This window comes from Variovorax sp. 10L421 (assembly GCF_056395365.1).
Window position 1 is genome coordinate 58,466 of sequence record NZ_JBFTJJ010000008.1, and the last position, 111,506, is coordinate 169,971.

The 111,506-nt window shown below is 68.0% G+C and carries 105 protein-coding genes, 1 tRNA gene and 1 riboswitch (2 of these 107 running past the window's edge); of the genes, 49 read left to right on the forward strand and 57 right to left on the reverse strand.

Translation table 11 applies throughout. The annotated features are described in order from the left end of the window. From AC1DFC_RS13120 to AC1DFC_RS13180, 13 genes are all read left to right on the forward strand, one after another. Window positions 1-1,102: the 3' portion of a carboxyl transferase domain-containing protein gene (locus AC1DFC_RS13120; RefSeq protein ID WP_478179368.1), read on the forward strand. 524 nt of this gene lie to the left of the window's left edge; the window shows 1,102 of its 1,626 coding nt (coding positions 525-1,626); the start codon falls outside the window, past its left edge; it ends in the stop codon at window positions 1,100-1,102. A gap of 36 nt (window positions 1,103-1,138) precedes the next feature. After that, window positions 1,139-2,302 (forward strand): hypothetical protein, encoded by a 1,164-nt coding sequence (locus tag AC1DFC_RS13125; RefSeq protein ID WP_478179369.1) that lies wholly within the window; start codon window positions 1,139-1,141, stop codon window positions 2,300-2,302. Further along, window positions 2,299-3,090, forward strand: coding sequence for an enoyl-CoA hydratase/isomerase family protein (locus AC1DFC_RS13130; protein WP_007827833.1), 792 nt, complete (start codon window positions 2,299-2,301; stop codon window positions 3,088-3,090). Before AC1DFC_RS13125 ends, AC1DFC_RS13130 begins: the two co-directional genes overlap by 4 nt. 9 nt (window positions 3,091-3,099) lie before the next feature. Continuing rightward, complete coding sequence (locus tag AC1DFC_RS13135; protein WP_007827835.1) at window positions 3,100-3,771, forward strand: DUF4126 domain-containing protein; 672 nt, start codon at window positions 3,100-3,102, stop codon at window positions 3,769-3,771. Further along, window positions 3,764-5,854, forward strand: a complete 2,091-nt coding sequence (locus AC1DFC_RS13140; protein ID WP_478179370.1) for an acetyl/propionyl/methylcrotonyl-CoA carboxylase subunit alpha — start codon at window positions 3,764-3,766, stop codon at window positions 5,852-5,854. Before AC1DFC_RS13135 ends, AC1DFC_RS13140 begins: the two co-directional genes overlap by 8 nt. 189 nt (window positions 5,855-6,043) lie before the next feature. Continuing rightward, the gene (locus tag AC1DFC_RS13145; RefSeq protein ID WP_413335606.1) at window positions 6,044-6,964 is read left to right on the forward strand and encodes a 2-hydroxyacid dehydrogenase; all 921 of its coding nucleotides are present in this window, start codon (window positions 6,044-6,046) and stop codon (window positions 6,962-6,964) included. A 92-nt stretch (window positions 6,965-7,056) separates the two neighbouring features. Beyond that, entirely contained in the window at window positions 7,057-7,806 is a 750-nt protein-coding gene (locus tag AC1DFC_RS13150; RefSeq protein WP_413315883.1) for an IclR family transcriptional regulator, read from the forward strand. Next, the gene (locus AC1DFC_RS13155; protein WP_007827840.1) at window positions 7,803-8,192 is read left to right on the forward strand and encodes a cupin domain-containing protein; all 390 of its coding nucleotides are present in this window, start codon (window positions 7,803-7,805) and stop codon (window positions 8,190-8,192) included. Before AC1DFC_RS13150 ends, AC1DFC_RS13155 begins: the two co-directional genes overlap by 4 nt. A 25-nt stretch (window positions 8,193-8,217) precedes the next feature. Then, window positions 8,218-9,234, forward strand: a complete 1,017-nt coding sequence (locus AC1DFC_RS13160; protein WP_478179371.1) for a Bug family tripartite tricarboxylate transporter substrate binding protein — start codon at window positions 8,218-8,220, stop codon at window positions 9,232-9,234. A gap of 121 nt (window positions 9,235-9,355) precedes the next feature. Then, window positions 9,356-10,582 (forward strand): CaiB/BaiF CoA transferase family protein, encoded by a 1,227-nt coding sequence (locus tag AC1DFC_RS13165; protein ID WP_007827844.1) that lies wholly within the window; start codon window positions 9,356-9,358, stop codon window positions 10,580-10,582. Next, on the forward strand, window positions 10,579-11,748 hold the full coding sequence (locus tag AC1DFC_RS13170; protein ID WP_007827846.1) for an acyl-CoA dehydrogenase family protein: 1,170 nt from the start codon (window positions 10,579-10,581) through the stop codon (window positions 11,746-11,748). The genes AC1DFC_RS13165 and AC1DFC_RS13170 overlap by 4 nt, the downstream gene beginning before the upstream one ends. 10 nt (window positions 11,749-11,758) lie before the next feature. Further along, a complete protein-coding gene (locus tag AC1DFC_RS13175) occupies window positions 11,759-12,064 on the forward strand; it encodes an acylphosphatase (RefSeq protein WP_478179372.1) in 306 nt (101 codons plus the stop codon). Window positions 12,065-12,232: 168 nt separating this feature from the next. Then, window positions 12,233-13,153 (forward strand): hydroxymethylglutaryl-CoA lyase, encoded by a 921-nt coding sequence (locus AC1DFC_RS13180; RefSeq protein WP_007827858.1) that lies wholly within the window; start codon window positions 12,233-12,235, stop codon window positions 13,151-13,153. Window positions 13,154-13,168: 15 nt separating this feature from the next. Here the strand turns inward: AC1DFC_RS13180 and AC1DFC_RS13185 are convergent, their stop codons facing one another. The 4 genes from AC1DFC_RS13185 to nirB are packed head-to-tail and all read right to left on the reverse strand — an operon-like array spanning window position 13,169 to window position 18,679. Next, the gene (locus tag AC1DFC_RS13185) at window positions 13,169-14,911 is read right to left on the reverse strand and encodes a bifunctional protein-serine/threonine kinase/phosphatase (protein WP_007827861.1); all 1,743 of its coding nucleotides are present in this window, start codon (window positions 14,909-14,911) and stop codon (window positions 13,169-13,171) included. 10 nt (window positions 14,912-14,921) lie between these two features. After that, the gene (locus AC1DFC_RS13190; RefSeq protein WP_007827863.1) at window positions 14,922-15,734 is read right to left on the reverse strand and encodes a formate/nitrite transporter family protein; all 813 of its coding nucleotides are present in this window, start codon (window positions 15,732-15,734) and stop codon (window positions 14,922-14,924) included. Between the two features lie 51 nt (window positions 15,735-15,785). Continuing rightward, a complete protein-coding gene (nirD, locus tag AC1DFC_RS13195) occupies window positions 15,786-16,127 on the reverse strand; it encodes a nitrite reductase small subunit NirD (protein ID WP_007827864.1) in 342 nt (113 codons plus the stop codon). Window positions 16,128-16,147: 20 nt separating this feature from the next. Then, on the reverse strand, window positions 16,148-18,679 hold the full coding sequence (nirB, locus tag AC1DFC_RS13200) for a nitrite reductase large subunit NirB (RefSeq protein ID WP_478179373.1): 2,532 nt from the start codon (window positions 18,677-18,679) through the stop codon (window positions 16,148-16,150). A gap of 395 nt (window positions 18,680-19,074) precedes the next feature. Here nirB and AC1DFC_RS13205 point away from each other — a divergent pair, with 395 nt between their 5' ends. From AC1DFC_RS13205 to AC1DFC_RS13225, 5 genes are all read left to right on the forward strand, one after another. Then, entirely contained in the window at window positions 19,075-19,563 is a 489-nt protein-coding gene (locus AC1DFC_RS13205) for a YbaK/EbsC family protein (protein ID WP_007827866.1), read from the forward strand. Next, window positions 19,560-19,817, forward strand: a complete 258-nt coding sequence (locus tag AC1DFC_RS13210; RefSeq protein WP_007827867.1) for a DUF1289 domain-containing protein — start codon at window positions 19,560-19,562, stop codon at window positions 19,815-19,817. The genes AC1DFC_RS13205 and AC1DFC_RS13210 overlap by 4 nt, the downstream gene beginning before the upstream one ends. Beyond that, window positions 19,814-20,458, forward strand: coding sequence for a DsbA family protein (locus AC1DFC_RS13215; RefSeq protein WP_478179374.1), 645 nt, complete (start codon window positions 19,814-19,816; stop codon window positions 20,456-20,458). Before AC1DFC_RS13210 ends, AC1DFC_RS13215 begins: the two co-directional genes overlap by 4 nt. 170 nt (window positions 20,459-20,628) lie before the next feature. Continuing rightward, on the forward strand, window positions 20,629-22,323 hold the full coding sequence (locus AC1DFC_RS13220) for an MFS transporter (RefSeq protein WP_478179375.1): 1,695 nt from the start codon (window positions 20,629-20,631) through the stop codon (window positions 22,321-22,323). A 119-nt stretch (window positions 22,324-22,442) separates the two neighbouring features. After that, the gene (locus tag AC1DFC_RS13225; protein WP_007827873.1) at window positions 22,443-22,589 is read left to right on the forward strand and encodes a hypothetical protein; all 147 of its coding nucleotides are present in this window, start codon (window positions 22,443-22,445) and stop codon (window positions 22,587-22,589) included. Window positions 22,590-22,607: 18 nt separating this feature from the next. Here the strand turns inward: AC1DFC_RS13225 and AC1DFC_RS13230 are convergent, their stop codons facing one another. After that, window positions 22,608-23,723, reverse strand: coding sequence for an ABC transporter substrate-binding protein (locus AC1DFC_RS13230; RefSeq protein WP_413335594.1), 1,116 nt, complete (start codon window positions 23,721-23,723; stop codon window positions 22,608-22,610). 178 nt (window positions 23,724-23,901) lie between these two features. Between AC1DFC_RS13230 and uvrA the strand changes: the two genes are divergently transcribed. Continuing rightward, on the forward strand, window positions 23,902-29,847 hold the full coding sequence (gene uvrA / locus AC1DFC_RS13235; RefSeq protein ID WP_478179376.1) for an excinuclease ABC subunit UvrA: 5,946 nt from the start codon (window positions 23,902-23,904) through the stop codon (window positions 29,845-29,847). 39 nt (window positions 29,848-29,886) lie between these two features. Here uvrA and AC1DFC_RS13240 read toward each other — a convergent pair whose 3' ends face one another. Genes AC1DFC_RS13240 through gabT form a run of 7 tightly spaced genes read right to left on the reverse strand, consistent with a single transcriptional unit; the run spans window position 29,887 to window position 37,994 of the window. After that, window positions 29,887-31,365 (reverse strand): NAD-dependent succinate-semialdehyde dehydrogenase, encoded by a 1,479-nt coding sequence (locus tag AC1DFC_RS13240; RefSeq protein ID WP_478179377.1) that lies wholly within the window; start codon window positions 31,363-31,365, stop codon window positions 29,887-29,889. Window positions 31,366-31,402: 37 nt separating this feature from the next. Then, window positions 31,403-32,362, reverse strand: coding sequence for an agmatinase (speB, locus tag AC1DFC_RS13245; RefSeq protein WP_042672569.1), 960 nt, complete (start codon window positions 32,360-32,362; stop codon window positions 31,403-31,405). A gap of 14 nt (window positions 32,363-32,376) precedes the next feature. Next, window positions 32,377-33,195 (reverse strand): ABC transporter permease, encoded by an 819-nt coding sequence (locus tag AC1DFC_RS13250; RefSeq protein WP_478179378.1) that lies wholly within the window; start codon window positions 33,193-33,195, stop codon window positions 32,377-32,379. Between the two features lie 22 nt (window positions 33,196-33,217). Beyond that, the gene (locus AC1DFC_RS13255) at window positions 33,218-34,441 is read right to left on the reverse strand and encodes an ABC transporter permease (protein WP_413332513.1); all 1,224 of its coding nucleotides are present in this window, start codon (window positions 34,439-34,441) and stop codon (window positions 33,218-33,220) included. A gap of 54 nt (window positions 34,442-34,495) precedes the next feature. Beyond that, the gene (locus AC1DFC_RS13260) at window positions 34,496-35,524 is read right to left on the reverse strand and encodes an ABC transporter substrate-binding protein (RefSeq protein ID WP_007827892.1); all 1,029 of its coding nucleotides are present in this window, start codon (window positions 35,522-35,524) and stop codon (window positions 34,496-34,498) included. Between the two features lie 55 nt (window positions 35,525-35,579). Next, on the reverse strand, window positions 35,580-36,674 hold the full coding sequence (locus AC1DFC_RS13265; protein WP_007827894.1) for an ABC transporter ATP-binding protein: 1,095 nt from the start codon (window positions 36,672-36,674) through the stop codon (window positions 35,580-35,582). Window positions 36,675-36,701: 27 nt separating this feature from the next. Continuing rightward, window positions 36,702-37,994, reverse strand: coding sequence for a 4-aminobutyrate--2-oxoglutarate transaminase (gene gabT / locus AC1DFC_RS13270; protein ID WP_007827897.1), 1,293 nt, complete (start codon window positions 37,992-37,994; stop codon window positions 36,702-36,704). A gap of 163 nt (window positions 37,995-38,157) precedes the next feature. Between gabT and AC1DFC_RS13275 the strand changes: the two genes are divergently transcribed. The 4 genes from AC1DFC_RS13275 (at window position 38,158) to AC1DFC_RS13290 (ending at window position 42,906) form a co-directional block, all read left to right on the forward strand. Continuing rightward, window positions 38,158-39,570: an aminotransferase-like domain-containing protein gene (locus AC1DFC_RS13275; protein ID WP_007827899.1), complete on the forward strand. Its 1,413-nt coding sequence runs from the start codon at window positions 38,158-38,160 to the stop codon at window positions 39,568-39,570. A 135-nt stretch (window positions 39,571-39,705) separates the two neighbouring features. Next, window positions 39,706-40,755 carry an ornithine cyclodeaminase gene (locus AC1DFC_RS13280; RefSeq protein ID WP_007827902.1) on the forward strand — a complete coding sequence of 350 codons (1,050 nt, stop codon included), beginning with the start codon at window positions 39,706-39,708 and terminating at the stop codon, window positions 40,753-40,755. A 7-nt stretch (window positions 40,756-40,762) separates the two neighbouring features. Next, the gene (locus AC1DFC_RS13285; RefSeq protein WP_042672556.1) at window positions 40,763-41,803 is read left to right on the forward strand and encodes a histone deacetylase family protein; all 1,041 of its coding nucleotides are present in this window, start codon (window positions 40,763-40,765) and stop codon (window positions 41,801-41,803) included. Window positions 41,804-41,931: 128 nt separating this feature from the next. After that, window positions 41,932-42,906, forward strand: coding sequence for a Bug family tripartite tricarboxylate transporter substrate binding protein (locus AC1DFC_RS13290; RefSeq protein ID WP_007827906.1), 975 nt, complete (start codon window positions 41,932-41,934; stop codon window positions 42,904-42,906). Between the two features lie 36 nt (window positions 42,907-42,942). Here AC1DFC_RS13290 and AC1DFC_RS13295 read toward each other — a convergent pair whose 3' ends face one another. Continuing rightward, complete coding sequence (locus AC1DFC_RS13295) at window positions 42,943-43,791, reverse strand: HAD-IIB family hydrolase (RefSeq protein WP_478179379.1); 849 nt, start codon at window positions 43,789-43,791, stop codon at window positions 42,943-42,945. Between the two features lie 94 nt (window positions 43,792-43,885). On the opposite strand from AC1DFC_RS13295, the gene AC1DFC_RS13300 reads away from it, so the two are divergent. From AC1DFC_RS13300 to AC1DFC_RS13310, 3 genes are read left to right on the forward strand one after another with little or no spacing between them, the layout of a single operon-like run. After that, complete coding sequence (locus tag AC1DFC_RS13300) at window positions 43,886-44,881, forward strand: ABC transporter ATP-binding protein (protein WP_478179380.1); 996 nt, start codon at window positions 43,886-43,888, stop codon at window positions 44,879-44,881. A gap of 8 nt (window positions 44,882-44,889) precedes the next feature. Beyond that, a complete protein-coding gene (locus AC1DFC_RS13305; RefSeq protein ID WP_478179419.1) occupies window positions 44,890-45,726 on the forward strand; it encodes an ABC transporter permease in 837 nt (278 codons plus the stop codon). 1 nt (window position 45,727) lies between these two features. Further along, window positions 45,728-46,531: an ABC transporter permease gene (locus tag AC1DFC_RS13310; protein WP_413332507.1), complete on the forward strand. Its 804-nt coding sequence runs from the start codon at window positions 45,728-45,730 to the stop codon at window positions 46,529-46,531. Between the two features lie 9 nt (window positions 46,532-46,540). Here AC1DFC_RS13310 and AC1DFC_RS13315 read toward each other — a convergent pair whose 3' ends face one another. The 7 genes from AC1DFC_RS13315 to AC1DFC_RS13345 form a co-directional block, all read right to left on the reverse strand. Continuing rightward, window positions 46,541-48,175 (reverse strand): peptide chain release factor 3, encoded by a 1,635-nt coding sequence (locus AC1DFC_RS13315; RefSeq protein ID WP_478179381.1) that lies wholly within the window; start codon window positions 48,173-48,175, stop codon window positions 46,541-46,543. A 55-nt stretch (window positions 48,176-48,230) separates the two neighbouring features. Then, window positions 48,231-48,374 (reverse strand): hypothetical protein, encoded by a 144-nt coding sequence (locus tag AC1DFC_RS13320; RefSeq protein WP_478179382.1) that lies wholly within the window; start codon window positions 48,372-48,374, stop codon window positions 48,231-48,233. Window positions 48,375-48,540: 166 nt separating this feature from the next. Beyond that, window positions 48,541-48,978: a hypothetical protein gene (locus AC1DFC_RS13325; RefSeq protein ID WP_478179383.1), complete on the reverse strand. Its 438-nt coding sequence runs from the start codon at window positions 48,976-48,978 to the stop codon at window positions 48,541-48,543. Between the two features lie 292 nt (window positions 48,979-49,270). Continuing rightward, window positions 49,271-49,654, reverse strand: coding sequence for a hypothetical protein (locus tag AC1DFC_RS13330; protein ID WP_478179384.1), 384 nt, complete (start codon window positions 49,652-49,654; stop codon window positions 49,271-49,273). 49 nt (window positions 49,655-49,703) lie between these two features. Next, window positions 49,704-50,198: a TIGR01841 family phasin gene (gene phaP, locus AC1DFC_RS13335; protein ID WP_478179385.1), complete on the reverse strand. Its 495-nt coding sequence runs from the start codon at window positions 50,196-50,198 to the stop codon at window positions 49,704-49,706. Between the two features lie 161 nt (window positions 50,199-50,359). Next, window positions 50,360-51,019 (reverse strand): hypothetical protein, encoded by a 660-nt coding sequence (locus tag AC1DFC_RS13340; RefSeq protein ID WP_478179386.1) that lies wholly within the window; start codon window positions 51,017-51,019, stop codon window positions 50,360-50,362. 137 nt (window positions 51,020-51,156) lie between these two features. After that, a complete protein-coding gene (locus tag AC1DFC_RS13345; protein WP_478179387.1) occupies window positions 51,157-53,313 on the reverse strand; it encodes a hypothetical protein in 2,157 nt (718 codons plus the stop codon). 148 nt (window positions 53,314-53,461) lie between these two features. After that, window positions 53,462-53,530, forward strand: a riboswitch (S-adenosyl-L-homocysteine riboswitch). A 65-nt stretch (window positions 53,531-53,595) separates the two neighbouring features. Between AC1DFC_RS13345 and ahcY the strand changes: the two genes are divergently transcribed. The 4 genes from ahcY to AC1DFC_RS13365 all read left to right on the forward strand — a co-directional run bounded on the left by ahcY (window position 53,596) and on the right by AC1DFC_RS13365 (window position 57,358). Continuing rightward, the gene (gene ahcY, locus AC1DFC_RS13350) at window positions 53,596-55,035 is read left to right on the forward strand and encodes an adenosylhomocysteinase (protein ID WP_413314859.1); all 1,440 of its coding nucleotides are present in this window, start codon (window positions 53,596-53,598) and stop codon (window positions 55,033-55,035) included. Window positions 55,036-55,045: 10 nt separating this feature from the next. Next, window positions 55,046-55,840 carry a TlyA family RNA methyltransferase gene (locus AC1DFC_RS13355; protein ID WP_007827924.1) on the forward strand — a complete coding sequence of 265 codons (795 nt, stop codon included), beginning with the start codon at window positions 55,046-55,048 and terminating at the stop codon, window positions 55,838-55,840. A 10-nt stretch (window positions 55,841-55,850) separates the two neighbouring features. Beyond that, window positions 55,851-56,675 (forward strand): methylenetetrahydrofolate reductase [NAD(P)H], encoded by an 825-nt coding sequence (gene metF / locus AC1DFC_RS13360; protein WP_007827926.1) that lies wholly within the window; start codon window positions 55,851-55,853, stop codon window positions 56,673-56,675. A gap of 62 nt (window positions 56,676-56,737) precedes the next feature. Beyond that, the gene (locus tag AC1DFC_RS13365) at window positions 56,738-57,358 is read left to right on the forward strand and encodes a septal ring lytic transglycosylase RlpA family protein (RefSeq protein ID WP_007827928.1); all 621 of its coding nucleotides are present in this window, start codon (window positions 56,738-56,740) and stop codon (window positions 57,356-57,358) included. Window positions 57,359-57,370: 12 nt separating this feature from the next. On the opposite strand, the gene AC1DFC_RS13370 is transcribed toward AC1DFC_RS13365, so the two are convergent. Continuing rightward, a complete protein-coding gene (locus AC1DFC_RS13370) occupies window positions 57,371-58,321 on the reverse strand; it encodes a 23S rRNA (adenine(2030)-N(6))-methyltransferase RlmJ (protein ID WP_007827944.1) in 951 nt (316 codons plus the stop codon). A 197-nt stretch (window positions 58,322-58,518) separates the two neighbouring features. Between AC1DFC_RS13370 and rplM the strand changes: the two genes are divergently transcribed. The 4 genes from rplM (at window position 58,519) to mdtD (ending at window position 61,441) form a co-directional block, all read left to right on the forward strand. Next, complete coding sequence (gene rplM, locus AC1DFC_RS13375; RefSeq protein WP_007827946.1) at window positions 58,519-58,950, forward strand: 50S ribosomal protein L13; 432 nt, start codon at window positions 58,519-58,521, stop codon at window positions 58,948-58,950. Window positions 58,951-58,962: 12 nt separating this feature from the next. Then, on the forward strand, window positions 58,963-59,355 hold the full coding sequence (rpsI, locus tag AC1DFC_RS13380; RefSeq protein ID WP_007827948.1) for a 30S ribosomal protein S9: 393 nt from the start codon (window positions 58,963-58,965) through the stop codon (window positions 59,353-59,355). 215 nt (window positions 59,356-59,570) lie between these two features. Beyond that, entirely contained in the window at window positions 59,571-59,936 is a 366-nt protein-coding gene (gene erpA, locus AC1DFC_RS13385) for an iron-sulfur cluster insertion protein ErpA (RefSeq protein WP_007827949.1), read from the forward strand. An 80-nt stretch (window positions 59,937-60,016) separates the two neighbouring features. Beyond that, on the forward strand, window positions 60,017-61,441 hold the full coding sequence (gene mdtD, locus AC1DFC_RS13390; RefSeq protein ID WP_478179388.1) for a multidrug transporter subunit MdtD: 1,425 nt from the start codon (window positions 60,017-60,019) through the stop codon (window positions 61,439-61,441). 6 nt (window positions 61,442-61,447) lie between these two features. Here the strand turns inward: mdtD and AC1DFC_RS13395 are convergent, their stop codons facing one another. After that, entirely contained in the window at window positions 61,448-62,572 is a 1,125-nt protein-coding gene (locus AC1DFC_RS13395; RefSeq protein ID WP_007827953.1) for an anhydro-N-acetylmuramic acid kinase, read from the reverse strand. Between the two features lie 44 nt (window positions 62,573-62,616). Further along, entirely contained in the window at window positions 62,617-63,963 is a 1,347-nt protein-coding gene (locus tag AC1DFC_RS13400; protein WP_007827955.1) for a M23 family metallopeptidase, read from the reverse strand. Between the two features lie 160 nt (window positions 63,964-64,123). Between AC1DFC_RS13400 and tyrS the strand changes: the two genes are divergently transcribed. Next, complete coding sequence (gene tyrS / locus AC1DFC_RS13405; protein WP_478179389.1) at window positions 64,124-65,356, forward strand: tyrosine--tRNA ligase; 1,233 nt, start codon at window positions 64,124-64,126, stop codon at window positions 65,354-65,356. Between the two features lie 8 nt (window positions 65,357-65,364). Here tyrS and AC1DFC_RS13410 read toward each other — a convergent pair whose 3' ends face one another. Both AC1DFC_RS13410 and AC1DFC_RS13415 read right to left on the reverse strand, forming a co-directional pair. Then, window positions 65,365-65,985, reverse strand: a complete 621-nt coding sequence (locus AC1DFC_RS13410) for an OmpA family protein (RefSeq protein ID WP_007827959.1) — start codon at window positions 65,983-65,985, stop codon at window positions 65,365-65,367. Beyond that, the gene (locus AC1DFC_RS13415) at window positions 65,982-66,536 is read right to left on the reverse strand and encodes a FecR family protein (protein WP_478179390.1); all 555 of its coding nucleotides are present in this window, start codon (window positions 66,534-66,536) and stop codon (window positions 65,982-65,984) included. The genes AC1DFC_RS13410 and AC1DFC_RS13415 overlap by 4 nt, the downstream gene beginning before the upstream one ends. 152 nt (window positions 66,537-66,688) lie before the next feature. On the opposite strand from AC1DFC_RS13415, the gene AC1DFC_RS13420 reads away from it, so the two are divergent. After that, window positions 66,689-67,606, forward strand: coding sequence for a cation diffusion facilitator family transporter (locus tag AC1DFC_RS13420; RefSeq protein WP_007827964.1), 918 nt, complete (start codon window positions 66,689-66,691; stop codon window positions 67,604-67,606). After that, window positions 67,603-68,046: a D-aminoacyl-tRNA deacylase gene (gene dtd, locus AC1DFC_RS13425; RefSeq protein WP_007827966.1), complete on the forward strand. Its 444-nt coding sequence runs from the start codon at window positions 67,603-67,605 to the stop codon at window positions 68,044-68,046. Before AC1DFC_RS13420 ends, dtd begins: the two co-directional genes overlap by 4 nt. Before the next feature lie 10 nt (window positions 68,047-68,056). On the opposite strand, the gene ybeY is transcribed toward dtd, so the two are convergent. Beyond that, complete coding sequence (gene ybeY / locus AC1DFC_RS13430; protein WP_007827968.1) at window positions 68,057-68,524, reverse strand: rRNA maturation RNase YbeY; 468 nt, start codon at window positions 68,522-68,524, stop codon at window positions 68,057-68,059. A 1-nt stretch (window position 68,525) separates the two neighbouring features. Further along, window positions 68,526-69,473 carry a PhoH family protein gene (locus AC1DFC_RS13435; protein ID WP_042672571.1) on the reverse strand — a complete coding sequence of 316 codons (948 nt, stop codon included), beginning with the start codon at window positions 69,471-69,473 and terminating at the stop codon, window positions 68,526-68,528. A gap of 29 nt (window positions 69,474-69,502) precedes the next feature. Between AC1DFC_RS13435 and ruvA the strand changes: the two genes are divergently transcribed. Next, the gene (gene ruvA / locus AC1DFC_RS13440; RefSeq protein WP_007827972.1) at window positions 69,503-70,075 is read left to right on the forward strand and encodes a Holliday junction branch migration protein RuvA; all 573 of its coding nucleotides are present in this window, start codon (window positions 69,503-69,505) and stop codon (window positions 70,073-70,075) included. An 87-nt stretch (window positions 70,076-70,162) separates the two neighbouring features. Here the strand turns inward: ruvA and AC1DFC_RS13445 are convergent, their stop codons facing one another. The 7 genes from AC1DFC_RS13445 to AC1DFC_RS13475 all read right to left on the reverse strand — a co-directional run bounded on the left by AC1DFC_RS13445 (window position 70,163) and on the right by AC1DFC_RS13475 (window position 76,733). Next, a complete protein-coding gene (locus tag AC1DFC_RS13445) occupies window positions 70,163-70,750 on the reverse strand; it encodes a YdeI/OmpD-associated family protein (protein WP_478179391.1) in 588 nt (195 codons plus the stop codon). Continuing rightward, the gene (locus AC1DFC_RS13450) at window positions 70,747-71,703 is read right to left on the reverse strand and encodes a phosphatidate cytidylyltransferase (protein WP_007827976.1); all 957 of its coding nucleotides are present in this window, start codon (window positions 71,701-71,703) and stop codon (window positions 70,747-70,749) included. The genes AC1DFC_RS13445 and AC1DFC_RS13450 overlap by 4 nt, the downstream gene beginning before the upstream one ends. After that, a complete protein-coding gene (locus AC1DFC_RS13455) occupies window positions 71,700-72,410 on the reverse strand; it encodes a lysophospholipid acyltransferase family protein (protein WP_007827978.1) in 711 nt (236 codons plus the stop codon). Before AC1DFC_RS13455 ends, AC1DFC_RS13450 begins: the two co-directional genes overlap by 4 nt. Before the next feature lie 124 nt (window positions 72,411-72,534). Then, a complete protein-coding gene (locus AC1DFC_RS13460; protein WP_413314847.1) occupies window positions 72,535-72,981 on the reverse strand; it encodes a hypothetical protein in 447 nt (148 codons plus the stop codon). Further along, window positions 72,971-74,320: a phosphatase PAP2/dual specificity phosphatase family protein gene (locus AC1DFC_RS13465; RefSeq protein ID WP_478179392.1), complete on the reverse strand. Its 1,350-nt coding sequence runs from the start codon at window positions 74,318-74,320 to the stop codon at window positions 72,971-72,973. Before AC1DFC_RS13465 ends, AC1DFC_RS13460 begins: the two co-directional genes overlap by 11 nt. Further along, entirely contained in the window at window positions 74,317-76,083 is a 1,767-nt protein-coding gene (locus AC1DFC_RS13470) for a bifunctional alpha/beta hydrolase/class I SAM-dependent methyltransferase (RefSeq protein ID WP_007827983.1), read from the reverse strand. Before AC1DFC_RS13470 ends, AC1DFC_RS13465 begins: the two co-directional genes overlap by 4 nt. 32 nt (window positions 76,084-76,115) lie before the next feature. After that, complete coding sequence (locus AC1DFC_RS13475) at window positions 76,116-76,733, reverse strand: CDP-alcohol phosphatidyltransferase family protein (RefSeq protein WP_478179393.1); 618 nt, start codon at window positions 76,731-76,733, stop codon at window positions 76,116-76,118. Between the two features lie 99 nt (window positions 76,734-76,832). On the opposite strand from AC1DFC_RS13475, the gene ruvB reads away from it, so the two are divergent. The 3 genes from ruvB (at window position 76,833) to AC1DFC_RS13490 (ending at window position 79,871) form a co-directional block, all read left to right on the forward strand. Continuing rightward, window positions 76,833-77,897, forward strand: coding sequence for a Holliday junction branch migration DNA helicase RuvB (gene ruvB / locus AC1DFC_RS13480; protein ID WP_478179394.1), 1,065 nt, complete (start codon window positions 76,833-76,835; stop codon window positions 77,895-77,897). Window positions 77,898-77,902: 5 nt separating this feature from the next. Next, window positions 77,903-78,877: a CDF family Co(II)/Ni(II) efflux transporter DmeF gene (gene dmeF / locus AC1DFC_RS13485; protein WP_478179395.1), complete on the forward strand. Its 975-nt coding sequence runs from the start codon at window positions 77,903-77,905 to the stop codon at window positions 78,875-78,877. Between the two features lie 124 nt (window positions 78,878-79,001). Then, window positions 79,002-79,871: a UDP-2,3-diacylglucosamine diphosphatase gene (locus AC1DFC_RS13490; RefSeq protein WP_413314841.1), complete on the forward strand. Its 870-nt coding sequence runs from the start codon at window positions 79,002-79,004 to the stop codon at window positions 79,869-79,871. A gap of 9 nt (window positions 79,872-79,880) precedes the next feature. Here AC1DFC_RS13490 and AC1DFC_RS13495 read toward each other — a convergent pair whose 3' ends face one another. After that, a complete protein-coding gene (locus tag AC1DFC_RS13495; protein ID WP_413332492.1) occupies window positions 79,881-80,117 on the reverse strand; it encodes a hypothetical protein in 237 nt (78 codons plus the stop codon). A 255-nt stretch (window positions 80,118-80,372) separates the two neighbouring features. Here AC1DFC_RS13495 and AC1DFC_RS13500 point away from each other — a divergent pair, with 255 nt between their 5' ends. Beyond that, window positions 80,373-81,485, forward strand: coding sequence for a CaiB/BaiF CoA transferase family protein (locus AC1DFC_RS13500; RefSeq protein ID WP_413332490.1), 1,113 nt, complete (start codon window positions 80,373-80,375; stop codon window positions 81,483-81,485). A 34-nt stretch (window positions 81,486-81,519) separates the two neighbouring features. Next, window positions 81,520-82,668, forward strand: coding sequence for an acyl-CoA dehydrogenase family protein (locus AC1DFC_RS13505; RefSeq protein WP_413332488.1), 1,149 nt, complete (start codon window positions 81,520-81,522; stop codon window positions 82,666-82,668). 9 nt (window positions 82,669-82,677) lie between these two features. Here AC1DFC_RS13505 and AC1DFC_RS13510 read toward each other — a convergent pair whose 3' ends face one another. The 4 genes from AC1DFC_RS13510 to AC1DFC_RS13525 form a co-directional block, all read right to left on the reverse strand. After that, on the reverse strand, window positions 82,678-83,055 hold the full coding sequence (locus AC1DFC_RS13510; RefSeq protein WP_056595518.1) for a hypothetical protein: 378 nt from the start codon (window positions 83,053-83,055) through the stop codon (window positions 82,678-82,680). A 73-nt stretch (window positions 83,056-83,128) separates the two neighbouring features. Continuing rightward, window positions 83,129-83,917, reverse strand: coding sequence for an AP2 domain-containing protein (locus AC1DFC_RS13515; RefSeq protein WP_413314837.1), 789 nt, complete (start codon window positions 83,915-83,917; stop codon window positions 83,129-83,131). Window positions 83,918-84,072: 155 nt separating this feature from the next. Then, window positions 84,073-84,879: an AP2 domain-containing protein gene (locus AC1DFC_RS13520; protein ID WP_413332486.1), complete on the reverse strand. Its 807-nt coding sequence runs from the start codon at window positions 84,877-84,879 to the stop codon at window positions 84,073-84,075. A 210-nt stretch (window positions 84,880-85,089) separates the two neighbouring features. Next, window positions 85,090-87,759 carry a winged helix-turn-helix domain-containing protein gene (locus tag AC1DFC_RS13525; protein ID WP_478179396.1) on the reverse strand — a complete coding sequence of 890 codons (2,670 nt, stop codon included), beginning with the start codon at window positions 87,757-87,759 and terminating at the stop codon, window positions 85,090-85,092. 102 nt (window positions 87,760-87,861) lie between these two features. Between AC1DFC_RS13525 and AC1DFC_RS13530 the strand changes: the two genes are divergently transcribed. Next, a complete protein-coding gene (locus AC1DFC_RS13530; RefSeq protein WP_007828886.1) occupies window positions 87,862-88,644 on the forward strand; it encodes an SDR family NAD(P)-dependent oxidoreductase in 783 nt (260 codons plus the stop codon). 32 nt (window positions 88,645-88,676) lie between these two features. After that, a complete protein-coding gene (locus AC1DFC_RS13535) occupies window positions 88,677-89,855 on the forward strand; it encodes an acetyl-CoA C-acetyltransferase (RefSeq protein WP_478179397.1) in 1,179 nt (392 codons plus the stop codon). Between the two features lie 31 nt (window positions 89,856-89,886). Here AC1DFC_RS13535 and AC1DFC_RS13540 read toward each other — a convergent pair whose 3' ends face one another. The 6 genes from AC1DFC_RS13540 to AC1DFC_RS13565 form a co-directional block, all read right to left on the reverse strand. Further along, window positions 89,887-90,912, reverse strand: coding sequence for a serine hydrolase domain-containing protein (locus tag AC1DFC_RS13540; RefSeq protein ID WP_478179398.1), 1,026 nt, complete (start codon window positions 90,910-90,912; stop codon window positions 89,887-89,889). 108 nt (window positions 90,913-91,020) lie between these two features. Continuing rightward, window positions 91,021-91,860, reverse strand: a complete 840-nt coding sequence (locus tag AC1DFC_RS13545; protein WP_413314831.1) for a dienelactone hydrolase family protein — start codon at window positions 91,858-91,860, stop codon at window positions 91,021-91,023. Window positions 91,861-91,914: 54 nt separating this feature from the next. Further along, window positions 91,915-92,823 carry a DMT family transporter gene (locus AC1DFC_RS13550; RefSeq protein ID WP_007828894.1) on the reverse strand — a complete coding sequence of 303 codons (909 nt, stop codon included), beginning with the start codon at window positions 92,821-92,823 and terminating at the stop codon, window positions 91,915-91,917. A 36-nt stretch (window positions 92,824-92,859) separates the two neighbouring features. Continuing rightward, complete coding sequence (locus AC1DFC_RS13555; protein WP_478179399.1) at window positions 92,860-93,636, reverse strand: helix-turn-helix domain-containing protein; 777 nt, start codon at window positions 93,634-93,636, stop codon at window positions 92,860-92,862. A gap of 24 nt (window positions 93,637-93,660) precedes the next feature. After that, a complete protein-coding gene (locus tag AC1DFC_RS13560; protein ID WP_478179400.1) occupies window positions 93,661-94,455 on the reverse strand; it encodes a phosphodiesterase in 795 nt (264 codons plus the stop codon). Window positions 94,456-94,512: 57 nt separating this feature from the next. Then, the gene (locus AC1DFC_RS13565) at window positions 94,513-95,184 is read right to left on the reverse strand and encodes a nitroreductase (protein WP_007828897.1); all 672 of its coding nucleotides are present in this window, start codon (window positions 95,182-95,184) and stop codon (window positions 94,513-94,515) included. 123 nt (window positions 95,185-95,307) lie between these two features. On the opposite strand from AC1DFC_RS13565, the gene AC1DFC_RS13570 reads away from it, so the two are divergent. After that, window positions 95,308-96,948, forward strand: a complete 1,641-nt coding sequence (locus tag AC1DFC_RS13570; protein WP_478179401.1) for a 3-(methylthio)propionyl-CoA ligase — start codon at window positions 95,308-95,310, stop codon at window positions 96,946-96,948. A 361-nt stretch (window positions 96,949-97,309) separates the two neighbouring features. Here the strand turns inward: AC1DFC_RS13570 and AC1DFC_RS13575 are convergent, their stop codons facing one another. The 3 genes from AC1DFC_RS13575 to AC1DFC_RS13585 form a co-directional block, all read right to left on the reverse strand. Beyond that, entirely contained in the window at window positions 97,310-97,801 is a 492-nt protein-coding gene (locus AC1DFC_RS13575) for a hypothetical protein (RefSeq protein WP_478179402.1), read from the reverse strand. A 354-nt stretch (window positions 97,802-98,155) separates the two neighbouring features. Continuing rightward, window positions 98,156-98,232 (reverse strand) — tRNA-Met (locus AC1DFC_RS13580). A 54-nt stretch (window positions 98,233-98,286) separates the two neighbouring features. Continuing rightward, window positions 98,287-99,801: a VWA domain-containing protein gene (locus tag AC1DFC_RS13585; RefSeq protein ID WP_413332471.1), complete on the reverse strand. Its 1,515-nt coding sequence runs from the start codon at window positions 99,799-99,801 to the stop codon at window positions 98,287-98,289. Between the two features lie 135 nt (window positions 99,802-99,936). On the opposite strand from AC1DFC_RS13585, the gene AC1DFC_RS13590 reads away from it, so the two are divergent. Beyond that, window positions 99,937-100,602, forward strand: a complete 666-nt coding sequence (locus tag AC1DFC_RS13590) for a sigma-70 family RNA polymerase sigma factor (protein ID WP_413332470.1) — start codon at window positions 99,937-99,939, stop codon at window positions 100,600-100,602. Continuing rightward, entirely contained in the window at window positions 100,599-101,801 is a 1,203-nt protein-coding gene (locus AC1DFC_RS13595; protein ID WP_478179403.1) for a hypothetical protein, read from the forward strand. Before AC1DFC_RS13590 ends, AC1DFC_RS13595 begins: the two co-directional genes overlap by 4 nt. A gap of 21 nt (window positions 101,802-101,822) precedes the next feature. On the opposite strand, the gene AC1DFC_RS13600 is transcribed toward AC1DFC_RS13595, so the two are convergent. From AC1DFC_RS13600 to AC1DFC_RS13615, 4 genes are all read right to left on the reverse strand, one after another. Continuing rightward, window positions 101,823-102,602, reverse strand: a complete 780-nt coding sequence (locus AC1DFC_RS13600) for an enoyl-CoA hydratase (protein ID WP_413332466.1) — start codon at window positions 102,600-102,602, stop codon at window positions 101,823-101,825. Window positions 102,603-102,708: 106 nt separating this feature from the next. Continuing rightward, the gene (locus AC1DFC_RS13605; RefSeq protein WP_413332465.1) at window positions 102,709-104,535 is read right to left on the reverse strand and encodes a M61 family metallopeptidase; all 1,827 of its coding nucleotides are present in this window, start codon (window positions 104,533-104,535) and stop codon (window positions 102,709-102,711) included. Further along, window positions 104,535-105,257 (reverse strand): DsbC family protein, encoded by a 723-nt coding sequence (locus AC1DFC_RS13610; RefSeq protein ID WP_007828910.1) that lies wholly within the window; start codon window positions 105,255-105,257, stop codon window positions 104,535-104,537. The genes AC1DFC_RS13605 and AC1DFC_RS13610 overlap by 1 nt, the downstream gene beginning before the upstream one ends. Window positions 105,258-105,297: 40 nt before the next feature. Continuing rightward, entirely contained in the window at window positions 105,298-106,425 is a 1,128-nt protein-coding gene (locus AC1DFC_RS13615; protein WP_007828912.1) for an FAD-dependent monooxygenase, read from the reverse strand. Between the two features lie 117 nt (window positions 106,426-106,542). Between AC1DFC_RS13615 and AC1DFC_RS13620 the strand changes: the two genes are divergently transcribed. Then, entirely contained in the window at window positions 106,543-107,424 is an 882-nt protein-coding gene (locus AC1DFC_RS13620) for an MOSC domain-containing protein (protein ID WP_413332463.1), read from the forward strand. A 22-nt stretch (window positions 107,425-107,446) separates the two neighbouring features. Here AC1DFC_RS13620 and rbsD read toward each other — a convergent pair whose 3' ends face one another. The 5 genes in view from rbsD to AC1DFC_RS13645 are tightly spaced (at most 36 nt apart) and all read right to left on the reverse strand, a layout consistent with a single transcriptional unit that may run on beyond the window. Further along, on the reverse strand, window positions 107,447-107,848 hold the full coding sequence (gene rbsD / locus AC1DFC_RS13625) for a D-ribose pyranase (RefSeq protein ID WP_007828915.1): 402 nt from the start codon (window positions 107,846-107,848) through the stop codon (window positions 107,447-107,449). Continuing rightward, a complete protein-coding gene (rbsK, locus tag AC1DFC_RS13630) occupies window positions 107,845-108,810 on the reverse strand; it encodes a ribokinase (RefSeq protein ID WP_413332461.1) in 966 nt (321 codons plus the stop codon). The genes rbsD and rbsK overlap by 4 nt, the downstream gene beginning before the upstream one ends. Beyond that, window positions 108,807-109,904, reverse strand: a complete 1,098-nt coding sequence (locus tag AC1DFC_RS13635) for a LacI family DNA-binding transcriptional regulator (RefSeq protein WP_007828917.1) — start codon at window positions 109,902-109,904, stop codon at window positions 108,807-108,809. The genes rbsK and AC1DFC_RS13635 overlap by 4 nt, the downstream gene beginning before the upstream one ends. Window positions 109,905-109,940: 36 nt before the next feature. Next, a complete protein-coding gene (locus AC1DFC_RS13640) occupies window positions 109,941-110,936 on the reverse strand; it encodes an ABC transporter permease (protein WP_007828919.1) in 996 nt (331 codons plus the stop codon). After that, on the reverse strand, window positions 110,933-111,506 hold the end of the coding sequence (locus AC1DFC_RS13645; protein ID WP_413332459.1) for a sugar ABC transporter ATP-binding protein. Its footprint extends 1,022 nt past the window's final position; the window shows 574 of its 1,596 coding nt (coding positions 1,023-1,596); the start codon falls outside the window, past its right edge; its stop codon occupies window positions 110,933-110,935. The genes AC1DFC_RS13640 and AC1DFC_RS13645 overlap by 4 nt, the downstream gene beginning before the upstream one ends.

Consider the following 111,506-nt stretch of genomic DNA (forward strand, 5'->3'; position numbering starts at 1 on the left):
GGCCAACATGAGCGCCCAGGGCATTCCGCAGATCGCGGTGGTCATGGGCTCGTGCACGGCGGGCGGCGCCTACGTGCCGGCGATGAGCGACGAATCGATCATCGTGAAGAACCAGGGCACCATCTTCCTGGGCGGCCCGCCGCTCGTGAAGGCCGCCACCGGCGAGGTCGTGACGGCCGAAGACCTGGGCGGCGGCGACGTGCACACGCGTCTGTCGGGCGTGGTCGACCACCTCGCACAGAACGACCTGCACGCGCTGGCGCTCGCGCGCTCGGCGGTGGCCAACCTCAACGCGAAGGCCGCGGCGGCAACGCCGGCGAACACCCCGGTGCGCGCACCTGCATTCCCGCGCGAAGAACTCTATGGCGTGATTCCCACCGACACGCGCAAGCCCTTCGACGTGCGCGAGATCATTGCGCGCATCGTCGACGGCAGCGAGTTCCACGAGTTCAAAGCGCGCTTCGGCGCCACGCTGGTCTGCGGCTTCGCCGAGATCGAGGGCATGCCCGTGGGCATCGTCGCCAACAACGGCATCCTGTTCAGCGAGTCGGCGCAGAAGGGCGCGCACTTCATCGAACTGTGCTGCCAGCGCAAGATCCCGCTGGTGTTCCTGCAGAACATCACCGGCTTCATGGTGGGCCGCAAGTACGAGAACGAAGGCATTGCGCGCCACGGCGCCAAGATGGTGACGGCCGTGGCCACGGCCAACGTGCCCAAGTTCACGATCATCATCGGCGGCAGCTTCGGCGCCGGCAACTACGGCATGTGCGGCCGCGCCTACAGCCCGCGCTTCCTCTGGATGTGGCCCAACGCACGCATCAGCGTGATGGGCGGCGAACAGGCCGCGAGCGTGCTGGCCACGGTGAAGCGCGACGGCATCGAACTCAAGGGCGGCAGCTGGAGCAAGGAAGAGGAAGAAGCCTTCAAGGCCCCGATCCGCCAGCAGTACGAAGACCAGGGCCATCCTTACTACGCGACCGCGCGGCTGTGGGATGACGGGATCATCGATCCGGCGGATACGCGGCGGGTGCTGGCGCTGGGCCTCGCGGCCGCGCGCAACGCACCCATTCCAGAACCGAAATTCGGTATCTTCCGCATGTAAGTCGGCCTCCGCCGGCTTCGAACAGGAAGTGATCCCATGATCTCGAAACCCCTTGGTACAAGTCAGCTGGGAGTCGGCTTTCTCGTGCTTTCTGCTTGCCTGGCGACATTGGCCATGCCCGCGCTTGCCCGCGACACGCGGCTGGTGCTGCCCATCTATCCGGTGATGCAGCAGCCCGCCACGCGCGAGGCCATCGGCAACGACGTGCAGCTTCGCTTTGCCGCCACGCCGCAGCCCCTGGTGTCGCAGTCGCAGATGCTCAAGGCCGAAAGCTATGCCCGGCCGTACTCCACCACGCAGCGCTACGGCGACGGCCGGCCGGTGATCCGCAGCGACGAAGAGACCTGCCGCGAGGCCATGCGCAATACGCTGGTGGCGCTGGCCCAGGCGGCGCGGGCGCGTGGCGTGCACACGGTGACGCAGGTCGAGAGTTTTTACGAAGGCGCCCTGCTGTCGACGCCCGGGGCCTATGAATGCCATGCGGGCACCGGAAGCGCTGAAGTGCATCTGCGCGGAGTGGCGGGGGGCGATGGCGGCGCGGTGGCGACAGCAAGTGTCGGGGTCGATGACGTCGATGCCGTTCCGGGGCTGAACGCGGAAGGTCGTGCGGTGTATCAGAAATTCCTGCAGAGCAAGCCACCGCGGACCCTCGTCATTCGGCGGTCTGGCGACAGTTCCTGGGTCCACTGGGCTGATGGCCTGGTGCCGCGCGACATCAACCGGCCGTCGGATCCGACGCAGCGGGCGCTGGAATATTGCACAGAGCGCCACCACGGGGAGTGCAGTGTCTACGCGGTCGATTACACCGTGGTCTATCAGAAGCCCAAGCCTGCTGCAGCCGAACGCAAAGTGGCAACCGAGGGTCCCGTCGCCAATCTCTACAGGTTGCCGACCGACAGCCACTTTGCCGACGTCAACGATTCCTCCGTGGTGCCCGTGCGTGAGCAGAGCAGGGACCGCTATCTTGGATTCCTTGCCTTGCCCCTGCCGCGCGCCTTTGCCGTCGCGGCCGATGGCAGCGCGGCCTTCGCTTCCGGCGGTGCGGCGATGGCCGATGTCCTGAACACCTGCGAACGCGAAGGAAAGACCTGCTGGCTCTATGCCGTGGACGATCGCGTGGTGTGGAAGTCCGACCCGCGCCAGCGCATCGGCCGCGTCAACCAACTCTCCAGGATTCAACAGGACGCACGTACTCCATGAGTGATTTCGAAAAACTCGATCTCCAAATAGAAGGCGCCGTCGCCCGCATCTGGCTCGACCAGCCCGATGCCCGCAACGCCTTCGACGATGTCGTCATCGCAGAGCTGACGCAGGCCTTCACCGAAGCCGGCGCCGCGCCGCAGGTGAAAGCCATCGTGCTCGGCGCGAACGGCCCGGCCTTCTGCGCGGGCGCGAACCTCAACTGGATGCGCCGCATGGCCGACTACACGCGCGACGAGAACATCGCCGACGCGGGCAAGCTGGCCGCCATGCTGCGCACCATCGCCGAGTGCCCCAAGCCCACCATCGCGCGCGTGCAGGGTGACGTGTATGCGGGCGGCATGGGCCTGGTCGCGGCCTGCGACATGGCCGTGAGCGTGGACACGGCCTGGTACTGCCTGAGCGAAGTGAAGATCGGCCTCGTGCCCGCGACCATCAGCCCCTACGTGCTGCGCGCCATGGGCACCCGCGCGTCGCAGCGCTACTTCCTCACGGCCGAGCGCTTCACTGCGTCCGAAGCGCATCGCATCGGCTTCGTGCATGAAGTGGTTGCCGCCGATGCGCTCGATGCCAAGGTCGACGAACTCGTGAAGGCGTTGACCGGTGCAAGTCCGGCCGCCGTGCGCGCGTGCAAGCAACTGATCGCCGACGTGGCCGGCCGCGAGATCGACGACGCACTGATCGCGAAGACCGTCGAAGGCATCGCCGACATCCGCGCGAGCGAGGAAGGCCGTGAAGGCGTGCAGGCCTTCCTGCAGAAGCGCAAGCCGTCCTGGCTGGGCCGCTGAGCACACGCGATGAACGCACTCGACATGCCCCAGCTGCTCGCACTGGCCGCCGCCATCGGCTGGGCCAGTGGCGTGCGGCTCTACCTCGTCGTGCTGCTGACCGGACTTGTCGGCTACTTCGGCTGGGTGCCGTTGCCGAGCGGGCTGCAACTGCTGGCGCATCCGGTGGTCATCGCAGCCAGTGGCTTCATGGTGTTCGTCGAATTCTTCGCCGACAAGATCCCCGGCCTCGATTCGCTGTGGGACGTGGTGCACACCGCCATCCGCATCCCGGCCGGTGCCGCGCTCGCAGCCAGCGTGTTCGGCGCCGACCATGGTGTGATGGCCATCGTCGCCGCGCTGCTGGGCGGCAGCTTCGCTGCCACCGCGCACGCGGCCAAGGCGACGACGCGCGCGGCCATCAACACCTCGCCCGAGCCGTTCTCGAACGTGGGTGCTTCGCTGGTCGAAGACACGATGGTGCCGGCGGGGCTGTGGCTCGCGGTGGCGCATCCGCTGGTCTTTCTGGTGCTGTTCGTCTTCGTGCTGGTGCTCAGCGTGTGGCTGATCCGCAAGAGCTGGCGTTTCCTCAAGGCGCTGTTCAGCCGCGTGGCCCGCATCTTCAGCGGCCGACCCGATCCGGGCGTCGTGCCCGCGTTTCAACTGAAAAAGAATCCTCCGGGAGACACTCCGAATGTTTAAGAAGATCCTGATTGCCAACCGTGGCGAGATCGCCTGCCGGGTCGCTGCAACGGCACGCCGCATGGCCATTCGCACGGTCGCCGTGTACTCCGATGCCGACGCGCATGCCAACCATGTGCGCGCCTGCGACGAGTCGGTGCACCTCGGCGGCAGTGCCCCGAAGGACAGCTACCTGCGCTGGGAAAAGATCCTCGAAGCGGCCAAGGCCACGGGCGCTGAGGCCGTACATCCGGGCTACGGCTTCCTGAGCGAGAACGAAGAGTTCGCGCAGGCCTGCGCCGACGCCGGCCTGGTCTTCATCGGCCCGCCGCCCTCGGCCATCAAGGCGATGGGCCTGAAGGCCGAGTCGAAGCAGCTGATGGAAAAGGCCGGCGTGCCGCTGGTGCCCGGCTACCACGGCCACGACCAGAACCCGCAGCTGCTGCAGCGCGAGGCCGACCGCATCGGCTACCCGGTGCTCATCAAGGCCAGCGCGGGTGGCGGCGGCAAGGGCATGCGCGCAGTCGACAAGGCGGAAGACTTCGCCGCCGCGCTCGCCTCCTGCCAGCGCGAGGCCATCAACAGCTTCGGCGACGACGCGGTGCTGATCGAGAAGTACGTGCAGCGCCCGCGCCACATCGAGATCCAGGTATTCGGCGACACGCACGGCAACTACGTGTACCTGTTCGAGCGCGACTGCTCGGTGCAGCGCCGCCACCAGAAGGTGCTCGAAGAAGCGCCCGCGCCGGGCATGACCGAGGCGATGCGCAGGCAGATGGGCGAGGCCGCCGTCGCTGCGGCGCGCGCCGTGAACTACGTCGGCGCTGGCACGGTCGAGTTCATCGTCGAGCAGCGCGAAACTCGCGCAGCGCCGGGCCGCCTCAAGCAAGCGAGCGCCCCCTCGGGGGGCAGCGAGGACACGTCAGTGCCGAGCGTGGGGGCCGATTCCGTCGAGATGAATTTCTTCTTCATGGAGATGAACACGCGGCTGCAAGTCGAGCACCCCGTCACTGAAGCGATCACCGGCCAGGACCTCGTCGAATGGCAGCTGCGCGTGGCCTCGGGCGAGACGCTGCCCGCGAAGCAGGCGGAGCTGCAGATCCACGGCCACGCCATCGAGGCGCGCATCTGCGCCGAGAACCCCGACAACAACTTCCTGCCCGCCACCGGCACGCTGCGCGTGTACCGCAAGCCGCAGGCGACCGCCTTCCAGCGCAGCCGCGTGCGCATCGACGACGGCGTGCGCGAGGGCGGCGAGATCTCGCCCTTCTACGACTCGATGATCGCCAAGCTCATCGTGCACGGCAGCACGCGCGACGAGGCGCTGGCCCGGCTCGACGCCGCGCTGGCGCAGGTGCAGATCGTGGGCGTGTCGACCAACGTGCAGTTCCTGCGCGGCATCCTGGCCACCGAGTCGTTCTCGAAGGCGAACCTCGACACCGCGCTGATCGAGCGCGAGCGCGCCGTGCTGTTCGACCGCGAGCCGCTGGGACTGCCGCTGGCCGCGGCCGCCGCGATCACGCGCACGCTGATCACCGAGTGGCCCGCGAAGATGCCCGATCCCTTTGCGCGGCGCGACGGCTGGCGCTCGCTGGGCGAGTACCGGCGCCACTTCGACTTCGAGTTCCGCGGTGCCGAGCAGACCGCCCTGCTGACCTACGAGCGCGACGGCGGCCTGTTGCTCGAAGCCGGCGGCGCCGAAGGCCCGCTGGTCATCGGCCAGTTCCCGAGCGGTGAATTCGAGGTCGAATTCGCCGGCACGCGCCAGACGCTCGACGTGCACGTCGACGGCGCCACGGCCCACGTCTTCGCCTCGAAAGGCGCGACGAAGATCACCGCCATCGACCGCCTCGCCCATGCGGGCGACACCCACGCCGAAGGCGGCCGGCTCACGGCACCGATGCCCGGCAAGGTCGTGTCCTTTGCCGTCAAGGCCGGCGACAAGGTCAGCCGCGGCCAGCCGCTCGCGGTGATGGAGGCCATGAAGATGGAGCACACCATCGCGGCACCGGCCGACGGCACGGTGGACGAGCTGATGTTCGCGCCGGGCGAGCAGGTGGCCGAAGGCGAGGAATTGTTGCGAATGAGTGCCGCCGCAGCCTGAAAAATAGTTAACCCCGTTGCGGGCGTCCGCCCGTATCAGCTGGGGTGCTGTGGCGCCGTCGCCGCATCAAGGCGGGTTGACCCCATGACCCCCGGGGGGCAGCCCACCACCCCGTCGCTGACGTCGTCCCTGATCTCCTTCGCGTGCGGCCCGAACGCCGCGCCAGCGCCTTCACTAAGATTCGTCCCCATGCGAATCACCGTCTACCTCACCGACAACCGCCCGGACCCCTGGATCGAGGGCCTCAAGGCCGAATTACCCGATGCCGTCATCGAGGCCTGGAGGCCCGGCGCGCCGCAGGCCGACCATGCCGTGGTGTGGGCGCCGCCGCAGGAGTTTCTCGACGAGCAACCGAAGCTGCGCGGCATCTTCAACATCGGCGCGGGCGTCGACGCGCTGCTCAAGCTGAAGGTGCCGGCGCACACGCGCATCGTGCGGCTCGACGACGCGGGCATGTCGGTGCAGATGGCGGAGTACGTCTGCCACACGCTCATTCGCCATTTCCGCGAGTTCGACGCCTACGAGGCCGACGCGAAGCAGGGCAAGTGGAGCTACCGCAAGCCGAAGCTGCGGCGCGACTTCCCGGTCGGGATCATGGGTCTGGGCGTGCTCGGCGAGCGCGTGGCCAAGGCGGTCGCGCAGTTCGAGTTTCCGGTGCTGGGCTGGAGCCGTTCGCCGAAGGAGATCGACGGCGTGCGCGTGTTCAGCGGCGAGGCGCAGTTCGACGAGTTCCTGTCGTCCACGCGCGTGCTCGTGAACCTGCTGCCGCTGACGGAGGCGACGCGCGGCATCCTCAACCGCGACACGCTGGGCAAGCTGAAGCCCGAGGGCTACCTGATCAGCATCGCGCGCGGCGCGCACCTCGTGGAAGACGACCTGATCCCGATGCTCGACGCCGGCCAGCTCGCGGGCGCGACGCTCGACGTGTTCCAGGTCGAGCCGCTGCCGGCCGACCACGCCTTCTGGCGGCATCCCAAGATCACCGTGACGCCGCACGGCTCGGCGCGCACGCTGCGCGAGGAGTCCATTGCGCAGATCGCCGGGAAGATCCGGGCGATGGAGCAGGGCCTGCCGATCGCCGGCGTGGTCGATCCGGCGCGCGGGTACTGACGGCGGCGTCACCTTTTGCGAGCCCGCCGCGGCGCAAGGCGGGCAGGGGAAACCCCGAAGCGCCGATTTTTCATAAACATGAAAATATTTTCATGACTGTGAAAACTGCATTCCGCGTGATCGAGATCGTCGAGCTCTTCGCTCGCGAGAAGCAGCCGCTGGCGCTGTCCGAGATGGCGCGCCTGCTCGACATGCCGGTGTCGAGCTGCCTGGGCCTGATCCGCACGCTCGAAGAGCAGGGCTACATGTACGAAACCGGCCGCCGCCAGGGCTACTACCCGACGGGCCGGCTGCTCGCGATGGCGCAGGTCATCGCCGCCCACGACCCGGTGCTCGACCGGGTGAAGGCCACGCTCGAGGAGTTGCGCGATGCTGCGCGCGAAACCGTGGTGTTCGCCAAGTTCCGCGATGCGGGCCTGGTGGTGTACCTGGAAGTGCTGAGCGCGCCGCAGAGCATTCGTTACACGGCCGAGTCGGGCGAGACGCGCCCGGCTTACGCCAACTCGCTGGGGCGTGCGTTGCTCTCCACGCTCACGCCCGAAGCGCGCCGCAAGCTGCTCGACGGCATGACGCTCGCGCCGCTGACCGACGCCACGCTCACCACCGCCGATGCCATCGAAGCCGAGTTGCAGCGCTCTGCCGCGCGCGGCTGGTACGGCAACCTCGGCGAAAGCATTCCCGACCTGATCGGCCTGGCCTGGCCGCTGCGCATCGGCGGCGAGGCCTATGCCATCTCGGTCGCCGGTCCGCGCTACCGCATGGAGGCGCGCATCGAGGAGATCGCGGCGATGCTGCGCTCGGCCTGCCTCGCCATCGAACCCAAGACCGAAAGTCCCCGATGACTGCAAGCACCCCCCGCTACTTCGTCCGCGAGGACGAGATCGACGGCTACCACCCGGCCAACCATACCGGCACGCTCAACAAGCGCCTGATCGGCCCCGAGACCGTGGGCGCGAAGCAGCTCGAAGTGCTGGTCGGCCACATCCAGAAGGGCAAGGGCGCGCTGCCGCACGCGCACCCGGGCATCGAGCAGGTCTGCTACATGCTCGAAGGCCGTGCAGTCGCCGAGGTGGGTGGCCAGCGGCAGGAGCTGCACCCTGGCGACAGCTGCTTTTTTCCGGCCGACGCGATGCACACCTTCACGGTGGTGAGCGACGAGCCGGTGCGCGTGCTGGTGATCTACAGCCCGCCGTACGAGGAATTGCCGGAGCGCGTGATCCGGCCCTGAACGACAACCACCCGGAGACAAGCAAATGCAGACAACGAAGAACGCGACCGAGCCATCGGTCGCGGTGGCGAACCGCCGCCGTTTCATTTCCATCGGTGCCGCCACGGGCCTCGCCAGTGCAGTGCCCTGGGCCTTTGCGCAGGACGGCTACCCGAAGCAGCCGATACGCATCGTCGTGCCCTTCGCGGCCGGCAGCGGCACCGACGCTGTGGCACGCATCACCGCGCAGATGCTGGGCGAGGCGCTCAAGGGCTCGGTCATCGTCGACAACAAGGCCGGTGCCAACGGCGTGATCGGCGCCGAAGCCGTGGCCAAGGCGCCGCCCGACGGCTACACGCTGTTCATGACCACCAACACCACGCACTCGGCCAACCCGAGCCTGATGAAGTCGCTGCCCTACGACCCGGTGAAAGACTTCGCGCCCGTGAGCCGCATGGGCAACCTGCCGTTCATGCTCGTGGTGAACCACGACCTGCCCGTGAAGAGCGTGGCCGAGCTGCTGGCCTGGGGACGCGCGCACCCCGGCAAGCTGACCTATGCGAGCGGCAACAGCACCGGCATCGTGAGCGGCGCCACGCTGTCGCGCATGAGCGGCGTGCCGATGCTGCACGTGCCGTACAAGAGCACGCCGCCGGCCATTGCCGACCTGATCGGCGGGCAGGTGTCGATGATGGTGGTCGACCTCGCCGCGGGCCTTGCGACGGTGAAGGCCGGCAAGATGCGCGCGATTGCGGTCACGACGCAGGAGCGCACCAAGCTCTTCCCCGAGCTGCCGCCGCTGGCCGACACGCCCGAGCTGAAAGGCTTCGACATCACCTCGTGGAACGGCGTGTTCGCGCCGGCCGGCACGCCGCGCGACATCGTGCTGAAGCTCAACAAGGCGCTGTCGGAGATGGCGAACGGCGCGGCCTTCCGCGAGCGTGTGAGCAAGCTGGGCTTCGATGCCTTCGGCAGTACGCCCGAGGAGCTGGGGGCGTTCACGGTGTCGGAACTGGCGAAATGGAAGAAGCTGATCCAGGCTGCGGGGATTCAGCCCGAATGAGTGATCCGACTTTATCCCTCCCCCGCTGGGGGAGGGCAGGGGTGGGGGCAAGCGGCGTCCCTGCTTGGCGCCCTGCCTGCCCCCATCCCGACTTTCCCCCAGCGGGGGAAGGAGCGAAGACATGAACACCTCCGGACCTCTCCAAGGCATCCGCATCCTCGACCTCACGGCCGTGGTGATGGGGCCTTACGCCACGCAGACGCTTGGCGACCTCGGCGCCGACGTCATCAAGGTCGAGCCGCCCGGCGGCGACAACCTGCGCGCTGTCGGCCCCATGCGCCACCCGGGCATGGGCGCGATGGCGCTGCACCTGAACCGCAACAAGCGTTCGATCGTGCTCGACCTCAAGCAGCCCGAAGGGCGCGAGGCCTGCCTGAAGCTCGCGGCAAGTTGCGATGCATTGATCTACAACACGCGGCCGCAGGCGATGGCGCGGCTCGGGCTTGACTACGACGCGGTGGCCGGGGCCAATCCGAAGATCGTCTACCTCGGCGCCTTCGGCTATGGCGAGCAGGGGCCCTACGCCGGCAGGCCCGCGTACGACGACCTGATCCAGGGCGCGGCAGGCGTGGCCTCGCTGTTCGCGCAGCAAAGCGGCGGCGAACCGCGCTATGCACCCGTCACGCTCGCCGACCGCGCCGTCGGACTGCAGGCCGCCATCGCGCTGCTCGCCGCCGTGCTGCACGCGCAACGCACCGGCAAGGGCCAGGCGGTCGAGGTGCCGATGTTCGAAGCGCTCTCGCAGTTCGTCATGGGCGACCACCTCGGCGGCCACAGTTTCGAGCCGCCGCTCGGCCCCACCGGCTATGCGCGCTTGCTCGCACCGCACCGCAAGCCCTACGCCACGGCCGACGGCTACCTCAGCGTGCTGATCTACAACGACAAGCACTGGCAGGCCTTCTTCGACCTGATCGGCCGCCCCGGGCTGCGCGATTCGCCGATGTTCGGCACGCACACCGCGCGCGCCGCGAACATCGGCGCGGTGTACGCCTTCGTCGCCGAAGCGATGGCCACGCGCACCAGCGACGAATGGTTCGCCGCGCTCGATGCTGCCGATATCCCCGTCGCGCGCCTTCACAGCACCGAGAGCCTGCTCGACGATCCGCACCTGCGCGCCGTCGATTTCTACCCCGAGCTCGACCACCCGACCGAGGGCCGCATCCGCACCCTCGCGCCGGTCGGCCGCTACGGCGCCACGCCCACCGCCATCCGCCGGCCCGCGCCGCGCATCGGCGAGCAGAGCGTGGAGCTGCTGCGCGAAGCGGGATATGGCGACGAGGCCATTGCCCGCATGCTCGAACGCGGCGTCACGCTGCAACCCGACCCACCGAAGGACAGCAAAGAATGAACTTCTCCCTGAACGAAGACCAGCGCTCGCTGGTCGCGGCCATCGAACGCCTCTGCGAGGACTTCCCCGCCGACTACTGGCGCGACCACGACGATCGCGCCGTGTTCCCGCATGAATTCCACCGCGCCGTTGCAGCGAGCGGCTGGCTCGGCATCGCGATGCCCGAGGCGCAGGGCGGCGCGGGGCTCGGCATCACCGAGGCGGCGCTGATGATGCGTGCCATCAGCGCGTCGGGCGCGGGCATGTCGGGCGCATCGTCGGTGCACATGAACATCTTCGGGCTCAACCCGGTGGTGGTGTTCGGCAGCGAGGCCCAACGCCAGCGCTTCCTGCCGCCGCTGATCGCGGGCACCGAGAAAGCCTGCTTCGCCGTGACCGAGCCCGACGCGGGGCTCGACACCACCAGCCTCAAGACGCAGGCGGTGCGCCAGCCCGGCGGCAGCTACCTGCTGCACGGCCGCAAGATATGGATCTCGACCGCGCAGGTCGCCGACCGCATGCTCATCCTCACGCGCACCACGCCGATCGACCAGGTGAAGAAGCCCACGCAAGGCCTCACGCTGTTCTACACGGCGTTGGACCGCAGCAAGGTCGAGGTGCGCGAGATCCACAAGCTCGGCCGCGCGGCGGTGGATTCGAACATGCTCTTCATCGACGGGCTCGAAGTGCCGCAGGAGGATCGCATCGGCGAGGAAGGGCGCGGCTTCGAGTACATCCTGCACGGCCTGAACCCCGAGCGCATATTGATCGCTGCGGAAGCCATCGGCATCGGCCGCGCGGCGCTGCGCATCGCCTCGCAGTACGCGCAGGAGCGCATCGTGTTCGGCCGGCCCATCGGGCAGAACCAGGGCGTGGCGCATCCGCTCGCACGGGCCTGGGCCAACCTCGAGGCCGCCGACCTGATGGTGTTCAAGGCCGCCACGCTGTACGACGCGGGCGAGCCCTGCGGCATCGAGGCCAATGCCGCCAAGTACCTCGCGGCCGAGGCGGCGCACGATGCCTGCCAGAACGCGATCCTCACGCTGGGCGGCATGGGCTATGCGAAGGAATACCATGTGGAGCGCCTGCTGCGCGAGAGCTACATCCCGCGCATCGCGCCGGTGAGCCCGCAGATGATCCTGAACTTCATCGCGGAGAAGGCACTGGGGCTGCCCAAGTCGTACTGATCGCAATGCCATGAACAACGCCATCACCGTCGCTCGCCACCTCGTCATCCGCGGCGTCGTGCAGGGCGTGGGCTATCGCTGGTCGATGGTGCAGGCCGCGCAGCGGCTCGGCGTGCAGGGTTGGGTGCGCAACCGACGCGACGGCAGCGTGGAAGCGCTGGCGATCGGCGAGGCTGGCGCGGTCGAAGCGCTGGTCCGTTGGGCGCAGCAGGGGCCGGACGGTGCGCGCGTGGATGCGGTCGACGTGGACGAGCGCCTCGACGCTGTCGCCGCGGGCGGCATACCCGGCGGCTTCGAGCAGCGGGGAACCGTCTAGCGCCCGCTTCGGTCTGCGTCCGAGCCCGGGTGCCGTGCGGTTGGCACCATTTGCAACCCCACAGGCGCGCATTGCTACCTTCCGCGGCCTGTGTGTCCGGCAGGGCATTTCCATGTGTCGGACAATGGCCGACGGTCTTTCATCCTCCCGCGACATAAGAGACATCCCATGAAACTCCCCACCCGCGTCAAGCTCGTCGACGTCGGCCCGCGCGACGGCCTGCAGAACGAAAAGCAGCCCGTCTCGGCCGAGGTCAAGATCGGCCTCGTGCACCGCCTGCAGGACGCGGGCCTGAAGGAGATCGAGGTCACCAGCTTCGTCTCGCCCAAGTGGGTGCCGCAGATGGCCGACAACGCCGAGGTGATGCATGGCATCGTGCGCAAGCCCGGCGTGCGCTACTCGGTGCTCACGCCCAACATGAAGGGCTTCGAGGCCGCCATCGCCGCGCCGCGCGAGGAATGGCCCGACGAGATCGTGGTGTTCGGCGCCGCGAGCGAGGCCTTCAGCCAGAAGAACATCAACTGCTCGATTGCCGAGAGCATCGAACGCTTCGCGCCCGTGGTGGCCGCGGCGCGCGAGAAGGGCATCCACGTGCGCGGCGCGATGTCGTGCACCGTGGGCTGCCCGTATGAAGGCGAGATCGCACCGGCCAAGGTCGGCTACCTCGCGCAGCTGATGAAGGGCATTGGCGTGCAGCGCGTGGACGTGGCCGACACCATCGGCGTGGGCACGCCGCGCAAGGTGCAAGGGGCGATGGAGGCCACGCTGGCGCACTTCGATGTCGATGCCGTTTCCGGCCATTTTCACGACACCTACGGGCAGGCGCTGGTCAACACGCTGGCGGCGCTCGAACTGGGCGTGTGGAATTTCCAGTCGTCCTCGGCCGGCCTCGGCGGCTGCCCCTACGCGAAGGGCGCAACGGGCAACGTGGCGACCGAAGACGTGGTCTACATGCTGCACGGCATGGGCATCGAGACCGGCATCGATCTCGACAAGCTGATCGACGCGGGCGTCTACATCAGCGAGGCGCTGGGCCGCGAACCGAACTCGCGCGCGTCGAAGGCGATCCGCACCAAGCGCGCCGGCTGAGCGGCTTCGTCTTCTTCAGCGCCCGAAGGCGCGCAGCCCGAGCAGCACGATCACCGCCGCGGCCAGCAGGACCGTCGTGCATTGCCAGAACAGCACCGGCCGGCGCTCGATCAGCGCGGGTGACCGCGGGCGAAGAAACTCCGGCCCCGGCGCCCTGAGGTCGTGCGCGAATTCGGACACCGCCTCCTGCCGCTTCGCCGCCTGCGGCTGCAGCGCCTTCTGCAGCACGGCATCGACCCACGCAGGCAGGTCGGGACGGAAATGCCGCACCGGCACATAGCGCAGCCGGCCGACATCGGCGGGTGAGCGGATGCGCGACGCCTGCAGCCCGTAAGGCAGCTGGCCGGCGAGCATCTGGTAGGCGATCACCGCCAGCGAGAACAGGTCGGATCGGGCCGTGCCGCCATGGCCGGTGAAGTATTCCGGCGCGGTGTACTGCAGCGTGCCTTCGATGGCGAGCGCCCGGCGCTCGCCGCTGCCGTCGGACAGGCCCGCGACGTGGGTGGCGGCGAGGTCGATGATCTTCACGGTGCCCGTGCGGTCGATCATCACGTTCTCGGGGCGCATGTCCTGGTGCAGCATTTCCTTGCTGTGCAGCGCCTGCAGGCCCCGCGCCAGCTGCTCGACGATGCCGCGCACGCTGTCCAGCGCGGGCCGGGGGTGGTCGACCATCCACTGCGCCAGCGTCTGGCCGTCCACGTACTCCATGGCCACGTACAGGTGGCTGCGCGTGCGTTCGACGGTGCTGGCCTTGAGCACGTGCGGGCTGTCGATGCGCCGCGCCACCCATTCCTCGAGCACGAAGCGGTCGAGGTAGTCGGGGTCGCCGCGCAGGTCGATCGACGGGAGCTTCAGCACCACCGGCTGGCCCGTGGCCTCGTCGGTGGCCAGGTACACGTGGCTGCGCGCGCTCATGTGGATCTCGCGCACGAGCGTGAAGCCCTCGAAGCGGTCCCTCGGCGCGAGGGCTGGCGGCAGCGCCAGGCCTTCGCGCTGCAGCTGCGCATGCGGCGCGTCGGCTTCGGGAAGCTCGTCGATGCGCAGCAGCTGGACCGTGCTGTCGTCGTCGCTGCCCTTGGCCTGCGCGGTTTCTGCCAGCAGCCGGGCGGCCGCGTCGAAATCGTCCCCGCAGCGGCCGAGCACCTCGTTCACCGTGCCGCTGTCGAGATGCGCGTACGCGCCATCGGTGGCCAGCAGGTAGACCTCGCCCGCCTCAGCCTGCCAGCAGCGGTAGTCGATCTCCACATTGGCGCCCGCGCCCAGAGCGCGCCCGAGGTACGACTCGGCCGACGACACGTTGACGCGATGGTCTTCGGTGAGCTGTTCCAGCGCGCCGGCATGCAGCCGGTAGATGCGCGCATCGCCGACGTGCAGCAGGTGCGCGTCGCGGCCCTTGAGGATCAGCGCGCTGAAGGTGCAGACGTAGCCGCTGTCCTTGTCGAAGCGCGCGTCGCTGCGCATCGTCTGCGCATGCAGCCACGAGTTGGTGGCGTCCAGCACCCGCTGCGCGGAGCGGCGCACCGACCACGCGTCGGAGGTTGCGTAGTAGTCGTCGAGAAAGCCCCGCACGGCCGCCGCGCTCGCCACCTGGCTCACGCGGCTGGAGCCGATGCCGTCGGCGAGCGCCACCGCGATGCCCTTGGAGGCGCGCAGCGCCCCCTCGGGCAGCATGGCGCCGTGGAAGTCCTGGTTGACCGGCGATTTGCGCCCTGCCAGCGAATGCTGGCCGAGCGTCACGCGCAATGCCTTGCGCGGCATCCAGGCCGGCTCAGCTGGCGGCGCGCTTGGGCGCCGTCTTGTAGTGCGTGGAGTAGAGCGTCAGCCCGACGAAGGTCAGGCCGCCGACGAGGTTGCCCAGCACCGTGGGCAGTTCGTTCCAGATCAGGTAGTCCATGATCGTGAACTTGCCGCCCAGCATCAGGCCGGTGGGGAACAGGAACATGTTGACGATCGAGTGTTCGAAGCCCATGTAGAAGAAGACCATGACCGGCATCCACATGCCGATCGCCTTGCCCGACACGGTGGTCGACATCATGGCCGCCACCACGCCCGTCGACACCATCCAGTTGCACATCACGGCGCGGATGAACAACGTGAGCATGCCGGCGGCGCCATGCGCGGAGTAGCCGATGGTGCGGCCTTCGCCGATGTGGCCGAGCTTCTCGCCGATGGCGTTGGGCGCCTCGCTGAAGCCGAAGGTGAAGATGACGGCCATGAACACCGCGACCGTCAGCGCGCCCGCGAAGTTGCCGGTGAACACCAGTCCCCAGTTGCGCATGACGCCGCCCCAGGTGGCGCCGGGGCGCTTGTCGAGCACGGCCAGCGGTGCCAGCGTGAACACGCCGGTCAGCAGGTCGAAGCCCAGCAGGTACAGCATGATGAAGCCCACCGGGAACAGCATCGCGCCAACGAGCGCATTGCCGGTGTTCACGGTGATGCTCACGGCAAAGGCCGCCGCCAGCGCGAGGATCGCGCCCGCCATGTACGAGCGGATGAGCGTGTCGCGCGTGGACATCAGCAGCTTGGATTCACCGGCGTCCACCATCTTGGTGACGAATTCGGCGGGGGCTAGATAGGCCATTCTGGTTCCTTGGAAGCGATGGAGACGAAACTGAAAAGGGAGACTGGGGCCTCAAGCCAGCGCGACGAGCACGCGGCCTTCCTGCACGCGCACGGCATGCGCGCGCACCGAGTGCTCGGGCGCTTCCAGGCATTCGCCGCTGCGCAGGTCGAAGTGGTTCTTGTAGAGCGGCGAAGCCACGACGATGCGCTCGCCCAGGCTGCCGACCAGCCCGCGCGACAGCACGCTGGCCCCCGCCTTCGGGTCGATGTTGTCGATGGCGAACAGCGCCTGCTCATGGCCGACGCTGAAGATCGCGACATGCACGCCGTCGACCAGCGCGCACACGCCGGTGTCGGGCAGGATGTCGGTGGCCGCGCACACCGGGGTCCACTGAAGCTTGTCTTGGGTCATGGGATTTCCTTGGGTGTTCTTCAGGCCATCGAGACGTCGGAGGCGGCTTCGCCGCGCTCTTCCACGCGGGCGGGGCGGATCTGGCCGCGCTCCTGCACGAAAACGATGTGCTCGTCCGGCTTCTCGCTGTTGACGAAGGAGCGGAAGCGCTGGCGCGTGACGGGGTCGTTCACCGCGGTCTTCCATTCGCACTGGTAGGTGTCGACCACGCGCTGCATCTGTGTTTCCAGCTCGTCGCCGAGGCCCAGCGTGTCCTGCAGCAGCACATCCTTGAGGTAGTCGAGGCCGCCCTCGAGGTTCTCGCGCCACGTGCTGGTGCGCTGCAGGCGGTCGGCCGTGCGCACGTAGAACATCAGGAAGCGGTCGATCAGCCGGATCAGCTCGGCCTTGGTGAGGTCGCTCGCGAGCAGTTCGGCATGGCGCGGCTTCATGCCGCCGTTGCCGCACACGTAGAGGTTCCAGCCCTTGTCGGTCGCGATGATGCCGACGTCCTTGCCCTGCGCTTCCGCGCATTCGCGGGTGCAGCCCGACACGCCGAACTTGATCTTGTGCGGCGCGCGCAGGCCCTTGTAGCGGTTCTCCAGTTCCACGGCCAGGCCGACGCTGTCGTCTACGCCGTAGCGGCACCAGGTGGAGCCGACGCAGCTCTTCACCGTGCGCAGCGACTTGCCGTAGGCATGGCCCGATTCGAAGCCGGCCGCGATCAATTCTTCCCAGATGGCGGGCAGCTGCTCGACGCGCGCACCGAACATGTCCACGCGCGCACCGCCTGTGATCTTGGTGTACAGGCCGTACTTCTTCGCCACCTGGCCCACCGCGATCAGCCCGTCGGGCGTGACCTCGCCGCCCGGCATGCGCGGCACCACCGAGTAGGTGCCATCCTTCTGGATGTTGCCGAGGAAGTAGTCGTTGCTGTCCTGCAGGCTGGCCAGGTCCTTCTTCAGCACGAACTCGTTCCAGCACGAAGCGAAGATGCTCGCGGCCGTCGGCTTGCAGATGTCGCAGCCCAGGCCCTTGCCGTGCTTTGCCAGCAGGTCGGCGAAGCTGCGGATCTCGCCCACGCGGATCAGGTGGTACAGCTCCTGGCGCGAGTAGGGGAAGTGCTCGCACAGGTGGTTGTTGACCGCCATGCCGCGCTTGGACATCTCCATCTTCATCACCTGCGTGACCAGCGGCACGCAGCCGCCGCAGGTGGCGCCGGCCTTGGTGCAGGCCTTCAGCTCGGCGACGGTGCACACGCCCTCGCCCACGGCCTCGCAGATCCGGCCCTTGGTGACGCTGTTGCACGAGCAGATCTGCGCGGTGTCGGGCAGCGCATCGACGCCCAGGCCCGGCTTGGCCTTGCCGTCGCTCGACGGCAGGATCAGGAATTCAGGGTCGGCGGGCAGCGCGATGCCGTTGAGCGCCATCTGCAGCAGCGTGCCGTACTCGGCGGCATCGCCGACCAGCACCGCGCCCAGCAGCTGCTTGCCGTCCTCGCTGACAACGATCTTCTTGTAGATCTGCTTGCGCTCGTCGACGTACTGGTAGGCGCGCGACTTCGGCGTCTTGCCGTGCGCGTCGCCGATGCTTGCAACGTCCACGCCCATCAGCTTGAGCTTGGTGCTCATGTCGGCACCGGTGAAGGCGGCGTCGTCCTGGCCGGCGATGTGCCTGGCGGCCACGCGGGCCATGTCGTAGCCCGGTGCGACGAGGCCGAAGGTCTGCTCGTTCCACGACGCGCATTCGCCGATCGCGTAGATGTTGCGGTCGCTGGTGCGGCAGTGGCTGTCGACCGCCACGCCGCCGCGCGGGCCGACGGCCAGCACGCTCTGGCGCGCCAGTTCGTCGCGCGGACGGATGCCGGCGGAGAACACGATCATGTCGGTTTCCAGGTGCGTGCCGTCGGCGAACACCATGCGGTGGCGGGCGGTCGCGCCGTCGGTGATCTCCACCGTGTTGCGGCCGGTGTGCACGTGCAGGCCCATTGCCTCGATGCTGTTGCGCAGGGCGCGGCCGCCGCCTTCGTCGACCTGCACGGCCATCAGGCGCGGTGCGAACTCCACGACGTGGGTTTCGAGGCCCATGTCGCGCAGCGCCTTGGCGCATTCCAGGCCCAGCAGGCCGCCGCCGACGACCACGCCGCTCTTCGAGCGGGCGCCGCAGGCCTTCATGGCCTCGAGGTCCTCGATGGTGCGGTAGACGAAGCAGTTCGGGCGGTCGCGGCCGGGCACGGCGGGCACGAAGGGGAAGGAGCCCGTCGCAAGCACCAGCTTGTCGTAGTGCACCACTTCGCCGTCGGCCGTGGTGACGGTGTTGTTGCGCCGCTCGATGGCTACCGCCCGCGCGGCCAGGCGCAGCGTGAAGCCGCTGCGCTCGAAGAAGCCCGGCTCGACGAGCGACAGGTCTTCCGCCGTCTTGCCGGCGAAGAACTCGGACAGGTGAACCCGGTCGTACGCCGGGCGGGGCTCCTCGCACAGCACGGTGACTTGCGCGTTCGCGACGCCGAGCTCGTGGAGTTGCTCGAGGAACTTGTGGCCGACCATGCCGTGGCCGATGACTGCGATCTTCATTGGGGGTCCTGCACGCAGCCGGCCCTTGGAGGTGCAGCGCCGCGCTGTCGTGGCAGACAGCGGCAGCAGAGCCCCGCGACGGAACGGATGCGAAATTGGGTTGGAGCAGACGAGCTCGCGGCTTGTCGGCCGCCGGCTCGCTTGAACCCCGCCGTCGTTAGCGGAGGCACTGTGAACCGAGGGATAAGCAATATCCATGCCCGATCATGCGGGTGCCGCGGCCGCCCTGGCCGGCCGGTTGCGCACCGAAAACGCCCCCGGGCCCGGCACCGGACGCACGGGCCTCGTGCGCCCTGGCGCCGCGACGCTCTTCGCATTGGTGCACCCCGGGCGGCGGCGCAGGCTTTTCCGTATGCTCTGGGGCCTCGATGAACCCAGAACCTGCTGAACCTGCCATGTGCGGCTCCGAACTCCATTCCCTTCCCGACGGTGTCCAGCGCGTCTCGCGCGTGCTCCAGGACGCCGGCCATCCGCATGCCCCGCGCATGCTCGACGACGCCTGCCGCACCGCGCAACAGGCGGCCGACGCGCTCGGCATCTCGGTCGGCCAGATCGCCAAGAGCATCATCTTCCGCCGCAAGAGCGATGAGGCGGCGGTGCTGGTCATTACCTCGGGCGACAGGCGCGTCGACGAGAAGAAGGTCGATGCGCTGGTCGGCAAGACCGGCCGCGCCGACGCCGACTTCGTGAAGGCGCGCACCGGCTTCACCATCGGCGGCGTGTCGCCGGTCGGGCACGTGACCAAGCCCGTGGTGCTGATCGACCGCGAGCTGTTCCGCTTCGAGGAGATCTGGGCGGCCGCGGGCCATCCGCATGCGGTGTTCCAGCTGCGCCCGCACGACCTCGAGAAGCTCACCGGCGCGCCGGTGGCGGACGTGGTGTGAACTTCGACGAGGCCGAGACCTTGGCCGAGCGCGCCGTGGCCGTGCAGGCCATGGCCGACGACGTGCCCTCGCCGTGCTCTTCCGTGTGCCGCATGGACCGCCTGAGCGGCTTCTGCGAAGGGTGTTTGCGCACCATCCCGGAGATCGCTGGCTGGAGCCGGATGGAGGACGAAACGCGACGCCACGTGTGGCGCGCGATAGAGTTGCGGGCGCGGGCCGGCATCTGGCGCGCTTCAGGAGACAACGCCGCATGAAGCACATCGACTTCTATCTCGACTTCATCTCGCCCTACGCGCACCTCGCGTTCGAGCACCTGCCGGAGGCGCTCGAAGGCCTGAGCTGCAGCGTGGCCTACAAGCCCGTGCTGCTGGGGGCGCTGCTCAAGCAGCACGGCCAGCTCGGGCCGGTGGAGATTCCGTCGAAGCGCAGCTGGACCTACCGCCACGTGCTCTGGCTGGGCCACACGAACGGCATCCGGATCGAGATGCCCGCCTCGCACCCTTACAACCCGCTGCCTCACCTGCGGCTGGCAGTGTCGACGAGCGACGACGGCAGCATCAGCCGCTTCGTGGCCGAGACCATCTTCCGCCATGTGTGGCGCGGCGGCGAAGACGCGGGCGACGCCGCGCGCCTCGCCGCGCTCACCGCGCAGCTGGCGCCGAAGCGCGACGCGAACAGCGAGGAGAGCAAGGCCCTGCTCAAGCGCAACACCGACGAGGCCCTGCAGCTCGGCGTGTTCGGCACGCCCGCCTATGTGGTCGACGGCCGCCTGTTCTGGGGCTTCGACGGCCTGCAGATGCTGCGCGCCTACCTGTCGGGCGATGCGTGGTTCGACGGCCCGCAATGGACCTCGGCGGACCAGCGCCCGTCCCTGCTGCGCAGCAGCAAAAACTGAGCGACCCCCGGATTTCTTACAACCTGAAACGCGCCCCGCGGGTTTCACCTTAAACCGTAAGCACCGGTTCAGTTTCGCGCAAGGCTCGGGTCAGTCGCGCCTCCAAGAATGCCTCACGGTCCCGAAACAGTCGGGCGCCGCATGAACGCACACACACAGGAGACGACGCAATGGCAGCCACACTAGATTCACGGGGAGTGCCGCATCCGGCCCCCCGGCCCATGTCCTCGGAGGAGAAGAAGGTCATCTTCGCCTCCTCGCTCGGCACCGTGTTCGAGTGGTACGACTTCTATCTCTACGGTTCGCTCGCCGCGATCATCGCGAAGCAGTTCTTCAGCGGCCTCGATGCGGGCGCCGCCTTCATCTTCGCGCTGCTGGCGTTCGCCGCGGGCTTCCTGGTGCGTCCGTTCGGTGCCATCGTGTTCGGCCGCCTGGGCGACATGATCGGGCGCAAGTACACCTTCCTGGTGACGATCCTGATCATGGGCCTGTCGACCTTCATCGTCGGCCTGCTGCCCAGCTACGCGACCATCGGCGTCGCTGCGCCGGTGATCCTGATCGCGCTGCGCATGCTGCAGGGCCTCGCGCTCGGCGGCGAGTACGGCGGCGCCGCCACCTACGTGGCCGAGCACTCGCCGCACGGCAAGCGCGGCGCCTACACCTCGTGGATCCAGACCACCGCCACGCTCGGCCTGTTCCTGAGCCTGCTGGTGATCCTGGGCGTTCGCGAAGGCATGGGCGAAGCGGTGTTCAACGACTGGGGCTGGCGCATTCCGTTCCTGGTGTCGATCCTGCTGCTCGGCGTGTCGGTGTGGATCCGGCTCTCGCTGTCCGAGTCGCCGGCCTTCCAGAAGATGAAGGCCGAGGGCAAGACCTCGAAGGCGCCGCTGTCCGAATCCTTCGGCCAGTGGAAGAACCTCAAGATCGTGATCCTGGCGCTGATCGGCCTCACGGCAGGCCAGGCCGTGGTCTGGTATTCGGGCCAGTTCTATGCGCTGTTCTTCCTGACGGCACAGCTCAAGGTGGATGCGACCACGGCCAACCTGATGATCGCCGCCGCGCTGCTGATCGGCACGCCGTTCTTCGTGGTCTTCGGAACGCTGTCCGACAAGATCGGCCGCAAGCCGATCATCATGGCCGGCTGCCTGCTGGCCGTGGTCACCTACTTCCCGGTCTTCAAGATGCTGACCGAAGCCGCCAACCCCGACCTGGCCCGTGCACAGGCCACGGCCGGCGTCACGGTGACGGCCGACCCTGCGACCTGCTCGTTCCAGGGCAACCCGGTGGCCCGCGAGATCGACTTCAGGAGCTCGTGCGACATCGCCAAGCGCTACCTGGTGCAGAACTCGGTGAGCTATGAAAACGTGGCCGGCGCGCCGGGCTCGAAGGCCGTCGTGAAGATCGGCGACAAGTCGGTCGAGGCGCCCGTCGGCAACGTCGTGAACTCCAAGTTCGACGAGGGCTCCGCCAAGGAAATCGCCGCCTTCAAGAAGAGCGTGGCCGAAGACCTGAAGGTCGCGGGCTACCCGGCCAAGGCCGACCCCGCGAAGATGAACAAGGTACTGACGGTGCTGCTGCTGTTCTGGCTGGTGCTGCTGGTGACAATGGTCTACGGCCCGATCGCCGCGATGCTGGTGGAACTCTTCCCCACGCGCATCCGCTACACCTCGATGAGCCTGCCGTACCACATCGGCAACGGCTGGTTCGGCGGCCTGCTGCCAACCACCGCCTTCGCCATCGTGGCCTCCACCGGCAACATGTACAACGGCCTCTGGTATCCGATCATCATCGCCGGCGTCACGCTGGTGGTGGGCACGCTCTTCATCCGCGAAACGAAGAACGTGGACATCTACGCCAACGACTGATCGCTGCTCGCGCAGAGGAGGGCGCCATCCGCCCTCCGTTCAACAAAGAGGCTTCATGCCAACCGCATGAAGCCTTTTTCTTGAGCCCCTTGAATCAACCTCGTCAGGAGACAGCACCCATGTGGAAACTCGCCGTCGGCTTCATCGTCTTTGCCGCCATCGCTCTGTTCGTGATTTCCAAGGCCGGCGACAAGGTCGACATGTCGGGCGAGAAGCATGGCGCCGACGCAGCGCACGAAACGGCGCCCGCCGCCGCGCCGAAGTAGGAAGGCGCCGCGCGGCGGTCAGCGCTTGAACTTGCCGTCGCTGATGATCGACAGGTCCGCGAAATCGATGCCGCTGTGGTCCTGCGGCGAGTAGCTCACCTCGAGCCCGCCGCCCAGGTCGTAGCCCCGCAGGCTGTCGAGCGCCGCCACGATCTTTGCGCGTGTGGGCTTGGGGCCCGCGCGGCGCAGCGCCTCCACCAGCACCTTGGCCGAGGCGAAGCCTTCGAGCGTGGCCGGCGACAGTTCGGCCTGGCCCTTGGCCTGCGCGAGGGCCAGGGCTTCCTTCACCATCGGCTGGCCGAGCGAGCGCTCGTTCGGGAACACCTGCGTCACGATCACGCCGCGGCTCGCGTCGCCCAGCTGCTTGATGAAGCCCGACGAAGCGTTGTTCGACAGCGTGACCACCTGCGCCGCGGAGCCCGCGGCGCGCAGCGCCTTGATGCCGTCCACCACGGCGACGCCCGAGCCGATCCACACCACGGCCTGTGCATCGGCATCCTTGATGGCCGGCACGATGGTCTTGTAGTCGGGCTTCTCGCGGTCGGCCGGAATGGTCACGACCGGCTTGGCCTTGCCCTTGGTGAAGCCGGTCATCGCACCCTCGAGCGCGTCCGCGCCGAACGAGTCGGTCACATGCACCACCGCAATGCGCGTGAGGCCGATGGTCAGCAGGTGCTGCACCGCCTTCTCGGCCTCGCGCTGGTAGGTGGCGCGCACGTTGAACACGTGCTTCTGCAGCGGCTTGTGCAGCACCATCGCGCCCGTCGAGGGGCCGATGAGCGCCACGTCGTACTTGTCGAGCCACGGGATGATGGCCTGCGAGTGCGGCGTGCCGCGGCTCATGAAGAGCGCCAGCACCTTCTTGTCCTCGATCAGCACGCGGGCGTTCTCGCTGGCGCGCTTGACGTCGAAAGCGTCGTCCATGCGGATCATCTCGATCTTCTCGCCGTGGATGCCACCCTGGGCATTGGCCGCATCGATCACCAGCTGGGCGCCGCCGATGGTCTCGTTCACGCCCGCGGCCACCGAGCCGGTCATGCCGGCGGTCTGTCCGATCAGGATCTGCGCCGGAGCGCCGGCCGCCGACAGTGCCAGCAGCGCGGCGGCACACAGCGTGCGCGTCATCTTCTTCATGGAAATTTCTCCTCTCGACAAGCTCGGAAGCAATCGAAAACAAATGTGCTATTTGTTTCTAAAAGTGTCTTCAACTCCATCCGGACAAACCCCTGCGAAGCCACCGACCTTGTGAAGTACTGCACGAACCCGTCATGAGCCACTCCCTAGAATGTTTGCCCCACCCCCCAAGGCACTCATGACACAGGGCTCCATCCGGATTCGCGGCGCGCGCCAGCACAACCTCCAGAACCTCGACCTCGACATCCGCACAGGCGAGATGACCGTGGTCACCGGGCCCAGCGGCTCGGGCAAGTCGAGCCTCGTTTTCGACACCCTCTATGCCGAAGGCCAGCGGCGCTACGTGGAGACCTTCTCCGCTTACGCGCGCCAGTTCCTGGACCGCATGGACAAGCCGGCCGTCGACAAGGTGGAGGGCGTGCCGCCCGCCATCGCCATCGACCAGACCAACCCGGTGCGCTCCTCGCGCTCCACGGTCGGCACCATGACCGAGCTGAACGACCACCTGAAGCTGCTGTTCGCGCGCGCGGCCGACCTGTTCGACCGCGAGACCGCGCTGCCGGTGCGCCACGACTCGCCCGACAGCATCTACGCGCAGATCGTCGAGCGCGCGGCGGCTGCGGGCGATCCGCGCCTCGTGGTCACCTTTCCGGTCGAGCTGCCAGCGAGCACCACGGCCGAGGAAGTGACGCAGTGGCTGTCGGCCAGCGGCTTCACGCGCGTGCAGGCCGAGCGCGAGGTGGCCACGCCCACCGGTCCGCGCAAGGTGCTCGACGTGGTGGCCGACCGCTTCCGTGCATCGGGCGCCGAGCGGGCGCGCGTGGTCGAGGCGATCGAGGTGGCGCTCAAGCGCGGCAGCGGGCGCGTCACCGTGCATGCGACCGGCGCCGAGGAAAACGCACCGACGGACGTGTGGAAGTTCTCCACCGGCCTGCACTGCCCCGAGAGCGACATCCGCTATGCCGACCCGATCCCGTCGATGTTCTCGTTCAATTCGGCCGTGGGCGCCTGCGACACCTGCCGCGGTTTCGGCCGCGTGATCGGTGTCGACCTGGGCCTCGTGATTCCGAACGACAAGCTCACGCTGCGCGCCGGCGCCATCAAGACCATCCAGACGCCCGCGTGGAAAGAAGCGCAGGACGACCTCATGCGCCACGCCGAGGCCGCCGGCATCCCGCGCGACACGCCCTGGAACAAGCTCACCGAGGAGCAGAAGCACTGGGTGATCGAGGGCACGCCCAACTACAAGGAAGGCAACTGGAACAAGCAGTGGTATGGCGTGCGGCGCTTCTTCGGCTACCTGGAGAGCAAGGCCTACAAGATGCACATCCGCGTGCTCTTGTCGAAGTACCGCAGCTATACGCAATGCCCGACCTGCAGCGGCGCGCGCCTGAAGCTCGACAGCCTGATCTGGCGCATCGGCAGCAAGGAAGATGCAGACGCGGTGTTGCCGCCCGGGAAGCGATTCATGCCGACGGGGGCGAAGTGGACGCGGGCTCAGCTGGAGGCACTGCCGGGGTTGTGCCTGCATGACCTGATGCTGCTGCCGATCGAGCGGCTGCGTAAATTCTTCGACCGCATGGGTGTTTCTCCCTCCCCCGCCGGGGGAGGGCAGGGGTGGGGGCCGGCAGCGCCTGCAAGCCCTGCTGCCTCGAATGAGGCCGCGAGCCCCCATCCCAGCCTTCACCCAGCGGGGGAAGGAGCCAAGACCGGGGAAGCACAGGCCCTGAAGCTGCTGTTCGAAGAAATCACCACCCGCCTGCGCTACCTGCACGACGTCGGCATCGGCTACCTCACGCTCGACCGCCAGAGCCGCACGCTGAGCGGCGGCGAGGTGCAGCGCATCAACCTCACGACCGCGCTCGGCACCTCGCTGGTCAACACGCTGTTCGTGCTCGACGAGCCCAGCATCGGCCTGCACCCGCGCGACATGAACCGCATCACCGAGGCCATGCTGCGCCTGCGCGATGCGGGCAACACGCTGGTCGTGGTCGAGCACGACCCGGCCGTGATGCTCGCGGCCGACCGCGTGATCGACATGGGCCCAGGCCCCGGCGCGCGCGGCGGGCAGATCGTGTTCGACGGCACCACCGACCAGCTGCGCGACGCCGACACGCTCACCGGCCAGTACCTGGGCGGGCGCAAGAAGATCGGCATGGGCTTCAAGCGGCTCGTGAGCGAGAACACGCACCGGCTCATCCTCGAAGGTGTACGCGAGCACAACCTGAAGAACGTCACGGTCGAGTTCCCGCTCGCGCGGCTGGTGTGCGTCACCGGCGTCAGCGGCTCGGGCAAATCGACGCTGATCCAGGACGTGCTGGCGCCTGCGCTGATGCGTCACTTCGGCAAGGCCACGGAAACGCCCGGCGCACACGACCGCATGCTCGGCGCCGATCACCTCGGCGACGTGGTCTTCGTCGACCAGTCGCCGATCGGCAAGACCGCGCGCTCCAACCCCGCGAGCTACGTGGGCGCCTGGGACGCGATCCGCGAGATCTTCGCGACGGCCACGCTGTCGCGCCAGCGCGGCTACACCGCGAGCAAGTTCAGCTTCAACTCCGGCGACGGGCGCTGCCCGACCTGCGGCGGCTCGGGCTTCGAGCACGTCGAGATGCAGTTTCTGTCCGACGTCTACCTGCGCTGCCCCGACTGCGACGGCAAGCGCTACCGCCCCGAAATTCTCGAAGTGCGCGTGGAGCGCAAGGGCAGGAGCTACAACGTGGCCGACGTGCTCGACCTCACGGTGGCCGAAGCGGCCACCGTGTTCGAGGCCGATCGCGACGTGCTGCGCGTGCTGCAGCCGATCTCCGACGTGGGGCTCGACTACGTCAAGCTCGGCCAGCCCGTGCCGACGCTCTCCGGCGGCGAGGCTCAGCGCCTGAAGCTCGCGGGCTTCCTCGCCGAAGCGGCGAAGAGCGCGACCGCGAGCAAGCAGTCGGTGGCGCGCCGGGGCACGCTGTTCCTGTTCGACGAGCCGACCACCGGCCTGCACTTCGACGACATCGCGCGGCTGATGCGCGCGCTGCGCAAGCTGCTCGACGCCGGCCATTCGCTGATCGTGATCGAGCACAACCTCGACGTGATCCGCGCCAGCGACTGGTGCATCGACCTCGGCCCCGAAGGCGGCGAGGGCGGCGGCATGGTGGTGGCCGAGGGCACGCCCGAGCAGTTGCGCGAGAACCGCGCCTCGCTCACCGGCGCGGCGCTGGCCGACTACGACCTGGCGATCGGCCCCGAGGCCTACAAGGTGGCCGAGCGCGCCGCGCGGCGCTACATCGCCAATGCGAAGACGGCGCCCGGCGGCCATGCGATCGAGATCGTCAATGCGCGCGAGCACAACCTCAAGAACCTCAGCGTGAACATTCCGCGCGGCAAGTTCAGCGTGGTGACGGGCGTGAGCGGCTCGGGCAAGTCGACGCTCGCCTTCGACATCCTGTTCAACGAAGGGCAGCGGCGCTACCTCGAATCGCTCAACGCCTATGCGCGCAGCATCGTGCAGCCGGCCGGCCGGCCCGAGGTGGACGCGGTGTACGGCATTCCGCCGACCGTGGCCATCGAGCAGCGCCTGTCGCGCGGCGGCCGCAAGAGCACGGTGGGCACCACCACCGAGGTTTGGCACTTCCTGCGCCTGCTGTACGTGAAGCTGGGCATCCAGCACTGCATCCACGACGGCGCCGCCGTGCAGCCGCAGACGCCCGACAGCATCGCCGCGCAGCTGATGCGCAATTTCAAGGGCCAGCACATCGGCCTGCTCGCGCCGCTGGTGAGCAACCGCAAGGGCGTGTACACCGAGCTGGCCGACTGGGCGCGCCCGCGCGGCTTCACGCACCTGCGCGTGGACGGCGACTTCCTGCCGACCACCGGCTTCCCGCGCATCGACCGCTTCAAGGAGCACAGCATCGAGCTGCCGGTGGCCAGCCTCGACGTGCTGCCCGCGAAGGAAACCGAGCTGCGCGAGGCGCTTGCCAAGGCGCTCGAACACGGCAAGGGCGTGGTGCATGTGCTGAGCGAGCTCGACGGGCTCAAGGCCGCGATGATGGCCGGCGTGTCGGCCTCGGGCATCGGCCGTGTGAACGTGTTCTCCACGCTGCGCGCCTGCCCCGTGTGCAGCACCAGCTACGCCGAGCTCGACCCGCGCCTGTTCAGCTACAACAGCAAGCACGGCTGGTGCCCCGACTGCGTGGGCACGGGCGTGAAGCTCAGCAAGGACCAGCGCAAGGTCTTCGACGATTCCATCCGCGATGACGACAACAAGGGCCGCGAACAGACCTTCGCCGAGCCCGAGGTGGAGGACCTGGCCGACACCGCCTGTCCGACATGTGAGGGCACGCGCCTGAACGCCACGGCGCGCGCCGTGAGCTTCGGCGCCTCGCCGGCGGATGGCCTGAGCGGCATCGGCATCACCGAGCTCGCGCGCATGAGCGTGACCGAGGTGCGGCAGTGGTTCGAAGGGCTGGCGCTCGCGGGCCGTGAAGCCGAGATCGCGCGCGACCTGGTGCCCGAGATCAGGAGCCGTCTGGAGTTTCTGGAAGAGGTGGGCCTGGGCTATCTCACGCTCGACCGCGGCGCGCCCACGCTCTCAGGCGGCGAGGCGCAGCGTATCCGCCTGGCGGCGCAGCTGGGCAGCAACCTGCAGGGCGTGTGCTACGTGCTCGACGAGCCGACCATCGGCCTGCATGCGCGCGACAACCAGATCCTGCTCGACGCGCTGCACAAACTCGGCGACAAGGGCAACACGCTGGTGGTGGTGGAGCACGACGAAGACACCATCCGCCGCGCCGACCACATCATCGACATCGGCCCGAGCGCGGGCAAGCGCGGCGGCCGGCTCGTGGCCGAGGGCTCGGTGGCCGACATCCAGAAGGCCGGCGAATCGCAGACCGGGCGCTACCTGCGCGATGCGATCAAGCATCCCTTGCACGCACGGCGGCTTGTTCCTCTCCCTCCCCTTCCGGGGGAGGGCCGGGGAGGGGGCACGACGGCCTCCAACAAGGCCTCTGGCCGTGCAAGCGCCGCCAGCCCCCACCCCAACCCTCCCCCGGGAGGGGAGGGAGCCAATGCCAATGCATGGCTCACCGTGCACGGCGCCGACCTGCACAACCTGCAGGACGTGACGGCCACGCTGCCACTGCACCGCCTCGTGGTGGTCACCGGCGTGAGCGGCTCGGGCAAGTCGACGCTGGCGCGCGACGTGCTGCTGGCCAGCGTGCATGCCATCGTGGTCCAGCGCATGACCAAGGCCGGCCGCGACGCCGATGCCGCGGGCAAGCGCCCGGCCTGGTCCGGCTGCGACCGCGTCGAGGGCTACGAGTCCATCGACCGCGTGCTCGAGGTCGACCAGACCCCCATCGGCAAGACGCCGCGCAGCTGCCCGGCCACCTACATCGGCTTCTGGGACACCATCCGCAAGCTGTTCGCCGACACGCTCGAAGCCAAGGCGCGCGGCTACGGCCCGGCACGCTTCAGCTTCAACACCGGCGAAGGTCGCTGCCCCGGCTGCGAGGGCGCGGGCGTGCGCACCATCGAGATGAGCTTCCTGCCCGACGTGAAGGTGCCCTGCGAGGTGTGCCACGGCGCGCGCTTCAACCCCGAGACACTGGCCGTGAGCTGGCGCGGCAAGAGCATCGGCGAGGTGCTGCAGATGGAGGTGGACGAGGCGGTCGAGTTCTTCGCGGCCATGCCCAACATCAGCCACCCGCTGCAGCTTCTGAAGGACGTGGGGCTCGGCTACCTCACGCTGGGGCAGCCTTCGCCCACGCTCTCGGGCGGCGAGGCGCAGCGCATCAAGCTGGTGACCGAGCTCAGCAAGGTGCGCGACGACGTCACCCGCCGCGGCCAGAAGGCGCCGCACACGCTGTACGTGCTCGACGAGCCGACCGTGGGCCTGCACATGGCCGACGTCGAGAAGCTGATCCACGTGCTGCACCGGCTGGTGAACGGCGGCCACAGCGTGGTGGTGATCGAGCACGACCTCGACCTGATCGCCGAGGCCGACTGGATCCTTGACCTCGGGCCCGAGGGTGGCAACGCCGGCGGGCGCATCGTGGCCGCGGCGGCACCGGAGGAAGTGGTGCGGCTCGGCACGCACACGGGAGTGGCCCTGGCGCCGGTGCTGGCGCGATAGCGGGCAGGGCGGGGCGCTGTCCCCGCCCTTCCTCGTTTCCTATTTCTGGATATCGCCCAGGCAGAGGTACTTTATCTCCACGTAGTCGTCCATGCCGTGGTGCGAGCCCTCGCGCCCCAGGCCCGACTGCTTCACGCCGCCGAACGGCACATGCTCGGTGGCGATCACGCCGGCGTTGATGCCGACCATGCCGTATTCCAGCGCTTCCGCCACGCGGAAGATCCGGCCCACGTCGCGGGTGTAGAAGTAGCTCGCGAGGCCGAACTCTGTGTTGTTCGCCGCATCGATGCCGTCCTGCTCGGTCTTGAATCGGAACACGGGTGCGAAGGGACCGAAGGTTTCTTCGCGCGCGCACAGCATGTCGGAGGTGGCTTCGGCAACCACGGTCGGCTCGAAGAACTGGCCCTGCATCCGGTGGCCGCCCGCGAGCACCTTGCCGCCCTTGGCGACGGCGTCGTCGACGTGGCGCTGCACCTTGTCGAGAGCCGCATCCTCGATCAGCGGTCCCTGCACCACGCCATCCTCGAAGCCGTTGCCGACCTTGAGCGCCTTGACCTTGGCCGCGAACTTCTCGACGAAGGCGTCGTAGATGCCGTCCTGCACATACAGCCGGTTCGCGCAAACGCAGGTCTGGCCGGCATTGCGGTACTTGCTGGCCATCGCGCCATCGACTGCCGAGTCCACGTCCGCATCGTCGAACACCAGGAAGGGCGCGTTGCCGCCGAGTTCGAGCGACAGCTTCTTGACCGTCGGCGCGCACTGGCTCATCAGGATGCGGCCCACTTCGGTGGAACCGGTGAAGCTCAGGTGGCGCACGACGTCGCTCTCGCACAGCGCCTTGCCGATCGCGATGCTGTTGGCGCTGTCGGCCGTGAGCACGTTGAGCACGCCCGCTGGAATGCCCGCGCGCATTGCCAGCTCGGCCGCAGCCAGTGCGGTGAGCGGCGTGAGTTCGGCCGGCTTGATGACCACCGTGCAGCCTGCGGCCAGCGCTGGTGCCACCTTGCGAGTGATCATCGCGAGCGGAAAATTCCACGGCGTGATGGCCGCGCACACGCCGATGGCCTGCTTCATCACCAGCAGGCGGCGGTTGTTGTCGAACTGCGGCAGCACCTCGCCGTTCACGCGCTTGGCCTCTTCGGCGAACCACTCGACGAAGCTGGCGGCATAGGCGACCTCGCCCTTGGCCTCGGCGAAGGGCTTGCCCTGCTCGGCGGTCATGAGGCGGCCGAGGTCTTCGGTGTTGGCGGTCAGCAGGTCGAACCATTTGCGCAGCACGATGCTGCGCTCCTTGCCGGTCTTGCCGCGCCAGGCGGCGAGCGCCTTGTCGGCAGCGGCAATGGCGAGCTCGGCGTCCGCGCGCGTGAGGTTGGCCACGTCGACGAGCTTCAGGCCGGTGGCCGGGTCGTTCACGTCGAAGCGGCTGGCGCCCTTTGTCCATTCGCCGGCGATCAGCGCATCGGTCTTGAGCAGGGTCGGGTCGTTCAGCAGCGAGAGAGGGGAAGTCTTCGTGTCCATGGTGTCGTGTTGTCCTGGGAGAAATGAGTGGCCGGTGTCAGCGGAAAGGTACACCGGGGAGTACGCAGAGCATTTCGTAAAGGAGGTTGGCCCCGAGCAGCGCAGTGTTTCCACTCGTGTCGTAGGGCGGACTGACCTCCACCAGATCGGCGCCCACCACGTTCAACCCGCGGCAGCCGCGCACGATCTCCAATGCCTGCGGCACGGTGAGCCCGCCGATCTCCGGAGTGCCAGTGCCGCCAGCAAACGAAGGATCGATGCCGTCGATGTCGAAGCTGATGTAGACCGGCTGCGTCGGTCCGATGCGCTCGCGCACCTGCGCCATCAGCGGCGCGAGCGACTGGTACCAGACCTCGTGCGCCTGCACCACCGTGAAGCCTTGCTCGCGCGGCCAGTCGAAATCGTCCGCCGCATAGCCGGTGCCGCGCAGGCCGATCTGCCAGACCTTGTCGCAGGCCAGGAGGCCTTCCTCGACGGCGCGCCGGAACGGCGTGCCGTGCGCGATGCGCTCGCCGAACATGTCGTCGTTGACGTCCGCATGCGCATCGACGTGCACCAGCGCGACCGGGCCGTGCTTGCGCGCCACCGCGCGCAGGATCGGCAGCGCGATGGTGTGGTCGCCGCCCAGCGTCAGCGGCGCGCAGCCGGCGGCCAGCACCGAGTCGTAGAAGGTCGAAACGATGTCGATCGACTTTTCGAGCGAATAGGTGTTGATCGGCACGTCGCCCAGGTCGGCCACGTTCAGCCGGTCGAAAGGCGCCGCGCCGGTGGCCATGTTGTAGGGGCGCAGCAGCGCCGATTCGGCGCGGATCTGGCGCGGCCCGAAGCGTGCACCCGGACGGTTGGAAGTGCCGATGTCCAGCGGCACGCCGATGAACGCCGCGTCCAGCCCCTCCGGCGAAGTTGCGGCCGGCAGCCGCATCATCGTGCCGGGGCCGGCGAAGCGCGGCATGGTGTTGCCGCCGAGCGGCTGGTTCGGTGTCGTGGTGATCGGCATCGTGTGGAGCGGGTTCAGCGCCGCCGGCCGCGCAGCCATTCGAGCGCGAGCAGCAGCGTGGTGGTGAAGATGATCAGCAGCGTCGCCACGGCGGCGATGGTGGGCGAGATGTTCTCGCGGATGCCGGTGAACATCTGGCGCGGCAGCGTGACCTGGTCGGGCCCCGCGAGGAACAGCGTGACCACTACTTCGTCGAACGAGGTGGCGAAGGCGAACAGCGCGCCCGAGATCACGCCTGGCGCAATCACCGGCAGCGTGACGCGCATGAAGGTCCTGAACGGCGTCTCGCCCAGGCTCAACGATGCGCGCACCAGGTTCTGGTTGAAGCCGGCCAGCGTGGCGAGCACCGTGGTCAGCACGAAAGGTGCGCCCAGCGCCGCGTGCACCACGATCAGCCCAAGGTAGGTGTCGGCCAGGCCGAGCGGCGCGAAGTAGAGGTACGTGGCGACACCCACCACCACGATAGGCACCACCATCGGCGAGATCAGCACGCTCATCAGCAGGCCCTTGAAGGCGAAGCTCGTGCGCGACAACCCCACCGCCGCCAGCGTGCCCAGCACGGTGGCCAGCACCGTGGCGGCCGGCGCGACGATGAAGCTGTTGCGCGCCGCACGCGCCCACTCGGGCGATTCGAAGAGGTTGCGATACCACCGCAGCGACCAGCCCGGGATCGGGTAGGCCAGGAACGAACTGTCGGAGAACGACAGCGGAATCACCACCAGGATCGGCGCCAGCAGGAAGGCCAGCACCGCGACGCAGCCGCCGCGCACCAGCCACCAGCCGAGCTTGTCGGCGAAGGTGGCATAGGCCGGGAATTGGGGAAGCTTCAACATGTTCGTCTGTCTTTCGTGCGGCTCATCCGAGGCTCAGCTCGGCCTTGCCGATGCGGCGGTAGACGGCATAGAGCACCAGCGTGGCCACCAGCAGCACGGCGCCCAGCGCGCACGCCATGCCCCAGTTGATTTCCACGTTGGTGTAGCGCGCGATGTAGTAGCTCAGCATCTGGTCGTCCGCGCCGCCGAGCAGCGCCGGCGTCACGTAGTAGCCGATCGCCAGGATGAAGACCAGCAGCGCGCCGGCGCCGATGCCCGGATAGGTCTGCGGCACGTACACGCGGAAGAAGGCCGCCAGCGGCGAGCTGCCCAGCGAGACGGCTGCGCGCAGGTAGGTGGGCGGCACGCTCTTCATGACGCTGTAGAGCGGCAGGATCATGAAGGGCAGCAGGATGTGCACCATCGCGATGATCACGCCGGTGCGGTTGAACAGCAGCGCCAGCGGATGGTCGGTCAGGCCGATGCCCATGAGGCCCCGGTTGACCAGCCCCTCGGACTGCAGCAGCACGATCCAGGCAGCCACGCGCACCAGGATGGAAGTCCAGAACGGCACCAGCACCAGGATCATCAGCACGTTGGCCTTGCGCGCCGGCAGCGTCGACAGCCACCACGCCAGCGGATAGGCCAGCAGCAGGCAGAAGAAGGTGACGACGGCGCTGATCTGGAAGGTGCGCAGCAGGATGCCGGCAAAGGCGCGCTGGTCGGCGGGCATGCGCTCGATCTCGCCGGCCACGTCGCGCCGCAGGTCGACCGAGGCGAGCAGGTAGTCGGGCGTCCAGCGCGAGCCGTTCTTGGCGATCGCCTGCCAGTACGGCGCCTCGCCCCAGCGCGGGTCGAGCTCCAGCATGCGCGCCTTGACTTCTTCCGGCGTGCCGGCGATCGGCAGCGCCCGGAAGGTGCCCATCACCAGCGAGCGGGCGCCTGCAATCTCGGTGTTGAGGCGGCGCGCCAGGGCGCCCGCGTCGGAGCTGTCGGGCAGCTGGGCGAGATCGGCTGCTATGGCCGCAAAGGCCGCTGGCGCGGGCGCCTCCTTGCGGTTCCAGCCGTCGAGCGCACGCACGGTGCGCGGCAGCGCGTTGGCCACCTCGGGGTTCTCGACCGCGCGCTGCAGCAGCGCCACGATGGGCACCAGCAAGGTCAGCAGCAGGAACACCAGCAGCGGCACCGTGAGCGCAAAGGCGCGCCATTTGCGGCGGGCTTCGGCGCGCCCCAGCGCACGCCGAAGCTCGCCGGGCGGAGCCTGCATCGAAACCTGGGGGACAGACGTTGCCGCGTGCATGGCCTTCTTCGCGCCGCTCGTTTACTGCGTGGCCCAGGACGCGAAGCGCTTCTCGAGCGCCTCGCCCTGGTCGGCCCAGAAGCCGACGCTGAACTGCAGTGCATCCTTGGCGTTGGCCGCCGAGGTCGGCAGGTCGGCGAGCACCTTGGGGCTGAGCGAGGCCAGCGCCTTGGTGTTGGTGGGGCCGTAGGCGATGCTCTGGGCATAGACCGCCTGGTTGGCCGGCTGCATCGTGAACTGGATGTATTTCAGCGAGGCTTCCTTGTTCGGGGCGCCCTTCGGGATCACCAGGTAGTCGAGGTCGTAGATGCCGCCCGGCCAGTAGATCTTGAGGTCGCGGCCTTCGCGGTTGGCCGCGTCGATGCGGCCGTTGTACACCGTGGTCAGCACCACGTCACCGGCCACCAGGAACTGCGGCGGCTGCGCACCGGCTTCCCACCACTGGATGTTGGGCTTCAGCTCGGTGAGCTTCTTGAACGCGCGGTCGGCGCCTTCCTTGGTGGCGAGCACCTTGTACACGTCGGCCGGCTTCACGCCGTCGGCCATGAGCGCGAACTCGAGGTTGTAGCGCGCGCCCTTGCGCATGCCGCGCTTGCCGGGGATCTTCTTCACGTCCCAGAAGTCGGCCCAGCTGGTGGGCGCGGTCTTGAGCTTCTCGCCGTTGTAGGCCATCACGGTCGACCACACGAACAGGCCCACGCCGCAGTCGGTGACCGCGGCCGGCAGGAAGTCGGCCTTGCTGCCGATCTTCGAATAGTCGAGCTTCTCGAACAGGCCCTCGTCGCAGCCGCGCACCGCGTCGGGCGATTCGACTTCGACCACGTCCCAGGTGACCTTCTTCGTTTCGACCATGGCCTTGATCTTGGCCTGTTCGCCGTTGTATTCGACCGGGATGATCTTGGTGCCGGTCTTCTCGTAGGGCTCGTAATAGGCCTTCTTCTGGGCATTGGCGTTGGCGCCGCCGAAGTTGACCACGGTGAGCTGCTGCTGGGCGAGGGCCGGCAGCGCGAAGCTGGCGGCGACGATGCAGGCGAGGAATGTCTTTTTCATGATGGAAATCTTCCTGGGTGATGAAAGGAAACGAGGGAACAACAACGGACCGGGATCAGGGGGCATAGATGCGCGCGTGCGCGGTGGGGAATTCGAGCACCACCGCTTCGCCGGCCCGCGGCGCAGCGGCGCCGTCGAGGCCGTCCAGCGGCAGCTTCACGGTGGCTTCGGTCTGGCCGCCGCCGACGCTGCACAAGAGCCGCAGATGGTCGCCGTAGTAGATGACGCGCGCCACCTCGGCGGCGAGCATGTTGGTGCCCTGCGTCTCCGGCCGGCGGTGCAGCACCACGCGCTCGGGGCGGATGCAGGCCTCCACGGCCGCACCCGCGGCCGCGCCGCCGACGTTGAGCCCGCGCAGCACGCGGCCGTCGGGCAGCTTCATCTCGGCGTGCTCGCCGCCGCGGTCCAGCTGGCCCCTGAGCACGGTGCTGTCGCCGACGAAGCCGGCCACGAAGCGGTTGGATGGCGTCTCGTAGAGCCGGTCGACCGTGTCCAACTGCTGGATCACGCCTTCGTTGAACACTGCCACGCGGTCGCTCATGGTGAGCGCCTCGCCCTGGTCGTGCGTCACGTAGACGAAGGTCACGCCGAGCTGGCGGTGCAGGTCCTTGAGCTCGAGCTGCATGTGCTCGCGCAGCTGCTTGTCGAGCGCGCCGAGCGGCTCGTCCATCAGCACCAGCTGCGGCTCGAACACCAGCGCGCGCGCCAGCGCCACGCGCTGCTGCTGGCCGCCCGAGAGCTGGCCGGGCAGGCGGTCGGTCATGCCGCGCAGCTGCACCATGTCGAGCGCGCGCTGCACGCGGCGCTGCTGCTCGTCTTTCGAAACCTTGCGCACGGTGAGCGGGTAGGCCACGTTCTGGCCCACGCTCAGGTGCGGAAACAGCGCGTAGTTCTGGAAGACCATGCCGAAGTTGCGCTTGTGCGGCGGCGTGCGGGTGATCGGCTTGCCGTCGAGCAGGATCTCGCCCGAGGTCGGCGACTCGAAGCCCGCCAGCATCATCAGCGTGGTGGTCTTGCCCGACCCCGAAGGCCCGAGCAGGCTCAGGAACTCGCCGCGGTGGATGTCCAGGTCGAGCTGGCGCACCACCAGGTGTTCGCCGTCGTAGGTCTTCTGGACGCGCTGGAAGCGCACCAAGGGTTCTGCTGTCATGGAGGATTCCGGGAAAGGATCGGTCGATCAGCGCAGCGCGGCGAAGCTGTCCGCGAGAAGCGCCAGGCCTTCGTCCACAAGCAAGTCGGATGCCGTGAGCGGCACCAGTACACGAATTACATTGCCGTAGGTGCCGCATGACAGCAGGATTAACCCGCGCCGCGCCGCCTCCGCGACCACCTGGCGGGTCAGTGCGGCATCGGGCCGCGCGGTATCGCCCTGCTCGAACAGCTCGATGGCCACCATGGCGCCGAGCCCGCGCACGTCACCAATGGCCGGCTCGCCGGCCGCGATGCGGCGCAGGCCGGCCGTGAGCCGTTCGCCCAGCGCCCGGCTGCGCGCGAGCAGTTGCTCGTCGTCGAACACCTTGAGCACCGCGAGTGCCGCGGCACAGCCGATGGGGCTGCCGGCATAGGTGCCGCCCAGGCCGCCAGGCGCGGGAGCGTCCATCACCTCGGCGCGGCCCACCACGCCGGAGATCGGGAAGCCGCCCGCCATCGACTTGGCGGTGGTGATCAGGTCGGGCGCCACGGGCCACTGCTCGCTGGCGAACCAGGTGCCGGTGCGGCCCGCGCCGGTCTGCACCTCGTCGGCAATGATGAGGATGCCGTGGCGGTCCGCCAGCGCGCGCAGGCCTTCGACGAAGTCGTTGGGCGCCACGTAGAAGCCGCCCTCGCCCTGCACCGGCTCCAGGATGAAGGCCGCCACGCGCTCGGGCTCGATGTCGTTCTTGAACAGCAGCTCGACCGAGTGCAGGGCGTCGTCCACGCTCACGCCGTGCAGCGCGTTCGGGTACAGCGCATGGAACACCTCGCCCGGGAAGGGGCCGAAGCCGATCTTGTAGGGGGCGACCTTGCCGGTCAGGCCGAGCGTCATCATCGTGCGGCCGTGGTAGCCGCCCGTGAATGCGATGACGCCGGGGCGCCGGGTGTGGGCGCGGGCGATCTTGACCGCGTTCTCCACCGCCTCGGCACCGGTGCTCAGGAAGATCGACTTCTTCGCGAACGCGCCCGGCGCCAGTGCGTTCAGGCGCTCGGCCAGCTCCACATAGGGCTCGTAGGCCACCACCTGGAAGCAGGTGTGCGAATAGAGATCGACCTGCGCCTTCACGGCGGCACTGATCTCCGGGTGGCAGTGGCCGGTGTTGAGCACCGCGATGCCGCCGGCGAAGTCGATGTAGCGGCGGCCCTCGACGTCCCACAGTTCAGCGTTGGCGGCGCGGGCGACGAAGATTTCATGGGCCTGGCCCACACCGCGGGCGACGGCCGCGCTGCGGCGGGCCATGAGGGCGGCATTGCTGAGATTGGGTTCGCGTTGCATGGTACGACCTGTGCTTTGAAGGAGGAATGCCGGCACTCTAGGTCGCGCGAATCGATCCAGCCATGTACACCGGAAGTGATCGCCCGGAAGACTGTACTGGTCTTGTATCCTGTACATACTTTCCTCAATATGGTGCAGCCCGGACTGCCGGAGACGCCCCCCGATGCTCATTCTTCGCCCCGAACAGCCGACGCCGCTGGTAAGCCAGATCGTGGAAGGGCTGCGCGGACTGATCGGCTCCCAGAAGCTCAAGGCCGACAGCAAGCTGCCGTCGATCCGCGCCTTTGCCGCGGCGCACGGCGTCAGTGTTTTCACGGTGGTCGAGGCCTATGACCGGCTGGTGGCCCAGGGCCTGCTGGTCTCTCGCGCCAACGCGGGTTTCTTCGTCAAGCGGCGCAGCGACGAGAGCGCCGCCGGCGCGGCCAGCACGCCCCGCCCGGACCCCCGCTTCGACGCCCGCTGGTACCTTCAGCAGATCTTCGAAAACCGCAACCTGCCGCTCAAGCCCGGCTGCGGCTGGCTGCCGCACGACTGGCTGTTCGAGGACGGCATGCGCCGCAGCCTGCGCCACCTCGCCTCCGAAGGTACCGACATCGGCGGCTACGGCCTGCCCTTCGGCCACATGGCGCTGCGCATGGCGACGGCCGAGGCGCTGTCGGAGCAGCAGATCGTGGTCGATGCCGCCCAGGTCCTGCTGACCCAGGGCTCCAGCCAGGCCCTTGACCTGGTCGCGCGCCGGCTGCTCAAGCCGGGCGATGCGGTGCTGGTGGACGACCCCGGCTATCCGAACCTGATGTTCATGCTGCGCTTCCTGGGCGTGGAGATCATCGGCGTGCCGCGCATCCCTTCGGGCTACGACATGCCCGCGCTCGAGGCGCTGCTCGCTCAGCACCGGCCCAAGGCCTTCTTCACCCAGCCCCGGCTGCAGAGCCCGACCTGCTCGATGGCTTCGCTGCCGCAGCTGGTGCAATTGCTGCAGCTGGCCCAGGCGCACGACTTCACGCTGGTCGAGAACGACATCTACGCCGAGATGGACGCGTCGATGCGCCCCTCGCTCGCCAGCCTGGGGCAGCTGCGCCGCGTGGTCTACGTGGGCAGCTATTCGAAGACCATCTCGCCGAACATCCGCGTGGGCTACGTGGTCGCGCAGCCGGAGCTGCTCGATGAGCTGGCGCAGCTCAAGATGGTCTCGGGCCTCACCTCCTCCGACATCACCGAGCGCCTGGCCTTCGGCACCGTCACCGACGGCCGCTGGCGCAAGCATCTCAAGGCGCTGCGCGACCGCCTCGCGCAGGCGCAGGGCAGCGTCGCGAGGCGGCTGGACGCGCTGGGCTTCGAGCTGTTCCATGAGGCCGCGGCCGGCATGTACCTGTGGGCCCGGCACCCCGACATCGCCGACAGCTCCGAGCTCTCGCGGCGCGCCGCGGCCGAGGGAATCATGCTCGGCCCGGGCCAGCTGTTCCTGGTCAATCCGCATCCCACCGGCTGGCTGCGCTTCAACGTGGCCTTCAGCGAGGACGAGCGGCTCTGGCGCTTCCTGGAGCGCAGCATCGAAGAACAGCGCAGGTACGACTGACGTCGCTCGCAATGTCGCGCAAGCAGGCGCACAATGGCTTCAACCCTTGGCGCAGGCGCATCCTGAACCAGCCATGGTGGAGTAAACATGTGAGGGGATGAAGCGCCGCGGCAGGGCTACGCAAGGAGCCATGCCATGACCCGCTTCATCGATGTTCACAGCCTGGTCCGCCTGGTGGACGAGACCGGCGTTCCGCAGTTCCTCACGGCCCTGGCCGACGCGTTGCGCGACGATTTCCTGCGGTGGCGCGAGTTCGACAAGAAGGCCCGCGTGGCCAGCCATTCGCACCTCGGCGTGATCGAGCTCATGCCGGTGGCCGACGACGGCGCCTATGCCTTCAAGTACGTCAATGGGCATCCGAACAACACCCAGCTCGGGCTGCCGACCGTCATGGCCTTCGGCGTGCTGGCGGAAGTCGACACGGGCTACCCGGTGCTGCTTTCCGAACTCACGCTCACCACCGCATTGCGCACGGCCGCCACCTCGGCCATGGCCGCCCAGGCATTGGCGCGGCCCGGTTCGCGCAGCCTCGCGCTGATCGGCAACGGCTCGCAGAGCGAGTTCCAGGCGCTGGCCTTCCATGCGCTGCTGGGCATCGAGCAAGTGCGCGTGTACGACACCGATCCGCACGCCACCGACAAGCTGGTGCGGCACCTGTCGGCGTGCACGCCGCTGGACATCGTGCGCGCGGGCTCCGTGGCGGATGCCGTGCGCGGCGCCGACATCGTCACCACCGTCACCGCCTGCCAGGGGCGCGCGACCGTGCTCACGCCCGACATGATCGAGCCGGGCATGCACATCAATGCGGTGGGCGGCGATTCGCCCGGCAAGACCGAGCTGCACCCCGACGTGCTGTACAAGGCGCGCGTGTTCGTCGAGTACGAGCCGCAGACCCGCGTGGAGGGCGAGATCCAGCAGGTGGGGGCCGACTTTCCGGTGCACGAGCTGTGGCGCGTGCTGCTCGGCGAAGTGCCCGGCCGCGAAACTCCCACACAGGTCACGCTGTTCGACTCGGTCGGCTTCGCGCTGGAAGACTACACGGCGCTTCGCTACATACAGCGCCTCGCCACCGAGCGCGGCATCGGCCAGCAGATCGCGCTGGTGCCCGAGCTCGACGACCCGAAGGACCTGTTCGGCCTCACGGCCTCGGGCCGGCGCCGGGCGGTGCTGCGGCGTGCGGCATGATGGCGGCATGCTCACGATCTACAACGACCAGCACGTTCTTCACCAGGGCAGAGTCGAAATGTTCCGCGGCGAACTCGTGCCGTGCTTCGAGGTTCCGGCCCGCGTCGACCATGTGAAACACGAGCTGGAGCGCCGCCGCCTCGGCGCGCTGCAGGCGCCCGATGCCTTCGACGAGGCGCTGCTGGCCAAGGTGCATGCGCCGCGTTACCTGGACTTCATCGCGCATGCGTGGGATGAGTGGGTGGCGCTCGACCCGTCCAACGTGTCGCGCGATGCGCTGCCCTCGTACTGGCCCACGCGCGGCATGCGCACCGATGTGCTGCCGAAGAGCTTTCCGGCGCGCATGGGGCTGTTCTCGTTCGATGCCGGCACGCCGCTGATGGCGGGCAGCTGGGCCGCGGCGCGCCATGGCGCGGCCTGCGCGTGGACCGCGGCGCAGCGCGTCGTTGGCGGCGAGCGCGCCGCCTTCGCGCTCACGCGGCCGCCGGGCCACCATGCGGGCGCCGATTTCTTCGGCGGCTACTGCTTTCTCAACAACGCCGCGGTCGCGGCGCAGGCGCTGCGCGATGCGGGCGTCGAGCGCGTGGCCGTGCTCGACGTGGACTACCACCACGGCAACGGCACCCAGGCCATCTTCTACGAGCGCAGCGACGTGCATTTCGCCAGCCTGCACGGAGATCCGCTGACCGACTATCCGTACTACCTGGGCCATGCCGACGAGCGCGGCGCGGGGAGGGGCGAGGGCTTCAACCATAACCTGCCGCTGCCGCGCGGCACGGACTTCTCGGCGTGGCGCGCGGCGCTGAAGACCGCGCTCGAGCGCATCGCGGCGGTGAAGGCCGGCGCGCTCGTGCTCTCGCTCGGCGTCGACACCTTCGAGGGCGACCCGGTCGCGGGCTTCAGGCTCGGGAGCGACGACTACCTGCGCATGGGCGAAGACCTCGCGCGCGCGGGCCTGCCCACGGTGTTCGTCTTCGAGGGCGGCTATGCGGTGGCCGAGGTGGGCATCAACGCCGTCAACGTGCTCGAAGGCTTCGAGCAGGCGTAGCTGACGCGCGGGCGTCTCGGATGTGACGATGGCCCGGGTTTCCCCGTGGAAATCAGGGGAGCCCCGATTGCCTTCGCCAACGGGGCAAGGCCCAATTGGCGGTTTCAAAGTCAGGACCCCCGTCAGCCATGCTCCGCCGCTCCACCTTCCTCCGTACCGCCGCCACGCTCGCTGCCTGCAGCCTCGCCTTTCCGATAGCGGCCTTCGCGCAGGGCTTTCCCACCAAGCCCATCAAGCTGATCGTCGCGTTTCCGGCCGGCGGCCCGACCGACATCACCATGCGCCAGCTCGCCGACAACGCGAGCAAGATCCTCGGCCAGCCGGTGATCGTCGACAACAAGCCCGGCGCCGCCGGCACGCTGCCCGCGCAGGCGCTGCAGACCTCGCAGCCCGACGGCTACACCGTCGCGCAGATCCCGCTGGGCGTGTTCCGCATGGGCTACACCACCAAGATCAACTGGGATCCGCTCAAGGACATCACGTACGTCATCAACGTCACGGGCTATGCCTTCGGCATCGTCGTGCCTGCCAACAGCCCCTTCAAGACCTGGGCCGACTTTGTCGCCTACGCCAAGGCCAACCCCGGCAAGCTGACGTACGGCTCCACCGGCAACCTCACCAGCCCGCACCTGACCACCGAGATCGTCGCGCAGAAGGCCGGCATCGAGCTGCAGCACGTGCCCTACAAGGGCAGCGCCGACCTGATGCTCGCGGTGGTCAGTGGTCAGCTCATGGCTGCCGCCGACAGCACCGGCTTCGCGCCGCAGGTCGAGGCCGGCAAGCTGCGCGTGCTGAACACCTGGGGCGAGAAGCGCCTCGCGAAGTTCCCCGACGCGCCGACGCTGAAGGAACTTGGCTACGACGTGGTGCAGAACTCGCCCTTCGGCATCGGCGCCCCCAAGGGCACGCCACCCGAAGTGGTGAAGAAGCTGCACGACGCGTTCAAGCAGGCGATGGAAGAGCCGAGCTACGTAGCGGCGCTGGGGCGCTACGACATGCTGCCTAACTACATGAGTTCGGCGCAGTACACCAAGTTTGCGCAGGACACGGTGGTGCGGGAGAAGGTGGTGATCGAGAAGCTGGGGTTGGCCAAGGAGAAGTAAGCCTGCGGCTTTCATCCAGATTGCCCGTCGGCCCGGTCAGCCAGTGTCGAGGCCAGGGCGCGCCAAGATGATCGCGCGCGCTGCTTCGGCAAACCCCGCACCGCGCTCGCCCTGCGTCACATAGCGCGGCAGGTGTTCCAGCTGCGGCACGAAGCGCGCCACGTTCGCCACGCCGATGCTGTGCGCGAAGGTGCGGAACATCAACTGGTCGTTGGTGGAGTCGCCCACGTAGGCCCAGCGGTCCATCTCGTCGTCGAGGGCGCGGCCCCACAGCTCACGCGTGATCCAGCGCGCGCCTTCGAGCTTGTCGTTGTCGCCATACCAGCCGTTGATGTGGATGCTGCTCACGGTGGCGTGCATGCCCTCGCCGCGCATCAACGCCACCACCTGAGCGATCGTTGCGTCGCTCAGCTGAACGAACTCGCTGTGGTCGATGGCGATGTCGGTCTCGCGCCCCGGCGAGTCGGTAGCGCGGCCCACGCCCGGCAGCTCGCGCTCGATGCGCTCCAGCACCGCCTGCATGCGCGCGAAGTTGGCGGCGCGTGTGGGCTCGTCCTGCTGGTAGCGCTTCTCGACGCGGCCGTCGGCCGAGGGCAGCAGCGCCACAGCGCCGTTCTCCGCCACGATGGCGTCGATGGGCCAGGTGTTGACGAAGGGCAGGCTCCAGCCCACCGGCCGGCCGGTGATCGCCACGACGCAAAGGCCCGCGGCCTTGAGGTCGCCCAGCGCCTGCAGCGCATCGGGCGTGATCGCGCCTTCGTGGGTCAGTGTGTCGTCGATGTCGGTGAAGACGCCCACGAGTGCGCTGCGCGCGGCCGCCGGCCACTGGGCCAGCGGCAGCAGGTGATGGGGCGGGGAGGGCAAGGGAGGCGACTGCGATGGCATGGCGTGCATCTTTTGGGGAGTCGGTGATCGTAGCGGCGCTTTCGTGTAGCATCCCGCCCCCTGCCGCGCCATCGAGGCCGGAGCGGCGCCTTCCATGCCTCACATCCTCGTCGACCACCTCCGCAAGACCTATCGAATCTCCGAGCGCGATCCCGGCGTGATGGGCGCACTGCGCGGGCTCGTGCAGCGCCGGCACCGCACGGTGGAGGCGCTGTCGGGCGTGTCGTTCGCGCTGGAGAGGGGCGAGCTGCTGGGCTTCATCGGGCCGAACGGCGCGGGCAAGTCGACCACCATCAAGATCCTCGCGGGCATCCTGCGGCCCGACGGCGGGCGCGTGGAGATCGACGGCCGCGATCCCTTCGCCGACCGCGAGCGCCACGTGGCGCGTATCGGCGTGGTCTTCGGTCAGCGCACTCAGCTGTGGTGGGACCTGCCCGTGGGCGACGGCTTCGACCTGCTGCGCGACATCTACCGCGTCGATCCGCAGCGCTACCGCCGCACGCGCGACGAGCTGGTCGCGCTGCTGCACCTGGAGCGCGTGCTCGACCAGCCGGTGCGGCAGCTCTCGCTGGGCCAGCGCATGCGCGCGGAGATCGCTGCGGCGCTGCTGCACGAGCCCGACATCCTGTTCCTCGACGAGCCGACCATCGGGCTCGATGCACCGTCGAAGCTGGCGGTGCGCGACTTCGTGCGCCGCGCCAACCGCGAGCGCGGCACCACCGTGCTGCTGACGACGCACGACATGCACGACATCGAGGCGCTGGCCCGGCGCGTGATCATCATCGGCCACGGCCGCGTGCTGGCCGACAGCCCGGTCGAGGCGCTGCGCGCGCAGGTGATGGCGGAGCGGCGGCTGGTGGTCGACTTCGCGCAGGACGTCGAGCTGCCCGAACGGGTGGCCGGCGCGAGGATGCATTCGCGCGACGGGCAGACACTGGTGCTGGACTTCGATCCGGCCGTGACCACGGCGCCCGCGCTGATCGCGCGCATCGCGGCCACGCATGCGGTGGAGGACATCCGCCTTGAAGGCCTGGCGATCGAGGCCGTCATCGCACGCTTTTATGCGATGCATGGGGCGGTCGAAGCGTGATGATGCCGATGCCCGTGCGCGAACTGGTGCGCCCCTACGTCGCGGCCTTCGCGTCTCGCTTCCTGCAGATGCTGCAGTACCGCACGGCGGCGCTCGCGGGCTTCGGCACGCAGTGCTGGTGGGGCGGCATCAAGGTGATGGTGCTGGCGGCCTTCTACGGCGGCGCGTCGATGGCCGGCACGCCGATGTCGCTCGCGCAGGCGATCACCTACAGCTGGCTCTCGCAGGGCTTGCTCGTGCTGGTGCCGTGGCTCGGCGACCCGGAGGTGGCGCAGGCCGTGCGCACCGGCGCTGTGGCTTACGACCGGCTGCGGCCGGTGGATGCCTATGCGCTGTGGTTCGTGCGCAGCGCGGGTTGGATTGCGGCCCGCGTGCTGCCGCGCGTGGCGCTGGTGGCCGCCTTCGCGGCCGTCGCGCTGCCGCTGGCCGGATTGGGCGATTGGGCCTGGCAGCCGCCGGCGAGCCTTGCCGCCGCGGTCGCGTTCCTCGCATCGGCCGTCCTCGCACTGTTGCTGTCGACCGCGATGGTGATGCTGCTCAACATCGCGACGGTCGCGGCGCTCAACGAGCGAGGCATCAACGCGCTGGCGGGCCCGGTCGTCATCGTGTTCTCGGGCAACCTGCTGCCGCTGGTGCTGCTGCCTGACGCCTGGCAGGCAGCGCTGCTGATGCAACCCTTGGCCGGCGTGGTCGACATTCCCGCGCGGCTCTACTTCGGGCTGATGAGCGGACCGCATGCGCTGGCCGGGCTCGGACTGCAGTGCTTCTGGATCGCGGTGCTGGTCGCGCTGGGCCATGCCGCCATGGACCGCACGATGCGCAGGCTGGAAGTGCAGGGCGGCTGACATGGGGTCCATCGCGCTTCTTGCTCGCCTTGTGAAGGCTTCGCTCGGCGGCCAGGCGCGCTACCCGGCCTCGGCGCTGATGCTGACGCTGGGGCAGTTCCTCGGCACCGGCATCGAGGTCATCGCGGTGTGGGCGTTGTTCCACCGCTTCGGCGAAGTGCAGGGCTGGCGCCTCGGGGAAGTGGCGCTGTTCTACGGGCTCGTGAACTGCATGTTCGCGGTGGCCGACGCGCTGGGCCGCGGCTTCGACACGCTGGGCACCGAGTTCCTTCGCACCGGCGCCTTCGACCGGCTGCTGCTGCGCCCGCGCCCGGTCGCGTTGCAACTGATGGGGCACGACTTCCGCATCAGCCGCGCGGGCCGGCTGTTGCAGGGCGGCCTCGTGCTGGCGTTCGCGACGGTGCAGGCGGACATCGGCTGGACGCCGGCCGCAGTGGGCATCGGATTGTTCGCGCTGGCCGGCGGCGTGGCGCTGTTCCTCGGCATCCTGGTGCTGCAGGGCACGCTGTCGTTCTGGACCGTGGAGAGCCTGGAGATCGCCAATGTGCTGACCTACGGCGGCGTGCAGGCGGCGCAATACCCGCTGGCGCTCTATGCGCAGTGGTTCCGCCGCGTGCTGACCTTCATCGTGCCGCTGGCCTGCGTGGCGTACTACCCGGCGCTCGCGATCCTCGGTAAGCCCGATCCGCTGGGCGCGCCGGCCTGGGTGGGCATGGCGTCGCCGCTCGCCGGTTTCGTGTTCCTGGCGGCGGCATTCGGCGCATGGCGCATCGGGCTGCGCCACTACGCCTCGACCGGCAGCTAGCTCGCCGGTTCAGCCCGCCTTCTGCAGCGCCAAACCCGCGTGCTCGCGCAGCGGATGGAAGTGGATCTTCGGAAAGCGCTCCTGCGCCAGCCGCACGTCGTAAGGCGAGGTGCACAGGAAGGCCAGCGTGTCCGCCGCATCCTTGGCCATGCGCACCGGATAGGCGTTGACGAACTCGCGCAACTCGGCCGGCGTGTCGGCCGTGATCCAGCGCGCGCCCGTGTACTGGCAGCCTTCGAGCCGCACGTCGGCGTCGTACTCGGCCTTCAGGCGGTGCTGCACCACTTCGAACTGCAGCTGCCCCACGGCACCCAGCAGCATCGGCCCGCCGACCTCGGGGCGGAACACCTGGATCGCACCTTCCTCGCCGAGTTGGGCCAGGCCCTGCTGTAGCTGCTTGGTGCGCAGCGGGTTCTTGAGGATCACGGTCATGAACAGCTCGGGCGCGAAGAAGGGCAGCCCGGTGAACTGCAGGCTCGCGCCGTCGGTGATGGTGTCGCCCAGCTGCACGCCGCCGTGGGTGGTGAAGCCCACGATGTCGCCCGCGTAGGCCTCTTCGACCGCCTCGCGGCGCTGGCTCATGAAGGTCACGACGCTGGTCGGGCGCAGTTCCTTGGCCGTGCGCTGCACCTTGAGCTTCATGCCCGGCGTGTACTTGCCCGAGGCCATGCGCACGAAGGCGATGCGGTCACGGTGGTTGGCGTCCATGTTGGCCTGCACCTTGAAGACCACGCCCGCGAAATCCTTGTCCTCGGGCTGGATCTCCTTCACCACCGGCTGGCGGTTGACCATCGTGGTGCTGGTGCGTGACTGCGGCGAGGGCGCGAGGTCGACCAGCGCGTCGAGCACTTCCATCACGCCGAAGTTGTTCACGCCGGAGCCGAAGAACACCGGCGTCTGCTTGCCGGCCAGGAAGGCTTCGCGGTCCCAGGTCGGCGAGGCGCCGGTGGCCAGCTCCATGCTTTCCATGGCGTGCTCGAAGTCGGCGCCGAAGCGCTTGACCAGCGTGTCGCGCTCGCTCAGTGGAATGGTCTCGAAGTCCTGCGGCAGCCGCTCGCTGCCCGACTCGAACACCGTCATCGCCTGCGTGCGGAGGTTCATGATCCCGCGGAAAGACTTGCCCTGGCCGACTGGCCAGGTCATCGGCACGCAGGGCATGCCGAGCTCGCGCTCCACTTCGTCGAGGATGTCGAGCGGCTCGCGCACTTCGCGGTCCATCTTGTTGACGAAGGTGATGATGGGCGTGTCGCGCTGGCGGCAGACCTCGATCAGCCGGCGCGTCTGCGCTTCCACGCCGTTGGCGGCGTCGATCACCATCAGGGCCGAGTCGACGGCCGTCAGCACGCGGTAGGTGTCTTCGGAGAAGTCCTTGTGGCCGGGCGTGTCGAGCAGGTTGATCACATGGTCGCGATACAGCATCTGCATGACCGACGAGGCCACCGAGATGCCACGCTGCTTTTCGATTTCCATCCAGTCGGAGGTCGCATGGCGCGAGGCCTTGCGCGCCTTCACCGAGCCGGCGATCTGGATCGCGCCGGAGAAAAGCAGCAGCTTTTCGGTCAGCGTGGTCTTGCCGGCATCAGGGTGGGAAATGATCGCGAAGGTGCGGCGGCGGCGGGTTTCGGCTACGAAAGGTGATGACACGGGGAGCTCCAAGAACCCGCGATTTTCGCAGACTGGCCAGAAGGAGCCGAACGGGTCACTCGGCCAGACCTATGTGCAGGTTGTCGAAGGGCGGGTCGGCCCGCATGAGCGCGATGACGCCGTTCTGTGCCAGCAGGTACCTGTTTCCGGTGCTGCCGGTGCCTTCTCGCACCTGGAAGTTGCCGGACGCGCTCAGCATGTCGAGGGCCAGCGACCGGAAGTACCGTCTGGCCGTGAATAGCTGGTCGTGTAGCCGGTCGAGTCGACGAATGCGGTTCCGAAGGAGCCCCCCGTCGAAGCGATATGCATGCGCATCGCAGGCCAGTACACGGGGATTGTTACACCCGTCGGTCGCTGAAGGCCTGTCATGAATATCCAGATCGGATAGGGAAAAAGTGGGGAACCAGGAGCGACGTACGGTGAATAGTTTTCTGAAGCCTTGGAAATCCTCCGACGATGGCGCCGCTCGCAGTCCTGAAGCGCGCGGTGTTGTATGTCGCTGTGATGCGCTCGTTCGCGAAGATGTAGGTCCCGGGGGCGTTTGGATCCTCGCTAAAGGTGCCTGCAGTTGCATCGCCGCCAGGCGCCGTCATCGCGTAGAGCTTCTTGTCGAAGTCGATGTCCAGCATCTGCTCCGTGCCGTTGGTCGTGAACACTGTGTAGTGCCCGTTTCGGGCATCCCAGCTATCCTTGAAAAGGCTGACTTCCACATAGCCGCGGGCGCTCTCGAAGGGTAGTCCAACGACGACCGAAAGGGCGTCGTTATATATCGCGTAGTACCTCTTGGTACCTGCGGAGTTCAAGAGCCGGACGCCTTGTGATTTTCCGATCCACGCTAGCGAGAGGCTGAGTTCGCCGACGGCTCCCTCTGGCGTGACCGCTGTGCGTATCGAGTTCCAGTTGCCGAAGACATTAGCTCCCCAACTGCCGTCGTTTGATGCACCGACGTATCTGGTTTTAGACCAACTGGCGGCAGAGGCATCGCTCCCGGGCTGCCGCCGTACGCGCGAACCGGGGGTATTCGTTGTCACGCCCCATTGGAGGCCTATGCGGCGATGCGCTTCGCCGGCGCGGGGCCGCGACAGCGTCTAGCTTTCAGGCGAAGTCGGGCGGCGTCGGCGGCTGCTGTGGAATCGTGGCCTCCCGCATGAAGCCGGGCCCAGGCAAGGCACGGCCGCTCCTCCGAGCGCGGCGAGTGTTCTCTTCATTGCAGTGTGTCCTCGAATCGGCATCTTTGATGCGGCTGCATCGGCCGTGCACCCCCTCCAGGTGCTTCTCCCAATCGTATCTACGATTGATGATTTTGGAGACTTTTATAACAAGAATATGAGCAGTCGTTGCCAAAGAAGGTGTCTGGCGTGCGGCTTCCTTCCTAGAACCGCCTGGGCCATCCCCGTACGTCTGCATCTGCGCCTCGACCCGCGCCGTGAGTACGCGGCACATGGCCATCGGGTCGAGCGGGGAGAACTTGTTCGTCATGCCGGTCGCTCCCTCGGGGAGCGGCGATGGCCGCGATGCGCGGCCCTGCCTACTGCTTGCGCTGCAGCATCTTCGTGACCTCGTCCACGTTGGCCTGGATGCGCTGGCGTACCACGTCGAAGGCATCGGCCTGCGACTTGGCCGCAAGGTTCGCCAGCTCCTTGATGTCGTCAATGGCGCGCTGGAACGACTGGCGGCCGAGCTCGTCGAGCTTGGCGAGATTGGCCTTCGGATCCTTGCCCGGCATTTCCTTGGCGGCGGTCTGCCATTCGGCGATGGCGCTCTTGATCATCTCGGTCTGCCGCTGCACGACAGTCTGCAGGCCCTGGTAGGACTTCTCGTTGGCCTGCATCAGCGCCGCCAGATCCTTGCGGCCGCTCTCCAGCAGCTTGCCGGCGCCGCCGGTCAGATTGAGGTCCTGCAGCCGGTCGGCCATGCCCTTCAGCGGATTGAGCATGTCCGCGGCGGTCGGTGCCGCCTTCTTCTCGCTGGCGGTGCTGCTGGTCGTGGTCTTTTTGGCGGCGGCTTTCTTGGCAGTGGCCATGGTGCGGAATCTCCTGTGACGGTGAGCGGGTGGATTGCAAGGACCGGCCGGACGGCAAAAGTCCCTCGCCACGATACGCCGCACCGGTGCGCCAGAGGTCGCCGCAGCGACAAAAATGCCTGCGGGATTTCCCTTGGGTGCCGGGCTTTCCGGCTATCGATTTACATCGGTGGCGCGAAGCCGTTGCGTCCGGCGGTCACGCGCAAGGCGGTGGGCGTGCCGTTCTTCTCCTGCGCATTGACCAGCACGTAGGCGCCGGGTGCCAGCAGCGCGTCGGTGCCGGGGCGGAAGGTGACCACGGGCACGTCGGGAGGCACGATGACGGTCTTCTCCCCGCCCTTGTAGGTCAGGCGCAATTGCTGGCCGCCGTGCACGGATTTGGGCGCCGCGGCCAGGTCGGCGACCGTGGCGTTGGTCATGGTGCTTTGCGGCAGCAAGTCCCATGGGCGATGGCCTTCGCCGGTGCCGCGCGCGGCCTCGGGGAACACCACCACTTCGAGCGCCTTCTGTGTGCCGTCGGCCTGCGGCATGGCGGCGGTGCCGGTGAAGCTGCCACGCTTAATGTCGGACAGCTTGATGCGGTAGACCTCCGACAGCTGCATGTCGGCCGGCCGCACGAGGCTGATGACTTCGCCGCCACGGTCCTTGACGATGAGTTGCTTCGCGTCGGCATAGACGACAGTGCCGCGGATGCGCGCCGGCGGCTGCGCCGGTGCGGCCGTGGCTACGGGCTGTGCAGCGGCGATCGTGGGGGAGGCGAGCGCGCCCGAAAGAGTGAGGGCCGCCAGAACGGCGGAGAAAATTCGGGAAAGGGTGTGCATGAAGGCCTCGTGGGCCGCCGCGCAGACCGAGAGGTGCTGTCGTACGGCGACTGGAGCACTGTACGGCACTCCGCGTTCCTCTGTGTCGGCGGGCAGCGCGATCGCGTCGCCTGCGCCCGCCGCACGATTCGTCTGAATCAATCCATCAAATTGATCTGGAGATAGCCGGCAGTCGATGGACTGTTAGCACCGACGATCGCGAAGATCTTTGCGCCTTGCATCGCGAAGTAAGTCAGGCCCGCGCCGCCATTCGTGATCACTCGCATGCCGTCGGGGTCGAGTGCCCCGAAGACGTTCAGGGCCGCCGATGTCGTGCCGTCCGTGGCAATGGCGCTTCGAGTTGATTGCGTGGCCTGCACGTTCACGGCGCCCCACGAGCCCTGGGTGCTAGCGCCGGCGCCGGTGCCGGTCGGCCAGGCGCTGCTGTCGCTCACGCCGATCCGAAACACTGAGGCCAGTGGGTCTGTGGCCAACTTGCCGGCAATCAGGAAGATCTTCTGATTGCCGAGTCGCGCCACCGAGAAGATCGAATAGTTGGTGGGGTTAGTGACTTCGGTCATCGTCCAGGTGTTTGCGGTGCTTCCGGCCGAGATGGTCCAGGTCTGCAACGATTCACTCGGGCAATTGCTGATCTTGTAGATCGTGTTGTTGGTGCATCGAATCAGCGTCGAGCCGTTGCTCGATATCTGGAACTGCGAGATCGTAGAGCTGGCGGATGCCGACGCGACATCGATACCGAAGCGGTTGTAGACCCCGTCCAGCGCGGCCGCGTCTGTTTCGAGGGCGCGCGAGGCGACGAAGGGTTGCACCGCATAGCTCGTCGTTGCCGCCTGAGTGACGGCGAATGGGAAGGCTCCGACGACCGTGTCTGTGGCCAGGCGGAAGCGCGCGGTGTTCGCCGCGCTCGTGATCCGGTCGCTGGTGAAGACATACGTGCCGCTTTCCGATGGGTCGCTGGCAAGGGTGCCCGCGCTGACCGCGCCGGCGCTGTCCGTCATCTCGTAGCGCCCTGTGTCCATGTTGAGCGCGAGCCATTGCCGAGTTCCGTTGGTTGCGAACACCTTGTAGCGACCGTTTCGCGCATCCTGTTCGGCACCGGTGTCGAGCAGATTGATCTGGATGTAGCCCTGGGTGTTGGCGTTGCGTGTTCCGACGATCACGGAGAGCAGGCCGTTCTGCATGACGTAGTATTTATGGTCGCCGGACAGGTTGAGTCCGCGGATACCGTCAGGTCCTCCTCCCATCGTGGTGATGGGCAGTTCGAGGGTGCCGAAAACGCCGTCCGGCGTGATGCTCCGGCGCGTCGACAGCGCGCTGCTCAGATTGTTTACGCCCCAGGTTTTTTCCGTCGACAAGCCGATTGCCCGGCTGGCGGGCCATGCCGTCGAATCCTGAAGGCCGATGCGCAGCGCCTGTTGGTTGGACGGGCTGAACGACGTCCCGGCGGTGAGATAGACGTTCTGGTCACCGATACGCGCCATGCGAAAGGTCTGCTGGTCGGTGGTGTCGGCCGGGTTCGTGCCACGCCAGAGACCGGAAGCATCCGCCGTGATGGTGTACGACCGTTTCGAAGACTGGGGGCAGTTCTCGATCCGGTTGATGGCGTTGTCGAAGCACATCTCGAGCAGACGGCCACTCTGCGAGATCTTTAATTGCAGGATCTGGGAGTCCGCAACGCCGAGGCTGCTGCGGCTGATGCCGAAGCGGTTGTACGTGCCATCGAGTTGCGCCGCATCGGTCACGAAGGAACGGACTGCGAGGAACGGTTGAACGGCGTAGGTCGCCGGATTGGAGTAAGGCGCAGCGAACGGGAAGCCACCGACCACCACGTCCTGCGCAATCCGAAAGCGCGCATTGTTCACGCTGCCGGCCACTCGGCTGTTCAGAAAAACGTAGGTGCCGGTCTCGGCGACGTCGTTGATGAAACTGCCCGAGGTCGCATCGCCTGTGCCGTCGGTCACTGTGTAGCTCATGGTGTCGAAATTGATCGACAGCATCTGCTGTGAGCCGTTGGCGGCGTAAATGCGGTAGACGCCGTTGCGCGCATCGCCCGGTGCTCGCCCGGAGAGGTCGAGGCGCGCCTGCTTCGGTGTGTTGGGGTCGACACCTTCTGCGATCAGCGAAGGCTCGGCCTCCGCGGAACTCACCGCCTGCAATGCGGTATCGGTCTTCAAAGAACCGGACGACAGCCCGGCGCCGCCGAGGCCGCCTGAGGCTGATCCGCCGGAACCTCCGCCGCAGGCTGCCAGCAGGCCGGCCAGACATGCAACCAGGACTTGTGTCCGAGACCTCATGGCGACTCCCTTGTTGGTGTTTGTTCTATGCAAGCCCTCCGCTTGCAATCCTCGATTTATCGTAACAGAGTGTCTTTACTGCGCGATTGTGAAAATCCCGACAAACCTCTATCGCCTTGCAGGACCGGCCGCCCCGTCTACAATCCGCCGTTCCGAGGAGCGTTGCAGCGCCGCCAGGCGTGAGGCTCGGACCACATCGCAACCACGCTCACCCGCTGTTCTCGCGGTGAGTCTTTCCCCGTAGGCAGTGGCATCTTTCAAACCAGTTTTGTTGGAGTTCCCATGAGCGCCGTTCTCAAGCCCACCCCCGTTTCGACCGCCGACCAGGCGATTGCCGACCTGTCCCTCGCTGCCTGGGGCCGCAAGGAAATCAAGATCGCGGAAACCGAGATGCCCGGCCTGATGGCCATCCGCGAGGAGTTCTCGAAGGCACAGCCGCTCAAGGGCGCACGCATCACGGGCTCGCTGCACATGACCATCCAGACGGCCGTGCTGATCGAGACGCTGCAAGCCCTGGGCGCGACCGTTCGCTGGGCCTCGTGCAACATCTTCTCGACGCAGGACCACGCCGCCGCGGCCATCGCCGCTGCGGGCACGCCGGTGTTCGCCATCAAGGGCGAGTCGCTGAAGGACTACTGGGACTACACCCACGCCATCTTCGACTTCGGCCCCAAGGGCTCGAAGGGCGAAGGTCCGAACATGATCCTGGACGACGGCGGCGACGCCACGCTGCTGATGCACCTGGGCCAGCGCGCCGAGAAGGACCTGGGCGTGCTCGCCAACCCGACCAGCGAGGAAGAGCGCATCCTGTTCGCCGCCATCAAGGCCAAGCTGGCCGCGGACAACACTTGGTACACCCGCAAGTCGGCCGAGATCATCGGCGTGACCGAAGAGACGACCACCGGCGTGCACCGCCTGAACGAGATGAGCGCCAAGGGCACGCTGCTGTTCCGCGCCATCAACGTGAACGACTCGGTCACCAAGAGCAAGTTCGACAACCTGTACGGTTGCCGCGAATCGCTGGTCGACGGCATCAAGCGCGCGACCGATGTGATGATCGCCGGCAAGGTGGCCTGCGTGGCCGGCTACGGCGACGTGGGCAAGGGCTCGGCACAAGCGCTGCGCGCGCTGTCGGCGCAGGTGTGGGTGACCGAGATCGACCCGATCAACGCGCTGCAGGCCGCGATGGAAGGCTACAAGGTCGTGACGATGGAATACGCCGCCGACAAGGCCGACATCTTCGTGACCACCACCGGCAACAAGGACGTCATCACGCACGACACGATGGTCAAGATGAAGGACCAGGCCATCGTCTGCAACATCGGCCACTTCGACAACGAGATCGACGTCGCGTCGATCGAGAAGTACGAGTGGGAAGAAATCAAGCCGCAGGTCGACCACATCACCTTCCCGGACGGCAAGAAGATCATCCTGCTGGCCAAGGGCCGCCTCGTGAACCTGGGCTGCGGCACGGGCCACCCGAGCTTCGTGATGTCGTCGTCGTTCGCGAACCAGACCATCGCCCAGATCGAGCTGTTCACCAAGCCCGACGCCTACCAGGCCGGCAAGGTCTACGTGCTGCCCAAGCACCTCGACGAGAAGGTCGCGCGCCTGCACCTGAAGAAGGTCGGCGCCATGCTCACCGAGTTGACGGACGCGCAGGCCGCCTACATCGGCGTGAGCAAGAACGGTCCGTACAAGCCGGACACGTACCGCTACTGATCGACAGCGCATGCGCGCCGATCAACTGTTGGTAGAGCGCGGCCTGGCCGCGTCGCGTTCGCAGGCTGTGCGGCTCATCGCCGGCGGCTTGCGATGGCGCGACGCGGGCACCAGCGACGCGTGGCGTTCCGTCGCCAAAAACAAGGACGACGTGCCCGAATCGGCCGAGCTCGAGCTGGTCGATGCGGCCGAGGCCCGGTATGTGTCGCGCGGCGGGCTCAAGCTCGAAGGCGCGCTTGCCGTGAGCGGTGTCGATCCCTCCGGCAAAGTGTGTCTCGACGTGGGCCAGTCGACCGGCGGTTTCACCGACTGCCTGCTGCAGCGCGGCGCCGCCAAAGTGGTCGGCGTGGATGTCGGCCACGGGCAGCTGCATGCGAAGCTGCGCGAGGACGAACGCGTGGTCCCCATCGAAGGCGTCAATGCGCGCGCGCTCTCGGCTGACGACTTGCAGGAAGAGGGCGGGGAACCATTCGATCCACGCTTCGACCTGATCGTCGGCGACCTGTCGTTCATCTCGCTCACGCTGGTGCTGCCGGCGGTCGTCGAGTTCCTGGCCGACGACGGCCACCTGCTGATGTTGGTGAAACCGCAGTTCGAGCTGCAGCCCGGCCAGGTCGGCAAGGGCGGCATCGTGCGCGACGAGTCGATGTACGCGGTGGTCGAGAAGCGCTTGCACGATGCCTGCAAGGCGCTGGGCCTGCGGGTGCTGCAATGGTTCGACAGCCCGATCGCCGGGGGCGACGGCAACCGCGAGTTTTTCATTCACGCCGTTCGCGCTGTTCACGGCGCTAACGACGGTTCCTAAGGAGACGCAGGTGCGCCTTCCGTTGAGTTTCGAATTCTTCCCGACCAAGACGCCCGAGGGCGCGGTCAAGCTGCGCGCCGCGCGCCAGCAGCTGTATGTGCGCAAGCCGCAGTTCTGCTCGGTCACGTACGGCGCGGGCGGTTCCACGCACCAGGGCACTTTCGGTGCGGTGCAGGAGATCCTGTCCGAAGGCGTGGACGCTGCGAGCCACTTCTCGTGCATCGGCGCCACCCGCGCCACGGTGCGCGAGCAACTCGCCGAACTCAAGGCCATGGGCGTCAAGCGCCTCGTGGCCCTGCGCGGTGACCTGCCGAGCGGCTATGGCATGGGCGGCGAGTTCCTGTACGCGAGCGACCTCGTTGCCTTCATCCGCGAAGAGACCGGCCGCGACTTCCACATCGAGGTGGCTTGCTACCCCGAGGTCCATCCGCAGGCACGCTCGCCCGAAGCCGACCTGCAGGCCTTTGCCACGAAGGTGAAGGCGGGCGCCGACTCTGCGATCACGCAGTACTTCTTCAGCCCCGAGGCCTACTTCCGCTTCGTCGACGACGTGCGCAAGCTGGGGCTTGACACGCCGATCGTGCCGGGCGTCATGCCGATCACGAGCTCGACGCAGCTCATGCGTTTTTCCGACGCCTGCGGCGCCGAGATTCCGCGCTGGGTCCGTTTGCGGCTGCAGGGCTTCGGCGACGACACGGCGTCGATCAAGGCCTTCGGTCTCGACGTGGTCACCGACCTGTGCGCGCGTCTGCAGGAAGGCGGCGCGCCGGCGCTGCACTTCTACACGATGAACCAGTCGGCGGCCACGCTGGCTGTGCTGGAGCGCCTCGATTGAGTGGGGGCGCGGGGCTTCGTGCAGCGCTCGTCGCTGCGACCTGCGTTCTCGCGGGTTGCGCCATGCCACCTGCGACCGACGCCGAAGGCGGGGCGACGGCGAAGCTGACGCCCTTGCCTCGCGCCATCGCGGTGCCTCCGGGCGCGGCGGCGCGTTCGAGCGTGCCGTCGGTGCGCTATGACCTTGCGGTGTCCGGCACGGGCGAACTGCCGCCGGACGACGGCGTGCCCGGCGATGAGGGCACGCGGGAAATCTTCGAGCGCGGCGGTGCCTCCTGGTACGGCATTCAATTCCATCAGCGCAAGACCGCCAGCGGCGAGCGCTTCGACATGGCAGCCATGACGGCGGCCCACAAGACCCTGCCCTTCAACACGCGCGTGTGCGTGCGCAGCCTCGTCAACGGCAGCGAGGTGCTGGTGCGCATCAACGACCGCGGGCCGTACGCGGCAGGTCGCGTGATCGACCTGAGCCGCGCGGCGGCCGACCGCATCGGCCTGACGAGCATGGGCATCAAGCAGGTGGCGTTGACGGTCGTCGATCGCGAGGGGATGCGTTGCGGCGGATTGCCGGTGGAGGCGGGCGACGTGCTGGCGTCCGCAACAGTACCGGCTGCGCCGCAACGGGCGAGGTCGCCGGCGCCCGCACGCCGCAAGGCGGTCGTGCCGCCCCGCCGCCGGAGATAGGGGCCGGAAGGCTCAGCCGCCCGAATCGAGCGAGAAGGCGGCGTGCCGGTCTTGTGCCAGGCGCTCCGCCAACTGCGGCAGGGCGGCCGCCAGCAGCGGCTTCAGCGTGTACGGCGGGTTGATCAGGAACATGCCGCTGGCCGGCAGCCCCGGCCGGTGCGTTTCGCCCGATGCGTCCGTCGTGATCTTGCTGGACTTGACCGTCAGCGTGGCGTGCAGCCAGGACTTGCCGGCTTTCGTCGCCATGGTCTTGAGCCGGCGCGGCAGGTCGTGCGCCTCGGGGCGCGGAATGATCGGATACCAGACCGCGTAGGTGCCGGTGGCGAAACGCTTGAGCGCCTCGGCCGCGAAGTCGAGCACGCGGCCGTAGTCGGTCTTCATCTCGTAGCTCGGGTCCATCAGCACCAGCGCGCGGCGCGAGGGCGGCGGCAGGAACTTGGTGGCGCTGCCGAAGCCGTCTTCGTTCAACACGGCGATCTGGCGGCCGGCCTCGAGCTGGGCGATGTTGGCGCTCAGCGCGCGGCCGTCGGTCGGGTGCAACTCGAACAGCTTGAGCCTGTCGTGGTCGCGCAGCAGGTGCTGCACGATGAATGGCGAGCCGGGATAGACGCGGGCTCCGCCGTTGGGGTTGAAGTCGTGAATCACTTCCAGGTAGCGCGCAATGGCGTCGGCGACTGGAATTTCGGCTTCAGGCGCTACTTTTTTGGTAGCGGACTTCGCGGCGGGGGCTGGCGCATCGGGTATTTTCTTGCCCGAAAGAAGCCGCAGGATGCCGTCGGCCGCTTCACCGCTGGTGCCGGCGTAGTCGCCGTCGAGCCGGTATAGGCCGGCGCCGGCATGAGTGTCGACGACCGTCAGGGCCGCCTCTTTTTCAAGCAGATGGTCGAGCGTGGCAATCAGCACCGTGTGCTTGAGCACGTCGGCGTGGTTGCCGGCATGGAAGGCGTGGCGGTAACTGAACATAGGGGGAGGATGGTAACGGTGTTGGGCCCTGCATATGCGAATTTGCCAGCACAGGGCCATTCTTTATATAATCGCGGGCTTCGCAGCGTTTTTGTGGCCCCGCGGCGAGGACTTTAAACCCACCTAAGAGATTCCCGTCAGAGGAACGCCGACCGTGGAAAAGGGCCCGCCAAACCCTCTTTTCAAGAGAAAAACTCATGACCAAAACGTTCAGCGCCAAGCCCGCTGACGTGACGCACGAGTGGTTTGTGATTGACGCGACCGACAAGGTCCTCGGACGAGTAGCCAGCGAAGTTGCTCTCCGTTTGCGCGGCAAACACAAGGCCATTTACACGCCTCACGTCGATACCGGTGACTTCATCGTCATCATCAACGCCGCGCAACTGCGCGTCACCGGCGCCAAGTCGATCGACAAGGTGTACTACCGTCACTCGGGCTACCCGGGCGGTATCACGGCGACGAACTTCCGCGACATGCAGAACAAGCACCCGGGCCGCGCCCTGGAAAAGGCTGTCAAGGGCATGCTGCCCAAGGGCCCGCTCGGTTACGCGATGATCAAGAAACTCAAGGTGTACGGTGGCGCTGAGCACCCGCATACCGCCCAACAGCCCAAAGTGCTGGAACTGTAAGGAGCCTTGAGAATGATTGGTGAATGGAACAATGGCACCGGCCGTCGCAAATCCAGCGTCGCCCGCGTGTTTCTGAAAAAAGGCACCGGCAAGATCACGGTCAACGGCAAGGACATCCAAGAGTTCTTCGGCCGCGAAACCTCGATCATGATCGCCAAGCAGCCCCTGGCGCTGACCAACAACCTCGAAGCTTTCGACGTGATGGTCAACGTGAACGGTGGCGGCGAATCGGGTCAAGCCGGCGCCACGCGCCACGGCATCACCCGTGCGCTGATCGACTACGACGCGACGCTCAAGCCCGTGCTGAGCCAAGCCGGCTTCGTGACGCGCGACGCGCGTGAAGTCGAGCGTAAGAAGGTCGGTCTGCACTCCGCCCGTCGTCGCAAGCAGTTCAGCAAGCGCTGATCTGTTCACTGCGAACACAAAGCCGCCTTCGGGCGGCTTTTTCGTTACCGGGGCCGCCTTCGGGTGCCTTTTCGCTGGAGCTGCCCCTTGGTGCGGGGGGCGTCCGACCCCACTTGCATTGGGGTGCACGCCACACCCGGCCTGCCGGGAATGCGGCATTGCAGTAGCATTCGTTTCATTGGCCGCATGTCCGGCCCCCTAGGAGTTATCACCCCATGAGCGCCGTTGCCGAAAACATCCAGACCCAGATGCCCGAGCCGATCGTCTTCACCGACAGCGCGGCCGCCAAGGTCGCCGACCTGATCGCCGAGGAAGGCAATCCCGACCTGAAGCTGCGCGTGTTCGTGCAGGGCGGCGGCTGCTCCGGCTTCCAGTACGGTTTCACCTTCGATGAAATCACCAACGAAGACGACACCACCATGACCAAGAACGGCGTCTCGCTGCTGATCGACGCCATGAGCTACCAGTACCTGGTCGGCGCCGAGATCGACTACAAGGAAGACCTGCAGGGTGCCCAGTTCGTGATCAAGAACCCGAACGCCACCAGCACTTGCGGCTGCGGATCGAGCTTCTCGGCCTGATGCCTGGATGCTGCTGACCCAGCTTCCCCCCAAAAGCCGCCTCCGGGCGGCTTTTTAGTTCCTGCTTCATTCCCTTGCCCATGACCTTCAAGGCCGATGCCGCCGCCGATCCCGTTCAAAAGAGCCTGCTGTGGCTCGTCGCGGTCGGCTTCTTCATGCAGACGCTGGACGCCACCATCATCAACACGGCGCTGCCGGCGATGGCCGCGAGCCTCGGCGAAAGCCCGCTGCGCATGCAGTCGGTGGTGGTGGCCTATGCGCTCACCATGGCGATGCTGATTCCCGCCTCGGGCTGGATCGCCGACCGCTTCGGCACCCGGCGTGTCTTTTTCTCAGCCATCGTGCTGTTCGCCGCCGGATCGGTACTGTGCGCGCTCTCGCACGGGCTGGGCCAGTTGGTGGCTGCGCGGGTGGTGCAGGGCCTGGGCGGCGCGCTGCTGCTGCCCGTGGGGCGCCTGGCGCTGCTGCGCACCGTGCCGCGCGGAGGGTTCCTGCAGGCGATGAGCTTTGTCGCCATCCCGGGGCTCATAGGGCCCCTGCTGGGCCCCACGCTGGGCGGATGGCTCGTGCAGTACGCCTCGTGGCACTGGATCTTCCTGATCAACGTACCCGTGGGGTTGCTGGGCTGCATTGCCACGCTCAAGTACATGCCCGACCTGCGCGGTGCCGTGCAGAAGCGCTTCGACAGCGTTGGCTACGCGATGCTGGCCTTTGGCATGGTGGCGATTTCGCTTTCGCTCGACGGCGCGGGCCTGCACCAGGGCGGCGTGATGGTCGTGCTGATCTTCGGTTTCGCCAGCATCGCCGGCTACTGGCTGCGCGCCGCGCGCACGCCCGAGCCGCTGTTCGCGCCCTCGCTCTTCCATGTGCCCACGCTCAGCATCGGCCTGATCGGCAACCTGTTCTCGCGGCTGGGCAGCAGTTGCATGCCCTTCCTGGTGCCGCTGCTGCTGCAGGTGTCGATGGGCTATTCGCCGGTGCGCGCCGGTCTGATGATGCTGCCGATCGCCCTGGCGGGCATGGCCATGAAGCGCTTCGCCACGCCGTTGATCACGCGCCACGGCTACCGCAAGGTGCTGGTGACCAACACCATCCTCGTGGGCTGCACGATGGCCAGCTTCGGCCTGACGGCGCCGGGCCAGCCGATGGCGCTGCATGTGCTGCAGCTGCTGGCTTTCGGCGCGGTCAATTCGCTGCAGTTCACCGCGATGAACACGATCACGCTGAAGGATCTGGATGGCAGCATGGCCAGCAGCGGCAACAGCCTGCTGTCGATGGTGCAGATGCTCGCAATGAGCCTGGGCGTTGCCGCCGCGGGCGCCGTGCTGACAGGCTACAACGGCATTTTCGGCACTGAGACGCCGGCGCACACGCTGGATGCTTTCCAGGCCACTTTCGCAAGCATGGGGCTGATCACGGTGGCTTCTGCGCTGATCTTTTGGCATCTGCCCTCAGAAGTGCGCGCGACGCGCCCTGCGCAGCCGGAGGTTTCCGGCCAGGGCTGATCCGTTTCAGGCAGGGTAGATCGCGCCGAGCACCCGCGGCCCGCGGGCGCCGGTTACGCTGGCCAGGTTGCCCGCCTCGCGCCGGATGGTGGCGCGGGCCAGCCATGCAAACGCAGCCGCCTCGACCTGCTGGGGCGGCAGGCCGTGTTCGGTCGAGGCCGCCACGTCGACGCCGGGCAGCAGCGCGCGCAGGCGGTCCAGCAGGTGGTCGTTGAGGGCGCCGCCTCCGCACACGATCAGCAGGTTGCTATCCTTTCCATAGCCACTTACATCTGCTGCGCAGGCACGAGCGGTCAGTTCGGCCAATGTCGCCTGTACATCGGCAGGCGCCATCGCCACCGTGCCCAGCTGCGCGGCCAGCCAGGTCGGATTGAACAGATCGCGCCCGGTACTTTTCGGGGGGGCCTTGGCGAAGTACGGGTCCGCCAGCATTTGCGCCAACAGATCGGGCAGCACCTGTCCGCTGGCGGCCCATTGGCCGCCACGGTCGAAGGGCTGGCCCTGGTGGGTCTGGCACCAGTGGTCCATCAGCGCATTGCCCGGACCGCAGTCGAAGCCGAGCACGCTGATGCCGCTGGCCGCATTGGTGGCCGGCAGCAGGCTCAGGTTGGAGATGCCGCCGACGTTCAGCACCGCGACCGTCTCGTCGGCCTGTGCGAACAGCGCCTGGTGGAAGGCCGGCACCAGCGGCGCGCCCTGGCCGCCGGCTGCGAGGTCGCGGCTGCGGAAATCGCCTACCACGTCGATGCCGGCCAGTTCGGCCAGCAGCGAGGGATTGTTGACCTGGAGGGTGTAGCCGACCTCGTCGAACTCGAGCGGCTGGTGGCGCACCGTCTGGCCGTGCGCGCCGATGGCGGCGACGGCGCTGGCGTCGATGCCGCTGTCCGCCAGCAACTGGGCGACGACGCCGGCGTACGCCCGGGCCAGTCCGTTGCCCGCAAGTGCTGCACGGTGCAGTTCGTTGTCGCCGGGCGTGTTCAGCGCCAGCAGTTCGGCGCGCAGGGCCACGGGAAATTGCGCCGTGGCATAAGCCCGCACCGCGATGCGGCCGCCGGAAAAGTCGGCCAGCACACCGTCGACGCCGTCGAGCGAGGTGCCCGACATCAGGCCGATGAAGAGTTTGGCGGCCATCTCTGGATCGGGTCTCGAGAGAGGTCGCCTGCCGCGCGGCGGAATCAGTCGGCGCTGGCCTGGATGACCGAGAAGGCGGCTGCCAGCTCGGTGCGCGCGCCCACGGCGATGCGTTCGAAGGCCGGCCGCAGTGCCGCGGTGATCGGCGCGCCGCCTTCCTGGGCGATGGATGCCGGGTCTTGATAGACGCCGCCCACGCGGAATTCAAAGTGCAGGTGCGGGCCAGTGGCCCAGCCGGTGGAACCCACCGCGCCGACCGTCTGGCCCTGGCTCACCGCCTGGCCTGCCTTGACGTCGATGCGGCTCAGGTGCGCATAGGCCGTCTGCTGGTTGTTGCGGTGATTGATGATGACGATGTTGCCGTAGCCGTTCTGCGTGCCGGCGAAATCGACCGTGCCGTCGCCGACCGAGCGCACCGAGGTGCCCGTGGGCGCCGCGTAGTCGACGCCGTTGTGCTGGCGCCAGCTGTTCAGGATCGGGTGCATGCGCATCGCGAAGCCGCTGGACACGCGCGAGAACTCGACCGGCGTCGCCAGGTAGGCCTTGCGCAGGCTGTCGCCGTTCGGGCGGTAGTAGCTGCCCTTCTGGCCCGCGCCCGGAGGCTGGAACCAGACGGCCTGGTGGATCTTGCCGTTGTTCTCGAATTCGGCCGACAGCACGCGGCCGCTGCGCAGCGCCTGCCCGTCGGCCTCGAAGGTCTCGTACACCACGGCGAAGCGGTCGCCCTTGCGCAGCGCACGCACGTCGACGTCGCCCGCGAAGATGTCGGCCAGCTGGCTCGCCACCGCATCGGGAATGCGCGAGTCGTCGGTGGCGGCGAACAGCGAGGTGCGGATGGTGCCGCTCGCCAGGCGCGTACCCGGCGTGAGCGTGTCGCGCTCGGTCACGCCGGCGAAGCCGGTGGGCGTGCGCTCGATGACGAAGCGCTTGAAGCCGCCGTCGCCGTCGGGAATCCAGCGGGCGCTGAGTTTCTTGAGCTGGTTTTCCTGCGTCGCCTCGGCCGTCACGGTGCGGCCGGCGCGCGAGAACAGCGCGTTGCGGGCTTCGACGCTGCCGCGCACGAAGGCGGTGGCGGCCGGGTCGGAGATGCCGAGGCGCTTCATCAGGGCTTCGGCCGTGTCGCTCGAACGGGTAACGTCGGTGCGGAACAGGGTGAAGCTGAAGTTCTCGAGCGATTCACCCTGGTCGGCGAACGACACCGGCGCCGTCGCTTCGAGGATCTGGTGGACCGGGAGGTCGGAGGCGTCGGGGCCCAGCGATGCCACCGCAAGGGTGCCGGCGCTCAGCAGCGCCGCCGCGATGAGCGCGGTGATCTGCTTGGGATACGTCCGGAATGTATAGGCCACGCGAGAAGCAAGTAGCTCCTCGGCGGCAAGAATGCCGTTGATCAAACTGTGAATTCCAGCTCAGGTTCTGCAAATCCGTGCTGCAAGGCCCAGTACGTTCAGGGCGGCAGCAGACGGTGCGGAAAAAAGCGCCGCTTAGAATCCGGCGCTTGACAAGTCGGGCTGAGTATAGCTTCGGCACCCCCAAAGTCAGCTAAAAAAGCCCATGAACGCCGAATCTGTTACATCCACCACCCTCTCAAATAGTGTAGGACGCGCGCTCGAAATATCCCTCCGGGGCGCCGACGAGTTGCTGCCGCAGGACGAGTGGGTGCGCAAGCTGCAGCGTTCGGAGGCCACCGGGACGCCGCTGCGCATCAAGCTGGGGCTGGATCCGACCGCTCCGGACATTCATATCGGCCACACCGTGGTGCTCAACAAGATGCGCCAGCTGCAGGACCTGGGGCACCGGGTGATCTTCCTGATCGGCGACTTCACCACCACCATCGGCGACCCCTCCGGCCGCAACAGTACCCGTCCGCCGCTCACCCGCGAGCAGATCGAGGCCAATGCCCAGACCTACTACAGGCAGGCCAGCCTGGTGCTGGACCCCGAGAAGACCGAGATCCGCTACAACTCCGAATGGAGCGACCCCCTGGGCGCGCGCGGCATGATCCAGCTCGCCGCCAAGTACACGGTCGCCCGGATGATGGAGCGCGACGACTTCAACAAGCGCTTCAAGGGCGGCCAGTCGATCTCGGTGCACGAATTCCTCTACCCGCTGATGCAGGGCTACGACTCGGTCGCCTTGAAGAGCGACCTCGAGCTGGGCGGCACCGACCAGAAGTTCAACCTGCTCGTCGGCCGGCATCTCCAGCAGGAATACGGGCAAGAACCGCAGTGCATACTCACTATGCCACTGCTGGAAGGGCTCGATGGCGTCGAAAAGATGTCCAAGAGCAAGAACAACTACATCGGCATCAGCGAGGACGCCAACACCATGTTTGCCAAGGTGCTGTCGATCTCCGACGACCTGATGTGGCGCTGGTACACGCTGCTGAGCTTCCAGTCGCTGGAACAGATCGCGGCGCTGAAGGCCGAGATCGAGGGCGGCCGCAATCCGAAGGACGCCAAGGTCGCGCTGGCGAAGGAAATCACTGCGCGCTTCCACAGCGCGGCGGCGGCAGATACGGCCGAACAGGATTTCATCAACCGCAGCAAGGGCGGCGTGCCGGACGAGATTCCCGAGGTGTCGCTGCCGGGCGCGCCGCTGGGCATTGCCCAGCTCCTCAAGCAGGCAAACCTCGCTTCTTCGGCGTCGGAAGGCAACCGCCTGATCGACGGCGGCGGCGTGCGCATCGATTCCGCCGTGGTCAGCGACAAGGCCCTGAAGCTGCCTGCGGGCAGCTACGTGGTTCAGGTCGGCAAGCGCAAGTTCGCCCGCGTGACCTTGAGCTGAGCGCCCGCTCAGCGCACCTCGATGGTGACGCGCCGGTTGCGCGGCTCGTCCACCTCGTCGGCGGTGGGAATGGCCAGGTCGCGCTCGCCTCGGCCTACGGCCTCGATGCGGTTGGCCGGGAACTGGCGCTCCACGAAGAGCTGGACCACTTCCTGCGCGCGGCGGCGCGACAACTGGTCGTTCTGCTCGCCGCTGCCCTTGGTGTCGGTGTGGCCCGTGACCACGATGTCGCCGCCGCTGCGCGCCAGGGCAGCGGCCAATGCCTCGGTCATGATCTGCTGCGATGCCGGGGTCAGCGTTGTGCCACCGATATCGAAATACACCGTGTAGCGCTGCGGCGGGGGCGGGCGCATGTCGAAAAGCGGCTTGTTTTCAGCCTGTACCTTGGCCGGATCGACCTGGTCGACCGCCGGGGCGCCGCTTGCGCCCACTGCGGCCGTGGCGCGCTGGTAGGGCTTGGAGAGCACTTCCTCGCCATCCTTGGCGCGCACCACCACCGCCGATGGCTTGCCGTCGGCCTGCGGCAGCAGCACCACCCGCGTGCCCGGCGTCGAACAGGCGGCAAGAAGCGCGGCTGCCAGCGTGGCGATGAAGAGCGATGCGGGGCGGGACCTGGAGGAGATCGTCATGGCTTGCCGTCGGCTTGCACGATGAAGTCAGTGCCGCGGATGCCGATGGTGGCCGTCTGCGTTTCGACCCGGACCGCGTCGGGGTTGGTCTTGCCGATCAGGCCCGTGATCATGCGCATGGAGCCGCGCAGCAGCGAGACCAGCATGCCGCCCTCGTACGTCGTGCCGTCGAAGTGGAATTCCTTCAGGTCGAGCCGCGACGAGGGACCGACCACCAGCGTCGTGTCGTCGCGCAGCACCACGGAGGCGGACGAATCGGGGCCGGTCACGATGCGGTCCACGGTGCCCAGTGCATCGCCCGGGCTGGCGGGGCGCGTGGCACCGGTGCCGTTGAGCAGTTGCACGTTGCCGCGCACGGATTTCACGAAGCCCGCCTGGGGATCGGCCTTGGCCGGGGCCGCAGGCGCAAGCGCGGGTGTGGGTGCGGGTGCGGGTGCGGGCGAGGCAGCGGGAACCGCCACCGGGGCGGTCGAAGGAGTCTGGGCCTGTGCCAGCGCGGCCGAGCCCACAATGGCCAGGCCGCTCAAGGCGGTCACGAGTTTTTTCATCATCAAGGGGCTCTCTGCGAAACGGTGTTCCGCAATGGTCGCGAATATTAATGCGAAGGCGTTACATGAAGACACGGGGCCGATAATTCAGGCAGTTCTTGCGGCCTTTTACCGCTTTTCGTGTGGCCTATTGCCCAATTTCCGATGATTTTTACATGACGTTTACCCCTAAGACGCTGCTGCGCGTTTCCGTCGCCGTGGCCTTGATCACGATCGTGCTCAAGGGCCTGGCAGGCTACGTGACCAACTCGATGGGCCTGATCTCCGACGCGATGGAGTCCTTCGTGAACCTGGCGAGCGCCATGTTCGCGCTCGCCATGGTGACCATCGCCGAGCGGCCAGCCGACGACGACCATCCCTACGGCCATCACAAGGCCGAGTACTTCTCCTCGGGCTTCGAGGGCATCCTGATCGTCGGCGCGGCCATCGCGATCCTCTGGGTCTCGGTGCAACGCCTGCTGACGCCACAGCCGCTCGAGCAACTGGGCTGGGGCCTGGCGCTGTCGGTGATCAGTTCGGGCTTCAATGCCGGCCTGGCCTTCCTGCTGTTCCGCGCGGCCCGCACGCATCGCTCGATCGCGCTGGAGGCCGACGGCCGCCACCTGATGACCGACGTGTGGACTTCCGCCGCGGTGGTCGTCGGCATCGTCTGCGTGCAATTCAGCGGCTGGCTCTGGCTCGACCCGGTGCTGGCCATCGGCGTGGCGCTCAACATCGTGCGCGAGGGCGTCAAGCTGGTGTGGCGCTCGTCGCAGGGTCTGATGGACGAAGCGCTCGACGCCGAGACCCTTGCCACCGTGCGCGCCACGCTCGACGCGTTTGCCGCCCGCATGCCCGAAGGCACGCGGCTGCGCTTCGACGACATGGTGACGCGCAGCGCCGGCCAGCGCCGCTTTGCCGACCTGCACATGCACGTGCCCGGCCACTGGACCCTGCAGCACGCCGCCAGCATGCGCGACGAACTGGAGCAGGCCCTGATGGACGCGGTGCCCGGCCTGCGCGTCACGATCCAGCTCCTGCCCCTGACCATGGAAGCCCGCGCCACCCAGGCCGGCGAACATCACCCCCTATGAAGGCTGTTCTTCAACGCGTGGCGAATGCGCGCGTCGATATTGCGGGCCGCACCGTCGGTGCCATCGATTCGGGCCTGCTCGTGCTGCTGTGCGCCGAGCGCGGCGACACCGATGCGCTGGCCGACCGCATGCTCGCCAAGATCCTCAAGCTGCGCATCTTTTCGGACGACGCCGGCAAGATGAACCTCAGCGTGCAGGACATCGGCGGCGGCCTGCTGGTGGTGAGCCAGTTCACGCTGGCGGCCGATTCCAGCGCCGGTAACCGCCCCAGCTTCACTCAGGCCGCGCCGCCCGATGAGGGACGCCGGCTCTACGAGTACTTCGTGGCGCAGGCACGCGCCGCGCACCCGGTGGTGGCCACCGGCGAGTTCGGCGCCGACATGCAGGTGCACCTGCTGAACGACGGGCCCGTCACCATCCCGCTGCAGATGGCGGCGTAGCGGACGCCATCTACTTGCCGTACGGGCTGCGGATGCCCAGCCCCGCGAGGATCTCGATCTCGTAGGCTTCCATCTCGTCGGCGTCGGCCTCGCTGGTCTCGTGGTCCCAGCCCTGCGCATGCAGCGTGCCGTGCACCAGCAGGTGCGCGTAGTGGTCGGCGAGCGTCTTGCGGTTTTCCTTCGCCTCGCGCGCCACCACCGGCGCGCACAGCACGAGGTCGGCCATCACCAGCGGGCTTTGCGCGTAGTCGAAGGTCAGCACGTTGGTCGCGTAGTCCTTGCCGCGGAACTCGCGGTTCAGGCGCTGGCCCTCGTCGGCATCGACGATGCGCACGGTGATCTCGCCGTCGATGTCGAGCGCATGGCGGATCCAGCGCGTCACGCTGTGGCGCGGCAGCGCGGCGCGGTGGCGTTCCACGCCCTTGAAGCGCCCGAACTGCAGCGAGAGCGAAAGTGCGGGGAGCCTGGAGGCGGCCATCTCAGTGGCCTCCCGCGCGCTTGCGCTGGCCGTCGTAGGCATCGACGATCTTCGCCACCAGCGGATGCCGCACCACGTCCGCACTCGTGAAGTGCGTGATCGCGATGCCGTTCACCCGCTTGAGCACGCGCTCCGCATCGATCAGGCCGCTCAGCTGCTGCTTGGGCAGATCGATCTGGCTCACGTCGCCCGTCACCACCGCCTTGGCACCGAAGCCGATGCGCGTGAGGAACATCTTCATCTGCTCGACGGTGGTGTTCTGCGCCTCGTCGAGGATCACGAAGGCGTTGTTCAGCGTGCGCCCCCGCATGAAGGCCAGCGGCGCGATTTCCAGCGCGTTGCGCTCGAATGCCTTCTGCACCTTCTCGTAGCCCATCAGGTCGTAGAGCGCGTCGTACAGCGGGCGCAGGTAGGGGTCGACCTTCTGCGTCAGGTCGCCAGGCAGGAAGCCGAGCCGCTCGCCCGCTTCCACCGCGGGCCGCGTCAGCACGATGCGCTGCACGGCGGCGCGCTCGAGCGCATCGACCGCGCAGGCCACTGCAAGATAGGTCTTGCCGGTGCCGGCCGGCCCGATGCCGAAGGTAATGTCGTGCTTGGCGATGTTGTCGAGGTACAGCGCCTGCGTGGGCGTGCGCGCGCGCAGGTCGGTGCGGCGGGTGACGAGCATCGCGAGGTCGTCGTCGCCGTCGAGCATCGAGCCGTCGCCGGCCAGCGTGAGCTGCACCACGGCCGGATCGATGACGCGCTGGGCGATTTCGTACAGCGCCTGCAGCACGTCCATTGCGCGCTGCGCGGAGGCCTTGGGGCCGTCGACCTTGAACTGTTCGTGGCGGTGCGCGATCTTCACGCCCAGCGCTTCCTCGATGCGGCGCAGGTGCGCGTCCAGAGGTCCGCACAGGTGGCCGAGGCGCGAGTTGTTCAGTGGGGTAAAGGTGTGTCGCAGAATCACGCCGGACATTTCAAGGAAAAAGGGCACCCATGATAGGCAAACTGACCGGCACGCTCGCTGAGCGCAATCCGCCGCAGGTGGTGGTGGACTGCAACGGCGTCGGCTACGAGGTCGATGTGCCGATGAGCACGTTCTACAACCTCCCCGGCACCGGCGAGCGCGTGTCGCTGCTCACGCACTTCGTCGTGCGCGAGGACGCGCAGATTCTCTATGGCTTCGGCACGGCCGAGGAGCGGGCGGCTTTTCGCCAGCTCATCAAGATCACCGGCGTGGGGCCGCGCACGGCCCTGGGCCTGCTTTCGGGCATGAGCGTGGGCGAACTGTCGCAGGCGATCACGACGCAGGAACTGGGCCGGCTCGTGAAGATCCCGGGCATCGGCAAGAAGACCGCCGAGCGGCTTCTGCTGGAACTCAAGGGCAAGCTCGGTGCCGACATCGGCCTGCCTGCGCACGCGGCGTCGGACGCGCAGGCCGACATCCTTCAGGCGCTGGTCGCGCTCGGCTATAGCGATAAGGAAGCTGCGCTCGCACTCAAGGCGCTGCCGAAGGATGCGACCGTGAGCGAGGGGATCAAGCTGGCGTTGAAGTCGCTGGCGAAGTGAGCGTGATTCAGGGCGCGCTCACGCCGACGGGAGACATTCGCGGAGGGGAGCACCCGGTGGCCTTCGCACGCGCCCCAGAAGGGGCACTCAGGGATGGATCTTCTCTCCCTTGGCCAGCATCTCCACGAACTGCGCAATGCGCCGCGCCCGCGTCTCGGGCTTCTTCGCGCCCTGGGTACGGAACAGCACCGCGAAGCGGTTGCGTGAATCGAGCGTGGCGAAGAACTTCGCGGCCTTCTTGTTCGCATCGAGCGCAGCCTGCAGGTCGGGCGGTACCGTCGCCGCGCTGACGCCCTCATAGGCCGCATCCCAGCGGCCGTCGGCCTTCGCGCGCTCGATCTCGGCATGGCCGGCCGGTTGCATGCGGCCTTCGTCGATGAGCTTCAGCACCTTGGCGCGGTTGATCTGCGACCAGATACTGCGCCTGGTGCGCGGCGTGAAGCGCTGCAGGAAGTACTGCGCATCCTCGCTCCTGCGCTGGCCGTCGATCCAGCCCCAGCACAGCGCTTCTTCCAGCGCGGCGGGATAGTCGATGGAGGCGATGCCGCTGTCCTTCTTTGCGATGCGCAGCCACACGCCGGCGGCGCTGGCGTGGTGGCGCTTGAGCCAGCGCGCCCACGACGCAGCGCTGCTGCACTCGATCGGCGTGTCGTGCGGAACGCGTTCCGTGCTCACGGCACCCACCAATAGCGCAGCGCGTGGAAGTAGATCGGCGCCGCGAAGATCACCGAGTCGAGCCGGTCGAGCATGCCGCCGTGGCCCTCGATCATCGAACCCCAGTCCTTCACGCCGCGGTCGCGCTTGATGGCCGACATGACGAGGCCGCCGAAGAAGCCCATCAAACAGATGGTGAGCGCCATCAGCGCCGCCTGCCACGGGTTGAACGGCGTGGCCCAGTAGAGCGCCGCGCCCAGCGCGGTGGCGCTCGCCACGCCGCCGACCAGGCCTTCCCAGGTCTTGGAAGGCGACAGCTCGGGCGCCACCTTGCGCCTGCCGAAGAGCTTGCCCCACACGTACTGCAGCACGTCGCTGCCCTGCACCACGATCACGAGGAACGCGATCAGCAGCAGGTTGCGGCCCTCGAAGCCCGGAATCTGCAGCGTGAGCAGCGCGGGCACGTGGCTGATGCAGAACACGCACACCATCAGCCCCCACTGGATCTTCGAGGTGCGCTCCAGGAAGCGCTGCGTGTCGCCGCCCATCGCCGCCAGGATGGGCAGCAGCAGGAAGGCATAGACCGGGATGTAGATCGAATACAGCCCGTACCAGTCGATCCAGATCAGGAAGTACTGCCCCGGCAGCGCGACGAAGAAGGCCAGCGCGATCGCCGCGTGGTCGCCGCGCCGCGTGTAGGCCAGGCTGATGAATTCGCGCAGCGCATAGAACGAGATCAGGTAGAACAATACGATCACGCCGCCCTTGCCGAAGGCGAAGGCAATGCCGATCACCGCCACCATCACCCACCACGCATTGACGCGCGAGTTGAGGTTGTCGATCACCGAATGCGGCTGGCCGCTCGCCACCCGCCACTTGAGCAGCGCGCCGATGGACGAGGCCAGCACCAGCACGCCGAAGACGCCACCGAAGAGCCTGAGCGTGGTCCACGCGAAAGGAGAGAGCTCGATCATGCGGCCGTCCCTCCGTCCTGCCTGCTGTTGGGTTCGAGGCGGTCGTATTCGGGGCGCAGGTCGAGCATTGCCGCGCGCGCGCGGGCCAGGAACGACACCTTCTCTTCCCCTTCCGCCAGCGTGATCGGCGTGCCGAAGCGCACCGTGCAGGCCAGCGGAATCGGCACCAGCACGCCCTTGGGCAGCACGCGCTTCAGGTTCTCGATCCACACCGGCACCAGCCGCACGTGGGGGCAGGCGCGCGCCAGGTGGAACAGCCCGCTTTTCAGCGGCAGCAGGATGTCTTCGCCCGTGTTGCGAGTGCCCTCGGGGAACATGATGAGCGAGTCGCCGCCCTCCAGCGCGTCCTTCATCTGGTCGACCGGGTTGCCGCCCTGGCCCGAGCCGTCGCGCCGGATCATCAGCGCGTTGAACACGTCCTTGCCGATGAAGTTGCGCAGCTTCGAGGCTTCCCAATAATCCTGCCCCGCCACCGGCCGCGTGAGTCCGCGCAGGTCGGGCGGCAGCGTGGCCCACAGCAGCACGAAGTCGCCGTGGCTCGTGTGGTTGGCGAAGTACAGGGTCTGCTCGGCCTTCGGCGTGGTGCCCGACCAGATGGCGCGCACCCCGGTCAGCAGCCCGGCGGCGCCGATGATGAGCTTGCCGGCCACGACGGCGAGGCCGCGCCGCAGCACCGTGCTGTCGGGCTTTTCTGTCCTGTCGCTCAAAGTGCTGCCTCCGGTGTGCGCGCTTGGTTCGGTGCGCACCGCGGAACCGGCTTCGCCGGGCCGCCGGTGCGGCCCCCGGCGAGGGGGGAGGAGGCCACACGCAGTGGGCAAGCCTGGGGGAGAATCATGACAAGTCCTGTGTCATCAAGGCAAGTAGGAACAGGGCGCTCTGGCAGGCCACCACGATGGCGTGGCGCTGCATGAGCTGGCGGGTGCCCTGCACGCGGTCGTCGAGCGGGCGGGGGGCGTGCTGCGACGGCGGCGGCTCGCGCAGCCCGAGGGCCGAGAGCGCGCGATCGAGCGCATCGAGCGAGGCGACGGTGCCGCGCGCGAGGCCGTCGAACAGGGCCTCGTCGAAGCGCAACCGGAACGCGAAGTAGCGCTCCAGCGCGCCGAGGATCACGACCGCGCCGAAGCCCATGGTGGCTGTGGTCGAGAGCGAGCGCAGCGTCAGCGCGAGCACCAGCGCCGAGATGCAGGTGAGCGCGAAGCCCCAGAGGGCCAGCAGCGCGATGGCGCGCAGCAGGCCCGCCAGCGCGGCGCAGGTGGTTCGTTCGTTGTCATCGGTCATGGGGCGGCACCTCCGGCAAAGGCTTGAAGGGCTCCAGCGACAGGCGCCACGCACCTCGCAGCACGATCTGCGGCCGTGCGCGGCGCACCGCGTCCTCGGCCTGGGCAGCACCGCCGGCCGCGCCGTAGCGGCCCAGCCAGGCGATCGCCGCGGCCGCGCTGCGCGAGAAGCCGAGCGCGCAGCAGACCCACACTGTCGCACCATCCGCGCTGCGCCGCTGGCCTTCGATGACGGCCGCCGCGCGCTGCAGGCGCACGGTGGGCGGCACTGTCAGGTCGAGCAGCGGCACGCAGCGCGCATGCGGCACGACGGCCGGCATCTGCAACTCGGCGCACAGGCTCACCAGCCGGGGCTGCCCGGCGGCCAGCCATTCGGCGTGCGTCGGGCGGCGGCCGAGCCGCAGGCCGGGCACCACCTCGACCGAGGCAGGCAGCCTGCGCGTCCAGAGCCAGGCGTTGACGGCGGCGCCGAGCCGGTAGGGCGCCAGCATCCAGCGCGCTGCCCAGGCCATGCGGCCATGGCCGTCCATTTGAAAGCCGCGGGCGCCGAAGCCGGCGTAGTTCAGCGCCACCAGCGCGAGCGATGCGGCCGGCCATGCGAGCCACAGCGCGACGCCGCCGCCACGCAGCGCGGCAGCCAGGAGCAGCGCCGCGCCGGCCGCGTAGAACCCCGCCAGCTTCCAGCGCTGGGCGTCCCGCGTGCAGCACCATGCGCGCGGCATCGACACCACGCGCTCCAGCGGCCACAGCCACACGCAGAACTGGCCGAGCAGCGCGCCGGTCGGAATGTCGATGAAGTGGTGCTGCCACGTCGTGAGCACCGAGGCGCAGATGGCGAAGGCCCACAGGTGCAGCACCAGCCGCGCCCACAGGGGCCGAATGAACTGGCGGTACCAGTCCCACAGGATGACCGCCAGCGCGATGTGCAGCGAGGGCGCCTGGTTGAACGGCTGGTCGAAGCCGCGCAGCGCATTGAACAGGAAGGCTGGTGCCCCCTCGACCGGCGGCTGCCCGAAGCTGAAGTGCAGCGGCCAGACGATGAAGCAGCTGCAGGCGATGAGCGTGGCCGTCACCAACCGCAGCGCATGCCGGTCCAGCGTGTGCCGGCTGCGCGCGAGGAACAGCGACAGCGCGTAGAAGACGTTGATCGTCCAGTACGGGAAGATCGTCCACGGCCAGAAAGGCAACTGCCGCTCCCACTCGAAAGCCATCGACGGAACGTTGGCGCGCGTGGTGGCCCACCAGTTGGCGAGGCCGTAGGTCGCATAGAACAGCGGCCCCAAGAACACCAGCCATGCGGCCGCGCGCTTCCAGGGCCGTCGTGCCGCAGAGGCGGTCATTGCGCGACGCGCACCGCCAGCGACACGGTGAAGATGCCCCACTCGTCGACCCGCTGGTCGATCTTGCGGAAGCCCGCTTCCTCCACCAGCTGGTCCATCTCGTGCTGCGTGCGGCGGCGCATCACCCAGGCTTCGCCCTGGCGGTGGCTGGTGAGGGCGCGCGCGATCATCTCGAGCTGCGGGTGCCAGGGCTGACCGGTGTAGACGAGATAGCCGCGGTCTTCCACCGCATCACCCACGCCCGCGAGCGAGCGGCGCACCATCTCGTTGTCGGGGAACAGCTCGTACAGGCCCGACACCACGGCCAGCGTGGGGCGCGGCGCCACGGTGGCGAGGCTCATGCGGTCGAAGGCGTCGGCCTGCACGAACTGCGCGACGTCTTCCAGGCCCTTCTCGGCGATGAGTGCGCGGCCGTCGCGCACGTTGATGTCGCTGTAGTCGCGCAGCAGGATCGAGCTGGCCTTCACGGGGCTTGCGAGCACCGCATCGAGCACGTAGCGGCCATGGCCTGCGGCGATGTCCATCACGCGCACCTCGCGGTGCATTTCGGCCAGGCGCTCCATGGCGACGCGGATCAGCTCCTCGACATGGATCTTGCGCTGGCGGATGCCGCGCCAGCCGATGGAGTTCAGGTAGGTGTTGTCGATGGAGCGGCCGATGGCCGAGCTGCCCTGCGGGTGGTTGCGGTACACGTAGTCGAGCGTGCTGCCGGAGTCGAAGCCAGTGGCGTGGCCCAGCTTGATGCCTTCGGACATCGTGCCGCCCAGCTTCAGCCCGGCGCGGGTCATCGCCCAGTAGGCGCCGCGCGGCGACAGGGGCGACAGCGGCTCGGCCAGTGCGCGCGATTCGTCGGCCGTGTCGCCGCTCAGGTGCGCCTCGCGGCGGTCGACCGGCACGGCCGGCTCGTCGAAGCGCTGCAGGATGAATTCGCGGATCGAGGCCACCGCCGGCGCCCGGTCTTTCTCGCCCAGCGTGTCGTGGAAGAAGCCCGGCAGCTCGGTCTTGGTTTTCACCGCGCTGCCCAGGCGCTCGAAGAACTGGTGTTGCGGCTTGTGGTGCACCACCCAGTCGGCGCCCGAGATCAGCAGCTGCACCGGCAGCGTGATCGCATTGGCGTCGGTCACCACGCGGTCGGCCGCCTCGTACAGGCCCAGCAGGATGTTGACCGCGATGGGTCGGGAGATCAGCGGGTCGCTCTCGTAGCTTGCGATGCGTTCGGGGTCGTGCGTGAGGAACTTCGCCTTCACGTAGCTGTTGACGAAGAACAGGCCGCGCAGCTTGTGCATCAGCCCGAGCCCGGCGCGCGCGAACGGCACATACAGCTTCACCTTGAAGGCCGGCGAGGCGAGCGTGAGACCGCGCACCTTGGGTGCGTAGTCGTGCGCCCAGGTGGCGATCAGCACCGCGCCCACGCTCTGCGCGACGACGTGGATGTCCTGCTCGGGCACGCCGTGCGCGCTGCCGATGTGCTGCACGAAGGTCTGCACGTCGCGCACCGAGGTGCCGAAGCTGGGGCTGTAGCCGCGCTGCCCGGGCGAGCGGCCGTGGCCGCGCGCGTCCCAGGCGAAGAAGTCGAAGTCGGGCAGCTCCAGCTCGTCGACCAGATGCGCCATGCGTGCACCGTGCTCATGGCCCCGGTGGAACAGCGCGATGGCGCCGCGCCGCGTGGCGCCGGTGGCCGGCCAGTGGCGGTAGAAGAGCGATTCGCCGTCGTGCGTCTGGAAGTGATGCTCGGCGGCAAGGCGTGGAGTGGTGTCGTTCATTGAATCCCTGTGATCCTTGGATCTTGTCTTGTTCAGTGGCGGCCGGCCGCGTCGGCTTCGGCCAGCGCGCGGCGGATGCGGTTGACGGTGGTCCAGGCCACCAGCGCGGCCAGCAGCGGCATCAGCCAGGCCGTCCAGCCCGGTAGCGGCCAGCCCAGCGCCACGTACAGGCCGAGCGCGCCGAACACGAAGGCCCGGTCGCTCTTGCCCAGCGGGCCGTCGTAGCGGCGCGAGGCGCCTACCGTGGGGCCCAGCGCGCCGGCGAATTCGCTCAGCCCGGCCAGCACGATCACCGCGCCGACCCAGAACGGGCTGAACGGCGCCACCAGCGCAAAGGGCAGGTAGAGCGCTGCGTCGGAGACCACGTCGGTCAGTTCATTGAGAAAGGCGCCCAGCCTGCTTTGCTGGTTGTGCTCGCGCGCCAGCATGCCGTCGATGGCGTTGAAGGCCATGCGCAGGAACATCCACAGCGGAATGAGCGCGAAGGCGCGCAGAGAAGGCGCCGCGAAGAAGAGCCGGAGCCCGAGCGCGACCGACACCACGCATGCCGCCATCGTGACCTGGTTGGCGGTGACGCCCATCGCATGCAGGCGGACCACCAGCGGCCGCAACAGGGCCTGGAAACGCGGCTTCAGTTCGTAGATCGACACGTGCTGGCTTCTCCTCGTTTGTTATATGGCCGGATACACGGCCGGAGCATTCTGCCAGTGTGGCAGGCACTAAACTCGCCGTCGAAGAACCTCCTCGCAATGACCATCCAGACCGACGACTTCGCGCCCGCCCCCCAACGCGTGGTGTCCGCTGCCCCCGCTTCGCCCAACGAAGAGGCGATCGAACGGGCCCTTCGACCGAAGCTGCTCGACGAGTACGTCGGCCAGGCCAAGGTGCGCGAGCAGCTCGAGATCTTCATCGGCGCCGCGCGCAAGCGCAAAGAGGCGCTCGACCACGTGCTGCTGTTCGGCCCCCCGGGCCTGGGCAAGACCACGCTGTCGCACATCATCGCGGCCGAGCTCGGCGTGAACCTGCGCCAGACCTCCGGCCCCGTGCTCGAGAAGCCCAAGGACCTGGCCGCGCTGCTGACCAACCTTGAGCCGAACGACGTGCTCTTCATCGACGAGATCCACCGCCTGAGCCCGGTCGTCGAGGAAATCCTGTACCCCGCGCTGGAGGACTACCAGATCGACATCATGATCGGCGAGGGGCCGGCCGCGCGCAGCATCAAGCTCGACCTGCAGCCCTTCACCCTGGTGGGCGCCACCACCCGCGCCGGCATGCTGACCAACCCGCTGCGCGATCGCTTCGGTATCGTCGCGCGGCTGGAGTTCTACACGCCCGAAGAGCTGGCGCTGATCGTGCATCGCAGCGCGGGCCTGCTCAAGGTCGAGACCGACACGGCCGGCGGCTTCGAGATCGCCCGCCGCTCGCGCGGCACGCCCCGCATCGCCAACCGCCTGCTGCGCCGCGTGCGCGACTACGCCGACGTGAAGGGCAATGGCCGCATCACCGAAGACATCGCGCACAGGGCGCTCGCCATGCTCGACGTCGACCCGCAGGGCTTCGACCTGATGGACCGCAAGCTGCTCGAAGCCGTGATCCATCGCTTCGACGGCGGCCCGGTGGGGCTCGACAACGTCGCGGCCAGCATCGGCGAGGAGCGCGACACCATCGAGGACGTGATCGAGCCCTACCTCATCCAGCAGGGCTACCTGCAGCGCACGCCGCGCGGGCGCATCGCCACGCTGGCGGCGTACCGGCACCTGGGCGTGGCGCCGCCTTCGGGCCGCGCCGAGGGGCCCGATCTTTTCGGAGCTTGAACCTTATGCACACCCATGACCTGAGCGCCTGGCAGCACGATCATCATTTCGGCGCCGACACCTCTTCGGCCGAGCGCAGCACGCGCCTCGTGATGTGGATCACCGCCGCAATGATGATGGTCGAGATCGGCGCCGGCTGGTGGTTCAATTCGATGGCGCTGCTGGCCGACGGCTGGCACATGAGTTCGCATGCGCTGGCCATCGGGCTGAGCGCGTTCGCGTATGCGGCAGCACGCCGTTATGCGCGCGACCCGCGTTTCGCCTTCGGCACCTGGAAGATCGAGGTGCTCGGCGGCTTCGCGAGCGCGCTGGTGCTGCTGGGCATCGCGGTGCTGATGGTGGCCGGCTCGCTGGAGCGGCTGTGGTCGCCTTCGGCGATCCTCTACCCCGAAGCCATTTCGGTGGCAGTGCTGGGGCTGGTGGTCAACCTGGTCTGCGCGCGGCTGCTGGGCGGGGCGCATCACCACCATCATCACGGGCACGACCACGACCACGACCACGGACATGGGCACGACCACGACCATGCACACGGCGATCACGGCCACGATCTGAACCTGCGCTCTGCCTACCTGCACGTCGTCGCCGACGCCGCCACCTCGGTGCTGGCCATCGCGGCGCTGCTCGGCGGCTGGTTCTACGGCTGGGCCTGGCTCGACCCGGCGATGGGCATCGTCGGCGCGGTGCTGGTGGCGGTCTGGGCCAAGGGGCTGCTGAAGCAAACCGGCAAGGTGCTTCTCGACCGCGAGATGGACCACCCCGTCACCGGAGAAATCCGCGAAGGCGTCGAGACGATGCTGGCCGGTTCGAAGACGCGCGTGGCCGACCTGCATGTGTGGCGCGTGGGGCGCGACGCGTATGCCTGCGCGCTGACGGTGGTGACGCATTCGCCCACGCTGACGGCCGACGAGGTGCGCGCCTGCTTCTCGATGCACGAGGAAATCCGCCACTCGACGGTCGAAGTCCAGCGCTGCGTGGATTGAGTGGGTCTTGCTCCTTCCCGTTCCGGGGGAGGGAGAAATGCGAAGCCAATGCCTGGCCGCGCGTCACCGGAATGTCACGGCAGTGCCGTCATGCGGTCACGCGGTGGTGGGAGCCTACCCGTCCATGCAACGCGACGACGCTTTCCTTCGCGCATGGCGCGACACCGCGACCCGGGCCCTCGACCCGGAGGACGACGATCGCGCTCGTCCACCCCTGCAATTCCGCACCCTGTGGATCTCCGACCTGCACCTGGGCACGCCCGGCTGCCAGGCGCGTGCGCTGCTCGACTTCCTGAAGCACACCGAGTGCGAAACCCTGTTCCTGGTCGGCGACATCATCGACGGCTGGCAGCTCAAGCGGCACTGGTACTGGCCGCAGGCGCACAACGACGTGATCCAGAAGCTGCTGCGCAAGGCGCGCAAGGGCACGCGCGTGATCTTCATTCCGGGCAACCACGACGAGTTCGCGCGCAAGTACCTGCACCACAACTTCGGCGGCATCGACGTGGCCGATGAATGGATTCATGAAACCGCCGACGGTCGCAAGCTGTGGATCATCCACGGCGACCTGTTCGACGGCGTGATCCAGTGCGCCAAGTGGCTCGCCTACGTGGGCGATTCGCTCTACGAATTCACGCTCAAGCTCAACCGCCACCTCAACTCGCTGCGCGCACGCATGGGGTTGCCGTACTGGTCGCTTTCGAAGTACCTCAAGGGCAAGGTCAAGCGCGCGGTGAGCTACGTGGGCGACTTCGAAATGGCCGTGGCCCGCGAAGCCCGCAAGCGCGGCGCGCAGGGCGTGGTCTGCGGCCACATCCACCACGCCGAGATGCGCGACATCGACGGCATCCTCTACTGCAACGACGGCGACTGGGTCGAGAGCCTGACCGCGCTGGCCGAGCATGCCGACGGCACGCTGGAAATCATCGACTGGGCAAAGCACATGCCCGTGCCGGCGAAGGCCGTGCCGCAGCGCGAACCCGTCGCGACCTGAACGACGCGCTCAGCCCTTGCGGGCCGGGCCGTCCGCCGTACGGCCGAGCTGGTCGCGCCAGGTGTCGTAGTGCCTGAACATGCTCTTGCCCAGTTCGTCCATCCACAGCCACCAGGCCAGGGCGAGGTTCTCGGGCCCAGGAGGTTCCGCCGCTTCCCGCAGCGCAGGGGTCGGTGGTTCGGGCAGTTCGTAGTCGCACAGCCGTTCGACGCTGGCGTGCGAGAAGCCGGGAATGACAGAGCTCAAGGTTGCTTCCTTCGAAGGTGGCGCACTTTTTCTGTGACGCCCGGAACGACTCCCGTACGAATTGAAACATCTGCCGGCGCGGCGGGATATCGGACTATCCCGAGTAAATGAAAACAAAAGTCTGCGCTAGTGATTGGCGCGAAGCGCGGCTCATCGCGTGCGCATTCGTCGCTTCCGACGATGCCTGCGGGGCGCCTGGGCGCCAAGATGGCTCCACACGGCAGGCGTTCCACGCGGAGCCGAAGGAGACGAGGCATGGCGGGTCCACTGCAGGGGTTGCGGGTCATCGAGATGGCGGGCATCGGCCCCGGCCCGTTCTGCGCGATGCTGTTCGCCGACATGGGCGCGGAGGTGATCCGCATCGCCCGCCCGGGCACGCAGCCCGATGCGCATGACATCCTCGCGCGCGGCCGCAGCACGCTGCAGACCGACCTGCGCGCGGAAGGCGCGGCGCAATCCGTGCTCGATGCCGTCGAGAAGGCCGACGTGCTCATCGAAGGCTTCCGCCCCGGCGTCATGGAGCGGCTGGGCCTCGGCCCCGCGCCCTGCCATGCGCGCAATCCGCGCCTGGTCTACGGCCGCATGACCGGCTGGGGCCAGCACGGCCCGCTGGCGCATGCCGCGGGGCACGACATCAACTACATCGCCATCAGCGGCGCACTGCATGCCATCGGCCGCGCGGGCGAGCCGCCCGTGCCGCCGCTCAACTACGTGGGCGACTTCGGCGGCGGCGCGATGCTGCTGGCCTTCGGCATCCTCGCCGCGCTGCACGAGGCGAAGCAGTCGGGGCAAGGGCAGGTGGTCGATGCCGCCATGGCCGATGGCGCGGCGCTGCTGTCGGCCATGATGTACGGCCTCAAGTCGGCCGGCCGGTGGAGCAACCAGCGCGGCGAGAACATGCTCGACGGCGGCGCGCATTTCTACGACACCTACGCCTGCGCCGACGGCAGGTACGTGGCCGTGGGCGCCATCGAGCCGCAGTTCTACGCGCTCCTGCGCGAGCGCTGCGGCATCGCCGACGACCCCGCCTTCGACGCGCAGATGGACGCCGACCGCTGGCCGCTGCTCAAGCTGCGCATGGCCGACCTGTTCCGCACCCGCACGCGCGACGAGTGGTGCGTGCTGCTCGAGGGCAGCGACGCCTGCTTCGCGCCCGTGCTCGATTGGGACGAGGCCCCAGAACATCCGCACAACGTGGCGCGCGGCACCTTCGCCAACGTGGGCGGCGTGGTGCAGCCCGCGCCCGCGCCGCGTTTCAGCCGCACCGCGCCGGTCGTGCCTCCGGCCGCCGCGCGCGACGACGGCGAGACCGTGCTGCGCCGCTGGGGCGTGGCGGCCCACGCCATCGCACCGCTGTGCGCTTCCTGACGAAGCAAGCCGACGACAAACGAAGAAAGGCGACATGGCCATCGATTTCCGCCGCTCCTGGAGCGATGAAGACCTGGAGCTGTACCGCGACAACGTGGTGCGCTTCATCGAAACCGAAGTGCTCCCGCACGACGAGGAAGCCCGCAGGCGCGGCCACGTGGGCCACGAGGTCTGGCGCAAGGCCGGCGCGCTCGGCCTGCTGTGCGCGGACATTCCCGAGCAATACGGCGGCGCCGGCGGCGACTTTCGCCATGAAGCCGTGTTCTACGAGGAGATGTCGCGCCGCGCGCTCACCGGCATGGCCAGCTCGGTGCACAGCATCGTGGCGCACTACTTCCTCAACCACGGCACCGAGGCGCAGAAGCGCAGCTACCTGCCGCGCATGGCGCGCGGCGAGCTGGTCGGCGCCATCGCCATGACCGAACCCGGCGCAGGCTCCGACCTGCAGGGCGTGCGCACGCGCGCCGAGAAGAAGGACGGCGGCTATGTCGTCAACGGCTCCAAGACCTTCATCACCAACGGCTTCCTGGCCGGCGTGGTGCTGGTGGTGTGCAAGACCGACCCGACGCAGGGCGCCAAGGGCACCTCGATCCTCATCGTCGAGACCGAGGGTTGCAAGGGCTTCCGCGTGGGCCGCGTGCTCGACAAGATCGGCATGAAGGCGCAGGACACCTCCGAGCTCTTCTTCGACGACGTGCGCGTGGGCGCCGACGCGCTGCTCGGCGGCGTTGAGGGTCAGGGCTTCTTCCAGCTCATGAGCGACCTGCCCTATGAGCGCACCATCATCGGCCTGAGCGCGCTGGCCACCATGGAAGGCGCCTACCAGGCCACGCTGGACTACGTGCGCGATCGCAAGGCCTTCGGCAAGCCGATCGCCGAATTCCAGAACACCCGATTCAAGCTGGCCGAGATCGCCACGCAGATCAAGGTGGGCCGCGCCTTCATCGATCGCTGCGTGGAAGACCTCGTGGCCGGCAGGCTCGACACCGCCACCGCCTCGATGGCCAAGCTCTGGGGCTCGGAGGCGCAAGGCCGCGTGGTCGACGAGTGCCTGCAGCTGTTCGGCGGCTACGGCTTCATGAACGAGTACATGGTGGCGCGCATGTACGCCGACGCGCGGGTGCAGCGCATCTACGGCGGCACCAACGAGATCATGAAGGAGGTGATTTCGAGGGCGCTGTGAGCAGTGCGTTCAGGACAGCCGTCGGATCTCCGCCCGCGCAATTTCGCGGTGGTGGTACGACGGCGAGAGGCCGATGAACTGCGTGTACTTCTCGCGCGCCGCATCGGGATGGCCCGCGTCTTCCAGCTCCAGCGCTTCCAGCGTGAACTGGGTGAAGAGCCGGTTGGCATCGTTTTCGCGCGGCGAAGCGGCCAGCGACCCGGGCTGCAGCTCGGGCTGCGCGGTGTAGATCTTCCGCTGTACCTCGATCACCTCGATCAGCGCGCGGCCGATGCGCTGGATGTTCTCGTCCACGGGACCGAGATCGGTCGTCCGCACATCCGCCGCGGCCTGATCCAGCAGGTGCGAGGCCACGCGCAGCAAGCGGTGAAGCTGCTTGTATTTCATGGGCGGGCCGCTCCGTGCATGCGGCTGCCACCGGTCTTCGCCGCTTCCGCGCAGCCGTTTTCTTGCAGGACTCTCATCCGCCGGCCCGTTTCGCGCCGGAGGCCGTGCGCTGCGAGGCCGCAGTCGCCGCGGCTTCCTCGGTGCGCTGCTTGTCGGCGAGCTGGCGCTCCCGCTCGGCGATGGCCAGGCTCTTGGCCACGTCGGTGCCGTGCACCTTCACCGAGAACGCCTTGCTCACGCTGCCCTTGCCCGTGGTGTAGGTGATGGCCAGCCAGTAGCCGGGATGGTTCGGCTTGGGCGTCTTGAAGTGGACACCGCTCACGCCGCTGGTGTTGTTGCGCCGGGTGATCTCCGACTTCGAGCGCTTGGCCGTGCGCGGCCCGGGCGCATGGGCCGACAGCCCCATGCGGATCGCCTCCTCGGCCGGGTGTATGCGCGCCAGCCCCGTCATGCGCTTGAGCTGCTGCGCGCGCTCCTGGACCGCCAGCGCCTGCGCGGCGTCGCCCAACTCCGCGACGGGGAAGTCGGTGCGAAGGATTTCGTCCGGTGCGATGTAGGTCTTGGCCATCCACGCCCGCACCCGGCCGCCCGGTGCCAGGTGGTGGAACACGCCTGGCACGCCGGTGCTGTTGTTGGCGCGGCGCTTCTCGGCCCGCACGCGGCGCGCCTGTGGCGGCACGTTGCGCACGATGAAGTCGCGCCAGTCCTGCGCATGGAGCAGCGCCTGCTCCGCGCCGCCATAGCTGGCCTTGCCGAACAGCCTGTGGTGGCGAACACCGTTGCGTACGATGGAAACTTCGAAACCCCAGGGCCTGGAGTAAATGCCGTACATGGCTGCCGGATTGGGGATTCCTTTGGGCATTCTCGACGTGATGCTGCTCTCAGCGGTGCTGATTCCGATGGACTCCCCGAGTTGCCTGCCGCTCGTTGGCGCACGCATTTCGCAGCTATTTTGGCCGAAGCGCAATGACAACTCCGCGGAGGCAGTCATGCACCGAAAAATGCAGAAAAAGGGCCTCACCGCTGCGGCCTCGCCTCGACGGCGGCCTGGCCGTGCCGGCTGGCTTCCCGCCGAAGGGAAGGGGCGAGCGTGCCGGTGTCAGGCATCAGCTTCTGCTCGAGTTGGCGCTCGCGCTCCTCGATGGCCAGCAGCTTGGCCTTCTCGGGGCCGTGCTCCTTGATGGAGAAAGCCTTGCTCACGCTGCCCTTGCCCATGGTGTACGTGATGGCGAGCCAGTAGCCCGGGTGGCCGGGGTTGGGCGCCTTGAAGTGCACGCCGCTCACGCCGCTGGAATTGGTGCTGCGCTTGATCTCGGACTTCGAGCGCTTGGGCGACAGCAGCCCGGCGGGAAAGGCCGGCGGGCTCTTGCGGATCGTTTCCTCGGCCGGATGCAGCCTGGCCAGCCCGGCCATGCGTTCCAGTTGCCGTGTCCGCTCCTCGACGGCCAACTCCTGCGCGGCCTCACCCACCGCGTTCACCGGAAAGTCGGTGCGCAGGATCTCGTCGTGCCCGATGTAGGTCTTGGCGACCCAGGCCCGCACCCTGCCGTCCGGGGCGACCTGGCAGAAGACGCCGGACACGCCGGTGGTGTTGTTGATCCGCAGCTTCTCGGCCCGGGTGCGCCGCGGCACCGGCGGCACGCTGCGCACGATGCCGTCGCGCCAGTCCTGCGCCTGCAGCAGCGCCTGTTCCTCGCTGCCGTAGCTGGCGCGGCCGAACTGCTTGTAGTAGCGCGTGCCGTTGCGCACGATCGACACCTCGAAGCCCCAGGCACGGCGATAGATGCCGTACATGGCGGCAGGATTCGGGGTTCCTTTGGGCATGGTGGCTCCGGCTTTCGCCGCTCCCTTACTCGCTATCTGTTGCCTGCTGTCGCGGCAGTTGGAAGACTCTGACCTCTGGAGGAATCCTAGGGATTGGCCAATGGCCGGGGAATCACCGGAATCAGTAGTAATCGAGGGGCGCCGGAGTGAGTCATCCTGGACAAGGTTGCCGGCCCTGCAAAACGGCCGCGACGCACGGGCAGAGTCCGCCTAGCGGATCACCCCGAGCTTGCGCGCAATCGCCACCGCCTGCGTTCGGCTCTTCACATCCAGCTTCATGTTGATGTTGCGCAGGTGCGTGCGCACCGTGCTGTCCGACACGAACAGCTTTTCCGCCATCGCGTTGTTCGAGTACCCCTCGGCCAGCAACTGCAGCACGCGGATCTCCTTGCGGGTCAGCGGCTCCTTCATCGCATCGGCCGCGGGTGTTTCCACCTCGCCACTGCCGGCCGGCCCGGCCGCTTGCAGCAGCCGCTGCAGGTGATCGGCGAGTATCGGATCGCTGCTGCCGCGCGTGCCCTCCTGCATGGCCGCCGCATAACGGTGCAACAGCGTGCCCACCACCGGGCCTTCATCGAGGATCAGCCGCATGAATCCTTCCTGGCTCGCCGCCTGCAGCACCCCGCCGATCTGCTCGATCGCGGCGGCCGCGTCGCCGATGCGTTGCAGCGCCAGCGCGCGCAGCACCCTGAGCTTGAGCGCGCGCCGGTTGCGGGCCGAGGCCAGCGCCGCATGCAGCTCGGCGTCGAGCGCGCCCAGTGCCGCGCGCGCATCGCCGAAGACGATTTCCCAGCGGGCCTTTGCCAGCGCGAGGTAGTCGAGGTCGTGCGCAGGCAGGCGCTGCCGCCGCTCGCTGTCCCACAGCGCGGGGTCGTCGGCGCGCAGCAGTTCGTCGCGCGATGCGGGACCGTTGCCCTGCAGAAGCAGCATGCGCGAGCGCTCCAGCTTCGCGCCCGCCACCACGCGCGGCAGCTGCCGGTGGTGGCCCAGGTATTCGAGCTCGGTCAGCGCCTGGAACGCGGCGTCGATGTCGCCCGCATGGAACGCGAGCCGCGAGCGCATCACGTGGCTCAGGATCATGTGGTCCGGCAGGCCCACGTCGCGCGCCAGCGGCAGGTACACGTTCAGCAAATGCTCGGCCTGCACCAGCTGGTTGGTTTCGTACACGGCGCCCGCGTAGAGCACGCCCGCCCACGCATTGCCGTGGCTGTGGTTGTACGACACCGCATGCGTCGAATCGACCGCCATGCGCAGCCGCGCGGTGGCCTGCCGCAAGCGGCCTTCCTGCAGGTCGAACAGCCCGGCCAGCGACTCGGTGTACATGCGGTTGAAGGTGCTGTTGCCCTGCTCGCGCCGCGCCGCGTCGAGCAGGCGCCGCGCCTCGTGCGGGTCGCCGCGCACGGCCAGGATGTGGGCCATGGCGTTGAGCAGCACGCTGTCGGCGAAGGCCAGGCCGGTGGGCAGGCGCGCCAGGCTCTGGCGGCCGGCCTCGTAGGCCTCGTCGTGGCGGTCCTGCATCGCCAGCAGCAGGGGCACCAGCGTGTGGGCGCTTGCACGCACCTCGGCGATGGGGCTGTCGAGGCAGCCCGACTTTTCGAGCTGGCGCATCGCGTCCCACGGGCCGTGCGTGAAGCAGGTGGCCCACAGCGAGATGGGCTGCAGGAACGGATGCTCGCGCAGCTGGTGTTCGGGAATGGCGGAGAACCAGCGTGCCAGCATGCGCATGCGGCCCTGCTCCAGGAACTGCGTCGCGTAGCTGTCGAGCAGGGTCAGCGCATACGGATGGTCGCCGCCTTCGATCGCGTGGTCGATGGCGGGCACGGGGCGGTCGTGCGACTCGTACCAGCCCGAGGCCGCGAGGTGCAGGCGCTCCAGCTCGCCAGGCAGTTCGCGCGCCAGCTGCGCGCGCAGGAAGTCGGCAAACAGGCTGTGATAGCGCCACGCACCGCCGTCGCCGCTCACGGGCGTGAGGAACAGGTTCGACGCGGCCAGCCGTTCGAGGATGGCTGCACAGTCCACGCGCGGGCACAGCGCCTGGCACACCGATGCATCGAGCTGCCGCAGGATGCTGGTGCGCAGCAAGAAGTCGCGGATGTCCTTCGGCTGGTGCGCGAGCACGTCTTCGGCCAGGTAGTCGGCCACGGCGCGGTCCGAGCCCGAGAAGCGTTCGACAAAACCGGTCCCGGTGCCATGCCGCTGCAGCGCCATCGACGCGAGCCAGATCGCGGCCACCCAGCCTTCGGTCTTGCGGTGCAGCTGCGACAGCATCTCGGCCGGCAGCACCTGGGCCGCATGCAACTGGCGCAGCCCGAAGAAGGCGCTGGTCTCCTCGAGGCTGAAGCGCAGGCGGTCGGTGTCGATCTCCATCAGCTGGCCGCGCGCGCGCAGCCGCCCCAGGCCCAGGTCGGGCAGGCTGCGCGAGCCGATCACGATCTGCCCGCCGCGCGGCAGGTGCTCGACGATCTCGCGCACCACGCCCAGCACCGCCGGCTCCTGCACCCTTTCGAAGTCGTCGAGGAACAGCGTGAAAGGCGAGTCGTGCGCGGCCAGTGTGGCCACCGCATCGAAGGGCGCGTTGGCGCGCGGCTCTTCCACGCCCATGCGCTGCACGGCTTCGGCCAGGCAGTGGAGAAAGCGCGAGACGTCGTTGTCGGCGCGGTCCAGCGTGAGCCATGCCGTGGCCACGCCCTGCGCCTCCCTGCGCTCGCGGATCTGCGCCATGGCCGTCGTCTTGCCGAAGCCGGCCGGCGCCCGCACGAGCACCAGCTTCACGGCCGCCGCAGCGATCTCCTCGCCGATGGCCGTGCGCGGCACCTGCGTGGCGACGAAGGCCGGTGGGTTGAGCTTGGTTTCGAGAATCCGGGGTGTGGGGGACTGCATGCGGAGGCGAAATCCCGTCGTTTCCGACGATGTGTGCGGTCGATTCTGCTTCCTAAACTGGCGGGGGACAAACCCGCAAAGACACCTCAAGGACACCCAGAGATGCAACTCGATTCCAGCATTGGCGCCGTTGTCACCGGCGGTGCCTCGGGCCTCGGCGCCGCCACAGCGCGCCGCCTTGCCGGCCATGGCGTGAAGGTCGCGCTGTTCGACCTCAACGCCGAACAGGGCGAGGCCCTGGCGAAGGAACTGGGCGGCGTGTTCTGCAAGGTCGACGTCACCTCCGAAGAGCAGGTCGATGCAGCGTTCGCCAGGGCGCGCGCGGCGCATGGCCAGGAGCGCGTGCTCGTCAACTGCGCCGGCACCGGCAATGCGGTGAAGACCGCGAGCCGCGACAAGACGACGGGCGAGATCAAGCACTTTCCGCTCGCGAACTTCGACCGCATCATTCAGATCAACCTCGTCGGCACCTTTCGCTGCATCGCCAAGTCGGCGGCCGGCATGCTCACGCTCGACATGCTGGAAGACGGCGAGCGCGGTGCCATCGTCAACACCGCCTCGGTGGCTGCGCAGGACGGGCAGATGGGACAGGCCGCCTACACCGCATCGAAGGCCGGCATCGTCGGCATGACGCTGCCCATCGCGCGCGACTTGATGGGCGAGGGCATCCGCGTGAACACCATCCTGCCGGGCATCTTCGACACGCCGCTGCTGCAGGGCGCACCCGACAACGTGAAGGCCGCGCTGGCGGCATCGGTGCCGTTCCCCAAGCGGCTGGGCAAGCCGGCGGAGTACGCCACGCTGGCGGAGCTGATGATCACCAACGGCTATTTCAACGGCGAGAGCGTGCGGCTCGATGGGGCCATTCGCATGGCGCCGCGCTGACCCGAACCAGCTTGCGAACACAGGAGAACCCCATGCCCGAAGCATTCATCGTCGCCGCCGCCCGCATCGCCGGAGGCCGGCGCAACGGCCGCCTTGCCGGCTGGCACCCGGCCGACCTCGCCGCGCAGGTGCTCGACGCCCTGGTGGCGCGCACCGGTGCCGACCCCGCGCTGGTCGAGGACGTCATCATGGGCTGCGTCGGCCAGGCCGGCGAGCAGGCATCGAACATCGCGCGCAACGCGGTGCTGGCCTCGCGTTTGCCCGAGTCGGTGCCGGCCACCTCGGTCGACCGGCAGTGCGGCTCGTCGCAGCAGGCGCTGCATTTCGCGGCGCAGGCCGTGATGTCGGGCAGCATGGACATCGTCATCGCCGCCGGCGTGGAAAGCATGACGCGCGTGCCGATGGGCCTGCCCACCACGCTGCCGCTGAAGAACGGCCTGGGCTTCTACGTGAGCCCTTCGATGCAGAAGCGCTACCCCGACGTCCAGTTCAGCCAGTTCACCGGCGCCGAGATGATCGCCAGGAACTACGGCATCGAGAAAGACGAGCTCGACCGCTATGCTCTCGAAAGCCACCGGCGCGCCATCGCCGCCACCCGGGCCGGCCACTTCGAGCGCGAGATCGTGCCCGTGGCGGTGCGCATGGCCGACGGTTCCGAAACCGGCGAGCAGCACACCACCGACGAAGGCATCCGCTACGACGCCACGCTGGAGAGCATCGCGGCCGTCAAGCTCATCGCCGAAGGCGGGCGCTGCACGGCGGCCACCGCCAGCCAGATCTGCGATGGCGCGAGCGGCCTGATGGTGGTGAACGAGCGCGGCCTGAAGACGCTGGGCGTGGAGCCGCTGGCGCGCGTGCACCACATGAGCGTGATGGGCCACGACCCGGTCATCATGCTGGAGGCGCCGCTGCCCGCCACGCAGCGCGCGCTGAAGAAGGCGGGCATGAAGATCGACGACATCGATCTCTACGAGGTAAACGAGGCCTTCGCGCCGGTACCGCTGGCCTGGCTACAGGTGCTGGACGCCGACCCGGCCCGGCTGAACGTGAACGGCGGCGCGATCGCGCTGGGCCATCCGCTCGGCGCGTCGGGCACCAAGCTGATGACCACGCTGGTCCATGCGCTGGGCCAGCGCGGCAAGCGCTATGGCCTGCAGACGATGTGCGAAGGCGGCGGGATGGCCAATGTGACCATCGTCGAGCGGTTGTGAACCTGGGGCGAGCGCATCGCCTGGCAGCCATTCATTCGGACACGCATGCGTTGAGCCATCGAATGGCGGGATGCGCGCCGGGCAGGGCGCATGCCGCGGCCTCGCGCATCAACCGCAGCCCCTTGTTGCTGTTGGCGAGCAGTACGACGGCCGACTGCTCTGCCATGCTGCCCATGGCGAACGCACGGGTGCCATCCATCTTCCCCCATTGGAAGAAGGTGCCGTGGTTCGGCTCCAGCCCCCAGCCGAGGCCCCAACCTACCTCGGGATCCAGTTCGGTTTCCGTGGGCTGGCCGCGCAGGCGCTCCGCGCTCTCCTTGGGTACATGCGCATGGCAGGTCAGCCATGCGCAGTGGGTGGCTTCCTTCAGCCGCTCGCCGCGCAGCACTGCGCCGAGAAAGGCGCCGTAGTCTGCCGCCGTCGTGTGCAGCGAAAAAGAGGCGCTGGCTGGGTAGCGCGGCACGTCCACGGGTGCTTCGCCTTCGTGCGGGGCAGCGAGGTTGTCCTGGAAGCCGGCCGACTGTTCGAGGCTCGACGACTGCATGCCCAGCGGATCGAACACCAGTTGCCGTATCGTTGCCTCGAGCGGCTCACCAGTGATCGCCGTCATGACGGATTGAAGGTAGTTGAAGCCGACGCTGGAATAGCTGAACCACTCGCCGGGCCGGAAGTGGACTTGCAGTGGCTGGTTCTTCGCTCTCAGGTTGGGTAGGCCGCAGGTGTGCGTCAGCAGATGACGCGCGGTAATGGCCGCGAATGCAGCATCGCCAGGCAGCACCGTCGGAACGAAGTGCGCCAGCGATCCGTCTAGCGTCAGTTCGCCGGCGTCCACCAGCTGCAGTGCGGCGTAGGCCACGATCGGCTTGGTGAGCGACGCGGCCTGGAACACGGTCTGAATGTTGACGGGTGCGTTGTCGAGCGTGTTCCTGACCCCGAGGGCGGCCAGCGCGTCTACTTTTCCGTGGCGCAGCACGGCCATCGACACGCCCGGGATGCCTGCGGTTTCCATTAGGGGCTGCAGCCGGCCTTCGAGTGTTGTCGAAGTGATGGAATTCATTCGCGGTTCCGTTCGCATGCCGCATGCGGCTCTGACTAGATGGCATTGACAGCTTTGGCCAGCACCCGATCGTCATGACCGGGTTCCGCGGTGATCCGGGTGCTGCGATCACTTCGCAAGATACGCCTCGACCGCCGGGCCCCACAGCCCTTGCTGCACGATCAGCATGTGCCCGTTCGTGCCGGGCTCCAGCGCATAGGTCTCGAAGGTGCCCTTGCCGCCAGCTGCCGTGAAGGCTTCGAAATTCTTCCGGCTGTGCGCCATCGCATAGAAGCTGTCTTTCTCGCCGTACAGCCAGAGCGTGGGACGGGGAAAGGCGGCGCCGCGCGTGAAGCTCACGGGGTTGATCGCATCCGCGGTGCCATCGGGGCACTGGTCGCTCATCCAGCCGCCGACGAAATTGATGGCGCCCTGGAACACGCCGGGTCGCGTGCCGGCATAGGCGATCGCGAGGATGCCGCCGCGCGAGTGGCCGGCGATCTCCATGCGCTTCGTGTCCACGTCGGGGTTCTTCTGCAGCGATGAGACGGCGGCGTCGACATCGGCAAGCGCGTGGTCGAAGCCGGCCAGCGACAGGGCCGGGTCGCAACTGTAGTGCTCGCGCTTGGGGGTGAAGCCTTCGTCATACAGCCCGTCCGACTGGCCACGTCCGCGCCGCTGTGGAAACGCCACAAGCCAGCCTCGCTGCGTGAACCACTTGGCGAGGCGCTCGGGCGCCCAGGTGTCCTTGAACAGCGCCGGCTTGTTGCCCATGCCCGTGGAGCCGTGGTTGAACACCACTGTAGGAAAGGGCCCTGCGCCTTCGGGCTTGTAGATCACCATCTCCAGCGTGACGGGCGCACCGCCTTCAATGAAGGGCGTGGGCACGCGAACCGTGCTGCGCTCCTGTGCCCAGCAGGATGCCGCGGCGAAGGCGAGCGAGGCGGCAAGGAGAATGAGCTTTTTCATTGGCGTGCACGTCCCTGGTGTTTCGCCGCATTCTGCCCGTGCCGCCTGAAGCCTCTATGCCGATGGCCGCGCCGCCTCCTTCGCGCCCCATCGAGCCACACCACTCGCCAGCACGATCCCCGGCACCACCAACGCCAAAGCCAGCAGCACCGCACCGGTGACCGGCTCGTTCATGCAGGCCGCCGCGCCCAGTGTGGTCAGCACCGGCACCAGCGCCGCCGATAGCGAGGCGCGTGGTGCACCCAGCCGCACGACGGCCGCCATGTAGACAACCAGCCCGAGCAGTCCCGCGACCACGCCTTGCGTCGCGGCTTGCAGCGCGACATCGGGCCATGGCGCACTGAGCAGCCGCGGCGCGCCGACGGTCGACAGCACAGGCAACAGCAGCAGCGCCGACCATCCGTTCACGAACGCCGCGCCCTGCCACGGCGTGAGCCCGCAGTGCGCGAACGCGAGCGAGTGCACCGCCCACAGCATGGCCGCGGTCAGAAAGAGCAGGTCACCGCGCCAGTCGAGCGAGCCGCCGCGAAAACTCCCCGCAGCAAACAGCGCCATGCCGATGGCAATGCACGCCAGCCCGGCAAGCCTGATGCCTTCGACCTTCTGCCCCTTGTGCAGCCACGCGCCGATGGCGGTGAAAAGCGGCAGGCTGCCCGCCATGAAGATGCCCATGTGGCTCGCGGGGGCCCATTGGGCACCGGCCAGCACCAGCAGCCCGAAGGGCAGGCCGCCGCCGGCGACGAGCAGCACGAGCGCAACGCGCGAGGCCTTCGGTGCGATGCGTCTCTTCTTGCCGAACCACAGCGGCGCCAGCAGCAGGGCAGGAATGCCATAGCGCATCAGCGCCAGCTCCATCGGCCCGAGCGTGGTGGTCACGCCGTGGCGCGAGACGAGTTGCCAGGCGCTGCCGATGACGGCTGCGGCCAGCGCGGCGAGCAGGCCGGCGAAAAGATTGCGATCCATCGCGGCGAGTCTCGCGACCGCGCCGCGCGGCGGCTATCAAATTCGTGCGCTGGCCAGCATGCGGCGGGCTTCGCCCATCGTGACGCCCACATCGCGCCGGAACACCGCGCCCAGGTGGCTCTGGCTGCAATAGCCGAGGTCGTGCGCGATGCCCGCGAGGTCGCGGTCGCCATCGGCCAGCCGCTCCATGGCGGCAGCGAGGCGCAGATGTTGCCGGTACTGATGAAGGCTCAAGCCAGTCTGCTGCCGGAAGCTGCGCGCCAGGTGAAACGGCGAGCGCGAGACCGCATCGGCCACGTCGCGCATCGAAAGCTTCGCCTCGCAGTCGGCGGTTTCCGCGAGCAGCCGCTTGACGCGTGCGACCGCACCCGTCAATGGCGCCTGCCGGCGTGACATGCCGAGTTCATCGACCAGCGAAAAGATGGCATCTGCAGCCGCGTCGCCCGCGCGAAGCTGCCGCTGCGCCGAATGAACGCGGTACAGCGACCAAGGTGACAACAGGAAGAACGCCGGCGCTGCATCCGCGCGAGGCAAGCGGTGCCGGCTGACCACCATGCTGTGCCTGGCCGCGCGTGCCGCGAGCCGCAGCTGATAGACCATCGCGTCGTCGAAGTGCATGGCGGTGAGTCCGTCGACCAGCCATGTGCCGTCGCCCGAGCGTACGTCGAGCACGGTGCGGCCTGCCGGGAAAATGATGCGTCGCGATTCCAGGGTGTAGGGCGCGCTCCAGTCAGGTCCCTGCTGCGCATGGGAACGCACGTGCTCGACCGTGAATTCGTGTCCGGTGTAGAGGAGGGTGCGTTCCTGGGGCATGGCGGGATTTTGCGCGCCGAGCCATCACGCAAACGGAAACGGTCCGTCCATCGTCCCGATGTGGCTCACATGGCTCACCATGCCGTGCGCTTCGCTCCACAGATGCAGCATGCAGCCCGGTCGGCCCATGTACGAGGCGGGCGCCGCGCTGGCGTCCAGCTGCAGCGCGATCTCCGTCGTGCTGCTCGGGCACGAACACACGACTGTACCCGCCCAGCGCCGCAGCATGGTGCGGTGCACGTGGCCGCACAGCACCAGCTCGATGTTGTCGACGCTGCGCACGATGGCTTCGAGCGGCGCCGTGTCCATGTAGCGGTACGCGTCCATGTAGGGAATGCCGCTCACGAAAGGCGGGTGATGGAGCATCAGCAGCGTCGGCTTGATGCGGTCGGCTTCGAGCGTGCGGCGCAGCCACGCCAGGCCCCGCGCATCGACATTGCCATGGTGAAGCCCGGGAATGCATGAATCCAGCGCCACGATGCGCACGGGATGGTCGTCAATGCAGTAGTGCAGTGCGCCTTCGGCCGGCAGGTAGGCATGGTCCGCGAACGCTGCACGAAAGTTCTCGTGGTGGTCGTGGTTGCCGGGGATCACGAGATACGGAATCGACAGCTTCGCAAGCAGACGCCGCACCTGCGCGTATTCCTCGGGCCGGCCTTCGTCGACGAGATCGCCTGTCAGCAGCATCAGGTCGGGCCGGCGATCGAGCGCGTGCAGGTGGTCGATGGCTTCCTCGAACATGCGGTTCGAATCGGCCACGCCCTGGTAGAGCTGGCCGGCGGGGCGGACGTGGGGGTCGGAGATCTGTGCGATGAGCATGCGGCGCCTTGCTTGCGGATGCCACATCATCAAGCACGATCCGGTCCCCCCGCGGATTCAGATGCCGACGAACTCCGCCACGTCGGCCAGCGGCGCGCGTTCGGTCACCAGCGCATCGAGCGGCCGGCTGCGGTCCGCGTAGCCGATGGCCATGCCCGTGAACAGCATGCGTTCGGGCGGCAGCGCGATGAAGCGGCCGACGGTCTGCGGGTAGATCGCCCAGCATTCCTGCGGGCAGCTGTCGAGCCCTTCGCCGCGCAGCAGCAGCATCACGTTCTGCAGCATCATTCCCAGGTCCGACCACTGCGGCGGGCCCATGCGGCGGTCGACGCTGCAGAACAGCGCGAGCGGCGCGCCGAACAACTGGTAGTTGCGCGCAAACCATTCGCGGCGCGCGGCCTTGTCCTCGCGCGGAATGCCCAGGCGCGCATACATCGCCTCGCCCACGGCGAAGCGGCGGTCGCGGTAGGGCGCGACAAGCTCGCGCGGGTAGATGTCGTACTCGCTGCCTTCGCCGGCAGGTGCCTCCTGCACGCGCGTGCGCATGATCGCCTTGAGTTCGGCAAGCCTCTCGCCGCCCACCACGTGCAGGTGCCAGGGTTGCAGGTTGCCGCCCGAGGGCGCGCGCAGCGCCTGCTCGACAACGCGGCGGATGACGTCGCCGGGCACCGGCGTGTCGAGAAAATCGCGCACCGAGCGGCGGGTGGCGATGGCGTCCTGAACGTTCATGCAATGGTCCTCTTGAGGGAGATGCTAGGGGCAACCTTCGCGGGTCCTCAATCGTCCGTTTCGACGATGCGTCGCGGCATGGCGCCTGCCTAGCATCGCCTCAGCGTACAGGAGACAAGACCCATGTTCGGATTGATGCAAGACCGCCCGCTGCTGATCTCGTCGCTCATCGACTACGCAGCCACCTTTCATCCGAAAGCCGAAGTCGTCGGCCGCACCGTGGAGGGGCCGGTGCACCGCACCAACTACGCGGAGATACAGCGCCGTGCCAAGCAGGTGGCCAATGCGATGAAGGTGCTGGGCATCGAACCGGGCGACCGCGTCGGCACGCTCGCGTGGAACACATGGCGCCACCTCGCGCTGTACTTCGGCGTGTCGGGTTCGGGCGCGGTGCTGCACACGGTGAACCCGCGGCTCTTTCCGGAGCAGATCGACTACATCGTCAATCACGCCGAAGACAAGGTGATGTTCTTCGACACCACCTTCGCGCCGCTGGTCGAGAAGCTGGCGCCGCAACTCAAGTCGGTGCGCGCCTTCATCGCGATGACCGACCGCGCGCACATGCTGGCCATCGACGTGCCCAACCTGCTGTGCTTCGACGAGCTCGTCGGTTCGCAGAGCGAGCAGTACGAGTGGCCCGAATTCGACGAGCGCACCGCCTCGTCGCTCTGCTACACCTCGGGCACCACGGGCAATCCGAAGGGCGTGCTGTATTCGCATCGCTCCACCGTGCTGCACTCGCTGATGGAGTGCGCGCCCGACACCTTCGGCGTCAACTCGCAGATGACGCTGCTGCTCGCAGTGCCGATGTTCCACGCCAACGCATGGGGCATGCCTTATGCGGCGGCGATGACCGGCATGAAGCTGGTCATGCCCGGCCCGCACATGGACGGCCAGAGCCTGTACGAGCTGATGCGCGACGAGAAGGTCGGCTTCTCGCAGGCCGTGCCCACCATCTGGCTCATGCTGTTCCAGTACTTCGACGCCCACCCTGAAATCGACACCCGCGCCATCGGCCTGAAGCGCATCGGCGTGGGTGGCGCGGCCACGCCGCGCAGCATGATCGAGCGCTTCGAGCGCGACTTCGGCGCCGACTTCGTGCAGGGCTGGGGCATGACCGAGACCAGCCCCATCGGCGTGATCGGCAGCCTGCTGCCCAAGCACCTGTCGATGCCGAAGGAAGAGCAGACGCGCGTGAAGATGCGCCAGGGCCGAGGCGTGTGGGGCGTGGAGCTGAAGATCGTCGGCGAGGACGGCCAGCGTCTGCCGCACGACGGCAAGGCCTTCGGCCACCTGCACGTGCGCGGCCCGTGGATCGCGAGCGGTTACTTCAAGGGCGAGGGCGGCCCGGTGCTCGATGCCGAAGGTTTCTTCCCGACCGGCGACGTCGCCAACATCGACGAGGACGGCTACGTGCAGCTGGTCGATCGCGCGAAGGACGTCATCAAGTCGGGCGGCGAATGGATTTCTTCCATCGAGCTCGAGAACGCCGCGAGTACACACCCGGCCGTGGCCGAGGCGGCGGTGATCGGCATCGCGCACCCGAAGTGGCAGGAGCGACCGCTGCTCATCGTGGTCAGGCGCGCGGGTGTCGAAGTCACTCGCGAGGAACTGCTTACTTTCCTCGCGGAGCGCGTCGTGAAGTGGTGGCTACCGGATGACGTGGCTTTCGTCGACAGCCTGCCGCATACAGCCACCGGCAAGCTGCTGAAGACAAGGCTGCGCGAACAGTTCAAGGGCTACGTCGCGACGACATCTCTTTGACAGTTCGATGACTTGTTCGGGTTTTCTGTGGACAACTCTGTGAGTTGTGGGTGGAGGCGAAGAGGCGAAGCGAGAGCTGGCGTGGGTTCCCATCACGTTGCCTGTTGAATAGGCATCGCGCTGGCGGGGAAGGGGAAAGGGCGTGGATGTATGCAAAGAGAGACGGGCATGCGAGGGGCGATGCGCGCGGCGTTAGGCATTTCGTACTGATTCGACGAGGAGGGCTCGCGCCACCGCCTTCGATTGACAGCGGATGCCACTCACCGGACATCGCTTCGGCGGCTCCTGAGCGCTTCGCTTGGGATGCTGCGCGCCGGCATCGAAGGCTGATGCGGCCCTGCGTATTCCCGATGCCGCGAAATTACTTGGTGCCCCGCGCAAGCTGCGCCCGCCCGAACGGCGTGATGCGCCGGATCACCGCCAGCTCCTGCGGCTCGCTGCTGCTCTTCCACGCCAGCGCGGGGCTGATCGCCGCATCGACGAACCCGGCCTGCTTCAGGGCCTCGATGCAGTTGATCTCCTGCGGGTCCTGCACGCGAAGCGGGAATGTCGATCGTTCGATCGTGCGCAGGTAGTCCAGGGGCTCCGGGCCTGTTCTTGCGGACTTCGGTGCGGCCCCGACCCTGCCGCGGCCGCGCAGGTTGCCGATCTCGGCATGCCCCTCGTCGGTGATGCAGACCACCAGCGCCGCCTGCGCCAGCCTGTAGCTGCCCCCGGTGTCGAAAGCCGGGTCGATGGAGGCCTCGATGAGGCCGGTCGCTTTCAGGACGGAAACGCGTCGCACGTCCTGCGCGTCGGTCACATGCATCGGCAGGCGAGCATGCTCCAGCTGGAGAAGGTAACTGAGTGGCACCGAAGACCCCCTGTCTACGTCCCCTCTGCTATCGATGCCGCGTCATGCCGCCCAGCCGAACAGGGACCGCAAGAACTTCCCATGATTCCTGGACAACTCAGGCGCCCCCGAACACACCACCCCCTCCGGAAGGGAGGTGGCCGAGAAGGGTGTGATTGTGAATATTTATTCTTTCCGGCGATTCTTGTGGACCGCCCGGGCGGGCGCCATCACCGAAACTGGGTATGCCCATTGGCCAGATGGCGGGCGTATCCGGGGAGGGCCCGCGCCGGCGCTGCCGGGCTGGAGAATCAGGCGCGCCCACAAGGAAAAAAGCCTTGCAAGTCGTTGACTTGCAAGGCTTTTTCGTTTTGTTGGTGGCTCTTCACGGACTCGAACCGCGGACCTGTGGATTATGATTCCATCGCTCTAACCGACTGAGCTAAAGAGCCGTCAGTGCAGTTTTGCACCGAGCCCAAAATTATAGCCCAGGCTGAGGGCCCAGTTCAACTACCCGCCGGCAACTTGCCCAATTCTTCGGAAACGAGCCTCACGATCAGCTTGTCCAGCGTCTGCACCGAGTAGTTGCCGACGTCGTGCACGGTCTGCGTTCCGGGGCCGCTGGCCGGGTTCGCCGCCTCCTTGTAGGTGAGGAACACGAAGCGCCCGCCGGTGTACTGCGCGATCTGGCGCTGGATGTATTCGCCCTGCCGGTCGAGCCCCGAGGCGCCCACGCTGAACACCTTGATGCCCTTGCCCAGCGCGGCGACCATGTCGTCGTCGTACTGAGGGCCGCCGTAGTCGAGGTGCGGCGGCGCATCGGCCAGCAGCACCACGAGGCGGGTGGTGCCGTTGCCGCGCCAACTCAGCTTGTGGACCGTTTCGTTCAGGGCCTCGTTCATCGCCTCGGGGTAGTCGCCGCCGCCCGCGGCGCGCAGGGCGTCGAGCACGCCCTGGAAGGCGTTCAGGTCATTGGTGAAGTCATGGCGGCGCACCAGGAAGTCGTCGGTGCGGTCGCGGTACGCCACCAGGCCGAAGCAGGTGTCGGGGCGGCTCGGCAGCCTGGCCACCTGGTCGGCGATGGTGCGCAGGGTGGTCTTCAGCTTGGCGATCTCGTCGTCCATCGAACCAGTGGCGTCGATCAGGAAGACCAGGTCGAGCCGGGCGCGCGCGGGTGCGGCGCCCGGCTTGCCTGGGAGCACGACGTCGACGGCATTCTTCTGGCCGCGCTGCAAGAAGGCGGTGCTCTGGCGGCCGTTCTTGCGCACGGTCACCTCGTACACCTCGCTGCGGGCCTTGTCGAAGGCGTTCGGGTGCAGCCACGCGCGCCCGCCCGCGTCGGTGCGCGCCCACATGGCGGCGCCGTTCGCGGCCTGCACGGCCACTTCGGCATCGGGCACGACGGCGCCGCGCGCATCGCGCACCTGGAGCAGGTAGCGCGCGCTGATGTCGCGTTCACGGTGGGCGACCTGGGTGCGGCCGCGGAAGGCGAGGTATTCGCCGAAGTCGGCGTTGTCGTCGACCATGCCGGCGGTGACGGGCTCGCTGGCCGGGCGCGGTGCTTGCGCCGGCGGCTGGACGGCGATGCGGGGAGCGGCGGATGCGGCGGGAGAGGGCATCGCCATCGCCGCGGGCGGGGCCTCGGCGATCGGCGCGGGAGAGGCGGCCAATGCGCCCGCGACTTCTGCGCGCGACGGCTTGCGCAGCGCATCCGGCGGCGTGGCCGCGTCGGCGAGCGCGCGTCTTTCCCGCAGGGCGTGCCCTTCGAACTGGGCGTTGCGCTGCAAGCCCGGCGTCTCGTGCGTCTGGATCGGCCGGGCGCAGCTGGTGGCCGATGGCGCCTCGAAATTCGGCACGGCAAGCGTTGCCTGCGTGCGGCTGTCGGGCGCGGGCGTCGGCCATCTGACAGGGCCGTCGGCCATGGCCGAGGGCTCGGTGGCGCCGCAGGCCGTCAGGAGCAGTTGGGCGCACAGCAGCACGACGAGCGGCCGGCGGAAGCGGGGAGCGAAGGCGTGGATCATGGAAGGACTCCGGGTGGTTGGGTGCAGGCTGATACGGCGGGCCGCCGCCAACGGGGTTGAGCCCCGCCGCTTTTTTTGCCACCCTGAACCCCGATGCCTTCCGCCGCCCGTACAAGCTCGGGTGAAAATCCGCCGATGTCCGCGCTTCCCCGCGCCCCTTCCGCCAAGAACGCCCCCGAGCGCCAGGCCATGCCCGACGACCAGTTGATGCTGGCCTATGCGCAGGGCGACGCCGCCGCGTTCGACGTGCTCTACGCGCGCCACGAAGGCGGGCTGTTCCGCTTCGTCAAGCGGCTGCTGGGCGCGCGGCTGGCGGCGCAGGCCGACGAGGTTTTCCAGGACACCTGGGTGCGGATCATCTCGGCGCGCGAGAGCTTCTCGCCGCAGGGCGCGACCTGGCGCACCTGGGCCTTCACCATCGCGCACAACCTCGCGATGGACCGGCTGCGCGTGAGCGGGCGCGAAGTGGCGCTCGATGCGCATGCGGACGACGACAGCGATCCCGTCCCCACGCTCGACCGCGGTGTGCGCGGCGCTGTCGATGCGGCCGCGCATCCGTCGGCCGAAGAGCTCGCGTTCTGGCGCGCCGCGGGCCGCCGCCTGCTGGCCTGCCTCGACGAACTGCCGCCCGAGCAGCGCGCCGCGTTCCTGCTGCACCATGAAGACGGCCTGACCGTTGACGCGCTGGCCGCGAGCCTGGAGATCGGATTCGAGACCGTGCGCAGCCGCCTGCGCTACGGCCTGCAGAAGCTGCGCGCCTGCATGGAGCGCTACCTGTCGGTGCTGGAGCAACGGGCATGAGCGGCAACACCACCGGTTTCGAAGACGGCCGCGACGACGACCTGCGCGACCCGGCGCTGCGCCGTGCGCTGGACCACGCGCCCGACGGCGAGGCCACGCCCGATCCACGCACGCGCGACGCGATCCTGAAGATGGCGCACAACCTGGCTGCGGCGCCGGCGCCGGCGTCGACTGCGGGCACGGCCGCCAACAGCGCGAGTGCTCGGCCGTGGTGGCGCCGCCTGTTCGGCGGTGGCGCAGAGCCGCATCCGCGCATGCCGTGGAATGCGGCCTTCGCAACGGTACTGGTGGCCGCGTTCATTACCGTGCTGTGGCGCAGCGAACCGGTGCCCGATGCGCGGCTTGACGGGGAGGCGCGTGTCGGCGGCGCCGCCGCGCCCGCGGCCGAAGCCCCCGCGGCTCCTGCGGCGCCTGCACCCGCGACGGCTGCCGCACCCGAACCCGCGGCGGCGCCGCCGGCCGCGGCGAAGCAAGCCCCGCCGACACCGGCCGCGCCTGCTGCCGAACAGCGCGCCAAGGTGCCGCGCGACACGGCGCCTATCAAGGAAGCGGCACGCGCCCAGCCATCGCGCAGGGAGGCGGTGCCCGCGCCCACGCCCGTGGCGCCGGCGCCTCCCGCCATCGTCGCCGAGCAGGCCGCCCAAGCCCCCGCGCAGGACGAGCGTCGCGAAGAGCGCATGGAAAGCGAACGCCGGCGCGCCTACGCCCCCGCACCGGCCGCGCCCGCTCCATCCGTTGCATCGCCGCCGGCCGCCGCCCCGCTCTCCCGCCAGTCGCAGGACGCCTCGGCGCTTGCCAGCCAGAGCGGTGCCAGCGGGCAAGCCTCCGGTGCGTTGCAGGACGCTTCGCCGCGTGCGGCGAAGGCTGCGGCGTCTCGAGCCGACGGGCCGCCGTCCTTCTCCGCGCTGGAGCGCTGGACATCGTTCAGTTCGGACGCCGGCGCGCGGCGCGCGCGGGGCGACGTCGAAGGCTTGCCTGCCCTGGTGGGCACGGTGGCGCGCTCGGCCACCACACCCGATGCGCCCTTCGGTGCCCCGGTGGAGGCGCGACTGTCGCTCTATCGCGGCGACACGCTCATCGCCGTGCTCGAGATTGCGGGCGACCAGGTGCGCTGGACGCCGCACCCCGGCGGCACCGCGCTGGTCGGCACGCCGCCGGCGCAGGCGCTCGCTGCGCTGCGCGCGCTGCTGGCGCGTTGAACCGGAGGCCCGATCGGGCGATCAGGCGTTCTTGAAGTCCGGTGCGCGCTTGTTCAGGAAGGCGTCCATGCCTTCCTTCTGGTCGGCCGTGGCGAACAGCGCGTGGAACAGGCGCCGCTCGAACATCACGCCGTCGCTCAGGCCGCCCTCGAAGGCGCGGTTGACCGATTCCTTGGCCGCCATCACCGAGACCTGCGAGTAGCCGCAGATGATCAGCGCCGCGCCCAGCGCCTCGTCGGCGAGCTTCTCGAACGGCACCACGCGGCTTACGAGACCGGCGCGCTCGGCTTCCGCGGCGTCCATCATGCGGGCGGTGAGCACCATGTCCATGGCCTTGCTCTTGCCCACCGCGCGCGGCAGGCGCTGCGTGCCGCCGGCGCCGGGGATCACGCCGATCTTGATTTCGGGCTGGCCGAACTTGGCGTTGTCGGCCGCGATGATGAAGTCGCACATCATCGCCAGCTCGCAGCCGCCACCCAGCGCAAAGCCGGCCACCGCGCCGATCACCGGCTTGCGGATCGAGCGGATGGTTTCCCAGTTGCGCGTGATGTAGTCGCCCTTGTAGGTGTCGATGAAGCTGTACTTGGCCATCGCCGCGATGTCGGCGCCGGCCGCGAAGGCGCGCTCGCTGCCCGTGAGGATGATGCAGCCGATGGCGTCGTCCGCATCGAAGGCCTTGAGCGCCTGGCCCAGCTCGGTCATGAGCGCGTCGTTCAGCGCATTCAGGGCCTTCGGGCGGTTGAGGGTGATGATGCCGACCTTGCCAGCTTCGGTCCGCACTTCGATGTTTTCGTAGCTCATGGTGTCTCCGGGGGAAGGAAAAAACGCGCTTCACTATACCCAGCATGGCCCGGAGTTCCCGATGCGAGAACGCCGACCCAGCGCGGGGGGAGGACAAAGAGGCGAGTTAACTGCCCAGCCAGTTCGCCACCTTGGCGGCGTCGTGCGAGAACAGGCGCCAGGTGGTCGCCCCGACGGGCAGCACCAGCGGCAGCCTGACCAGTTTGCGGTCGCGCGCCACGATGGCCGTGCACTTCGCCGCATCGCCCAGGTACAGCGCGAGGTCGTCGAGCTTGGCGATGCGCCAGGCCTGCGCCGGCCGCTGCTGGCCCTTCCTGCCGACAGCGGGCAGCTCGATGCCGATCCACTCGTCGTGCGCGGAAAAACCGGCCTTCTCGGCCGCGCCACCACGCAGCACCACCTTCACCTGCACGCCGCCATTGGCCTCGGCCACGCGCAGGCCCAGCGCCTGCGCCTGCTGCGAGGGGTCTTCGAGCGTGGCCACGCCGTGCGCGCGCAGCAACTGCGCGAGCGGCAGCTCCTCGGTCGAATGCACCCAGCGCGCGAGTTCCGCCGCATACGAGCGGCCGCTCACGGCCTCGAGCGCGGCGGCAATGTCGGCCTCGCTGATCGGCCCGCCGCCGCTGTGCGTCCACAGGTGGCGCATCACGTCGTCGAGCGAGCCCTTGCCTTCATGGCGCAGCGTGAGGTCGAAGCACAGCGCCACCAGCGCGCCCTTGGTGTAGTAGCTCACCGTGCTGTTGGGCGTCTGCTCGTCCTGGCGGTAGTACTTGACCCAGGCGTCGAAGCTCGCGTCGGCCACCGGCTGCACCAGCCGGCCCGGCGTCTGCATGACCTGGTTGATGGTCTTGTTGAGCAGGCGCAGGTAGGCCGCATCGTCGATGCGCCCGGCGCGGCGCAGCAGCAGGTCGTCGTAGTAGCTGGTGAAGCCTTCGAAGAACCACAGCAGCTGCGTGTAGTTTTCCTGGCTGTAGTCGTAGCGCGCGAACTCTGCCGGCCGCATGCGCTTGACGTTCCAGGTGTGGAAGTACTCGTGGCTGATGAGTCCCATCAGCGTGGTGTAGCCGTCGGGCTGCTTCTTCTTCTCGCCGCGCTGCGGCAGGTCGCGGCGGTTGCAGATCAGCGCGGTCGAATGGCGGTGTTCGAGCCCGCCGTAGCCGTCGTCGACCGCGTTGAGCATGAACACGTAGCGGTCGATCGGCGGCTTCGGCCCGCCGCGCTTGCCGACCTTTTCGCCGTGCCAGAAGCGCATCTCTGCTTCGCAGATGGCCTTGGTGTCGGCGATCAGCTTGTCGCCATCGAACGAGGCCGCGGCACCCGCGATCACGAAGCGGTGCGGTACGCCGCAGGCTTCGAACTCGGCGCTCCAGAAGGCGCCCAGCTCGACGGGGCTGTCGGCCAATTCATCGTAGCCCGAGGCCTGGTAGCTGCCGAAGCCGTGCTTGTCGGCCTTCAGCGGCACCAGGGCAGTGGCGCACGACCAGCGCGCAGCGTCATCGGCCAACACGGGCGCGACGATCTCCAGCGCATGCGGCGCCTCGGTCTGGCCTTCGACGCGCAGGCACACGCTGGTGCCGTTGAAGAAGCCGCGCTCGGCATCGAGCCAGGCGGTGCGCACCGAGTTGTCGTAGGCGCAGACCCGGTAGTGCAGTTCCAGCGGCTGCCCGGGCGTGCACTCGACGAGCCAGCTGCATTTGTCGAGCTGCGTGAGCGCCGGCTTGCGTCGACCCTGCGTGGCGCGCAGGCCCTGCAGGTTCTTGGCGAACTCGCGCACCAGGTAGCTGCCCGGAATCCACACCGGCAGCGACACGCGCTGCTGCGCCGTGGGTGCGTCGATGGTGAGCGTGATGTCGAAGAGGTGTGCGTGAAGATCCGCACATTCGACGCGATAGCGCACGCCTGCGGCGCGCTGCGCGGGAGCCTTCGCCGCCATCAGCTGGACGAAGCGGCGAGTTGCTTCTCGACCTGCTCTGCGGGAATGGCGCCGGGCGTGCGGGTGCCGTCGCTGAAGATCAGCGTCGGCGTGCCGGTGATGTTGTACTTGCGGCCGAACTCGACGTTGCGCTGCAGCGCGGTCACGTCGCAGCTGCTGGCCGCGGTGGCGGGTTTGGTGCTGGCTTCCATCCAGTCGCCCCAGGCCTTGCCCTTGTCCTTGCTGCACCAGATGTCGCGCGACTTGACGTTCGAGTCGGGGCCCAGCACCGGGTACAGGAACAGGTACACGGTGACGTTGTCGACCGTCTTCATGTCCTTCTCGAAGCGCTTGCAGTAGCCGCAGTTCGGGTCTTCGAACACCGCGAGCTTGCGCTTGCCGTTGCCGCGCACGATCTTGATCGAGTCCTTCAGCGGCAGCTGGTCGAAGGCGACGGCGCTGAGCTTTTCCACGCGCTCTTCGGTCAGGTTCTTGCGCGATTTCACGTCGATCAGGTTGCCCTGGATCAGGTAGTTGCCCTGCTCGTCGGTGTAGAAGATCTGCGCGCCGTTCACGCGCACTTCGTAGACGCCCGGGATCGGCGACTTCGAGACTTCGTCGATCGCCGGGAACTGCGGAATGCGCGCCGGCAGGTTCTTGCGGATCTCGGCTTCGCCGGCGGTGGCGGCCACGACCGCGCCCAGCGTGCAGGCAGCGAATAGGAGGTTGCGTACGAGTGTCATCGGGGGATCCGTTGGTTCGATTCGAGAATAAGTGGGCGCGTCAGGCCTTCAGGCCCATGGCTTGCGCCGTGATCCAGTGCTTGACGAGGCGCGTGCGGTCGAAACCGCGCATGCCCCAGTTGCGCAATGCAGGAAGCGGGCCGAGGTTGTGCGAGAAAAGCTGCTGCAGTCCATCGGTTGCGAGGCTCATCTGCAGCACGTCGGCACGGCGGGCGCGCTCGTAACGGCGCAGCAGGCGGGCATCGCCCACGCTGCGCCAGTAATCGCGGTTCCTGATCACCTCGGCCAGCTCGGCCGCATCGGCCAGGCCCAGGTTCAGGCCCTGGCCGGCCAGCGGGTGCACCGTGTGGGCGGCGTCGCCCGCCAAGGCCCAGGAGCGGGTCGGCTGGCCGGGCATGGCGCCGGTCCAGCGGTCGGCGATGGCGCGCGCCAGCGGCCATGCGCCGCGCTCGCTCGTGAGCTTGAGCGCGCCGAGCGCGTTGTGGCTGGCCTCGGTGACGGCGGCGTTGAATTCGTCGTTGCCCTGTGCGAGCAGGTCGGGCGCGCGCAGCTGGTCGACCGACCACACCAGTGCGACCGTCTTGCCGTGCGTGCCGCCGAGCGGCAGCAGCGCGAGCACTTCGCCCCTGTCGTTGAACCATTGGCGCGCGATGCCGTCGTGCGACTGCTCGGCCTCCATGCGCGCCGCGATCGCGTGCTGCGGATAGCGCGTGACCTCGTAGCTCACGCCAAGCGCTTCGCGCGTGGTGCTGGCCTTGCCTTCGCACACCACGGTGAGCGGGGCGACGACGGGCTCGGCCACGACCTCGATCTGGGGCTGGAAGCGCACCGCGTCGGCCAGCTGCTGCTCGAGCGCGGGCACGTCGACGATCCAGGCCAGCGCATCGACTTTCTGGCGTGCGGCGCTGAACTGCACCCGTCCGCCTTCGTCGCCGTGCACCAGCATTTCGCGCACAGCGGTGGCGTGGACGGCGTCGGGCCAGGCGCGCAGCGATTCGAGCAGCGCGCGCGAGGCGGTGTTGAGCGCATACGCGCGGATGTCTTCCTTGCCCTGCGTGGCCGGCGGCACCACCAGCGCGACGCGCACACGTTCGCGCGCGAGCAGCAGGGCCAGCGTGCGGCCGACGATGCCGGCGCCACGAATGCAAACTTCTGGGGGGAGAGCCATCGAACGATTGTAGGAGTTGCCCGTCCAGGGCGGGGCGTGGGCCTTTTCCTGCGGCGGGGAGTTTTCGGGGCGCCTCGATGCCGGACAATTGCCGCCGAATTCCAAGGAACCCCCACCGTGTCCCAGCCTGCTTTCGACCTCGAAGCCACCATCGCGCGCCTGTTCATCTACCCGGTCAAGTCCTGCGCCGGGGTCGAGCTTCCCGAAATGCTGCTGACCGAGACCGGGCTGGAGTTCGACCGGGCCTGGATGGTGGTCGACGCGCAGGGCGAGTTCGTCACCCAGCGGCAGCTGCCGCGCATGGCGCTGATCAAGCCACAGATGAAGCAGATGGAAGTGGTGCTGCGCGCCCCTGGCATGCTGGCGCTGCACCTGGCCTTCGACCGGGTCGAGAAGCCGGTGCGGGTGCGCGTATGGAAAGACGAGGTGCCCGCCTACGACATGGGCGACATCGCCGCCCAGTGGTTCAGCGATTTCCTCTCGGAGCCCGGCAGGCCGCAGACCCTGCGCCTCGTGCGCTTCGACCCCGAGCACAAGCGCCTGTCGAGTATGAAGTGGACCGGCGGCGTCGAGGCGCAGACCCAGTTCGCCGACGGCTACGCGCTGCTGGTGGCGAGCGAGGGCTCGCTGGCCGAGCTCAACGAACGCCTTGCGGCACAGGGCCACGGGGCCGTGGGCATCGAGCGCTTCCGCCCCAACATCGTGCTCGCGGGCATCGAGTCGCACGACGAGGACCGCATCGACGCGCTGCACATCACGACCGGTGAAGGCGAGGCCGAACTGCGCCCCGTCAAGCCCTGCACGCGCTGCCCGATCCCGGATATCGACCCGGCCACCGCCCTCAGCAGCCCCGAGGTCGGCGACACGCTGCGCACCTACCGCGCCGACGCGCGCGTGGATGGCGGCATCACCTTCGGCATGAACTGCATCGTGATCCAGGGTGTGGAGCACATGCTCAAGGTCGGCCAGTCCGTGGGCGCGAACTACAAGTTCGAATGAGCGAAGGCGCTCCAGCGGCGCCTCAGAACTTCACTCCGGCGATCAGGATGATGTTCGCGTAGGGCGTGCATTCGCCCGTGCGCACCATGGCGCGGGCCTTGGCGGTGCGGCGCTTGAATTCCTCGTGCGACACGGTCTGGGGCTCGATGCCCAGCGACTGCGGATACCAGCCCGGCAATTTCTTCGTGTCGCCATCGCCGTCGAGCGCCTCGTCGGCGATCACGATGCCTTCCACCTGCATCTCCGACAGCACCGCCTGCAGCACGTCGTCGAGTTGCGGCACGCCGCGCGCCACCGCGAGGTCGATGCGGCGCGGACCATCGGGAATCGGCAGGCCGGCGTCGCCGAGCACGAGCATGTCGCCGTGGCCCAGCGAGGCGATCACATGGGAGAGTTCGGCGTGCAGCAGGGCGGTGCGTTTCACAGCGTGATCCAGTCGGGAGGCAAGGGACTGCGCAGCACGGCGTCGCGCTGCGGGATGGAAGGTTGGGCGCCGGGCTGCTGGATGCACAGCGCCGCGGCGCGAATGCCCAGGCGCACGGCCTCGTCGAAGGAGTGGCCTTCGCCCAGCGCGACCGCGAGCGCACCCAGGAAGGTGTCGCCGGCGGCCGTGGTGTCGACCGCCTGCACCTTAGGCGCGGGATGATGGCGCGCGCCGTCGGCATCGACGGCCACGGCGCCGCGCGAACCCAGCGTGACCACCACGCGCGCGATGCCCTTGGCGCGCAGCGCCTGGCCGGCCTGCGCCGCTTCCTGCGGGCTGTCGGCGGACTGGCCGCACAGCGTCTGCGCCTCGATCTCGTTGACCACCAGCGTGTCGATCAGCGGCCACAGCGGCTCGGCGATCGCCTGCACCGGCGACGGGTTGAGCAGCACCTTGCAGCCCGCGCCATGCGCCACCGCGATGGCGCGCGCGACCTGGTCCATGGGGGTCTCGAATTGCGTGACGAGGAAGGCCGCGCCCTGCACCTGCTGTTTCAGCGCGGCTTCGTCCACCTCTACCCGGGCGTTGGCGCCGGGAATCATCACGATGCGGTTCTGCCCACTGTCTTCCACGAGGATCAGCGCCGTGCCGGTGGGCTCGTCGGCCACGGTGCGCAACGCGGCGGTGTCGATGCCGTCGTTCTGCAGCGCGTTGCGCAGAGCCGTGCCATACGCGTCGCCGCCGACGCAGCCGATCATCTGCACTTGTCCGCCTTCGCGCGCACAGCTCACCGCCTGGTTGGCGCCCTTGCCGCCGGGAATGGTGGCGATCGAATGGCCGAGCAGGGTTTCTCCCGCGGCCGGCGCATGCGGTACGCGCAGCACCAGGTCCATGTTGAGGCTGCCGAGCACCACGATGCGCGGCGCCGGGGAGGGGCTGCTGGAAGAAGGCTTCGGGCTCACGGGGTGCGGGACTTTCGGGTTTGCGTTGCAGGCGTTTCGGTCGCAAGGGGCGCGGCGGGCTCGCGGAAGCTCGCATGCCGCGCGGTCGAGGCGCGCACGCGCAGCTCGGGCTGCAGCACCACCTTGCGTGCGTCGCGCCGCTTGCCGCCTACGCGTTCGAGCAGCATGTCGACCGCCAGCGCGCCGATGCGCTCCTTGGGCTGCGCCACGGTGGTGAGCGGGGGGCTGGTGTAGGCGGAGAGTTCGATGTCGTCGAAGCCGACGATCGAGAGTTCGTCGGGTACGCGCACGCCGCTTTCATGCGCCGCGCGCAGCGCGCCGATGGCCATCAGGTCGTTGCAGACGAACACGGCCGAGGGCTTGCGCTCGGTGCGCAGGATGGCGTGCATGGCCTCGTAACCGCCCTGGCTGGTGAAGCCGCCGCGCCACAGCAGTGCGCTGGCGTTCGCGATGTCGGGCGTCGCGCCGGTCTCGGCCAACGCCATGCGCCAGCCTTCGATGCGCTGCTCGCTCGGCATCACGCCCGCGGGCCCGCCGATGCAGGCGATGCGCTTGTGGCCCAGCGACAGCAGGTGCCGCACCGCGAGCAGGCCGCCCTGCATGTGGGCGGTTTCCACCAGGTCGCAGGCCGGGTCGTCGATCTCGCGGTCGACCAGCACGGTCGGCACGCGCAGGCCGTGCAGCTGCTTCGCCAGCGAATCGTCGTCGGCGGTGCCCGCGCCGGTCGACACCACGATCAGCCCGTCGATGCGGCGCTCGGCCAGCACCTTCAGGTAGACGCTCTGGCGGTGCGGTTCGTCATCGGTGTTGCACAGCACCAGCGTGTAGCCGGCGCCGAAGCAGCGGTCTTCCACGATGCGCACGATCTCGGCGAAGTAGGGATTCGAGCTGTTGGGAATCAGCATGCCCAGCGTCGAGGTGGTGTTGCTCTTCAGGCTTCGCGCCATCGCGTTGGGCACGTAGCCCAGTTCGCGGATGGCGAGCTCCACGCGCTCGCGCACCTTGGCGCTCACGTGGCGCGTGTCGTTGACCACGTGCGACACGGTGGTGACGGACACATCCGCCTTGAGTGCGACGTCCTTGATGGTGGCCATGGCTTTTCCTGTTCCTGGTGGGGCGGGATGCTGTCGTCAGGCCAGGCGGCGGTCGGCACGGCGCTGGCGCAGCGTGTCGATGATGACGGCCACCACGATCACCGCGCCGGTGATGATGCGTTTGCTCGGCTCGCTGGCGCCCACCTGCGCCAAGCCGGCTTCGAGCACCGCGATGATCAGCACGCCGAAGAAGGTGTTGATCACCGAGCCGCGCCCGCCCATGAGGCTGGTGCCGCCGATGACCACGGCCGCAATCACCTGCAGCTCGATGCCGACGCCGGCGTTGGGGTCGGCCGCTTCGAGCCGGGCCGACTGCATCAGGCCCGCGAGCCCGGCCAGCAGGCCGGTGGCGGCGAACACGATGATGCGGATGGGGCGTGGGTCCACGCCTGCCAGGCGCATTGCTTCTTCGTTGGTGCCGATGCCCACCACGTGGCGTCCGAACACCGTGCGCGTGAGCACCATCTGCGCGATGACCACCAGCACCACCGCGAGCACGAAGGCGGCCGAGATGCCGCCGATCCACGGCGCGGCCAGGCCCGAGATGGCGTCGCCCACGTACTGCGTGCGCGAATCGGTCACGAGGTAGGCGCCGCCGCGCACCGCTTCGAGCATGCCCAGCGAGACGATGAAGCTCGGCAGCCGCCAGGCGACCGACACCGCGCCGGTGACCGTGCCGCAGACGAGCCCTGTCGCGAGGCCGAGCACGGCGGCCAGCGGCACCGAGAGCTTCCATTCGAGGATGGCGGCCGCCGTGACCGCGGCGCTCAGCGCCAGCACGGAGCCGACGGACAGGTCGATGCCCGCGATGATCAGCACGAAGGTCATGCCGACGGCCATCACGGCCAGGGCGGGGATTTCATTCGCGATGGAGACGAAGGTCTCGCGCGTCAGGAAGTATTCGCTGAGCGTTCCGAACAGCGCGATCATGCCCACGAGCACGACCGTCAGGCCGAGGTAGGTGCCGAGCTGGCCTTTGAGTGCGGAGGGCGAGGCCGGCGGGTTTTGTTTGGTGGAGGCTTCGGCGTTCATGGTGTGTCGGCGGTGACCGGGGTCGAATCGGAAACGGGAGATACCGTCGGCGGGCTGGCGGCGCGTCCTGTCGCGTCGCTGAATGCGGCGGCCAGCAGCGATTGTTCGGTCCACGCGCCGCGCTCGAACACCGCGACCAGCCGGCCGGCGCTCATCACGCCGATGCGGTCGCACATGGCCATCAGTTCGCGCAGGTCGCTCGACACCATCAGCAGCGCCTTGCCGGCGTCGGTCATGCGGTCGAGTTCGGCGTACAGGTCGGCGCGCGCGCCCACGTCCACGCCGCGCGTGGGTTCGTCGAGCAGCAGCACCTTGCATTCGCGGTGCAGCCAGCGCGCGAACACCACCTTCTGCTGGTTACCGCCGCTGAGCGTGGCGACCGGTTGTTCGATGCTGCGCGAGCGGACACGCAGCAGCTCCACCAGCCGCTGCGCAATGCCGCGCTCCTTGGCGCGCTGCAGCCAGCCGGCATGGGAGATGGCGCCGAGATCGCTCAGCGTGGCATTGACGCGGATCGACTGCGGCAGCAGCAATCCTTGCGACTTGCGGTCTTCGGTGACCAGCCCGATG

Bases quoted from the DNA above. Each gene is read 5' to 3' on its own strand.
- AC1DFC_RS13125 (WP_478179369.1), top strand. From the start codon at position 1,139: ATGATCTCGAAACCCCTTGGTACAAGTCAGCTGGGAGTCGGCTTTCTC.
- AC1DFC_RS13130 (WP_007827833.1), top strand. From the start codon at position 2,299: ATGAGTGATTTCGAAAAACTCGATCTCCAAATAGAAGGCGCCGTCGCC.
- AC1DFC_RS13135 (WP_007827835.1), top strand. From the start codon at position 3,100: ATGAACGCACTCGACATGCCCCAGCTGCTCGCACTGGCCGCCGCCATC.
- AC1DFC_RS13140 (WP_478179370.1), top strand. From the start codon at position 3,764: ATGTTTAAGAAGATCCTGATTGCCAACCGTGGCGAGATCGCCTGCCGG.
- AC1DFC_RS13145 (WP_413335606.1), top strand. From the start codon at position 6,044: ATGCGAATCACCGTCTACCTCACCGACAACCGCCCGGACCCCTGGATC.
- AC1DFC_RS13150 (WP_413315883.1), top strand. From the start codon at position 7,057: ATGACTGTGAAAACTGCATTCCGCGTGATCGAGATCGTCGAGCTCTTC.
- AC1DFC_RS13155 (WP_007827840.1), top strand. From the start codon at position 7,803: ATGACTGCAAGCACCCCCCGCTACTTCGTCCGCGAGGACGAGATCGAC.
- AC1DFC_RS13160 (WP_478179371.1), top strand. From the start codon at position 8,218: ATGCAGACAACGAAGAACGCGACCGAGCCATCGGTCGCGGTGGCGAAC.
- AC1DFC_RS13165 (WP_007827844.1), top strand. From the start codon at position 9,356: ATGAACACCTCCGGACCTCTCCAAGGCATCCGCATCCTCGACCTCACG.
- AC1DFC_RS13170 (WP_007827846.1), top strand. From the start codon at position 10,579: ATGAACTTCTCCCTGAACGAAGACCAGCGCTCGCTGGTCGCGGCCATC.
- AC1DFC_RS13175 (WP_478179372.1), top strand. From the start codon at position 11,759: ATGAACAACGCCATCACCGTCGCTCGCCACCTCGTCATCCGCGGCGTC.
- AC1DFC_RS13180 (WP_007827858.1), top strand. From the start codon at position 12,233: ATGAAACTCCCCACCCGCGTCAAGCTCGTCGACGTCGGCCCGCGCGAC.
- AC1DFC_RS13185 (WP_007827861.1), bottom strand. From the start codon at position 14,911: ATGCCGCGCAAGGCATTGCGCGTGACGCTCGGCCAGCATTCGCTGGCA.
- AC1DFC_RS13190 (WP_007827863.1), bottom strand. From the start codon at position 15,734: ATGGCCTATCTAGCCCCCGCCGAATTCGTCACCAAGATGGTGGACGCC.
- nirD (WP_007827864.1), bottom strand. From the start codon at position 16,127: ATGACCCAAGACAAGCTTCAGTGGACCCCGGTGTGCGCGGCCACCGAC.
- nirB (WP_478179373.1), bottom strand. From the start codon at position 18,679: ATGAAGATCGCAGTCATCGGCCACGGCATGGTCGGCCACAAGTTCCTC.
- AC1DFC_RS13205 (WP_007827866.1), top strand. From the start codon at position 19,075: ATGTGCGGCTCCGAACTCCATTCCCTTCCCGACGGTGTCCAGCGCGTC.
- AC1DFC_RS13215 (WP_478179374.1), top strand. From the start codon at position 19,814: ATGAAGCACATCGACTTCTATCTCGACTTCATCTCGCCCTACGCGCAC.
- AC1DFC_RS13220 (WP_478179375.1), top strand. From the start codon at position 20,629: ATGGCAGCCACACTAGATTCACGGGGAGTGCCGCATCCGGCCCCCCGG.
- AC1DFC_RS13225 (WP_007827873.1), top strand. From the start codon at position 22,443: ATGTGGAAACTCGCCGTCGGCTTCATCGTCTTTGCCGCCATCGCTCTG.
- AC1DFC_RS13230 (WP_413335594.1), bottom strand. From the start codon at position 23,723: ATGAAGAAGATGACGCGCACGCTGTGTGCCGCCGCGCTGCTGGCACTG.
- uvrA (WP_478179376.1), top strand. From the start codon at position 23,902: ATGACACAGGGCTCCATCCGGATTCGCGGCGCGCGCCAGCACAACCTC.
- AC1DFC_RS13240 (WP_478179377.1), bottom strand. From the start codon at position 31,365: ATGGACACGAAGACTTCCCCTCTCTCGCTGCTGAACGACCCGACCCTG.
- speB (WP_042672569.1), bottom strand. From the start codon at position 32,362: ATGCCGATCACCACGACACCGAACCAGCCGCTCGGCGGCAACACCATG.
- AC1DFC_RS13250 (WP_478179378.1), bottom strand. From the start codon at position 33,195: ATGTTGAAGCTTCCCCAATTCCCGGCCTATGCCACCTTCGCCGACAAG.
- AC1DFC_RS13255 (WP_413332513.1), bottom strand. From the start codon at position 34,441: ATGCAGGCTCCGCCCGGCGAGCTTCGGCGTGCGCTGGGGCGCGCCGAA.
- AC1DFC_RS13260 (WP_007827892.1), bottom strand. From the start codon at position 35,524: ATGAAAAAGACATTCCTCGCCTGCATCGTCGCCGCCAGCTTCGCGCTG.
- AC1DFC_RS13265 (WP_007827894.1), bottom strand. From the start codon at position 36,674: ATGACAGCAGAACCCTTGGTGCGCTTCCAGCGCGTCCAGAAGACCTAC.
- gabT (WP_007827897.1), bottom strand. From the start codon at position 37,994: ATGCAACGCGAACCCAATCTCAGCAATGCCGCCCTCATGGCCCGCCGC.
- AC1DFC_RS13275 (WP_007827899.1), top strand. From the start codon at position 38,158: ATGCTCATTCTTCGCCCCGAACAGCCGACGCCGCTGGTAAGCCAGATC.
- AC1DFC_RS13280 (WP_007827902.1), top strand. From the start codon at position 39,706: ATGACCCGCTTCATCGATGTTCACAGCCTGGTCCGCCTGGTGGACGAG.
- AC1DFC_RS13285 (WP_042672556.1), top strand. From the start codon at position 40,763: ATGCTCACGATCTACAACGACCAGCACGTTCTTCACCAGGGCAGAGTC.
- AC1DFC_RS13290 (WP_007827906.1), top strand. From the start codon at position 41,932: ATGCTCCGCCGCTCCACCTTCCTCCGTACCGCCGCCACGCTCGCTGCC.
- AC1DFC_RS13295 (WP_478179379.1), bottom strand. From the start codon at position 43,791: ATGCCATCGCAGTCGCCTCCCTTGCCCTCCCCGCCCCATCACCTGCTG.
- AC1DFC_RS13300 (WP_478179380.1), top strand. From the start codon at position 43,886: ATGCCTCACATCCTCGTCGACCACCTCCGCAAGACCTATCGAATCTCC.
- AC1DFC_RS13305 (WP_478179419.1), top strand. From the start codon at position 44,890: ATGCCCGTGCGCGAACTGGTGCGCCCCTACGTCGCGGCCTTCGCGTCT.
- AC1DFC_RS13310 (WP_413332507.1), top strand. From the start codon at position 45,728: ATGGGGTCCATCGCGCTTCTTGCTCGCCTTGTGAAGGCTTCGCTCGGC.
- AC1DFC_RS13320 (WP_478179382.1), bottom strand. From the start codon at position 48,374: ATGCTGAGCGCGTCCGGCAACTTCCAGGTGCGAGAAGGCACCGGCAGC.
- AC1DFC_RS13330 (WP_478179384.1), bottom strand. From the start codon at position 49,654: ATGACGAACAAGTTCTCCCCGCTCGACCCGATGGCCATGTGCCGCGTA.
- phaP (WP_478179385.1), bottom strand. From the start codon at position 50,198: ATGGCCACTGCCAAGAAAGCCGCCGCCAAAAAGACCACGACCAGCAGC.
- AC1DFC_RS13340 (WP_478179386.1), bottom strand. From the start codon at position 51,019: ATGCACACCCTTTCCCGAATTTTCTCCGCCGTTCTGGCGGCCCTCACT.
- AC1DFC_RS13345 (WP_478179387.1), bottom strand. From the start codon at position 53,313: ATGAGGTCTCGGACACAAGTCCTGGTTGCATGTCTGGCCGGCCTGCTG.
- ahcY (WP_413314859.1), top strand. From the start codon at position 53,596: ATGAGCGCCGTTCTCAAGCCCACCCCCGTTTCGACCGCCGACCAGGCG.
- AC1DFC_RS13355 (WP_007827924.1), top strand. From the start codon at position 55,046: ATGCGCGCCGATCAACTGTTGGTAGAGCGCGGCCTGGCCGCGTCGCGT.
- AC1DFC_RS13365 (WP_007827928.1), top strand. From the start codon at position 56,738: ATGCCACCTGCGACCGACGCCGAAGGCGGGGCGACGGCGAAGCTGACG.
- AC1DFC_RS13370 (WP_007827944.1), bottom strand. From the start codon at position 58,321: ATGTTCAGTTACCGCCACGCCTTCCATGCCGGCAACCACGCCGACGTG.
- rplM (WP_007827946.1), top strand. From the start codon at position 58,519: ATGACCAAAACGTTCAGCGCCAAGCCCGCTGACGTGACGCACGAGTGG.
- rpsI (WP_007827948.1), top strand. From the start codon at position 58,963: ATGATTGGTGAATGGAACAATGGCACCGGCCGTCGCAAATCCAGCGTC.
- erpA (WP_007827949.1), top strand. From the start codon at position 59,571: ATGAGCGCCGTTGCCGAAAACATCCAGACCCAGATGCCCGAGCCGATC.
- mdtD (WP_478179388.1), top strand. From the start codon at position 60,017: ATGACCTTCAAGGCCGATGCCGCCGCCGATCCCGTTCAAAAGAGCCTG.
- AC1DFC_RS13395 (WP_007827953.1), bottom strand. From the start codon at position 62,572: ATGGCCGCCAAACTCTTCATCGGCCTGATGTCGGGCACCTCGCTCGAC.
- tyrS (WP_478179389.1), top strand. From the start codon at position 64,124: ATGAACGCCGAATCTGTTACATCCACCACCCTCTCAAATAGTGTAGGA.
- AC1DFC_RS13410 (WP_007827959.1), bottom strand. From the start codon at position 65,985: ATGACGATCTCCTCCAGGTCCCGCCCCGCATCGCTCTTCATCGCCACG.
- AC1DFC_RS13415 (WP_478179390.1), bottom strand. From the start codon at position 66,536: ATGATGAAAAAACTCGTGACCGCCTTGAGCGGCCTGGCCATTGTGGGC.
- AC1DFC_RS13420 (WP_007827964.1), top strand. From the start codon at position 66,689: ATGACGTTTACCCCTAAGACGCTGCTGCGCGTTTCCGTCGCCGTGGCC.
- dtd (WP_007827966.1), top strand. From the start codon at position 67,603: ATGAAGGCTGTTCTTCAACGCGTGGCGAATGCGCGCGTCGATATTGCG.
- ybeY (WP_007827968.1), bottom strand. From the start codon at position 68,524: ATGGCCGCCTCCAGGCTCCCCGCACTTTCGCTCTCGCTGCAGTTCGGG.
- ruvA (WP_007827972.1), top strand. From the start codon at position 69,503: ATGATAGGCAAACTGACCGGCACGCTCGCTGAGCGCAATCCGCCGCAG.
- AC1DFC_RS13450 (WP_007827976.1), bottom strand. From the start codon at position 71,703: ATGATCGAGCTCTCTCCTTTCGCGTGGACCACGCTCAGGCTCTTCGGT.
- AC1DFC_RS13460 (WP_413314847.1), bottom strand. From the start codon at position 72,981: ATGACCGATGACAACGAACGAACCACCTGCGCCGCGCTGGCGGGCCTG.
- AC1DFC_RS13465 (WP_478179392.1), bottom strand. From the start codon at position 74,320: ATGACCGCCTCTGCGGCACGACGGCCCTGGAAGCGCGCGGCCGCATGG.
- AC1DFC_RS13470 (WP_007827983.1), bottom strand. From the start codon at position 76,083: ATGAACGACACCACTCCACGCCTTGCCGCCGAGCATCACTTCCAGACG.
- ruvB (WP_478179394.1), top strand. From the start codon at position 76,833: ATGACCATCCAGACCGACGACTTCGCGCCCGCCCCCCAACGCGTGGTG.
- dmeF (WP_478179395.1), top strand. From the start codon at position 77,903: ATGCACACCCATGACCTGAGCGCCTGGCAGCACGATCATCATTTCGGC.
- AC1DFC_RS13490 (WP_413314841.1), top strand. From the start codon at position 79,002: ATGCAACGCGACGACGCTTTCCTTCGCGCATGGCGCGACACCGCGACC.
- AC1DFC_RS13500 (WP_413332490.1), top strand. From the start codon at position 80,373: ATGGCGGGTCCACTGCAGGGGTTGCGGGTCATCGAGATGGCGGGCATC.
- AC1DFC_RS13505 (WP_413332488.1), top strand. From the start codon at position 81,520: ATGGCCATCGATTTCCGCCGCTCCTGGAGCGATGAAGACCTGGAGCTG.
- AC1DFC_RS13510 (WP_056595518.1), bottom strand. From the start codon at position 83,055: ATGAAATACAAGCAGCTTCACCGCTTGCTGCGCGTGGCCTCGCACCTG.
- AC1DFC_RS13515 (WP_413314837.1), bottom strand. From the start codon at position 83,917: ATGCCCAAAGGAATCCCCAATCCGGCAGCCATGTACGGCATTTACTCC.
- AC1DFC_RS13520 (WP_413332486.1), bottom strand. From the start codon at position 84,879: ATGCCCAAAGGAACCCCGAATCCTGCCGCCATGTACGGCATCTATCGC.
- AC1DFC_RS13525 (WP_478179396.1), bottom strand. From the start codon at position 87,759: ATGCAGTCCCCCACACCCCGGATTCTCGAAACCAAGCTCAACCCACCG.
- AC1DFC_RS13530 (WP_007828886.1), top strand. From the start codon at position 87,862: ATGCAACTCGATTCCAGCATTGGCGCCGTTGTCACCGGCGGTGCCTCG.
- AC1DFC_RS13535 (WP_478179397.1), top strand. From the start codon at position 88,677: ATGCCCGAAGCATTCATCGTCGCCGCCGCCCGCATCGCCGGAGGCCGG.
- AC1DFC_RS13540 (WP_478179398.1), bottom strand. From the start codon at position 90,912: ATGAATTCCATCACTTCGACAACACTCGAAGGCCGGCTGCAGCCCCTA.
- AC1DFC_RS13545 (WP_413314831.1), bottom strand. From the start codon at position 91,860: ATGAAAAAGCTCATTCTCCTTGCCGCCTCGCTCGCCTTCGCCGCGGCA.
- AC1DFC_RS13550 (WP_007828894.1), bottom strand. From the start codon at position 92,823: ATGGATCGCAATCTTTTCGCCGGCCTGCTCGCCGCGCTGGCCGCAGCC.
- AC1DFC_RS13555 (WP_478179399.1), bottom strand. From the start codon at position 93,636: ATGCCCCAGGAACGCACCCTCCTCTACACCGGACACGAATTCACGGTC.
- AC1DFC_RS13560 (WP_478179400.1), bottom strand. From the start codon at position 94,455: ATGCTCATCGCACAGATCTCCGACCCCCACGTCCGCCCCGCCGGCCAG.
- AC1DFC_RS13565 (WP_007828897.1), bottom strand. From the start codon at position 95,184: ATGAACGTTCAGGACGCCATCGCCACCCGCCGCTCGGTGCGCGATTTT.
- AC1DFC_RS13570 (WP_478179401.1), top strand. From the start codon at position 95,308: ATGTTCGGATTGATGCAAGACCGCCCGCTGCTGATCTCGTCGCTCATC.
- AC1DFC_RS13585 (WP_413332471.1), bottom strand. From the start codon at position 99,801: ATGATCCACGCCTTCGCTCCCCGCTTCCGCCGGCCGCTCGTCGTGCTG.
- AC1DFC_RS13590 (WP_413332470.1), top strand. From the start codon at position 99,937: ATGTCCGCGCTTCCCCGCGCCCCTTCCGCCAAGAACGCCCCCGAGCGC.
- AC1DFC_RS13595 (WP_478179403.1), top strand. From the start codon at position 100,599: ATGAGCGGCAACACCACCGGTTTCGAAGACGGCCGCGACGACGACCTG.
- AC1DFC_RS13600 (WP_413332466.1), bottom strand. From the start codon at position 102,602: ATGAGCTACGAAAACATCGAAGTGCGGACCGAAGCTGGCAAGGTCGGC.
- AC1DFC_RS13605 (WP_413332465.1), bottom strand. From the start codon at position 104,535: ATGGCGGCGAAGGCTCCCGCGCAGCGCGCCGCAGGCGTGCGCTATCGC.
- AC1DFC_RS13610 (WP_007828910.1), bottom strand. From the start codon at position 105,257: ATGACACTCGTACGCAACCTCCTATTCGCTGCCTGCACGCTGGGCGCG.
- AC1DFC_RS13615 (WP_007828912.1), bottom strand. From the start codon at position 106,425: ATGGCTCTCCCCCCAGAAGTTTGCATTCGTGGCGCCGGCATCGTCGGC.
- AC1DFC_RS13635 (WP_007828917.1), bottom strand. From the start codon at position 109,904: ATGGCCACCATCAAGGACGTCGCACTCAAGGCGGATGTGTCCGTCACC.
- AC1DFC_RS13640 (WP_007828919.1), bottom strand. From the start codon at position 110,936: ATGAACGCCGAAGCCTCCACCAAACAAAACCCGCCGGCCTCGCCCTCC.